Genomic DNA, 83,907 nt, shown 5'->3' with positions numbered 1-83,907 from the left:
CGCCGGCTCGCCATTCTCGAATCCTACTTCCGGACGTTCGCCCAGGCCGGCGTCGCCGCGCAGCAGCGCCACCTCCACGATCTCAGCGGCCCCGAGCGCGCCATGGCCGAGGCGATCCTGCGCCACCAGGACGACGCCTTCGCCCGCGACCCCTACGCCGCCGGCACCGCGCTCTATCCCGACGTCGGCCCGCCGCTGCCGGAAGAGGAAGTGGCAGGCCGGCTCACGCAGGTGCGCATGATCGCGGCGATGCGGGGCAGGGCCTTTGCGCGTCCCACGGCGGATGGAATCGAAGGTGTGGCGAACGACGGTGCTGACCCCAATATCGTTCAGGCCTCGCTCACGCCGGACGCGGCGAACCCGGATGACCCGCAGGTCGACGACGACGAGCTCGCGCAGGCGAAGCCCCAGCCAACCCCGTCGCGACAGCCGCCAAAGAAACCTTCGCCGGTCCCCAAGAAGGGCCCCACGCCAGAAGAGCTTGCCCAGCAAGCTCAGCGCCGCAGCGACCGCGTACGAGAGTGGGACGAGATCATGCGCACGCCTCCGACAGTCACCCAGGATCACCAGCTGCTGCCGGATGACTGGGAGGCGCATCTCGGCAAGATCGATCCCAACTACGCGCGTTGGACGAAGGAAGCCGCTCAACGTGAAGGCATTCCGCCCGTGCTGCTCGCACGTCTCCTGTACAAGGAGTCCTACTACAATGCGAAGGCGGGAAGTCGCAGAGGCGCCAAAGGCATCGCGCAGCTCACGCCAAGTGCCATCGAAGAACTGGGCCTCGACCCCAAGACGTTCCAGTATTTCGACGCAAAGACGTCGATCGACACCGGCGCAGCCTACCTTGCGCGCCAATATCGGCGGTTCGGAGACTGGCCGTCGGCCGTCGCCAGCTACAATGCCGGCTGGGTCTGGCTTACGCAGTGGCGCAGTGGGGAGGAAAAGCTAAACAACCGAAAGGTGGCCCGCCCAAGCGAGGAAACGAAGACCATGCTGCAGCGCGTATTTCGAGGCGATCCGAAGGCGTTTGACGGCCAAAACTGACGGTTGCAAGACATATGTCGGCAATTTCCCTAAGATAGTGGATCGACACAAGCTGTTCCGATGCGTTCTCTTACGCTTCTCTTCCGCCTGATCTTCGCACTCCTGGTCTCGTTGGGATTTGCCCCGACTGGTCAGGCACAGCAGCTTGATAGTTGGGACGACTTTGGCCTAGCCGAGCGATCGACCAACGCATCCTTTTTCCGGCAGCACGCGACCCTTCGGTTAGGCCGCGAGCACCGACTCCCGAACGGCATTTCCTGGCGCCTCCTGACCGATGTCGCAAGTGGCATCGCCATGCCGCGCCTGACGTGGATGCGCGACCGGCAGCGCTTGCTTGCAGCCAACCAATTGCTGGAGCAGCTGCATGGCGGCGAAATGCGATTGGAGGCCTCATGGCGGCTTACCTTGCAGGAGGCCTATGCGCGGGATCTGATGACTCCGCCGGCCCTCTTGCGTGATGCGGCAACTCGTCCTGCCATCGTCCAAAAGGACGTCGCCCTTACCTATGCGAGTGAACGGCTGGTGAGCCTGATGGTCGGCGGTTGGTTCGTATCACCCGGCAGCCATCCGCCTGACCTGCTAAGGGGCGTCACTTTTGATATTCAGACGGCGACAATGATGCAGGTGACGTCATGTCCCGGCGCGGGTCACTCTCCGGGCGATCGCAATCCATTATTTCGATATGGCCGTTTGCTAGACCTCTGCGACAAGGCCACCTATCGCCGCTTTGTTTCCCTGGTGAAGGAGATCGACGACGCGCAGCCGGTGCGCCACCTTCCTCGTGAAGCGAGTGATCGGAGTATGGGCTGCTGGCTGGAGGACCCTGGCCAGCCGTTGATTCGCGAGGACCAAGAATACGTCCTTTATCTCACCTTCGCAGGCTTGGCTGTGCAGGTGAGCGGCCCGGAATGCCCGCCAGTTCGCACGCCCGACAACCCGATCATCGTTCCCTATCGTCGGCTCGAGCCGTTCATGCTCGCAGGCCCGTGGCGCGACGAGTTGTTGAGGCTACGATGATGCCTTGCACGGGTGCGCGTGGCTGGAGATCAAGGACAAGAACGAAGCGGCAATGCAACGAATTCAATAGCGTCAGGGCCAGGGATAATAGGAGCCAGCACTTTCCGAGCGCCAGGCGCTGAGCCGGCGCGCGGCCGAGCTCGGCCTGTCCTTGAGGGAAACGCTCGCACTTGCCGGTTACTACGCGTTCAAGCATTCCAGCAACAAAGACTTGCTCCGCCCTCCCTACTTCCTCGACGCCGACACCCAAAAGTACATCGAGAAGGGATATGAGATCGGCGCAAAAAAGCTGTTCGAATAGAAGCAGAAGCGAACTCTAGCTAAGACCGTCGCCGGTCGAGCCAAGCCCAGCCGGCAGTTGCCGCAAGCGACAAGAAAACCACGGGTATGATGTGGAACGGCAGAAGGAGGGGCACAAAGAAGCGCAAGTAGAAGAGCACTCCATCGGCACAACGGCCGAAACCTTGCAGCAGATTTGCGTACTCCACTTTGATGCAACCAAGCAATCCAACGAACAGCTCACCGCCCACCAGCAGCCCGACCACCAAGACGACAAATCGGACGAGGTGAACTCGCAACCATCTGGTCGCCCCCTGACCGCCCATCGGTGATCCGCTCGTTCCACTCCGCAATATCGTCAGCCGCTTCATGTTCAAAGATCCCAAGCAACTTCGCTCACCTCTTGCCAAGTTCGATCCCGCCGAGCGAGACAGCAACAACCTGCTGTCCACTAAAGCCGTGCCGGCGCCGGTCGCGCTGCCGCCCAACCGACAGCCCCTTCCCAACGGCCTGCGACCGATCGAGGACATCGAGATTTGAAAGTCAGGCCTTCTTGGGCCGCTTCTTCCCGGTGGCCGCCTTCCTTCCGGTTTTCTTTGCCGCCGGGCTTCTCGCGTAGGCCGGGTAAAGCCGGTCGTATTCTTCGTCCGAAAGGGGCACGATCGGAAGAAGCTTGGGTTTACGCGGCTGCTTTATGCCCTGCAGGCGCTCCAGGTCTTCCAGGAACCAAAGCGGTTGCATCTGACCGAACTCATCGTGGGTCCTGATCTTGAGCTTGGCAACCTCTTCCGGGGTGGGCTATTTGATCTTTCGGGTCATCCTTGCTCCTCCCACGACATCCTATGATGTTGACCAATCGAAGCAATCTATCTTCGGTTGCATCTCGAAGAGCACAATATCCACAACAAGATCGACAGATCGCCCGAGGAGATCGACATCCTGCACGGCGCCCGCTCGCAGATCCTGCGGGCCGCGATCGAGCAGCGCATCGCCAGCGCCAAGGGCCCGCAGGCGCTGACCTTCTACGACCGCGTGAAGCAGACGCTGTCGCGATCAAGGACGACAAGACCGAAGCGGCATTGCCGAAACAGTGACGATCAGCCGGCCGGCCCGCTCACCCGCACGAAGCCGGCGCGGGTCATGCACAGCTCGTAGAAGCGGATCTCGGCCGGGAACCTGCGCTCGTCGGAGATGCGCGGCAGGCCGCGCTCCTCGCGCGCCGGCTGGTCGGGATAGCGCGCCGAGGCCTGGCGGCGCGCCTCGTCGCGGCAGTAGAGGCTCTCGCTGGCAGCCGGCAGCGAATGGTCGGCCGGCCGCTCCCAGCGCTCGCCCGGCGGCGTCGCGCTGCAGGCGGCCAGCGCCAGCATGAGAATCGTCGCTCGATGCGCAGGCATTGCCGGCAGCATACGCCCTTCCCGCGGCCGAATCCTGTTACGGTGACGCGATGGGTTGGGTCGTCGCATATCTCGGGCTGGACCGGCCGCGCCGGTTCGGCCGGCTGCTGGCGGCCGTGACGGCGCTGGCGCTGCTGGCGATCCTGCTGGCCGCCGCGATCCCGCTGGCGCTCGCCGGCCGGCTCGATACCGGCACGCCGCGCGCCGCCTACTTCATATATGTGTCGGGCGTGCTCGCGGTGGCGCTGCTGCTGGTGCCGTGGCCGCGGCTCGCCGCGATGGCGCTGTCGCTGGCGGCGCTGGAGATCGGGCTGGGGCTGGGCTCGGCGCTGCTGGTCACGGCCGGCCTGGCGGAGGGCTCGATCTTCCCGGTGAACTACACGGCCGAGCCGCGCTTCGACTGGCATCCGTTGCTGCAGGCGGTGCCGCGGCCGACGCCAGCCGGCACGCGCACGGCCTATGTCCACAACAGCCAGCGGCTGCGCGGCCGCGAGCGCACGGCGGCCGAGCTCGGCGACAAGACGGTGATCGCGCTGTTCGGCGGCTCGAGCACCTACGACCAGGGCGTGCCGGACGGCAGCACCTGGGCCGAGCAGCTCGAACGACGCCTCGGCCCGCGCCATGCGGTGCTGAACCGCGGCATGGGCGGCTACAGCACGGCCGAGCATGTCGTCCAGACCGCGTTTTACCAGGACGCCTGGGGCGTGCCGCCGACCTGCGCGCTCTACTATGTCGGCTGGAACGACCTGCACGAGGCGCATCTGCCGGGCCTCGATCCGGGTTACGCCGACTACCATCTGCGCGAGCAGATCGACGCCGAGGAAGTGCGGCGGATCGGCCGCCGTTCGCTCTCGCCCTCGCCCGTGCTCACCTACACCGCGCGCCTGCTGGTGCTGGCGGCCGACACGCCGCGGCCGGCGCTGTGGCCGGACGGGCCGACGCGCGCCGATCCCGATCCGCGCCTCGAGGCGATCTTCGCGCGCAACGTCGCGGCGATCTCGGCGATCAACCGCCAGCGCGGCGTCGCGACGATCTGGGTCGGCCAGCTCCTCAACCGCACGCTGCTCGCGCGCGATCTGCCCAACCGCTGGATCCCGCTGGTCCTCGACCGCGATCTCTGGCCGCTGGTGGCCCGCCTCAACGCGATCCTGCGGCGCGAGGCAGCGCGGCTCGGCGACGTCTACATCGACGTGCCGGTCGAGGCCTTCGGCCCCGCCGACTTCGTCGACCAGGGCCATTTCAGCGCCGCTGGCGCGGCGAAATTCGCCGACCGCCTCGCCCCGACGGTCGCCGCGGCCTGCCCTACCCCGCCAGCGGGTCGTACTCGGTGAGCGCCCGTCCCGGCCGGCCGCGGCCGGTGCCGTAGCCATAGCCGGCGCCCGCGGTGACCGGCTGGGCGAAGGTCAGCACGAAGGCGTCGGCGTCGTCGGGGCTGTAGCCGAGGCGAGCCTTCACCTGCTCCTTCGGCTCGAGCAGAAGGCGGTCGCCGCGGAAGGAGTAGGTCGTCTGGCTGAGCGCGGCGATCAGCTCGTGGCTCGCGCCGCCGGGCGGGAGCTGGCCGCCGCGGCGGATCCAGTCGACCGCCTCGAAGTACATCTCGGTGCGCTTGTTGTCGTAGCGCGGATCGTTGGCGCGGCCCGAGAAGGGAATGCCGATCGGCGCGCGGCCGAGCCGGCGGAGGTTGTCGATCCAGCTGCCGCCGAAGCCGCCGGTGTCATCGACGAAGCAGGCATCGGCGCCCCAGTCGGCCCACTTGCGCGCCACCGCGCCCGCGCCCTGCGTGCCGTCGATGTTGCGGAAGCGCAGCGGCGGGAAGGCGACCAGCCCCTGGCGCGGGAAGATCACGCTGGCATCGTCGCCGAAGCGCGCGACGTCGACGCCCAGGATGCGCGCGGCGCCGGCGATGTCCTCCGGCCGCCAGGCGCGGGTCGTCGCGGCGCGGCATTCGTCGGGCCCGATCAGCGTGTCGAGCGAGGCCGGCGGGAACCGGCCGAACACGTTGACCAGCACCCAGGGATTGTCGCGGCCGTACTTCTCGATCTGCTCGCGCGCCCACGCAGCCTTGACCCGCGTCGCGCGCTTGGGATCGTCGGGATCGGCAGAGATCTCGGTGACGTGCCACAGCCGCCGCTCGCTGGTGCAGGCGCGCCACAGCGGGCCGTCGAGATGGGTCGGGTTGCCGGCCTGCACGATGTGGCCCTCGACGCACGACGACAGCGCCGCCTCGGCGCTCGCCATCACCGCGTCGGGAATGCCGCCGCTCTCGTCGAGGATGAACAGGATGTAGTCCGAATGCAGGCCGGCCAGCGTCTGGCCGAGCCGCGCCTTGTCGGCGGTGCGCGCCCACGTCCGCGCGCTCATCCACCAGGTCTCGGGCCGCTCGCGGCTGAAGATGCGGGTCTTGGTCCATTCGAACATCGCCGTCAGCAGCGGCGACCTGGCCTGCCACTTCGCCATCTCGGCCCACAGATTGTCCGAGAGGTTGTCGCCGCTGATCGAGGTCGCCGCGATCTTCGGGTCGTCGCGCGTCAGCAGGAAGTTCCAGGCGAGCCACGCCATCACCGTCGTCTTGCCCGGCCCCTTGCACGCCTTCATGGCGAGCCGTGGCGCCTTGGGGAAGGCGCGCAGCACGTCGTTCTGCCACGGATCGGGCCGCACCCCGAACACGTTGCGCACGAAGCGCGTCGGGTCGTCCTTCCATTTCTCGAAGGCCTCTTTCATGGATCCTCCCGCTCGAATGCGGCCCGCACCATCTCCTGCAGGCTCTGGCCCTCGCCCGCCGCCGGCTCGGCCTTGGGCTTGCCGTAGGCGCGGTCGATCAGCTCGCGCGCGGCGGCAATGCGCACCGGGTCGCTGCCGCTGTTGCGCATCAGCTCGACCAGCGTCCTCACCGCCTCGTCGGCGTACTCGAGCGCGGCGTCCTTGATCTCGGGCTTGCCGGTGGATTTGGGCTTGCGGCTCACGGCAGCGGCTCCTGCGGCTCGAGGGGCGGCTCGAGGGGCGGCTCGAGGGGCGGCTCGAGGGGGAAGCGGCGGCGCTTGACCCGGCGCGAGGTCCAGTCGGTCCACTTGGCGCCGGCGACGCGCATGCGCCGCCAGTTGCCCGGCCGGATCGCCTTCTCCTCGATCTCGATCACGCCGCGCTTGTGCAGCGCGTCCATGAAGCGCCAGACCTCGCGCTTGGGCAGGCCGGTCTGCGCCAGGATCTGGTTGCGCGTCGGGCACGGCTTGCCGATCTGCTGCGTGATCAGCAGCAGCACGGCGACCGTGGCCTTGGCCTCGTCGATCGGTCGTCGGGTCCTCATCGACTTGTTCCCATGCTTTGGGCCTTTCGTTTCAGCAGATCGTCGAGCATGCGCTGCACCCGCTCGGCGTCGGCCGGGCGGTCGTGCTTGCGGTAGATCGCGACGGTGTTGGCGAGCCGCTGCTCCTGCGTCTCCTGCGGCGGCGCCGGCCTGGCGTCGCGGCGCGCCTGCTCGGCCAGCATCTGCTCGCAGCGGCGGCGGCGGCGCGCCCGCGCCTCGAGGATCGACCGCACCTGCTCGCGCAGCTCGACCGGCTTGGGCATCCACCTCAGCGCCTGGATCGCCCGCTGCGTCGCGGCGTGCCACAGCGCGTTGCCGAGATCGCCGTTGGCCTCCTTCCACACCTCGAAGCGCAGCCGCGTCGCCTCGGCCGACAGCTTCGTGTTCGGCTCGAAGGCGATCACCAGCGCCGCCAGGCACGCCGCGACCGTGCGGTCGTCGGCCGGGCGCGGCGTCAGCATGGCGAGCGCCACGCGCAGCGCCTCCGCCGGCGGCAGGACTTGCGGCGGCCGCCACGGCACGTCGGGATGGTCGTCATCCTCGGCCTGGCGCAGCGCCCGCGCGACCGAGCTCGGCAAGGGCTGCGTCGAGTCCGCTGCCAGCATCGGCAACCGGGCGATGTCGTCGGGCATAGCGACCCTCCAGGAGACGGGTGAATTTCTGCTCGTCGAGCAGCCAGTCGAGATCGAACCAGCGATGGAAGCTTCCGTCGAGGCCTTTGAGGAAGCCGGCGTCGGACGCGGCGGCGAGCGCCGCGCACCAGCCCTCGAGCCCGCCCGCCTCGGCGAGCCGCTGGCCGAGCTTCCAGCGCCGCACCGAGTTCAGGAACATCACCTCGGGCCAGCCCTCGCGCGCCGCCGCCTCCTGCCACAGCGCGAAGGCGCGATCGACCCGGTCGCCTTCTGCTGCGGCAGCAGTGAGTCCCTCTCCCTTTCTCTCTCCCTTTCCCTTTCGCGTGTCACAAGGCGGACTCGTGACCGTCACGCCGCGGGATTTCTCTCGCCATTTCAAGGTCCGGGCGCGATGGCTGATGCGCGCGCTCCACGCCTCGTTTGCGATTTCCGCGAGAACAGGATGATAGAGACGACCGTCGCTGCACTTCAGCCAGCCGCGCAGCGCCTGGACGCGGGCGCGGCGAAAGACCTTCAGGCTGAGGCCGGCATGGTCGGCGAGCACGCGCTCGTTGTCGGGCAGCGATGCTGCCGGCACCTCGTGCGCGAAGGCATGCCAATAGAGCTGCAGCGCGGCGGCGCGCGCCTCGGGCCGTGCTTCGATCCAGGTGGTCGATTTGAACAGCCGGTCGCCGAACAGCGGCATGTAGGGCATGCCGCGCAGATCGACCTCCGGCGGCACCATTGGCGCCATGACGAGGGGCTCGACGAGGGGCTCGACGAGGGGCTCGGTCATGACGGCCTCTACGGTCCGCGCAGCGCGATGGCGCGGGCGATCGTCGGGCGCACGCCGTGGCGCACGATCCGCTGGTAGTCGGCGCGCTGGCTGTCGTCGAGGCCGAGCGCCTGGCGGGTGCGCTCGGTGCGGCCGGCCTTGTGCAGGACGGCGGCGACCTGGGCGTAATCGACACCCCATTTGGCGGCGATCGCGGCGCGGCCGAGGCCGGCGTCGAAGTCGGCGACGATGCCGAGCCGGCGGGCGACCCGGGCGCGGCGGTGCTCGCGCGCGAGGCGGGCGAGGTGGAGGGTGGCGGCGGCGAGGTCGGCCTGGATGTCAGGCAGCGGGCGAAGGCTTGACATTTCGTCCATCGATTACTAATTGATTGATAGTTAATTAACAATAGGCGAGACGTTAAGCAGTTGTCAAGGAAAGATATACACATGTCAGAGCTCGGCGATACGATCCGCGCGGCGCGCGAGGCCAAGGGCATGTCCCAGGTCGCGCTGGCCGCTTACTTCGGCATCTCGAAATCCGCGGTTAACCAGTGGGAATCGGGCAAGAACGTCCCCGACCAGCGCAAGATGGCGGCGCTGGCGGAGAAGCTCGAGCTCGACCCGGCGCTGCTGGTCCGGCTGGCCGGCATCCCCGTGCCCGGCGCGGCGCCGCTGGCGGTGATGAGCCCGGTGCCCAACCAGCCCGGCCGGCCCGACATCCCGGTGTGGGCGAGCGCCGAGGCGGGCAGCGACGGCGCGATGGTGCTGGTCAACGAGCCGGTCGACTGGATCCGGCGCAGCGAGCGCATGCAGGGCGTGAAGGCGCCGTTCGCCTTCTACGTGATCGGCCATTCGATGAGCCCGGCGATCGAGCACGGCGACCAGGTGGTGGTGAACCCGAGCCTGCTGCCGACCGCCGGCAAGGACCACGTCTTCCTGCAGACCCAGGAGGACGGCACCATCCTCGCGCTGGTGAAGCGGCTGCTCCGCACCGGCTCGACCGCATGGCGCGTCCGCCAGTTCAACCCGGCCAAGGACTTCGACCTGCCCAAGGCCAAATGGAGCAAGGCCCTGATGATCAGCGAGAAGCGGGTGGGGTAGGTAGCCCGTGGACTCGGTCACGCGCGTCCCTGACGGCTCCATGGTTGTAGCCATGGAATGTGTGCATATATATTTGCCGCAATCGACAGCTCATCACAGTGCCCCAAAAATACTCCAAGCCACCGATCGTCGAAGCTATCCTACAGCTCCGATATGGCAGCGCGCTGACTGACGCTGAGCTCAACCGGCTTCCCAAGCTTCTGCAGGGAACCTACCCAAAGTCGAAGCCGGAAGCTGACATCGAGCTAGCGGTCGAGATCGGGAAAGACGGCCCAGCTACCGCAACGCAGGCTCATCCCAACACCATCGACACGGGAGCGCGCTTAATTAGCAGCGATGACCAACGGACCGTCATCACGCGAAGCAGAAGCATCCTGTTTGCGTATCAAGCTCCCTACCCTGGGTGGGATCAGTTTCTCGCTGAAGCTCGGGAGGTTTTCGACACAGTCCGCGAGAAGCTCGGATATCGTCAGCTAGCGAGCGTTGGCCTTCGCTACACAAATAGGATTGATGTGCCCCTCGGTGCCTCTCAGGAGACGGTCGTACCGGGAGACTACATGGTCCTGGGTCCTGCCCTTCCCAATATCCCTATCTTCCCAACGGTTCGTACCTATCAGTTAGTCGCAGATATCGACCTTCGAGTTGATCAACTTGTTGCCCGTGTCCAAGCAGCCACATTGGAACCAGCCTTGATCAATCATGCATCGCTGCTGCTGGACATCGATATCATGGCTCAGCATCACGTACCCCAGAAGATAAACGAGCTCTGGGAACTGGTGAGCCGCATGCGCCAAGCCAAGAATGAAATTTTCGAAGCGTGCGTCACCGAGAAGGCGCGCCAACTTTTCGGAGCGGGGACATGAAGCACGAACTCTCCTTTGAGGCTGCACGACCTCAAGCGGATGGATTTGGATTTGGCCTTCGCGTGGCGGACCGGCGACTTCAAGATTGGCTTTCGTCATCCGCCGCCGGTTACGCAAGTTCAGCGGTGGGCTTCCTGGAACCTCTTGTCTTCCACTCCGTCGATCAACAGGCTTTCGGCGTTGCTTCACTTTGGCAGTTTGGCAAGCGCGCTCCGAAACCTATCCAGATTCCCAAGACGATAGCCGCTCCTGAGGCGAACCCGGTCGCCGCGAAGCTGTTCGATGCCCGGGCGAATGCGAAGATGATAGCCGCCCAGGTGTCGATGCACTTGACGCCAGACTGGCGCACCAAGATCTATCGCCAAGTCGATCGGCTACTTGATGCCGAGCAGTGGGAGGAAGGCGACGGCCTGCTCGATGCCTCGTCCATGAAGACGTTTCTACGTTTTGTCATTTACGCGAACGTCTCGACGGTGCCGTCCCTGGGTATGGCCGCCACAGGCCAAGTCATTGCCGGCTGGCGCGCTGATACGCGTCGACTCACCATTCAATTTCAAGCGAACGATCTTTGCCGTCTCGCCATTTCTCATTTCGTTGGTGACGACACATCCATCATCAGTTTCAGCGGGTCCACCGTAAAGGCCTACTCCTTCCTTGAGCAGGTGGGATTTTCGCTTGGCTAGGGGGACTACGCGAATTGACGACAACGATCACGTCTGTCGTTACGTCCGCCCCACCCTACTCGACATCGACCCGGACACGAATGAGGTGCGAGGTGTTTTCAATGCTGCCTTCCACCTCAGGTCGTCAGACGAAGGTGAATTGTCTGTGAACCATCTGGAGCATTATCCCGGCGGGGCTACTGAACAGCTCAAGGCAGTGATGCTTGCGAAGAAGGCATCAGGGTTCGGCATCAAGCACACGAGCGCTTTCGCGGTTCTCCAAGCTGGCGAGATTGTCGCGGCCGGCAAAAAGGTCAGCCTCTCGCTTGCTTCCTATAAGGATCCCATACTGCCGCATGAGCCGTCACATGCAGTCGTTTGGGGGCTACCCAAGGACGCAAGCTCCGAAGTGTTCGAGGATCTGGCACGAATAGCTTCGAGACGGTTTTTCTTGGCGAAGAACCTGTAGGGTCGTCGCGCTGAACGCGCGAAGCGCTGCTGCGCCGCCTCAACGTAACCTCGGCGCAACAGGACCAGGCATAGTTGTATTGAGCATGTCGCCGCGCGCCGTTGGCGCTGGCGTCGTGCGCGGCCCGATCCCTACTGAGGAAATGAGATCGTCGATCGCGTTGGCACTCTCGCTCGCCGCCCTGCATGGGACTTGCAAAGCCGAGCCTCCTCCTCCGACATCCGAGTCGAGCGCGGCGGCGATGCTGCCTGGTTGCCTCGAGCTGGTGCGCAGCAAGGGAACGGTGGACTCAGCCCCGGCCCGCTTCTGCAGCGGCACGATCGACGTCCTTCTCTATCTCGGCGAGCTACTGCCCGACGACTACAGCTCCTGCGTGCCCCTCGACATCCCGCACTACCGGGTCGTCCAGGCCGTCGTGGACGAGGTCGAAGCCGTCTATCCGTCGGTGCACAACCAGCTCTTCAAGGGATTGGCGCTGGAGGTGCTGCACGACAAGTGGCCGTGCCGACCCGTGGCCCGGTGAGGCTGCCTCTCCAACGGCCACAGATTTGCCACACCCTTTCCACACGCGGAGCGCTAAGCGCAGAGGGCGAGCAGGGAGGGGGACATGGAGCTCGAATTTCCGGGGTTCGTTCTACTGCTTCTGGTGGCCATCGGCCTCGCGGTCCTCGGACCGGATCGGCATGCCGCCTGCGATCGCCCCGATGGGATGGCGGCCATAACGGAAACGACACAGTGTGCAGGCGCCGCCCCCTGCACCGCCTACTAGCCGCCTTGCCGGCCGGCCACGACCATCGTGGCTTGAACATGTGCGTTGACAGACACGCATCGAGTGCGGCCCAATACGCGCAGGGGGCACCATGGCCAGCAGGCAATACATCGACGCCAGCACGCGGCTGACCTCGTCCGCGGCGGGCCTCGCCGCCGCCGGCGTCAAGGCGGTCGGCCGCTACTACAACTACGGCTCGGGCTCGAAGGTCCTGACGCGGCTCGAGGCGCAGGCGCTGCACGCGCACGGCATCTCGATCTGGGCGGTCTTCCAGTTCTGGGGCAACGCCCCGCAATGGTTCAGCAAGGCGCGCGGCGAGGCCGACGCCGCCCGCGCCCTGCAATGCGCCCAGGAGCTGGTCGGCCAGCCCGAGGGCACCACCATCTATTTCGGCGCCGACTACGACGAGCGGGGCGCGGCCTACGCCAGCAACATCGTCCCCTACTTCACCGCCGTGAAGGCGGTATTCACCCGCGCCGACGGCACCATGCCCTACCGCATCGGCGTCTACAGCGACGGCCTGGTCTGCCGCCGCCTGGTCGAGGACGGGCTGGTCACCGACACCTGGCTGTCCTGCTCGAGCAGCTTCGCCGAGCACGGCACGTATTTCCAATCGCGCCAATGGAAGATCAGCCAGACCTGCGGCGTGCCGCCGCTCGCCGGCGTCGATGTCGACGACGACGCGGTCAACGGCCCCGACTTCGGCCAGTTCAGCCGCCTGGCCGCGCTGGCGCCGGCGCATTTCGCGCCGCCGCCGCCGTTGCATGCGCTGATGGTCGCCAACGCCAATCTCGCCGAAGCCGCCGACCAGGATCCGGCGCGCCCGATCCTCGACGACGAGGCCGCACCCGCCGCCGTGACCGCCGAAGCGATCGCCGCCGCCAACGGCCCGGCCCCGGCGGCACCGCCCGCCGCGGTGCCGACGCTGCAGATCGACATGCCCGCCGTGCAGCAGTTCCTGCAAGACTGCCTCACGTCGACGCCGCGCGTCGGCTACGGGCTCGGCGCCAAGATCGTGCCGGTCGACACCCAGCCGCCGGGCAGCGGCGGCTTCACCAGGGTCGATTGCAGCGGCTTCATCCGCGCCGCGCTGCGGCGGGCGACACCGCATCCGCCGCGGCTGCAGTTTCCCGACGGCTCGGTGGTGCAGCACGACTGGGTGCGCGCGCAGGGCTTCGCCAAGGTCGACGTAGCCGCCGGCCAGAACCTCGACGGCGTCGTGCGCATCGCCTTCCTGCGGCCGCAGGATTCGCCCAGCAACATCGGCCACGTCGCGCTGATCCACAACGGCCGCACCGTCGAATCACACGGCGGCGTCGGCCCGGATTCGCGGCCGTGGACCGGCACCGACTGGCAGGCGCGCACGTCGGTCTACGTGCTTACCTAGAGCACATTCCGGCCAGCTGGAATCAGCCGGACGGAATGTGCCTGCCACAACAGGCATCCCGGTGCTCTAGAGCCGGTCAGGCGGGCTCCGCCGTCGCCGCGACCGAGCCCTAAGCGGTGCCAACTTGTATCGTCGAACGATACACTTTTCGACCCATCGCGATACAATTTCCCCAAATCGTCGGGAAATCTCGACGAGCTGAGAAGCGCACAGCTCTAGCTAAAAATCAGCAATAACAATGGATTGAGACGGAAATCCCATTACCTCTTTCAGATACAATTGATACAATTTCCGACACAAATATATTGCACTGTCATGGCGTATTGAGTATGGTTCGGCTGCCTGAAGCAATTCAGGGTGTGTGGGTAGGGTGTTGGGACGAGGCGAGGCGGCTTTTGGGGAGCCGCCTCGCCTATCGTCTTCGGTAACCCCCAGCCAATCGTCACTTCGTCGGAGGAGCCCATGCGCGGGCGTAGTTTGCGGCAGGCCGCGCTGATGATCGGCGGCGCCCTGGTCCTGGTTCAGGCCCTCGTCGTCGTCCTGGAATCGCAGGCGCGGCCGGCGGCTGTCGATCCCTCCTTTGTCGCCGAGATGCAGCAGGCGCAGCACAGCGCGGGCTCGCGCTACGTCGCTCCGCTGTCCCGCCGCAACTAGAGCAGGCGAAACCGACATCACCCGCGCGCGCGCATTTCCTAGCGATCAGTCGTAGCCGCACTCCACCAGCGTCGAGTCGATGGCGATCCGGCCGTCGTCCAGGCGGCCGTCGCGCCACCGGCCGCTCCTCGAGCCGTTCTCGGTGGTGACCGTGCCGTAGCCGTTCGGCTTGTTGTTGACGTAGGTGCCGCTGTAGCGCGAGCCGTTGGGCCACACCGTCGTGCCCTGGCCGCCGCGCAGGCCGTTGGCGAACGGGCCGTCGTAGCGCGCGCCGCTGTTGTACCAATAGGTGCCGCGGCCGCCGAACAGGCCGTCGCTGAAGTCGCCCTCGAAGCGGTCGCCGTTGGCGAACCACATCCGCCCGGCCCGTTGGCCTTGCCGCCGCGCACCTCGCCGTCGAATTTGCGGCCGTCGCTGAAGGTGCATTGCAGCCGGCCGTCGGGCGTCTCCGAGGCGTCGCCGCAGGGCGCGTCGATGGCCGACGATGCAGGCGGCGGCGCGGCGGGCCGGGAGGCGGCCGCCTGCTGCTGCCGCTGGTAGTCGGCCCAGGCGGTGTCCTGTGACGTCTCCTCGCACGCGGCCAGCGTCACGGGCGCGGCAATCGCCACGATCGATGATCCCCTCATCAGCGTGCGCCCCCGGATAGCGATGGGCGATGCTATGGGCCAAGATCGAGCAGGCCCAGCGCATGACAACGATCGCCCCCTACACAAACGGTTCAGAACGCGGCTCAGCCCCCGGAGGTCGGCCCGGCGGAACCCGCACCCCGTCCCTGCCGTTGTCGCGGCGGACCGCAACCGGAGAGTGCGCCCGCCGATGCCGCCCGGACATCTGCACGAGCGGGTCGATTCCGTGACCGCCGACCCCATGATCATCGACCCCATGATCATCGACGGGGCCTGGCGGCGCGAGCGGGCCACCCGCGCCAGCCTGGTGGTCGACGCCGCCGACTATTTCGCGGCGGCGCGCCAGGCGATGCTCAAGGCCAGGCGCCGCATCATGCTGGTCGGCTGGGATTTCGACGCCCGCATCGAGCTCGGCGGGCGCCTGCCCGGCGAGCCGCGGACGCTCGGCGACTTCATCCTCTGGCTGGTCGAGCAGAAGCCCGCGCTCGAGGTCTTCCTGCTGCGCTGGAACATCGGCGCGCTGCGCACCCTGTTCCGCGGGCCGACGATGCTGACGGTGATGCGCTGGATGGCGCACCGGCGCGTCCACTGGCGGCTCGACGCCGCCTCGCCGACCGGCGCCTCGCACCACCACAAGATCGTGGCGATCGACGACAGCGTCGCCTTCTGCGGCGGCATCGACATGACCTCCAACCGCTGGGACACGCCGGCGCATCGCGACGACGATCCGCGCCGCCTCAGCCCGACCGGCAGCCCCTACGGCGCCTGGCACGACACCATCATGGCGGTCGAAGGCCCCGCCGCCGCGGCGCTGGCCGAGCTGGCGCGCGACCGCTGGCACGAGGCCGGCGGCCCCGCGCTCGAGCCGGTGTTCGGCACGACCGACTGCTGGCCCGAGAGCCTGCCGGCGCAATTCCGCGACGTCTCGGTCGCGATCAGCCGCACCCGGCCCGTCAGCGCCACGGGCAACTCGACGGCCAACGGCCAGCCGCCGGTCTACGAGGTCGAGCAGGCGTTCCTGTCGGCGATCGACCGGGCGCAGCGCACGATCTACGCCGAGTCGCAGTACTTCGCCTCGCGCCGCATCGCCGAGGCGATGGCCGAGCGGCTGAACGAGCCCGACGGACCGGAGATCGTGCTGGTCAATCCGCTGGCCGCGCACGGCTGGCTCGAGCCGATCGCGATGGACACGGCGCGCGCCCGCCTCGTCGAGTTCGTGCATCGCGCCGACCGCAACGACCGGCTGCGCCTCTACTACCCGGTGACCGCGGGCGGCCAGCCGATCTACGTCCACGCCAAGGTGCTGATCGCCGACGACCGCATCCTGCATGCCGGCTCGTCCAACATGAACAACCGCTCGCTCCGGCTCGACACGGAATGCGACCTCACGATCGACGCGCAGCAGCCGGGCAACGCCCCGGCCGCGGCGACGATCGCCGGCTTGCGCGATGCGCTGCTGGCCGAGCATCTCGGCGTCACGCCCGAGGCGGTGCGCCAGACGGCCGAGCAGGAGGGCTCGCTGATCGGCGCCATCGAATTGCTGCGCGGCGACGGCCGCTCGCTGCGGCCGCTCGAGATGCAACCGCTGAGCGACGTCGAGACGTGGCTGGCCGACAACGAGCTGCTCGATCCCGAGGGGCCGGAGGAGATGTTCAAGCCGCTGTCGCAGCGCGGCCTGCTGCGCCGCTTGCGCAAGCGCTTCCGCTTTCCGCGGCCGCGCCGGCTGCGGCGCTGGCGCCGCCGCACCCGCCCGCCCGGCGCAACCGTCGATTAGTCTTGTCCTCTGCCGAATGAGTCAGCGCCGGTCTTGCTTCGTCTCGTCGATCCAGCGGCGGGCTTCGCGCAGCGAGGTGAAGAGCCTGATCGGCCGGTCGGCGGCCGACTGCTCGGCTAAGGCCTCGGCGAAGCCGGGCCGCCGGGCATCGACGACGCAGGCGACCGGCCCGCGCGGCTGGTTGCCCGCGCCCTCGCGCAGGAGGCGGGCGATCTCGGCGACCTGGTCGAGGGTCTCGCGCGTGGCCGCGGCCGAGGTGTCGATGATCTTGGCGAAGGCGGGGACGTCGGCCGCGAGCAGCTCCTGTACCGTCTTGCGGATGTCGTCGTTGGTGACTTCGCCGTGGGCGACGATCATCACGACGCGCGCGAGCTGGTCGATGTCGAGGTAGACGGGCATCGCCGCAATCTACATCGGCCCCCTGCATACGTCTCAGCGGGGCAGGCCGTCGATCACCAGCATCGGCGGGATCGAGGCCCCGGCGGATCCATCCACGAGAGATAGACGGCCGCGCGCGTCGCCAGCATGTCGCCGGCGCGTTCAGCTTTCGTCGAAGGCGCGGTCCTTGGCTGGCGCCGGCGGCTCGTCGGGGCGCGCGGCGCTGTCGCCGCCGCCGACCGCGATCGCGTCGAGCACGAGCTTGCCGGTCAGCACGTTGCTCTTCACTTCCTCGGCGAGCTCGAGCACGCGGTCGTCGCCGACACGCCAGCCGGCGAAGGCGTCGTCGACCGAGACACGGCCGCCATAGGCGACGCGCCGCTCCTCCTCGCAGACCCAGAGCTGCCAGGCTTCTTGCACGGAAACGACGACGACGCGCAATAAGCGGCCTTGATATCGAAAGGGAAATGCCCGCATTGGGGTCGCTCTATTGCCCCCGCGGTGCGGCTTGGGCGAGTCGAAACTCGTGACGGCGAGACCGACGATACAACTTTCCCCGAAAAGCATTGCAGTCCCTCGGCGATTCGTCTCAGGTGCTCGGCAGGCCTTCGTTTTCGCCGCCCGCCAGCCAGGCCTCGGCCGGCTCGAGGGCGCCGAAGATCCGCACCGCCCTCGTGGCATCCGACAGCCGCGCGAACTCCTCGGCGCGCGCACGGGCGGCATCGTCGGCGACGACGATGGCGAGCGGCCCGACCGTGCCCAGCCCCATGCGGTCGTACAGCCGCGCCGTAGCGGCGACCGGGCCGATGCGGCTCGGCGTGATCCAGCGCGTCGCGGTGCGCGCGTCGAAGATCTTGCCGTACGGCATGGCGCCCTCGGCGATGACCTCGCCGAGGAAGCGGTACATCTCCTCCTCGGTCGTGCTCCGTTGCAGGGTAGCGACGACCAGCTTCCGGCCGTGATCGATGCTCCAGTCGAGTGCCATCCGGGGGAGAATACGATGATGCCGATACGATTGTGCCAATACGATTGTAACTGGGTCGTACGATTGTGACCCGACAACTGAAACAATCTCGGCAGCGACGCGCAACCCCGTTCGGCGGTACGGAAACCAACCCACTGTCGAGCAGGTCGCCCGTGAAGAACCAGTCCTTTTACGCTGTGGTGCTGACGCTGCTGGTGCTGATCACCGTGGCGGTCTGGCAGTTCTTCTCGCTGGTCGCGCGCGGCGAGGGACTGCACGATCCGGTCGCGTCGAACGGCAACGATGCCGCCTACCGCCGCTCGACCCTCGCCTCCTCGCCGAAGTAGTTCGCCGAAGTAGCCGCCAACCTCTTCAAGGGCGCGTGCCCCACAGCGGCACTTCGACGGTCGACGGGCTGCGCCGCTGGTGCGGCGTCAGCAGCAGCACTGCCACGACGACCAACAGGATGAAGAGAACCAGGGCCCCGAACGACGAGTGACGCATGGCTGTCCAACGCCCGGCGCCCCCGTTTGGTCACTGGCACCTCGGGGCCCTCCTGCCGTTTGCTGTCGTACCGAACTGTACGGAGGCAAGAAGACAATGCGTCTGGTGAAACGTGCCGCGATCCTGGCCGGCCTGGTTGCCGGCGCGGTGCTGATGACCGCGTCGGCCGCCCTGGCGCACGACGACGACGACGAGGGCCGCGGCTGGAAGCGCGGCCACTGGCGCCATCACCATCACGACCGTTACATCTACGTCGAGCGCTCGCGCCCCGTCTTCGTCGAGCGGCCGGTGATCTACCGCGAGTACCGCGAGGTGCCGATGTACCCCTACTACCCGCCGGGACCGCCCTCGCTGAACATCAACATCCCGCTGCGCTGACCGCCGGAAATCGAGCCGGGACTGCCGCCCGCAGGTCGCCGTCAGCGGCGACAGGTCGGCGTCAGCGGCGACAGGTCGGCGTCAGCGGCGACAGGTCGGCGTCAGCGGCGACAGATCGCCGTCAGCGACAGGTCGGCGTAATGTACGCTGGCTAGACTGGGCGATCATGGCGATGCTCGTCGCATCCCGGCCGGCGCTCTAGGCGATGGCCCGCCGCAGCCGCGAACGCCGCCGGGCGAAGTGGCTGAGCCGCCTCGACCTCTTCGCATTCTGGACCGTCTTCATCGGATCGATCGCCGCGGCCGTTCTTTTCGCCCAATTTGGCTAGAGCATATTCCGTTCGGCTGGAATCAGCCGAACGGAATATGCCTGCTGCAACAACGACCCCCGTGCGCGCATTTCCGGGCAGATGGAACCGCGAGCGGTTCTATCTGCCCGGAAATCGCTCTTGGCTTCGGGCTGGGTGCCGTCGCCGGCGGAACCCACCGCGTCGCCGATGAGCGCGAAGGCGTCCTCCGGCGCCTTGAAGGCCGAGGAACTCGCCGTTGCGCACAGCGCCGCCACCTTCCTCTGACGGAGGGGTCAAGCTCTTCCGGATCGCGCGCATCCTGCGCGCGTAAGAGTCATGAGCGAGCGGGACGCGCTCCAAGAAGAAGCCCACCGACCGGGGGAGAACGTTCGGTGGGCTTCCTGTCAGACTGGCGACCCACACTTCGCTGTGGTGCTGTCACGGCTGTTAACGCCTCAGCCGGCGCCGCGGTTTCCGCCGCCGGCGACGCACTGCGCGGTTTCGACGCCGACCGCCGGGTTGCGCGCCCGACCGTCGCTTGGAATCCTCTCGGCATGGGGATGGACGAGGCCGCACTGCTGGCCTGGTTCGGGAGTGAGCTTGCGGACGATCGACTGCTGATCCTGGCGATCCTGAAGGGCGCCGGCCGGTTGGCGATCGACGAAATCGCCGGTCGGCTGGCTCTCGACTTGGCAACTGTCAAGCTTGCTGTGGAGACGCTTGTGCTGGCCGAGCTCGTGACGCCGGTCGACGGCGGCGCCTGCTATCGGGCCGGCGGGCCGAACTTCGACGACCTGATCGAAGGCCTCGGCGGGACCGAACCTCCGCGGGCTCGTTCCTGACGACAAGGTCCACGGCGCATCTCGGTCGGCGTCTCAACGCTCTTCGGCGGACAACGCCTCGAGGATCGAGCACTCCCTCCGCGATCCGGCGCCGGCACACGCTTCGCGCAGCTTCTCCAGCCTGGCCACGACGACCGCATCGGTGCCGCCGGCCTCGCGCACCTGCTCCAGGCGGCGCTGCGTGAGCGCGCGGACATCGCCGCAGGTCACGAGAGCACCCGGATTGACCAGCTCGGCAATGTCCTCGAGGGTGAACCCGCAGGCGAGCGCGTGCTTGATGAACTTCAGCCGATCGAGATGCTCATGGTGATAGGCGACGTCGTCGGTGCGGCCACGTTGCCGGCGAGGCGGCTGCAACACGCCCCGCGCTCTGAGCGACTGAACGTCGTCGATGTCCAGGCCAGCGGCTCGAGCCAACTGGCCGACAGTGAAAGTTCCCGAACCCATGCTCCACACCCGGCAGATGCCGTCGTTCGTTCGCCCATACAGGGCAGAGGGCCATTCTTGATCGGGAAACGGCCGGAGAAAAGTGAAAGCGACTCGCAGCTGTCGCGCGGCGAAGCGTGATCATCGACGGCGAGGGCCGTCGAGCGCGATGGGACTTGCCTCTTTCCGGGTAATTGCAGAGCCCGTCCCGATGGCCGGTCACAGCTTGGCCACGCGCATCCGCAACCCACGAAACCGTCCCGTGCAAGCACGGCGTGTATAACTCGATGGGCTGTTCAGAGCAGGGGAAGACCATGAATCCGCAGGAGACCACGGAGCGAACACGTTTCGCCCGCAGCGCGGCCGACATCGTTCTGCCGAGGCTCGAGCCGATACTGCGCTTGCAGTTCGAGGAGGAGCGGGACGCCGAGCTCGCCGGCGATCTCGACCGGTGTACGGCCGCAGCGATCGCGGAGAGTCCCCCGTCGGCCGCGTCGCCGGCGGTGCCCGCAGCGGACGTCCCCTACTTCGATGTGCCGGCGCTGCGCGAACTGGCGGCCCGGGCCCGCCGCTTCGCCGAGACGCTTTCGCCGATCTACCGGCTGATCATGATCGAGAAGGCGCAACGGCTCGAACGGGAAGCCGCGCAGCAGGAAGCGGGCTTGCGCAACGGTCGACATGACGGGTGACTGCGTACTCAACAACTCGTGTGGCGCCGTTTCCATACGCATCGGCGCATCCGGATTGAGCCGAGCGGCACCGGTGACTATCGTGAGCGCCGCGGATTGGGGGATGGGATGTTCACCAACATCGAGGCGGCCATTACCGCCATCACTCTCGCATCCATCGTCGCGGCGGTCACCCTGATCGCCATCGCCTTCGTGCCCGAAGGCACTCCTGTCCGCGCACAGGCTTCCGCCGTCGCGCAGGCAGCGACGGCGTCGCCGGGCCCGCACCGCACGGGCGATCGGCTCCTGCGGCGACCGTCGTTCTATCGCGGGCCATGGACGCTTTAGCGTGCGGCGCGCGCGGCGCAGGCTACCGCGTCCAGCTCAGCACGCCCGCGAGCGCCGCCATCAGTGCCTGCTCCTGCGCCGGCTTCTGCAGCAGCTGGGCCCTGCCCATGGTGGCGACCTCGCGCTTCAGCGCGCGGTCGTTGCCGTGCGCGGTGTAGAAGATGATCGGCACCTCGAAGTTCCGGCGGATCGAGCGCGCGGCATCGAGGCCGGTGTCCCAGCCGGTCAACTGCATGTCCATGATCACCACCTGAGGCCGCGCCAGCAGCACGCCGCGCACCGCCTCCTCCGCCGAGCCGGCGGTGCCGGCAACGCGGTAGCCCATCGTCTCGACCTGGGCCGACAGCGCCATGGCGAGCAGCTGGTCGTCCTCGACGATGAAGACGTGGGCCGGCGGGGGTTCCGCTTCTCCTTCCATCCCCGGCGAGTGTAAGGGGAAAGTCGTCATCTGTATGCAATCACGCCGTGATCAAGCGATGACGGGCGGGGCGCGCCCCGCGCCTTCAGCCGACCTGAATTGTCATAGGCACACAACTGAAACAACTCGGCGGGAGACGGCCGCCGAGTTTCAGCGCTAAGGAAATTCGCCGTCTTCGTCCCGCTTGCAAACACGCCACTTTCAGAGGGGGCTGGACATGCTGTCCGCTTTCCGCCGGTTGACCCGCAATGAGGCCGGCGCGACCGCCATCGAATACACGCTGATCGCCGGCCTGATCTCGATCGCCGCCATCGTCGCCATGGGCACCATCGGCACCAAGGTGAACGGCGTCCTGAGCAACGTCGCGAGCTTCATGAAGTAGCGGCCGCGATCAGGGGGCCCGGGATCAGGGGGCAGGGGATCGGCCGGGCCGCTCGGCGAACCGCTGCTGGGCCTCGCGCTGCAGCGCCCGGCGGGCCTCCGCCCAGCGCCGCCGGGCGATCGCCAGGACGGCGGCGGAATGCGGGCTGTCGGAGCCGGAATGGACGTCGTGCAGGCGGCAGACCCAGGCGAACCACACCCGTTCCTGCTGCTGGAGGTGCTCCAGCCGCGCCGGAGGCGCGCCGCGACCGAACCCTGAAATCTCCTGATCGTTCAACATGATACCGACGCGACAGACACGGGAACCAATCAAGGAACGCGCCGGAACTTTGTTCGGTTGCTGACCGACATCGCCGCCGCGCTTCGGCCGCGGCAGGGGAAACGATCAGCGCCCCGGGGCCTGGTCGGCCTGGTTGGACAGCAGCGCCATCGGGCGGTCGCCGAGCAGGTACTGGCCCAGGAAGAACGCGGCCAGCACCACCATCACGCCGACGACCTGACCGCGCTGCAGCCGGCCGGTCATGGCGTCGGGGATGCCTCCGCCGGGCCGGACGCGGCGACCGTCGGCCGGCTCACCGCCAGCTTGCCGGTCAGCACGTTGCTCTTCACTTCCTCGGCCAGCTCGAGCACGCGGTCCTCGCCCACCCGCCAGCCGGCAATCGCCTGGTCGACGGAGACGCGGCCGCCATAGGCCAGCCGCTGCTCGTCCTCGGCGACCCACAGCTCCCAGCCCTCGTCGATCGCGACGACGTCGACCTTGAGGAGGCGGGCCTGATGCCGGAACGGAAATGACCGCATGGCCTATTCTATCGTCGAGAAGCCGCGCGCCTGCAAAGTGCAAAGTCGGGTCGACGATATTGACGATACAACTTTCCCGCAACATGCATCGTCTGACGCACGCGCAATCCCCAATGCAAAGTTATCCACTCACACGGCCGTGAGGGCACCGCGTGCCGGCGGGTCAGGCGTCGAACAGCGCCATCAGCTTCGCGGCGAGATCGGTCTGGTGATAAGGCTTGGCGATGATCGGCGGGCTGCCGGAGGGCCCGCGCAACAGGTCGGGATAGCCGGTCGTCATCAGCACCTTCAGGCCCGGCCGCATCTGGCGCGCGAGCTCGGCGAGCTTGCGGCCGTCGATCGGGCCGCTGAGCGCGACGTCGCAGAACAGCAGGTCGATCGACTGCTCGCCGCTCAGGATGGCGAGCGCGCCCTCGGCATGCGGCGCCACGATCGCCTCGTGGCCGAGATCCTCGAGCAGCGACTGGGCGAGCGCCCTCACCTCCTTGCTGTCCTCGACCACGAGGATGCGCTTGGGCGACACCGGATGCGGGGCGGTCTCGTCGACCGCCGGCGGCGCGGGCTCGGCCGAGGCGCGCGGCAGCAGCAGCGCCACCGTGGTGCCCTCGCCCGGCCGGCTGTCGATCGTGGCGGTGCCGCCCGACTGCTTGGCGAAGCCCCACACCTGGCTCAAGCCGAGGCCGCTGCCGCGGCCGACGCCCTTGGTGGTGAAGAACGGCTCGAAGGCGCGCTGCACGGTCTCCGGCGACATGCCCGCGCCGGTGTCGGAGACGGCGATCCGCACGTAGTCGCCGGCGGCGACGTCGAGCGTCCTGGCGCGGCCGGCGTCGATCGCCCGGTTCTCGGCGACGATGGTGAGCGCGCCGCCGCGCGGCATCGCGTCGTGGGCGTTGAAAACCAGGTTGAGGATCGCCGAATCGAGCTGCGCGCGATCGACGAAGCAAGCCCACAGGCCGGGCGCGATCTCGGTCGTCAGCACCACCTCGCCGCCGGCCGCCGGGCCGATCAGCAGGCGCACGTCGGCGAGCGCGTGCTCGACCCGCACGCTCTGCGGCTGCAGCGTCTGGCGGCGGCCGAAGGCGAGCAGCTGCGACACCAGCATGGCGCCGCGCTGCGCCGCCTGGTCGGCGATCTCCGACAGGGTTGCGAGGCGCGCGTTGCCGGCGAAGTCCTTGCGCATCAGGTCGAGGCTGCCGATGATCGCGGTCAGCAGGTTGTTGAAGTCGTGCGCGATGCCCGCGGTGAGCTGGCCGACCGCCTCCATCTTCTGCGCCTCGACCAGGCGCGCCTGCGCGTCGTTGCGCTCGGCGACCGCCGCGCCGACGCGCTGCTCGAGCGTGGCGTTGAGCTGGGTGAGCTCGTGCTCGGCCGCGGTGCGTCCCTCGGCGTAGCGGCGGATCGCGGCGGCGAGCCCGTCGGTCTCGCGCAGGCCGGTGGCCTCGGGCGGCGGGCTGGTCGCCGCGTTGTCGGCGTAGGTGACGAGCGCCTCGATCGGCTTGGTGATCTGGTGCGCCACCAGCCGTGCGAGCGCGAAGCCGATCAGCAGCAGCAGCAGGGTGGCGCCGACGATCACCGCGACCGAGCTCCACAACGGCCCGAGATACTCCGCGTGCGGCGTGCCGATCGCCACCGTCCAGCCGGCGGCGTCGACGCGGCTCACCGCGGTCATCACCGACGTGCCCTCGAAGGTGCGCGTCTCGAAGGTCGTCTCCGGCGCGTCCTTGAGGCGCGCCAGCAGCTCGGGCACGACCTTCTGGCCGGCATACTTGTTGGAATCGGGCCAGCGCGCGATTACCGTGCCCACGCGGTCGATCAGCGCGATCACCACGCCCTTGCGCGCGCCCTGGCGGCGGATGATGTCGGCGAAGGTGTCGGGCCGGGGATCGAGCGTCAGCGTGTACATCACGCGGCCGGTCGCGTCCTTGACCGGCACCTCGATCGCCACCGCCGGCCGCTTGACGATGCTGCCGAAGTAGACGTCCGACACGCGGAGCTGGCCGGTCGCGAAGACCTGGCGCGTGTTCTCGGGCGATTGGGTCTGCGGCAGCACCGTGCCGGGCGGCAGCGCGGTGTTGAGGAGCTGCTGGCCGCGCTCGTCGATCACCATGATGTTGGCGCCTTCCAGCCGGTCGGTGAGCGCCGATTCGGCGAGCTCGCGGAACGCCTCGATGGCGCCGCGGCGCAGCCGGCCCGTCTTGGCCAGCACCTGCAGGGCGCGGATGTCGCCCTCGATCTCGCGGCTCACCTGCAGCGCCACGCCGCGTGCCAACTCGACGGTGCGCTCGTTGGCGACCGCGCGGTCGTTCTCGTATTCGACGTATTGGACGGCGAGTCCCAGCGCCAGCAAGGGGGCGATCGTGACGAGCACGAGAAGGCGCAGACGCGCCCGCAGCGACCATGACCCGCTGCGCCGGCCGTTCGGTAGATGAAATAGAGAATCCACGATCCGAACGGGATCATAGCGCGGTTTGTGCGGCGACGCGTTCGCTATTGGATTCGGTGTCTCTGAACGTTGTTGCACGAGGACCGAAGTTCTCAGCGACTTGCGCGCCTTTTGCGCGACCGGCACAATAGTTCGGACTCGGCGTCCGCGTTCGACGGTCGAATCAAAATTGTGGCTGGACTGCGATTTCACGAGTTTCAGCCGCTGAGACGGCCTCGGCTGGCGCTCCGCCGCCCGCGAATCTCAGAGTCGCGCACAGCCCCCCGGTCATCCTGCGGCGGGCTCCGTCCCCCTTTCCCGCCTCGCGTGCAAGACCTGCATCGGCATTGCCAACTCCGAGCAGTGCTCAGTTCGCGTTCTCTATCCTGGTAATGACGAACCCGTCGCCAGCCCGGTCGACCCTGAAGCGGATCTTGTCCCCGGGCGTCAATCCGGTGAGCAGAGTCGGATCGCGGACTTTGAAGATCATGGTCATGGCATCCATATAGAGACGCCGGATCGGCTTGTGCTCGATCGTGATCATGCCGGCATCGGCGTCGACCTTCACGACTCGGCCACTGGACAATCCCTGTTCGGTGGAACCTGCGACGTCCCACGCCAACGCGGGCGCCGCGACCGCGCTCGTCGCTGCCATGATGACGAGCGTCGCGAGGATGTTTCTGCGGATCATGACTTGTCCCCGATTGCGAGCGTCATTGGGCGTTGAAGACGACGGTGCCGGAGACCGCCTTGTCCTCGCCGCGGACCGTTCGTTCCAGTGTCGCCTTTATGGACGAGTTGAACGTCCGTTCGATGCGCGTGGGGCCCGGCACCTTGGCGAAGACCTGCAATGTCTGGGGACCTGCCGCCGCCGTGTTGACCCGGAACAGGCGGTAACCCGTCCGCTCGGCTTCGGTGTCACCTGCCGCATTCGCCGAAAGGGCCGCGCCGGTGACCAATGTGCCGTCTTCCGCTCGCACCAGGCGAACGGTGACGTCGGACTTGCCCGGACCGGCGGGCGCGACCTGCTCCACTTCGAAGCGATAGTCCGGAGCAGCGGCAAAAGCTGGGCCGGACATCGTGATTGCCACCGCGGCGGCGAAAGTGGCGACGCTGGCGGTCAGAACGACGCCGGTGGCGTGGAGCGCTTCTTTGCGAGCTGAGCACGGCATGTCGAGCTCCTTGTTGCGTGTCGTCTTCCCAGGAGTTCGGTGCGAAGCGCGCATCGGATACAGGCTCACGTTGACGTGATCGGTGTCCCGGCACACCGCGTGCCACGCGATATTTTTGGGAGTCCGTGTAACCGGGGCGGCGTTCGGCCCGAATAGAAGATGGCGGCCGCATGACGACGAACGAGCAAGAGCTGAAATCACTCATGACGGCCGGCCTCGACGGCGATGGCGCCGCGTATCGCAGGCTGCTCGAGCGGCTCAGCCCGCACCTGCGCAGCTACTATCGAGGACGGCTTGCGCGCGCCGGAAGAGGGGCGTCCGAAGCGGAGGATCTATTGCAGGAGGCGTTGCTGGCGATCCATACCCGACGGCACACATACGACCAGGCCGAGCTGTTTACGCCATGGATGTACGCGATCGCGCGCTACAAGCTCATAGACTACCTCCGCCGAATCAATGCGTCGCGTGGCGACCTGCCCATCGAGAACGTCGATGATCTCACGGCGCGCGCAGATCATGATGGTGTGGAAAGTTCGATCGACCTGAGGCGGCTGATGACCCGGCTGCCGGCCAAGATGCAGCGGGCCATCCAGTATGTGAAGCTGGATGGGCTGAGCGTCGCCGAGGCGGCACACCGGTCGGGCATGACGGAGTCGGCTGTGAAGATCAGCATCCACCGTGGACTGAAGGCGATGACGGCGGCGATCAAGGCGGAGGACAAGTCATGAGAACAGACGACTTGATCGCCATGCTGAGCACCAATGTTGAAGCCATCGATCGGCGGCAAGTGTGGCGCACCCAGGTCAGGGCGTTCGCGCTTGGCGCCTTGGTCGCTCTCGGAGCCGGGCTAGTCGCGCTCGGCGGCCGGACCGACGTTGGCAGCAACACGGCGCTCGGCTTCATCGCCATCAAGCTCATTTTCGCAATGACGATTACCGCACTAGCCATCCTCTACCTGAGTAGATCGGCGCGGCCAGCCGGCAGCTCGCGTGGCTCGCTGGCGTTCGTGCTGCTGCCGTTCGCCGGCATCGTGGGTCTGGCCTCGATCAGCTTGGCAAACGCGCCGGCAGCGCGTTGGCAGATAATGCTCATGGGCGATGAATGGCTCGAATGCCTGCTGTCCATACCGATTATCGCTGTCGTTCCTTTCGCGTTGGTGGTTTGGGCAGTGCGCCAGGCCGCACCGACGAATCTCCGGCGAGCAGGTGCGCTCGCCGGCCTCGTTGCGGGCGGCTTGAGCGCCGCCGGCTACGCCCTGCACTGCACGGCCGATTCGCTGCCGTTCGTCGCCATCTGGTACAGCGGCACGATCATGCTGTGCACGCTCGCCGGTGCCGTTCTCGGCCCGCGGCTGCTGCGCTGGTAGCCCGATATCGTTCCGAGACGCCCCCGAAGGTGAGGGACCGGGCCAGCAACGAAAACACCGAGCCTACCTGCCGGAGGCGGCGGATGCGCATCCACGCGTACGACCCGCTGGCCGAGGAGGACCAGGCTTCGTCCAACCCTTCGATCCGCACCCAGCCGCTATCGGCCGGTCACGTCCTGCGGTGCAGCCAGAGCTTCACCGACGAAATCAGCAGGATCACGGCCAGGACCGGCAACAGGACTGCGCTCGGAATGACGCCGAGCAATTGCGCCCCAATGAAGCTTCCGACCACGGAGCCCACGGCCATCGCCAGCACGAACCCGCCGTTCTGCCGCAGCACGGAGAACGTGGCATCCCGGCTGTAGCGGCCGAAGCCCACGATCATGGTCGGCAGGCTGACCGCGAGTGACAGGCTGCCCGCCAGTTTCACGTCCACGCCGAACAGGATGATCAGGGTCGGTATCAGCAATTCGCCGCCGGCGACGCCGAGCAATGACGCCATCACGCCTATGGCGAAGCCAGCCGCGAGGCCGGCGACGATCTGGGCCGGCCCGTGGAACAGCGGTTGCCCGTTCCCTTCGGCGCTGTGCCCGAGCATGAGGATGACAGCCATGCCGACGAGCAGCACGGCGATCACGCGATAGAACATGTCGGACCGCAGCCTGGTCGCCCATGACGCGCCGAACCATGCGCCCAGCAGGCTCCCGCCGAGAAGGTTGACGATCACCGGCCAGAAAGACGCCAGCGTCGCCAGCGAGACGGTGCCGGTGCGGAAGGGCAGCGCCGACATGACGACGACCAGGCTCATCGCCTTGTTGATGATCACCGCTTCGAGCGCGCCGAAGCGGAACATGCTGATCAGGACGGGAAGGCGAAACTCGGCGCCGCCGAGGCCTATCAGGCCGGCCAACGTGCCGATACCGGCTCCGCTTGCGAACGCGCTGCTCTGGTTGCGCTGAAAGGCGTCGAAACTCGCTGCGGCCATCGTCGTCTCCCGCTATTCCCGGCGGGATACTACGGCCCTGCCGCCGAGCGCGTTACATTTTCTTCGCGAAGCCCCGAACAGGCGATCACCATACAGTGTCCATTGGCCCCATTGGCATCGGTTGACGGCCGCTGCAATATGACTTGCATGACGCGCCCTCGCCGCCCTGCTCGGCTGCCTCGCGATCTTCGCGGGCACGCTGAATTTCGCGGCCGCGGCGCAGGCGGCGCTGGCCGGCATCCCCGGCGCCGCCGTGACCGCGCCCTGCGCCGCCTGCGATGACTGCGACCACGCGCCGTGTCCCATGGCGATGGACGACTGCATCCAGATGCACGTCAGCGCCGGGCCCGCCCTGCTGGCCGCCGCGCTGGAGATCACGGCCAGTCCCTACGTCACGCTCCAATGGTCGCCGGCGCATCGCGCACTGAGCGGCCTGTCGCCTCCGCCCGACCCGTTCCCGCCGCGCGGCTGACCGTCCGTCGGTCGGCTTAAGCCCGCGCATCCCGCGCGCGGCGACGCGGAGGTTTTCATGAGTCTGTCGCTCTTCGGGCGGCCCGGCCTTGCCGGCGCCGTCGTCGTTGTCATCGCTGCCGCCGCTGCGGCGACCCTACTTGCTGCGCCCGCGTCGGCGGCCGATCCGGCCTGCCCCGGCGGCAAGGTCAAGTTCTACCGCGATCCGATGGGCGGCCCGGCCACCTCGCCGGTGCCCAAGAAGGATTCCATGAACATGGACTACATCGCGGTCTGCGAGGGCGCGCCCGCGGACAGTCCGGGCACGGTGCAGATCAGCCCCGACAAGGTCCAGAAGCTCGGCGTGCGGACCGCCGAGGTCGGCGAGCGCGACCTGTCGCGGAGCCTTCGCGCCTTCGCCAGCCTGCAGTTCGACGAGCGCAAGCAGTACGTCGTCGCGCCGAGGTACAGCGGCTGGATCGACAAGCTGTTCATCAACGCCACCGGCGACACCGTCGAGAAGGGGCAGCCGCTGTTCGAGGCCTACAGCCCCGAGCTTGCCGTGCTGCAGCAGGAGCTGCGCATCGCCGGTCGCGGCGGCTACGCCGCCGACAAGCTGCGCAACCTCGACTATCCCGAGGCCGAGCTGGACAAGCTCAAGCGCGGCGAGGCGCTGCGCACCGTCACCATCCGCTCGCCGTCGAGCGGCATCGTCGTGCAGAAGACCGCCGTCGAAGGCATGCGGTTCAGCCGCGGCGATGCGCTGTTCCGCATCGTCGATACCTCCACCATGTGGGTGATGGCCGAGGTCTACGAGCAGGACCTCGCCTTCGTGAAGACGGGCGACCGCGCCCGCATCACCGTCAATGCCTGGCCGGACAAGCCGATCGAGGGCCAGGTCATCTTCATCTATCCCGCGGTCGACCGCGGCAACCGCACGGCGCGGCTGCGCATCGAGGTCGCCAACCCCGACGGCCGCCTGCGCGCCGACATGGCGGCGACCGTCGAGATCCAGGCGGCGGTCCCGGGCAGCCGGATCGCGATTGCGGAGTCGGCGCTGATCGATACCGGCCGGCGGCTGGTCGTGCTGGTCGAGCGCGGCGAGGGCCGCTACGAGCCGCGCCCGGTCAAGGTCGGCGCCCGCGTGCCGGGCTGGGTGCAGATCGAGGATGGCCTCAGGCCCGGCGAGCGGGTGGTGACGCAGGCGACCTTCCTGCCGAAAGCAACATCCGGGCAGCGCTCGACGCCTTCGCCGCCGGAGACGGCAAATGATCGACGCCGTCATCCGCTGGTCGGCGCGCAACGTGCTGCTGGTGCTGATCGCCTGCGCCGCGCTGGCCGGCGGCGGGCTCGTCGCGCTCGGCCGGCTGTCGCTCGACGCCATTCCCGACCTCTCCGACACCCAGGTGATCGTCTACACCGAGATGCCGGGCCAGGCGCCGCAGGTGGTCGAGGACCAGGTGACCTATCCGCTGACCACGGCCCTGCTCGCCGTGCCGCGCAGCCGGGCGGTGCGCGGCTTCTCGTTCTTCGGCGTGTCGTTCGTCTACGTGATCTTCGAGGACGGCACCGACATCTACTGGGCGCGCAGCCGCGTGCTGCAATACCTTGCGTCGGGCACCGCCAAGCTGCCGGCCGGCGTGCAGCCGGCGCTTGGGCCGGACGCGACCGGCGTCGGCTGGGTCTATCAGTACGCCGTCGTCGGCGCCGAGCGCACGCTGGCCGAGCTGCGCTCGCTGCAGGACTGGTACGTCCGCTTCGGGCTGGCCAAGGCGCAGGGCGTGGCCGAGGTGGCGAGCGTCGGCGGCTTCGTCCGCCAGTACAACGTCGTCGTCGATCCGGTGAAGCTCCGGAGCTACGGCGTGCCGCTGGGCCGCGTCGTCGACGCCATCCGCGCCTCCAACCGCGAGACCGGCGGCCGCGTGGTCGAGATGGCCGAGGCCGAGTTCATGGTGCGCGGCCGCGGCTACCTGAAGGGGATCGACGATCTCGCCCTGATCGTGCTCAAGGCCGACGGGCCCGTGCCGGTGCTGCTGCGCGACGTCGCCCGCATCGAGCTCGGCCCCGACGAGCGGCGCGGCGCGAGCGAACTCGACGGCGAGGGCGAGGCGGTCGGCGGCATCGCCCTGCAGCGCTTCGGCCAGAATGCGCTGGAAGTGATCGATCACGTCAAGGCGAAGATCGCCGAGATCGGCGCCGGCCTGCCGCCGGGCGTGCGGCTGGAGACGGTCTACGACCGGTCCGACCTGATCCATCGCGCCATCGCCACGCTGAAATCGACGCTGATCGAGGAAAGCCTGGTGGTCGCCGCCGTGTGCATCGTGTTCCTGCTGCACGTCCGCTCGGCGCTGGTCGCCATCGTCACCTTGCCGGTCGGCGTGCTGATGGCCTTCCTCGCCATGCAAGCGCTGGGCATCGGCTCCAACATCATGAGCCTGGGCGGCATCGCCATCGCGATCGGCGCCATGATCGATGCCGCCATCGTCATGATCGAGAACGCGCACAAGCATATCGAGCGGCTGCCGCCCGGCCGCTCGCGCAACGAGGCGATCGTCGCCGCCGCGGTAGAGGTCGGGCCGGCGCTGTTCTTCTCGCTGCTGGTCATCACCGTGTCGTTCCTGCCGATCTTCGCGCTGGAGGAGCAGGAAGGCCGGCTGTTCAAGCCGCTGGCCTGGACCAAGAGCCTCGCCATGGCGTCGGCGGCGCTGCTGTCGATCACCCTGGTGCCGGCGCTGATGATGCTGTTCGTGCGCGGCCGCATCCTGCCGGAGCACCGCAACCCCTTGAACCGGGCGCTGATCGCGCTGTACCGGCCGGTCCTGCGGCTGGTGCTGCGGGCGCGGTTGCCGGTGGTCGGGCTGGCGATGCTGGTGCTCGCGGCGTCGGCCTGGCCGGCGATGCGGCTGGGCGCGGAGTTCATGCCGAGCCTCGACGAGGGCACGCTGTTCTACATGCCGGTGACCCTGCCCTGCCTGTCGATCACCAAGTCGGCCGAGCTGCTGCAGACCCAGGACAGGATCATCAAGTCGTTTCCCGAGGTCGCCTCGGTGTTCGGCAAGGCCGGCCGGGCGGCCACGGCGACCGACCCCGCGCCGCTCGAGATGTTCGAGACGATCATCAACCTCAAGCCGAAGCCGCAATGGCGCGCCGGCATGACCGTCGACACGCTGATTGCCGAGATGGACCGCGCGCTGCAATTCCCGGGCATCGCCAACGCCTGGACGATGCCGATCAAGGCGCGCACCGACATGCTGGCGACCGGCATCCGCACCCCGGTCGGCGTCAAGCTGCTGGGCCGCGACTACGGCGAGCTCGAGCCGCTGGCGCGCCAGGTCGAGGCGGCGATCCGCAGCGTGCCCGGCACGACGTCCGCCCATGCCGAACGGGTCACCGGCGGCTATTTCCTCGACATCCTCCCCCGACCGGGCGCGGCTCGCCCAGTACGGCGTCACGATCGAGGACCTGCAGCGCGTGGTCGCCAGCGGATTGGGCGGCGAGAGCGTGACCACCACCGTCGAAGGCCGCGAACGCTATACGGTGAACGTCCGCTACCCGCGCGACTTCCGGTCCGATCCCCGCGCGATCGCCTCGGACGTCCTGGTGCCGACGATGACCGGCGGTATGCTGCCGCTCGGCCAGCTCGCCGCGGTGAAGCTGACGCAGGGTCCGACCAGCATCCGCACCGAGAACGCCCAGCTCGCCGTCTACGTCTATGTCGACTTCCGAGGCCGCGACCTCGCGCACTACGTCGCCGACGCCCAGCGCGCGGTGCGGGACAAGGTCGCCCTGCCGGCCGGCACCTATCTCGTGTGGAGCGGGCAGTTCGAGTATCTCGAGCGGGCCGAGGCGAAACTGAAAATCGTCGTGCCGGCGACGCTGCTGCTGATCTTCGTGCTGCTCTACCTCAACTTCAGGCGCATCGCCGAGACGCTGATCGTGATGCTGTCGCTGCCGTTCGCGCTGGTCGGCGGCCTGTGGCTGGTCTGGCTCATGGGCTTCAACCTGAGCGTGGCGGTCGCGGTCGGATTCATCGCGCTGGCCGGCGTCGCGGCCGAGACGGGCGTGGTGATGCTGATCTACCTCGACCACGCGCTGGCCGCGCGGCGCGCGCTGTGCGAGGCCGAGGGACGTCCCTTCGATCGCGACGACCTGCGCGCGGCGATCATGGAGGGCGCCGTCGAGAGGGTGCGGCCCAAGATGATGACCGTGACGGCGATCGCCGCCGGCCTGCTGCCGATCCTGTGGAACGACGGCACCGGCTCGGAGGTCATGCAGCGCATCGCGGTGCCGATGATCGGCGGCATGGCGAGCTCGACCGTGCTGACGCTGCTGGTCATCCCGGCGATCTACGGTCTGGTGAAGGGTCGCGCGGCGACGGGCCCGCGCCCGTGATGCATTTTCCCTGCAACCAATACCCGGCCTGCGCGCGCATGAAATCTGCGCTCGAAGGCCGGCGACAGGCCCTGCGCCGCGAGTCGTGCAGGCCCGCGACTATGAACGGGCGGCACGGAGGTTGCTCTCCCGCAGGCCCCCACGGCGCGACGACGCAGCGGACGCGCGACGTGATCGAGGACATCCGCAAGCTGCAGCAGTCGATCCGCGCCGATCACGACGCCAGGCCCAGGATCGGCCTCGCCTCCTGCAGCAACCGGCACAGCCGATGCGCCTCCTCGACGGCGCGTTCCTCCTCGGCGGGCTCGCCGGAATGCATCGCAATGGCGACGGCGACCAGCAGCTCCTCGCACTCTGCCAGCACCCGGGCATGGGAGCGTATCTGGCCGGGGCGATGGAAGGCGTCGACCGGCTGGGCGAGGGTCGGCAGGCAGGTCCGCAGGCAGTCGAACAGGGCCTTGGGGTGCGCGCCGTCGTAGCCCAGGCCGAGTGCCTCGGCCCGCGCCTGAACGTCCCCCAGTGCGGCCCCGTACGCGGCCAGGCTCGCCATGCGGTTCCAACGGGGAAAGCCGCGGCCAGTTGCGCACCAATGGCAACCGCCCGGCACGATCTGCGTTCAGTCGCGAGGAGGACGTTCATGATCCGCAGCGTCGGACGCGCCCAACTGATCGGCATCGCCGCCATCCTGGCCTTCTTCTTCCTGACCCAGTTCGCGATCCGCGACGGCTTCGACGCTCCCCGCGTCGACCAGGCCCAGGCACAGGCCGGCAGCCGCCGCTGATCCGGCGGCTTTTTTACTTTTCAGGAGATCGTAAATTTCGCCGGCCGCCACGGCAGCCCGCGCAAAATCCTTGTGCCATCGGCATCGCAGCGCGCGCGCCTGGCCTGGCCAGCCAGCGCCATTTGTCAATCTACCGTTGATCTACAATGGACGAAGCATACGCTGTCCCGATGGACACCGCTCGCCTTCGCCCCCGCACCGCCGCCCCGGCCGCCTGGCTGGCCGCGCAGCCGCACCCCGCCCTCGACCGCCGCCGCCGGCTGATCGAGACCTGCCGCGCCGAGCTCGCCTGGGCGCGCGCCGACTGGCTGGAAGCCGCCGGCGCCGCGGAGGGCTGGCCCGAAGCCTGCCTGCCGCACGAGCAGGCGGCGGCGAGGCTGGTCGAGCTGTGGGGCCATCTCCATCCGCTGGAGGACCGGCTGCGCCAGGGCGTGGCGCGGCTGCGCGCCCGCCGCCGCGCCGGCTGGCCCTCGCCGTCGACCCTCGCCGACCTGCAGCGCCAGCGCCGCGCGCGCCGCACCCTGTGGCGCGCCTTCCTCGCCGCCGCCCGGGACTATCGCGACCGGAGGGCGGACGCCGAAGGTGTCATTCCTATAACATATACATTATTGACGATGGCATAATCCATAACTTATATATTATCGATGAAGGACGCCATCCGTCATCTCGATCGCCGTCTCGCGGCCTTCCGTCCTCTCGCGCACGGCGCGCGTCCGCCGCGCGGCTGGCTGCGCGCGGTGCGCGATGCCCTCGGCATGACGACGACGCAGCTCGCGCGCCGGCTCGGCGTGTCGCAGCCCCGCATCGTGATGCTCGAGCAATCCGAGGTATCGGGAAGCATCACCTTGCAGACCCTGCAGCGCGCCGCCGAGGCCCTCGGCTGCCGGGTGGTCTATGCGCTGGTGCCGGAGCGCCCGCTGGCCGACGTCGTGCGTCAGCGGGCCGAAGCGGTCGCCGACAGGCAGGTGGCGGCGGTGCGCCACACCATGCGCCTCGAAGGCCAGGGCGTCGACGACAAGCGCGCCGCCGGTGCGCTGCGCCGCCGCGCTGTCGAGCAGCTCCTGCAGCGGCCGGCGCGTCTGTGGGACGAGGCATGATCGGCCCGTTCGACGCCGACGACGATGCCACGCCCCTCTCGCCGCCGGAACGCGACGGTCTCATCCCGACCCACGTGGCGCTGCGCCGAGAGCTGAACGAGCTCGAGCAGAGCAACATCGCCGACGGCGATCGTTGGGCCTTCTCGCGGCGGCGCCAGGTGCTCGACGAGCGCTTCCTACGCAACCTGCACCGGCGCATGTTCGAGCGCGTCTGGAAGTGGGCGGGCGTCTATCGCGCCACCGAACGCAACATCGGCATCGAAAGCTGGCGCATCGAGGCGGCCCTGCATGAGGCGATCGAGGATGCACGCTACTGGATCGAGAACGGCAGCTACCCGGCCGACGAGCTGGCGGTGCGTTTCCATCACCGTCTGGTGCTCGTGCATCCCTTCCCCAACGGCAACGGACGATGGTCGCGGCTGGCCGCCGACCTGCTGGTCGTGCGCCTCAGCGGCCCGCGCTTCAGCTGGGGATCGGCCAACCTGCAGCCGGCGACCGAAGCGAGGCGCGCCTACATCGCCGCGCTGCGGGCCGCTGACCGGCATGATCTCGGGCCGCTCATCGCCTTTGCGCGATCCTGACACCGCCCTAGACTGGAGAAGATGCGCACGCTTTTCGTCCCGTTCGCCGTCGCGCTGACGGCGGTTCCGGCCGGGCACCGCGGCCCCGCCGATCCGCGGGCCCGGGCGCGTGCCGGTCGCCACCGGCTTCACCCTGCCGCGCCGTCAGGGTAGGACGACCGCGATGTTCGAAGGCAACCGTGTCACGGCGCACACGCGCTCGCGCTATCCCATCTTCCAGTCGCCGATGACCTGGATCGCCCGCAGCCCGCTGGTCACCGCCGTGTCGAAGGCAGGCGCGATGGGGCTGCTGGAGAACTCGATCCGCGACCTCGCCGTCACCCGGCGCGAGTTCGGCGCCATTCGCGCGGCGACCAACGCGCCGTTCGGCGTCAACTTGCCGATCCGCTACCTGCAGATGGACCCCAAGGAGGAGACGGCGATCATCGACTGGCTGCTCGGCCAGGGGATCCACTTCGTGACGACGTCGGCCGGCGATCCGACGCGCTATACCAAATTGCTCAAGGGCGCGGGCGTCACCGTCTATCACGCCACCGCCACCCTGCGCGGCGCCCAGAAGGCGGTCGACGCCGGCGTCGACGGGCTGATCGTCGAGGGCGCGGAGAGTGCCGGCATCCGCAATCCCGAGGAGGTCCACACCTTCGCCCTGCTGCAGGCGGTTCGCGAGAAAGTCGACGTGCCGATCGTGGCGGCGGGCGGCATCGTCGACGGCCGCGGCATGGCGGCGGCCTTCGCGCTGGGCGCCGAGGGCGTCACCATGGGCACGCGCTTCGTCGCCTCGTTCGAGAGCCCCGTGCACCTCAACTACAAGAACGCCATCGTCGCGGCGCCGATGCACGGCACCATCATGACCGACAACCCGCCGCGCGCCCGCTCGCGCGGCCTGCGCACGCCCTATTCGGTCGAGGTCGCCGAGGGCAAGCGCGAGCGGCTGCCGCGCGGCGGCCTGATCGACAGGCTCTACGTCAACGGCGACGTCGAGAACACCTCCGGCGCCGCCGGCGAATCGGCCGGCCTGATCCACGAGCTGAAGTCGGTGCAGCAGATCGTCGACGAGACGATCGCCGGCTTCTGGCGCGAGATCGACCGGCTGGCGGGGCTGAGGCCGCAATCGGTGTCATCTCGAGCGTAGCAAGAGACCTTTACCGGACCAGTAAAGGTCCCTCGCTACGCTCGGGATGACAGGGTCCCCGTCACCTCTTCCTGATGTTCCACACCATCGCGACCGGGCCGGGCAGCCAGCCGTCGAGGCGGTCGCTGCGGTAGGCGCCGAAGCCGCGATACTGGCCGATCGGCACGTAGACGCCCTGCGCCATCACCTTGTCGGAGATCGCATCGCCCAGCGCCTTGCGCTTGGCCGTGTCGGTCTCGGCGATGAAGGCGGCGCGCAGCTTCTCGATCTCCGGATCGCACGGCCAGCCGAACCACGCCTTCTCGCAGCTCGCGGCGGCGAAGTTGCTGGTGCCGGGATTGTCGACGTCGATGGTGATGTTGGTGGTGAAGAAGATGTTCCAGCCGCCCTGCGCCGGCGCCTCCTTGCGCGAGCGCCGCGCCACCACGGTGTTCCAGTCCATCGGCAGCAGCTCGACCTTGAAGCCCGCGCGCTCGAGCTGCTGCTTGGCGACCGGCTGGAACTGATTGGACGACTGCAGGTCGGTCTGGTGCAGCATGACGACCGGCTTGCCGTCGTAGCCCGCCTCCTTCAAGAGCGCCTTGGCCTTCTCGATGTCGGGCTTGATCAGGAAGTCGCCGTATTCCTTGCCGTAAGTCGAGCCGCAGATGAACGGCGCGTTGCAGGTGCGGTAGAGCGCCGGGTCGCCGTACTGCGCGCGCAAGAAGTCCTCCTGCGCGATCGCCAGCATCGCCGCCTGCCGCACCTTGGGATTGTCGAACGGCGGCTGCAGGTGGTTGAAGCGCATCAGCGCCTGGCCGCCCTGCACGTTCCAGCCGTACAGCGCCACGCCCTTGGAACCCTTGAGCAGCGGCAGGAGGTCGGTCGGCGGCGATTCGATCAGGTCGATCTCGCCCGCGATCAGCGCGTTGGCGGCGGTGTTGGGATCGGGCATGGCGAGCCATTCGACCCGGTCGACCTTGGCCTGCTTGCCGCCCGCCAGCATGGAGGGCGGCTCGGGGCGTGGCTTGTACTTGGGATTGCGGACATAGACGACCTTCTCGCCGGCCTTCCATTCGTCCTTCTTGAAGATGAAGGGGCCGGAGCCGGTGTAGTCGTCGATCTGCTTGTTGGGGTCGGTCTCGGCGACCCGCCTGGGCATCATGAAGGGCACGCTAGAGCCCACCTTGCCCAGCGCCTCGAGCACCAGGCCGAACGGCTCCTTGAGCACCAGGGCGAAGGTCTTGCCGTCGATCGGCTTCAGCTCGGCGGTCGAGCGCAGCAGGAGCTGGCCGAAGCCGTCGCGGGCGCCCCAGCGCCTGATCGAGGCGATGCAGTCCTCCGGGGTGACCGGCGTGCCGTCGTGCCACTCCAAGCCGTCGCGCAGGGTGATGGTGTAGGTGAGCTTGTCGGCGGAGATCTCGACCTTCTCGGCCATCTGCGGCTGGACCTTGAAATCGGCATCGGTCGCGAGCAGCGTGTCGTAGATCAGGTAGCCGTGATTGCGGGTGATGTTGGCCGTCGTCCAGATCGGATCGAGGATCTTGAGGTCGGCGTGGCTCACCATCCGGAGCGTGCCTTGCGCGGAAGCCGGCAGGGCGATCGCCCAAAGCACCATCGACAGCAGCAGCCTACGCATGCGTGGTCCTTTCCCAACAGGTGCCGATTCTCACGCAAGGTTCATGCCGTGTGAGATATAGTGCCCGACGATGCGCACGATCCTGCCCCTGTTCCTGACCCTCCTGCTGCTGCCCGCGACCGCCTTCGCGCAAGCGCCGGCACCCGACCTCGCCTATTGCAACCGGCTGGCCGACCTCTACGAGCGCTACATCGGCCGCAACGAGTTCTCGTCCAACCGCAGCTTCGGCCGCGGCAGTCTCGACGGCGACGTCGCCTCGACGCAGTGCCGCAGCGGCCGGCCGGAGCAGGCCATCCCCGTGCTCGAGCGGGTGCTGCGCGGCAACGGCTTCACCCTGCCGCCGCGCGGCTGATCACCGGTCGAGCCAGACCTCCTCCATGCGCATGCCGTTATAGATGCTGTTGATCATCGGCGTGTAGCCCTTGACGTAGGACTGCCAGCAGGTGCCGGAGCGGTTGTGATAGAGGACAGGCCGTGCCACGTCCTCGGCCAGCCGCCGCTCGATGTCCCACACCATGGGCTTGCGCCTCTCCTGGTCGGGCTCCATCGACTGGGCGTCGATCGCCTTCTCGATCTCGGGATTGCAGTAGCCGTCGTAGTTGTTCTCCGAGCCGCAGGTATAGCCTTCGTAGAAGGCCTGGTCGGGGTCGTCGATCCCGTTGCCGGTGAGGTTGGCGCCCAGCGTATAGTCGTGCCGCCGCACCTTGGGGAACCACGCCGTGGTGTCGATCGGCTCGAGCTCGGCGTCGATGTGGATCTGCTTGAGCTGGTCGATCAGGATCACCGCCGGGTCGCGATAGACCGAGAGGTTGCGGGTGGTGACCTTGAGCTTGAGCTTGTTGTTCGACCCGTAGCCCGCCGCCTCCATGATCTTGCGGCCCTCGGCGCGGTTGGCGGCGACGTCGGGACCGTAGCCCGGCAGCTTCTGCACCACCTCGGGCGGCATGCCCCAGATGCCCTCGGGCGGGGCGAGCAGCGCGCCGCCGATCGTGCCGGCGCCCTGGGTCAGCGTGTCGATGAAGGCCTTGCGGTCGATGGTGAGCGCCACGGCGCGGCGCAGCTCCGGCCGGTTGAACGGCAGCGCCTCGCGGTTGATCAGCACGTTGCGCTGGACGTTCGACGCCATCAGCTTGCACACCGCGGTGGGTGCCTGCGCCCGGATGTCGTTCAGCACCGGCACCTGGAAGAAGTAGGGCGAGCTCATGTCGACCGTGCCGGCGACGAAGGACAGCATGCCGGTCGAGCTGTTCTTCATGATCTTCCATTCGATGCCGTCGAGCCACGGCCGGTCCTTCTTCCAGTAGTCCTTGTTGCGCGCCACCCGGATCGTCTCGTTGGGCTTGAACTCGACGAAGCGGAACGGGCCGGTGCCGATCGGCCGCCGCCGCATCTCCCCGGGCGAGACGTGGCAGGGATAGATCGGCGTGAAGCCCGAGGCGACCAGGGCGACGAAGGCGGGCTGCGGCCGCTTCAGGCGGAACACCACCGCGTCGTCGGCCTTGACCATGACCTCGGCGAGATTGCCGTACCAGGCCCTGCGCGGATTGACCCGCAGCGTCTCGCCATTCAGCCCGCCGCCCTGCAGCAGGTCGAAGGTGCATTTGACGTCGCGCGCGGTGAACGGCTTGCCGTCGTGCCAGCGCACGCCCGAACGCAGCTTGAAGGAGAGCTGCGTGCGCGTGTCGTCCCACGCCCAGCTCGTCGCGAGGTCGGGCACGATCGAGGCGAGCCCGCTTTGCGGCACGTTGGGGTCGTACATCACGAGGTTGTTGAACACGCCCATCATCGGGCCCTGGCCCGCGATGGTGCTCTCCTCGTGGATCGACATGGTGGCCGGGCTGTCGAAGAAATAGACCTTCATGACGCCGCCCGGCTTCTGGGCCGCCGCGACCTTGGGCGTCGCCACGAGCCCGAGCAGCACGAGCGCGCTCGCAAGAAGGACCGCATGCCTGCGCGTCATTCGCCCCTCCAAGTTCGAGTGAACTCGACGGAGACTCTACGGGTGCGCGTACAGACTGTCGGAAGTGATGGCTATTCTACGCGAGACGCCGCAGCACGGCGAGGCGCTTGTTGAGCGCTTCCGGCCGGCTCCAGGGCGCGTCGCCGTTCGGCATCTCGCCCGGCGCGAGCTCGGTGACCGCGAGGTCCTCGGGCCGGCCGGCGCCGGTGTCCTCGGACGTATAGCGCCAGTACAGGCGACGGCCGTCGGCCATCGCCAGGATGAAGCCGAAGTCGCCGTGGTCGAGGTCGGTGACCTGCCAGGCCGCCTCGATCTCGGCGATCCAGGCGAGCTTGAAGCTCTCGTCGGCGGTGCGGGCGAGATCGCAGGCCCGCATGAAGCCCCAGTCGGCGTCCATTTGGCGGCGTCCCGAGCGTAGCGTTGTTATCCCGAGCGTAGCGTTGTCATCCCGAGCGTAGCGAGGGATCTTTCCTGTCGCCTCAAGGATCCCTCGCTTGCGCTCGGAATGACAGGAGTCATTCCTGCGGGTAACGCCACGGTTTCGCCGGCTGCTGCGCGCCCTCGTCGATCGTCCAGTGCGGGATGGCGAGGCCGGGCCCGGCATCGGCGAAAACCATGCGGACGCGGGTGCCGATGCCGACCTTCCTCACCATGTCGGGCGGCGCCAGCTTGCCGTCGGGCGTGGTGAGGTTGCCCATCACGCGCAGCGCCTCGTCCTTCGTGGGCTTGCCCTTCTGGGTGTCGAGGTCGACCAGCAGCACGAGATAGGGCGTCGCCGCCTTGAAGGCCGGCTGGATGGCGTGATGGACCTCGGTGTAGGAATGCACCGCGCCCTTGGCCTCGACCGGCACCCAGTCGGACTTCGGATTCATGCACCACGGGCACGCCGTGGTCGGCGGATAGCGCAGCAGGTTGCATTTGGTGCAGCGCTGGAGATGGAAGTCGTGCGCCGCGCAGTGCTTGAAGTAGATGAGGTTCTCGACGTCGAGCTCGTCGATCGCCAGCGGCATGCCGAGATAGGTGGCCTGGACAGTCATGATCGTTCCCTCCCCTAACCGCGCCGCATGACCATGGCCGAGCCGGTGCCGGGATTGGCCCAGCCCAGGTTGGCCGACAGCTCCGCGTCCTTGACCTGCCGGCAGCCGCCCTCGCGATAGTCGTAGGTGTGCTGCCGCTTGCCGTCGGGCCCGATCGGACACGAATCGTCGGCGTCGTGGCGGAGCTGCCGCACGTTCTCGATCACCATGTTGATGCCGTGGGTGTAGCCCTCGCAGAGATGGCCGCCGCTGGTGTTGTTCGGCCGCTTGCCGCCGAGCCGGATCGTGCCGTTGCTGACGTAGTCGCCGCCCTCGCCCTTCTTGCAGAAGCCGTAATCCTCGAGCTGCAGCATGGTGGTGAAGGTGAAGGCGTCGTAGCTGCCGGTGAGGTCGATGTCCTCCGGCCCGACGCCGGAGTTGGGCCACAGGATCTCGCGCGCGTAGTGGCCGGCGACGGTCGAGATCGGGCCGGTCTGGTAATGCATGTCGGTGCGCGGCTTGCTGCAGCGGCCGACCACGCCGCGGATCAGCACCGGATGGTGGCGTAGGTTGCGCGCCCGCTCGGCCGAGGTGACGATGAGCGCCGTGCCGTTGTCGGTCTCGACGCAGCAGTCGAGCAGGTGCAATGGCTTGCAGATGAAGCGGCTCGAGACCACCTCGTCGACCGAGTAGCGCTTCTTGTAGAAAGCCTTGGGGTTGTTCGAGGCGTGGCAGGAATGGAAGTGCTTCACGTGCGCCACCTGCTCCGGCCGCGTGCCGTAGTCGTGCATGTGGCGCATGAAGGTCGGCGCGAACATCTGGCCGGCGCTCTGCCAGCCATAGGCGCGGCCGTGCAGCGCGTCGCCCATCACCGGGGCCGCGGCGCGCGCGCCGGTGCCGCCGATGCGGACCTGGCTGAAACCGTTCATGGCGCGGAAGATCGCGACGGTCTTGCACATGCCGGCCTCGATCAGGCCCATCGCCATGCCGATCAGCGCCTCGGTCGAGGAGCCGCCGCCGAACACGTCCATGTAGAAGTTGAGCCGCAGGCCGAGGTCGCCCGCGATGAAGGTCGAGAAGGTCGAATCGCCCGACTGGTAGGACAGCATGCCGTCGACGTCGGAGGCCTTCAGTCCCGCATCCTCGATCGCGTTGCGCACCGCCCAGGTGCCGAGCGCGCGCGTCGTGACGCCCGAGCCGCGGGTATAGGTCGTCTCGCCCACGCCCACGATCGCGTACTTGTCGCGCAGGTGCTTGGGGCTCGACGTATCGGTGTCAGGCATCGGCATGCGTTTCCCCTCTCGTATGGTTGGACGGTACGATAGCGCAAATGAGGCTCAGGCAAACCGCGCCCGCGGCGCTCTCCCCCGGCCTCGCTGCGCAGGTCGATACGCTGCTGCTCGGTGACGACGACGATCGGGTCGTGGGCCATGCCGCGACCTTCGTGCCGGCGGTCTGCCGCTCGATCGGCTATCGCGAGCTGACCAACACCACTCGCTTCATCGATCACGACGGCGCGTGGAAGGAGCTGGTCTTCCGCGGCGGCATGGTGGCGGAGCTGGGCAGTCGGCGCTGGCCGGGCCGGCCGATCGATCTTCGCGGCTCCGGCGTCTAAGGACCCCGTCCCAAACCGTCCCACGGCGCGGGACGGCTTCGATGCCGATGGCATCGGCATCGCAGGCGTCTCGGTCCCGGACTCCCGGACACCCCCTCCCCCTCGCATGCAATTTCGGGCGAACATCATCATCGATGTCACCCTGCACCACGCCGCGCCGAACACCTATTCCGGCATTGCCTGCTCATGGATGGGCTCGAAGAGTCCTGCCGTCGCCTGCTCGGGCCGGCGCGCAAGCAGGCTGACTTGCTGCGCGATGTACGGGAACTGGTCCTCGACGACATCGGCAAGGAGCCGCCGCGGCTTGGAGCGGTCGCGAAGGCGCTCAAGCTCAGCCCCAAGTCCCTGGAACGACGTCTGCGGTTCCGCCGCACGAGCTTCAGCCGCATCGTCGACGACATACGACGGGACCTCAGCAGCCAGTGGCTGCGCGACACGGACATGACCCTCGACCAGGTTGCCTTTCTCGCCGGCTACGCGGCAACCGCTGCGTGGCTCCGCGCCTTCAAGCGCTGGACCGGCACCACGCCAAAGCGGTTCCGCGAGCTTCGGTGACGGTCGCGCCCGTGCCGATCAAGAAGTCGGCCCGCAGGGTGTGCTGCGCTCGAGCCTGGTCGCCAGCGCCTCGAAAATATCCGCACACCCACGAAGACGCGCAGCCTCGACCCTGTTCATGCAGGCGGCGATGACCCTGACCCGCCGCGCCAGTTCGCGCAGCTCCTCGGGATGGTCGGCTTCTTCCTGGTTCCGCATGGGTCGTTCTCGTTGCTGTGGAATGACCTGGCGGCGACTAGATAGGCAGGCCGTGCCTATCCGTCATTGATCGACGGGGACAAACAATTGACCGCAGGCGACACGGGCCCAACGGCACCGCGCGCGATCCGGCGCAGGTAACAGGAGTAGTCTGGGAGAACGCTAAGACCGGGCCGGAACGTGATCGAGCGGAGCGCCCGCCGGTATCAGAGGTTCACGTCCTACGCTCGCCTGAAAGCCGCGCAGGATCCTGCCGAAATGAACCGCCGTCCATGAATGGATGTAGGGATAGTCGATCGGCTTTCGCTCCTTGGGATCGACGGTGAGATTGACGACGTGCGGCGTCATCAGCTTGACGGAGGGATCGGTCAGCGTCTTTTGCAAGTACATCACCATCTTGAAATTGCGCCACTTCACGCCGTACATCGTCTCGCCCATCCAGTAGGGGAATCCGTCGCGCGCCGAGTGCTCCTGCCTGCCTTCGAGGAAGGTCCGCTGATCGACGCCGTCGATCACGCGGTCGGCCGGGACGGTCGCGCCTGCCCACTGCAACAGCGTCGGGAACATGTCGGTGATGTGGACGACGTCGTTGCTCTGTCTGCCCGCGGGAACGCGACCGGGATAGCGCACGAGGCACGGTGTCCGGAGCGAACCTTCCATGCCGGTGAAATAGGAGCCATCGAAAAAGCCGGGATGCCCGCGCCATGGCTCCATCTCCTCGGGGCCGTTGTCGCCCGAAAAGACGACGATGGTGTTGTCGTCGATCTTGAGCTCACGCAGGGTGTCGAGAAGCTCGCCGAAATCGGAATCAAGCTGCAACAGGCAATCGGCCCACTCGCCCTGACCGGAGCGTGCCTTGAACTCGGCGCGCGGGATCGTCGGCAGATGCATCAGCGAGTGATTGAAGTACAGGAAGAACGGCTTCCCCGCCTCGACGCTCCGCCGCATGAAAGCCTTGCCGCGATCGAGGAACTCGCGGTCGACGTCGCGCCTGACGTCGAGCGTGAGCTGCTTGACGGCACGCGGCGTCTGGCCACGTCGCGATTCCATCATGCTTGAGACGCCGTCACGGGTCGGGTCGTACCACGGATCGGTCGGCCACAGGGCCTCGTCCCAGGTGCGCGGCGGACCGTACCATTCATCGAAGCCATGGTCGGTCGGCCAGCGGCCCGCCGAATCGCCGATGTGCCATTTGCCGACGCAGGCGGTAGCGTATCCGCGGGCGGACAGGATATCGCCCATGGTCTTCTCCCAGGCCACCAGGCCGCCCTCGTCACCCGCCACCGCGACGGTGTGGTTGCCCGAGCGGATGGCGTACCGCCCGGTCATCAGCGCGGCGCGCGACGGCGTGCACTGCGCCTCGGGCGCGAAGTTAAGAAGCTTGATGCCTTCGGTTGCGAAGGTGTCGATGCGCCTGGTGTCAGCGCCGCGCAGGATGCCGCCACCGTAGCAACCGAGCTCGCCGTAGCCGAGGTTGTCGACGAGGAAGTACACGATGTTTGGCGGCCCACCGGGCGCGGGACGCGGCTGCGCCTGGGCGAGCTCGACCGAGGCGTTGACGGAGACCACCGATGCGGTCGCCAGGGCCGTGCCGCCGAGCAGGACGTCGCGTCGATGGGGCGCTTGATTGCTCTCGTCCCGGGTGGTCGCGTCGCTCATCTATGCCCTCCTCATCGGGACCCACCCGCGGCTGTTGGGATCGCTGGCATGTATAACATCAGCGCCGGGAGCGCCTGTCCACGGCCTCGCCCCCCACAACCCCTCGGCGTACACGGCCTACACCGCCGCCGCGCATCGCTATCGAGGCTGCCAGTTCCGGCACGGCTCGGCCGTTGCACAGCCTGCCGTGGTTTCGCTCGCCGACGGCGGCCGGCCGCCCGCTTCCGACGCGCCCGAGCAGGCGAGCATCGCCGCGCGGCCCCTTTCGATCTCGCGGCTGACCGACTGGAAGGCTGCATCACCGCGTGGCCCCGGCCGGACCTGTGCGGTGATCAGGCCGCGTCGCACGAGCCAATCGGTGTTCCGCTCGAGCTCCGCCTTGGCGAGCGGCATTGCCGTGGCCGACAGTCCGCTCAGATCGGCCCTGGTCGATTGGGCGCCCGCCTGGGTAATGTTGTAGCGCGCCCAGGAGACGCCGAAGCATCGCGGCGGTGCTCTCCTCCGCGCTGAGCGCCTGAGCTTGTTGAGACTGCCGTTGCGTCTGGGGCGACGGGCGGTCGGGCGTACAGGCCAGCAGGATCAGGGCCGGCAGAACCGATCGCAGCGCGGACATCGTCATGCGCCTTTCTCCCATCACGAAGAAGGGGACGCAACGTGAGGCCGCGCGATCGCCTCGCTATTCGAGAAGATGTGGCACCAGCCAGACGCCCAGCAGGCCGATTGCGACCACCCAGACAATGCCGATCAGGGCGGCTCCAACATAGCTGACCGGTCGTTCCGCCCGTGCGGCGATTCGTGCGGCGGCTCGGGCGCGAAGGTCGGCCAGCACCGAGGGCGGAATCAGCCGCAGGGCCAGCAGGATGCCGAGCGGCACGACGATCAGATCGTCGAGGTAGCCGATCACCGGAATGAAATCCGGGATCAGGTCGATTGGGCTGAGCGCGTAGGCGGCGACCGCAGCGGCCACGGCCTTCGCATGCCAAGGCACCCGGGGATCTCGAGCTGCGAGCCACAACACCAGGACGTCCCGCTTGATCGAACGAGCCCAGGCCTTCGCAGTATCGAGGAGTGTGACACCCTGAAGCATTCGGACCCGGCATCGGCAGTGGCGGCGCATTGCTCCCCTACTGCGCCCGGGACTTCGTGACAATGCCGAGCCTGGCCGCGCGGTCCTGAAAGATTGGCGTCAGCCACATGCCATAACATCGCTGGCCGGATGCGCCGTTCTGCCGTCTTGCTTGCTGCCTTGTTGGCACCTCGTGTCGCCTGTGCCAGTGATGTCGACACCCAGTTCATCTTTGGCTTCACGCAAGGTGCCGATGTCGGCACGTTCGGCGAAAAGGAAATCGAGTCCCAGACGCTCGGCCGGTTTGGCAAGGCGGATGGCGCGTACACCGGCCTCGTCAGTCAATTGCGGGCCGAGTTCACGCCCCTCCCGCATTTCCGTTTCGAAGTCGGCACGCTTGTCGACTACCACTCGGTCTCCGGGGTGACCGGCTTCGACAGTCGCGACCAGGTTCAGTTTGGTGGCTTCGTCATGGAGGGCCGGTATCAGCTGCTCGATCGCCGAACGGCACCTATCGGTCTGACGATCGGCGTCGAGCCGCACTGGCAGCGCGTGGACGAGACCAGCGGCGAGCTCGTGACCAACTATGGCGGCAACCTCACGCTCGCGATCGACAAGGAACTGGTCGAAGACCGTCTGTTTGCCGCGCTGAACATTATCTACGACCCGGAATGGACGCATGTGCACATCACCGACACCTGGCAGCAGCAATCGACGCTGGGGGTCTCCGGCGCTGCCGTCTGGCAAATTGTCGATGGGGTATTCGTCGGGGGTGAGAGCCACTATCTGCGCGCCTATGACGGGATAGGCCTCGCCAGCTTTGCCGGCGAGGCCTTGTTCATCGGCCCGACCGCCTACTGGCAGGTAACGGAGCGTTTCGCCGTCTCCGGCGCCTGGAGCCTTCAAGTCGCCGGCGGCGCTGTCGGCGTACCCGGTGGCCTCAACCTTCGCGATTTCGAACGGCACCAAGTGCGGCTGAGGTTCGAATACACGTTCTGACGGGGCGGCGGCCAAGGGGTCTTTCGCGTGGTGACGCTAGGCGCAGGCGAAGGCGCCGCTGTCATTGACGCCCCGCGAAACGACGCCAGTATGCGGCCCATGGACACGCGCGTTTCCGCGATCACGACCAGCGCCCTCGACCGGGCGCGCGCCTTGCAGCCCCTGCTCGACGAGCACGGTCCCGAGATGGACCGCCGCCGCGAGGTCACGCCCGAGGTGGTCGACGCGCTGGTCAAGGCCGACATGCTGCGGCTGCTGCTGCCCCGCAGCCTCGGCGGCCAGGAGATGCAGCTCGTCGACTATGCCAGGACGATCGAGGCGCTGGGCTATGCCGATGCCAGCGTCGCCTGGTTCATCAACCAGTCGAACGTGTCGTCCTCGACCTCGGCCGCCGCGATGCCGCACGACACCGCGCTCGAAGTCTTCGGCAAGCCGAACGTCGGCCTCGCCTGGGGCGCGCGCCACAGCCGCAGCAAGGCGATCAGGGTGCCCGGCGGCTACCGCCTCACCGGCACCTGGAGCTTCGCCTCGGGCGGCCGCCACACCACCTGGCTCGGCGCCCACAGCGCGGTCCAGAATCCCGACGGCACGCCGCTGGTCGCACACAATGGCGTACATAAGGGCCGGCAGGACGACCGCAGCTTCGTGTTCCTGCGCTCGGAAGCGAAGATCATCGACGACTGGCAGGTGCTCGGCCTGCGCGGCACCGGCAGCGACTCCTACACGGTCGAGGACCTGTTCGTGCCCGACGAGCGCGCGCCGGCGCGCGACCAGCTCTCGGAGCGGCGCGAGCCCGGCCCGCTCTACGTGCTGGGCTCGACCCTGCTCTACGCCACCGGCTTCTGCAGCGTCACCCTGGGCGTCGGCCGCCGCCTGCTCGAGAGCTACATCGAGCTCGCCCGCGGCAAGCACAGCCGCGCGTCGCCCAGTGCGATGGCGGTCAACCAGGCCAACCAGCGCGAGATCGGCCTGCTCGAGGCGCAGCTCTCGGCCGCCCGCGCTTTCCTGCACGAGGCCGCGGGCCAGGCCTATGACGCTGCAAGCAACGGCACGCTGACGCTCGACCATCGCATCCGGCTGCGGCTCGCCACCACCTACGGCATGAACGAGGCGACTGACGCATCCGTCACCGCCTATCGCGCCGCCGGCACGACCGCGATCATGAACGCCGCCCCGTTCGAGCGCCGCTTCCGCGACGCCATGAGCGCCAGCCAGCACCTGCAGGCGATGATGCCCCACGTCGAGATGGTAGGTCGCCACCTCCTCGGTGTGGACAATCCCATTCAGCACATCTGACGCGCCGCCCGACGCATTAATCACGCCAGTTTCACGATTCGGTTATTGATCGTCACCCTGCCGGGAGTAGAGTCCCGTCCGGTGGGTTGGGGCTCAGGTGGTGATGAAATTTCAACTGGTGTTAGTCATTGCGCTGGCCCTGGTTGGCGGCGGCCTGGGTTGGCGCGGCACGCGCCGGCGGTGGCGGTCCCTCTATGACGAAAAGCCGGTCGGCATGTCCGATCGGAAATACCAAAGGCACCAGCACCGCCGCCACGCGTTCCGCCGCTTCGCCAACACCGTGCTCTACGCCGCGATCGGCGCGGCGATCGGCTGGGCGATCGGCCTCTATATCCATCTGTCCTGAACCGGCCCGCTCACCGAAACCTCAACCAATGCGTGTTCCTGCGCCGCCGATGGAGCGGAAATAGAGCGCCGTCAACCGGTCGAGCCGTGCCTCCTCGACCAGGGTCACCGGCGGCGCGCCGAGCCGGCCCGAGGGATCGACCACCGTCATGCCGCGCGTCAGGCCGGGCGCAAGTGCCACCTCGACCGAGGCGCTGAACGAGCGGGTGACGATCGACGGCTCGACCACGACGGCGGCGGCGAAGGGATCGACGAAGCGCAGCAGATCGCCCTTGCCGCGCCCGGCGATCTGCCGGCGGGCGTGGCTCGCCAGCGCCTGCGAGAAGGTCTTGTACGCGCTGTCCGGCACGCGGGCGAACAGCGCATCGACCTCGGCGCCGGCGATCGCGTGCGAGACGCAGGGCTCCCACGGCACCACCATGGTGTCTATGTCGGCGCCGAACACGATCGCCGCCGCCTCGGGATCGGCGAAGACGTTGAACTCGGCGGCGGGCGTGGTGTTGCCGCGGCCGTACACCGTGCCGCCCATGATGGTGAGCCGGCCGATGCCCTGCACGATGCCCGGCGCCGCGGTCAGCGCCATCGCGAGATTGGTCAGCGGGCCGATGAACAACAGGTCGATCTTGCGCCCGGTAGTCGCCGCGATACTGAGCTCGCCCACCAGGAAGCCCGCGGCGTCGGAGCCGGCGATCTCGGCGATCGTCTCGGGCCTGGGCGCCCCGCCCAGCCCGTCCTCGCCGTGCACCTCGCGGGCGTGGATGATCTCCTGCTCCAGCGGCCCCCATTCAATTGGCTTGGGCGCGCCCTTGTGGACGTCGATCGCGGCACCGGCGACCGACAGCACCGCCAGCACGTTGTCGGTCGCGGTGTCGAGATCGACATTGCCGAACACGGTGGTGATGGCGTCGGGCGGCCGGCCGTTGGCGATCAGCAGCAGCAGGGCCTGGGCGTCGTCGACGCCGCCGTCGGTATCGAGGATGAGGCGGTTCATGCGGCCCGCATCTTGCTGTGTACTGTGGCGGACCAGCAAGGAGTGTCATCCGTTGAGCAAACCCAAGGTCGCCTTCATCGGCACCGGCGGCACGATGTCGTCGCTCGGCATCCATCCGCTCGAGCTGCAGGACTATGGCGTGCACAACAACCGCCTGCAGGCGAGCGGCATCGTCGAGCGCTTCCCGACGGTGACCGAGATCGCCGAGGTGATCGCGGTCGACTTCCGCAACGTGCCCAGCACCGAGATCCATTTCGCGGAATGGCAGGAGCTCGCCGGCCTCTGCGGCAGGCTCGCCAAGGAACATCCCGACCTCGCCGGCATCGTGATCGGCCACGGCACGGCGACCCTGGAGGAGACCGCCTGGTTCTTGAACCTGGTGCTCAAGGTGCCCTTCCCGGTCGTGCTGATCGGCGCGCAGCGGCCGGCCTCGGGCCTGTCGACCGATGCCGCGATCAACCTGGTGAACGGCGTGCGGGTGGCGGCCGATCCGGCGAGCCGCGGCCGCGGCGTGCTGACGATGCTGAACGACGAGATCCAGGCGGCGCGCGAGGTCACCAAGACCTCGAACTGGCGGATGCAGACCTTCCGCACGCCCGACTTCGGTGCGCTGGGCCACGCCGACGCCGACCGCATCGCCTACTATCGCAAGCCCGAGCGCCAGCACATGCCCGACACCGAGTTCGATATCGCGGGCCTCGCGGCCCTGCCGCGCGTCGACATCATCTATGCCTATCCGGGCTCGGACGGCACGGCGGTGAAGGCCTTCGTCGCGGCCGGCGCCAGGGGCATCGTCTCGGCGGGCTTCGCGCCGGGCACGCCGCCGCCCGCCGACCTCGAGGCGTGTGCCGAGGCGGTGAAGCAGGGCGTGACGGTAGTACAATCCTCACGCGCCGGCTCGGGCCGCATCTTCCGCAGCCAGCGGCTGACGGATGCCGGCATCCTCGCCGCCGACAATCTCAACCCGCAGAAGGCCCGCATCCTGCTGGCCCTCGCGCTGACCAGGACCTCCGACCCCGCCGAGATCGCGCGGATCTTCGCGACCTATTAGCGTCCGCCGCCCGCAGCCGCCCGGGAGGCTCGTCCTGTCACGGAACTGCCACGCAACGGACACTGGTTGTCATGTTGCAGTTTCGTGAACGTTGGCCGGGCCGAGCCGCCGGTTTCGGCGCGACACCGGGGGACTCGAGATGTGGTGGCTGCATAGCCTCGATGAGGCGCTTGTCCTCTGGATCAATGCTCCGGCTGGCCGTTCCGCCGCGCTCGACAGATTCGTGTACGACATCGCCGATTCGCCCCTGCTCAAGGGCGGGCTGTTCCTGTCGTTCTACTGGTGGCTGTGGTTCGACCGTGCGCCCGGGCGGCGGCGCGAGATCGCGGCTGCCCTGACGGCGGCCGTCGTCGTGGCGCTCCTGTCACGGGCGGTGCAGGTCGGCTTGCCGTTCCACCAAAGGCCGCTGCACACGCCGGGGTTCGGCGTCCACCTGCCGCTCGGCGTCACGCCCGAGACGCTCAACACCTTCAGCTCCTTCCCGAGCGATCACGCCATGCTGTTCTTCGCGCTGTGCGTGCCGATCTGGCGCTACTCGCGTCCGCTCGGGCTGGCGGCCATGCTGTGGACGACGCTGGTCATCTGCCTGCCGCGCATCTATCTCGCCTACCATTATCCCAGCGACATCGTCGGCGGCGCCGTCGCGGGTGTGGGACTGATGCTGCTGCTGGAGCCGCCGCTCCTGCGCTCGGGTCTTCCGGACCGTATCGCGAAGCTCGCCGAGGGCCGGCCGGCGCTATTCTATGCGTCCGCCTTTGCCATCAGCTTCGAGCTCGCCGTGCTGTTCGCCGACGCGCGTCACTTCGCGGTGGACGCAGCCCAGCTCGGCAAGCAGATGTTCACGTCCTACTGATCGCCGGCGAGAACCAGGTCGGCCGCGCGCTCGCCGATCATGATCGACGGCGCGTTGGTGTTGCCCGAGGTCAGCGTCGGCATGATCGAGGCGTCTGCGACCCGCAGGCCCTGGATGCCGTGCACGCGCAGCTTGGGATCGACCACGGCCATCGGGTCGATGCCCATCTTGCAGGTGCCGACCGGGTGGTAGGTCGTCTCGGCGGTGGCCTTCACCCAGTCGATGAGCTGCTCGTCGGTCTTGCGCTCGGGGCCGGGCGCCTGCTCGGTCAGCTTGAACGGCGCCATCGCCGGCGCCCGCATCACCGACTGGGCGATGCGCACCGCCTTGATCGTCAGCTCGGCGTCGACCGGCGCCGACAGGAAGTTGAAGCGGATCGCCGGCGGCGTCCGGGCATCGGCCGAGGTGATGTGGATGCTGCCCTTGCTCTCGGGCCGCATCACGTGGGCGTAGCAGGTGAAGCCGGCCGTCGCGGAGATCTTCGGGCCCCTGGGCGTCGCCTCGGTGAACATCGGCACCCAGCCCAGCAGCAGGTCGGGCGCCGCCAGGCCCTCGCGCGAGAACACGAAAGCCCGCATCGGCGCGCCGACCGAGCAGAGCAGCCCATCGTTGAAGAAGGCCCAGCGCAGCGCCTGCTTGACCATGCCCAGCCCGCGCGCGGTGTCGTTGTAGGTGATGCCTTTCTGCCCCACCAGCCAGCGGGTGCGCGGCGCATAGTGGTCGCGCAGGTTCTCGCCGACGCCGGGCAGCGCGTGCCTGACCGGGAGGCCCAGCGCCTTCAGCCGCTCAGGCTGGCCGATGCCCGACAGCTCGAGGAGCTGCGGGCTGTTGATCGAACCGGCGCTGACGATGACGTCGCGCGCGGCCCGCGCCTCGTGCGTCCGGCCGCCGGCCGACCAGCGCACGCCGACGCAGCGCTTGCCGTCGAGCAGCACCGCCTCGGTATGCGCTCGCGTGACGATGTGCAGGTTGGACCGCTTGGCGGCCGGATCGAGATAGGCGCGCGCCGTGCTCATGCGCCAGCCGCGGGCGATCGACGCCTGGCTCATGACGATGCCGTCCTGGGTCGCGCCGTTGTAGTCGGGGTTGTGGCGGATGCCGACCTCGCCCGCCGCCTCGATCAGCGCCTGGAACAAGGGCGTCGCGGGCGCTGGATCGGTGACCTTGATCGGCCCCTCGCGGCCGCGATAGCGGTCGTCGCCGCCGCCCTGGTAGCTCTCCATGCGCTTGAAGAACGGCAGCACGTCGTCGTAGCTCCAGCCCTGATTGCCGAGCTGCGCCCAGGTGTCGAAGTCCTGCGCCTGGCCGCGCACGAAGGCGAGGCCGTTGATCGCGCTCGAGCCGCCGAGCAGCTTTCCGCGCGGCACCGGGAGACGCCGGCCGTTGGTCGTCGGCTCGGGCTCGGCGCTGTACAGCCAGTTGGCCGCCGGATTGGCGATCAGCTTGGCGTAGGCGACCGGCAGGTGCGTCCACGGGTTGTCCGCCGCGCCCGCCTCGAGCAGCAGCACCTTGTTCTTCGGATCGGCCGACAGCCGGGACGCGAGGGCGGCGCCGGCCGATCCGGCGCCGACCACGATGAAGTCGTACTCAGTCATCGAAAGCCAGCCCTCCCCCGATGACGAGGGAGGAATACTCGTTATCCACGATAGGCCTGCCCCCACTTGTCCTGGTAGACGACCGCGTCGAGCGGCGCGCGCTTCACCGGGCCGAATTTGCCCATCGGATAGCCGATCGGAAGGATGGCGTAGGAATGCACGCCCTCGGGCAGGCCGAGTGCCTGGTCGACTTCCTTCTGGAAGAACATGTGGCGGTTGGTCAGCGTCGTGCCGAGCCCGACCGCGCGGCAGGCCAGTACCATGTTCTGCACCGCCGGATAGATCGAGGCGCCGGCCGCGGCGTTGTGGTTCGCGCCGGTATCGAGGCAGGCGACGATCCAGACCGGCGCGTCGGCGAAGTGGTCGGTGAGATAGTGCACCGCGTCGTGCTGGCGCTTGAACTTCTCCGGGCTGACGCCGGGCGGCGGCGCGACCGAGCTGTAGCGCGGGCCGATGATCTCGTCGTAGGCCTTCTTGTACCAGGCGGTGACCGCTTCCTTGACCTTGCGGTCCTTGAGCACCAGGAAGCGCCACTTCTGCGCATTGCCGCCCGACGGCGCGCAGGTGCCGGCCTGCAGGATCCTGGCGATCAGCTCGTCCGGCACCGGATCGGGCTTCAGCCGCCGCATCGCGCGGCAGGTCTCCATCGTCTCGAACAGGTCCATCGTCACTTCCTCCTTCTCCTTCCTCCCTGCGCGCAGCGCGGGGAGGTGTCGGCGTCCGAGCGATTTTCGAGCTTCGCTCGAAAACGCGTGGCCGACGGAGGGGTCATGAGCGCCAGCACCGCAGCCCATGACCCCTCCGTCGCGGGTTACCGCGACACCTCCCCGCGCTGCGCGCAGGGAGGGATCATTTCAATTGCTCCACTACGCGGCCGAGGCGCTCGAGCGAGCGCACGGCCATCTTCTGGCCGAGGCCCGGCCATTGCACGCGCAGCAGGATATGGTTGGTGCCGGTCTGGGCGCCATAGCGGCCGATCTGGTCGACCAGCTCGCTCTCGCTGCCGATCAGGAAGCGGCGGGCGGCGAACTTGTCGAAGTCGGCGCGGATGCCGTCGGCCGGCACGAAGCCCGAATCGCCGCTCCAGCTCGCATAGGCCTCGTACTTGAACGACAACGGCTCGCGCACCTCGTCGAGCGTGCCGACATGGCATTCGCGGATCACCGGATATTCCTTCGCCGGCGCCACGCCCGCCGCCTCGCGCGTCTCGCGGAACAGGGCGTTGAGCTTGGCGACGCTCTCCTCGCTCACCATCGGCGAGGGGAACCAGGCATCGGAGAGCTTCGCCGCGCGCTTTACCGCAGCCTCGACGTCGCCCGCCATCCAGATCGGCAGGTTCTTCTGCTGCGGCTTCAGGCTCGCGGTCACGCCGGTCACGGTGTGGAAGCGGCCGCGATGCTCGACGACATCGTCGCGCCACAGCTTGCGGATCACCTCGACGCCCTCGACGAAGCGCGGCACGCGCTCCTTGAACGGCACGCCGATGGAATCGAATTCCTCTTTGCGATAGCCGAGCCCCAGTCCGATGATCGCCTTGCCGCCGCAGAGCCAGTCGAGCGTCGCCGTCTCCTCGGCCACGATCACCGGATTGAGCAGCGGCAGCAGCAGCAGGCCCGGCCCGATCTGCATGCCCTCGGCTTCGGCCGCGAGCCGCGCCAAGAGCGGCATCGCCTGGAACATCTGCAGCGGCGCCGACAGGAAATGCTGGCCGACCATCAGCGAGCTCAGCCCGCTCGCCCTCGCCACGCGGACCTGCTCGATCAGGTTGGCGAGCTCCGGTGCGAGATCGGCGCCCTGGCGCCATTGCGTCGCCATGTAGAGACCGAGCTTCATGTTTTCCTCCGCGCGGGAGCTTACTCTACACTCGGGCGAACGACGGAGGGCAAAGTGGGCAATCGGGTGGCCGGCAAGATCGCTCTGGTGACGGGCGCAGCGAATGGCCTCGGCCGCGCCATCGCGCTGCGGCTGGCCGAGGAAGGCGCCATCCTGGTGCTGGTCGACATCGATGCGGCCGGCCTCGCCGAGACCGAGCGGCAGCTCAAGGCCGCCGACGCCGGCTCCAACCAGCCGCCGCTGGTGGTGAACGCCGACGTCACCGAGGAAGCGCCGGTCAAGGCGCTGTTCAAGCAGGCCTTCGACGCGCACGGCCGGCTCGACATCCTGGTCAACGACGTGGGCGGCGGCACCTCGGGCCGCATCTGGGAAGCCAGGCTCGAGGACTGGGACCACATCATCAAGCTCAACCTGCGCTCGGCCTTCCTGTGCACGCGCGAGGCTGCCGCGCACATGAAGGAGCGGCGCACGGGCTGCATCGTCAACCTGTCGTCCGGCGCCCGCGAAGGCACGCCGTGGACCGCCTACTATATCGGCAACTCCGCCTACTCCACCGCCAAGGCCGGCATCCACGGCTTTACCCGCGGCGTCGCCTTGGAGCTCGCCGAGTACAACGTGCGGGTGAACGCCGTGGCGCCCGGCCCGATCGAGACCGAGCGCACCGGCCCCGGCTTCCGCAAGATCGAGCAGCTCGAGTACGGGCCGATCCGCGCGACGCCGATGCGCCGCATCGGCGTGCCAGAGGACATCGCCAACGCCGTGCTCTACCTTGCCTCGGACGAGGCCCAGTACATCACCGGCACCACGCTCCCCGTCGCAGGAGGACGCTAGATGGACACCACGATCACGGACGGACTCGACCGCGAGTTGGCCGCGCTGAAGGCGAAGGCCGCCGACTACGGCGCTCAGCACAAGGTGATCGACGGCATCAAGTGGCCGAACGGCGCGCGCGTCGCCGTCAACTTCACCGCCGACTTCGACACCATGCTGCTGCGCCGCCTGCTCAACGAACCGCCGTCGCAGCTCGCCAAGGGCGAGTTCGGCGGCCGCGTCGGCATCTGGCGCCTGATCGAGCTGTTCGACAGCCACCGGATCAAGGCGACCATCTTCACGCCGGGCCGGATCTGCGAGCTCTACCCCGAGTCGCTGCGCGCCGCGGCGAAGAGCGGCCACGAGATCGCCGACCATATGTGGGAGCACCGGGTGCCGAAGGAGCCGGAGCTCGAACGCGACCATCTGCGCAAGACCCTCGCGGCGATCGAGAAGACGGTCGGCAAGAAGCCGGTCGGCACGCGCAGCACCCACAGCCGCGAGCTGCTGCTCGAGCACGGCTTCATCTATACCTCCGAAGACTCGATGGACCATTGGCCGAACTGGCTGAGCGCCGCCGACGGATCGAAGCCGATCCTCAACCTGCCGTTCCACTATGCCATCGACGACGCGATGTTCTTCAGCTTCGCCTGGCTCGGCAGCGACAACAGCGCCCAGCGCATGATGGACCCCGACCATGTCGAGGAGCTGTGGTGGCGCATGTTCGAGCAGTGCTACCGCGACGGCGGCTACATGAACGTCTGCATGCATCCGTTCGTGTCGGGCCGCGCCCTGCGCATCGCCATGCTCGACCGGCTGATCAACCGCATGAGGGCGCTGCCCGGCGTGTGGTTCCCGAGCTGCGAGGAGGTCGCGCGCCACATCATCCGCGCCCACAAGGGAGCGAAGTGAGATGCCCTGGAAGGAGCGCTACACGATCAGCGACGAGAAGAGCATCGTCGACGGCGACATCAGGTGGCCCGGCGGCAAGCGCTGCTGCTTCCGCGTCGTCGTCGATCTCAGCCCGGCCTGCGGCCCCGACGGCATCAAGCCCGACGACCTCACGACGCCGGACGCCTATTACGGCATGAACGGCGGCCTCGACGCGCTCGCGGGCGTGCTCGACCGCTTCGACCTCAAGGCGACCTTCGCGGTGCCGGCGGTGATCGCCGAGCTCCAGGCCGACAAGCTGAGGAAGCTCAGTGGCGCCGGACACGAGATCGCCGCCCACGGCTTCAAGCATGAGGACGTGAGCACGCTCGGCCAGGACGAGGAACGCGCGCGGCTCGCCCGCACGACGGAGATCATCGCCAGGGTCGTCGGCAAGCGGCCAGCCGGCTGGTTCTCGCTGGCGCGGCCGGGCGACAAGTTCGCCGGCGGCGCGGTCAGCCCGCACACCATCGATCTGTTGCTGGAGGACGGTTACGACTACTTCGGCAACGGCCTGGCCGACGATGCGCCGCATTATTGGGTCAGCGACTTCGCCAGCCGGCGCGCGATCCTGGCCCTGCCCTACTACTATCACTTCGACGACCAGTTCTTCCTCTTGTTCCCGCGCAAGGGCACCGGCCTCGAGAATCCCGATTCGCTGTTCCGCAACTGGAAGGCCGAGCTCGACGCGCAGTACAAGCGCGGCCGCCATTTCTCGATCGTCGTGCATCCGCATGCCATCGCCTGGCCCAACCGGCTGCACATGCTGGAGCAGTTCCTCGATTACGCCCGCGGCCTGCCGGCGCTGTGGTACGCGACCAGCGCCGACTGCGCGCGGCACTGGACGAAGACCTTCCCCGCCGCGACGCATCTCAAGCTCGAACCCTCGATCTGGCAGGATTATCCCGGTAGCCTGAGCTGATGGACGACCTTCTCGCGGCCGCGCGCCGCCTGGCCACGATGGTCCGCGAGACGCGCGACTTCGGCGAGCGCCACCGGCACCTCGAGCCCGGCGTGCTGGCGGCCATGCACGACGCCAGGCTCTTCCGCCTGCTGATCCCGGCCGGCCTCGGCGGGCTGCAGACCGATCCGATGACGGCGATGGAGGTGATCGAGACGATCTCGACCGCCGACGGCGCAGCCGGCTGGAACCTGATGATCGGCTCGGCCTACGGCGTCTGGGCCGCGCGGCTCGGCGAGGCGACGGCGCGGGCGATCTACAGCGCGCCCGACGCCGTGGTGGCCGGAGCGCTCCGGCCGAGCGGCAAGGCGCGCGCAGCCGATGGCGGCCTGGTCTGCAACGGCCGCTGGTCGTTCGCCAGCGGCATCGGTCACAGCGCCTGGTGGGCCGGCGGCTGCACACTGGAGGACGGCAAGACACGGCTGGTGTTCTTTCCGGCGAGCGACGGCGAGCTGATCGATACCTGGACCACCGGCGGCATGCGCGGCACCGGCAGCCACGACTACGCGATCAAGGAGCTGTTCATCCCGGCCGACCGCATCGTCGCCATGGATACGCCGGCGCGGCTCGACGACCCGCTCTACCGCTTCCCGCTGATGGCGCTGATGGACAGCCTGATGGCCGCCGTGCCGCTCGGCATCGGCCGGGCGGCGATCGACGCTTTCGTCGCGATCGCCGGCGCCAAGGTCTCGCACCATTCGACCACGGCGGTCGCCAACAAGCCGGTGGTGCAGGCCGAGGTCGGCCGCGCCGAGGCGGTGCTGCAGGCGGCCCGCGCCTGGCTCTACGACTCGGTGGCGCAGGCCTGGGACGACGTGCAGGCCGGCCGCACGCTGCCGCCCAGGCAGCTCGCGCTGATGCGGCTCGCCCGCGCCAACGCGCTGACGGCCGGCGTGCAGGCGACCGACCTGATCTACACCGCGGCGGGCAGCGCCTCGGTCTACAGCACCGGCCTGATCGACCGCTGCTTCCGCGACGTGCATGTCGCCGCCGCGCACACGGCGCTGCATCCCGCGAACTACGAGGTCTGCGGCGCCGTGTTGCTCGGCCTGCCGCCGCCGCGGGTGCTCTAGGTGCCGGCCGCTCCAAGGCCTGTGGATAAGCGCTCGCGGCACAACCGCATTATGGGCAATGGACCGCGAATCGAGCCGCATTTTTGGCGACCTCGCGGGCCGGCCAATGCCCATAATAGGTGCCGCAGCGCGTTCGTGCGACGCTCTTGCCAATGAGCGCCATCTGCATCCCATCGCGTCTGCGCGCTGCCGTTTCGAACTTCGGCAAAAAACGGCGAAAACGGTCGAAACGGCTAGAGCATATTCCGTTCGGCTGGAATCAGCCGAACGGAATATGCCTGCTGCAACAACAACCCCCGTGCGCGCATTTCCGAGCAGATGGAACCGCGAGCGGTTCCATCTGCTCGGAAATCGCTCTAGTCGATCGCCAGCCGATAGACGCGCCTGGCGGTGCCGCTGAACAGCGCCTTCTTCTCGTCGGCCGAGGCGCCGGCGGCGATGCGCTTCAGCGCGTTGAACAGGCCGGCATAGCCGATGCCCATCTTCTCGACCGGGAAGTTGCTCTCGACCATGCAGCGGTCGGCGCCAAACAGCTCGATGCAGGTGCCGGCGTAAGGACGCCAGGCGTCGGCCAGCTCCTGCGACGTCGGCGGCCGCGGCAGGTTGAGATAGTCGATGGCGGCCAGCCGCATCATCAGCCCGCCGACCTTGACCGAGACGTTGGGGCACCTGGCGAGCTCGGCCATCGCCGGCTTCCACGCGGCGTAGACCTCGTCCTTCCTGCCGGCCCAGCGGCCGTAGCCCAGCACGCCGCCCATGTGGCAGAGCACGATGTTGGCGTCGGGGAAGGCGCGCGCCAGCTCGGTCACCTCGCCGACCTGGTGATGGAAGATCCAGGCATCGAACGACAGGCCGAGCCTGGTGAGACGCTTCAGCCCCTCGCGGAAGCCGGCGCTGCGATGGACGCCCGGTCCCTTGGCGACGTGGCTGTTGCCGATCACCGGATCGTCGTCCCACGCAGCACCATAGCGAATGCCGCGGAAACGGCCGCTTGCGGCGATCTCGGCCTCGAGCACGGCCTCGACGCGGTCGCCCAGGGTGAGATCGGCGTGGCCGACGATGCCGGCGCAGACACGCGCTGGGCCATAGATCCCGCTGTCGCTCATCGCACCGATGCCGGCGCAGAACTCGACCTCGCCGACCGGCTTCATCTCCTCCGGCCCCCTGGCGCGGTACATCGCACGGCATTCGTTGAAGACGGTGCCGACGATCCTGTGGCCGGTGTTCGCGTCGGCCAGGAAGTCGTCGAGCAGATAGCGATAGCCCGGCATGTCCCACAGGTGATGGTGGGTGTCGACCACCGCGAGCTCGGGGTCGAGGATCGGCTCGGGCTCGGCCTTGGCGAGCCACGCCGGGTCGGGCTTGAAGATGCGGCCGAACTGGGTCGGCTTGCGATTGCCCGCGAAGAGTCCCCCCAGCGACGTGTCGTTCGCCATCTCGTGTCTCCTGCCTTGCGCCGTTCCATGGTACCGCTTGGCGTCCCGCTTCTGGAGGCCTCATGACCGCGATCTTCCGCTTTGCGCTTGCACTGCTGCTGTCGTCGATGGCGATGGCGACGGTGGCGCTGGCACAGAGCAACCTGCGCATCGGCCTGGCCGAGGACCCGGACGTGATGGACCCGACGCTCGCCCGCACCTATGTCGGGCGCATCGTCTTCGCCTCGATCTGCGACAAGCTGTTCGACATCGACGACAAGCTCGCCATCGTGCCGCAACTCGCGCTCAGCCACGAGACCTCGGCCGACGGCAAGACCGTCACCATCAAGCTCAGGCCCGGCGTGACGTTCCACGACGGCGAGGCGTTCGACGCCGAGGCCGCGAAGTACAGCCTCGACCGCCACCTCACCATGAAGGGCTCGTACCGCAAGCCCGACATCGGCGTCGTCGACTCGGTCGACGTGGTCGACCCGATGACCATCAAGCTCAATCTCAAGCAGCCCTTCTCGCCGCTGCTGGCGCAGCTCACCGACCGCGCCGGCATGATGGTGTCACCCAAGGCGGCCGAAGCCGCCGGCGACAAGTTCGGCCTGCACCCGGTCTGTGCCGGTCCCTACAAGTTCGTCGAGCGCGTCCAGCAGGACCGCATCGTCGTCGAGAAGTTCAAGGACTACTGGAACAAGGACAACGTCTTCATCGACAGGATCACCTACCTGCCGGTGGTCGACGGCACGGTACGGCTCGCCAACCTGCGCGCCGGCAGCCTCGAGCTGATCGAGCGGGTGCAGGCGACCGACATCAAGACGGTACGCGACAATGCCAAGCTCAAGCTCGCGAAGGCGGTGTCGCTGGGCTATGCCGGCCTGCAGCTCAACCTCGACAACGGACCCAAGGCCAGCAACCCGCTGGCCAAGAACCGCAAGGTGCGCGAGGCGTTCGAGCTCTCGATCGACCGCGAGGCGCTGAACCAGGTGGTGTTCAACGGCGAGTTCGTGCCGGGCAATCAGTGGGTCAGCCCGCAGAATCCGTACTATCAATCGAAGTTCCCGGTCCCCAAGCGCGACGTCGAGAAGGCCAAGGCGCTGCTCAAGGAGGTTGGCGTGACGACGCCGCTTGCGCTCGACTTCATGGTGGTGAACGGGCCGGAGAACCGCGCGGTCGCCGAGACGGTGCAGGCGATGGCGGCCGAAGCCGGCTTCGACCTCAAGATCCGCGTCACCGAGTTCGCGACCTCGATCAAGCTGGCCGAGGACGGCGACTTCCAGCTCTACCTGTTCGGCTGGAGCGGCCGCACCGATCCCGATGCCAATGCCTACATCATTCAGGCCTGCAAGGCGCCGCTGAACTACAGCCACTATTGCGACCCCGAGGTCGATGCGCTGCACCAGGAGGCGCGCCGCATCAGCGACCAGGCCGGCCGCAAGGCAGTGTACGAGAAGATCGCCGCCAAGGTCCTGCCCGGGATCGACGGCGGCTTCCTCTATCTCTGGCACCCGCAGGTGCTGATCGCGCTCAGCGAGCGGATCGACGGCTACAAGCAGATGCCCGACGGCCTGGTGCGGGTGATCGGGCTCAGGCTCAAATGACTCGGCGGTCCGATGAGTCAGATCACGCCGCGCTTCTTCAGGTCGCCGACGGCGGCCTTGTCGTAGCCGAGCGCTTCAAGCACGGCGTCGTTGTGCTCGCCGAGCTCGGGCGCGATGCCGGGCTTGGCCGGCGTCTCGGAGAAGCGCCAGGGCGTGCCGTGGACCTTGAGCTTGCCGTGCTTGGGATGCTCGACATGGGTGACATGGCCGTTGGCGATCACGTCGGGATCGTTGGAGGCCTCGAGCATGGTGTTGATCGGCGCCGAGACGATGTCGGCGCCGCGCAGCTTGCCCACCCAGTCCTCGCGCGTGCCGGTCGCGAACAGCTCGTCGAGCAGCGCCAGCAGCTCCTCGCGCTTGGCGTCGTTGTCGATGATCACGCCGAGATGGCCGAAGCCCTTGGCCTTCAGCGCGTCGAGGAAGCCGAGCGAGGTCATGGCGTCCTGCCAGTCCTCCGGCCCGGTGAGCTGGAAGACCAGCGGCTTGCCGTCGCGGTCGTTGAACGAGGCGCTGATGCCCGGCCGCTCCGCCGTGCCGGTGACGCGCGCCTGGCCCGTCACCGGGTTCTTGTTGCGCCACATCGTCGTGGTGAAGGTCCAGCCGAGCAGACGCACCAGCGAGCCGAGCAGCGACAGCTCGATCTTCTGGCCGACGCCGGTGGTGCGGGCGTGATGCAGCGCCGCCAGCGCGCCGCCGAACGCCAGCATGGCGGTCGATTCGTCGGCCACCGAGGCGATGCCGGTGCGCATCTTCTGGCCGGGCATCGAATAGGCCTCGGCGATGCCGCCCAGCGCCTGCGCCATCGAATCGGTGCCGGGCAGATGGCCGTTCGGGCCCTTGGTGCCGTAGCCCGAGATCGAGACGTAGACCAGCTTCGGGTTGATCTTGCGCAGCTCCTCCCAGCCGAAGCCGTTCTTCTCGGCCGCGCCGGGGCGGAAGTTCTGGCCGAAGATGTCGGCCTCGGCGACCAGCTTGTGCAGGATGGCCCGGCCCTCGGGCTCCTTGAGGTTGAGGGTCACGCTCTTCACGCCGCGATTGTTGGTCTCGAAGAAGGTGCTGCCCATGCCCGGCAGGACGGTCATGCCGCGCGAGCCGTCGCCGCCTTTGGGCGTCTCGATCTTGATCACGTCCGCGCCGAGATCGGCCATCAGCATGTAGGGAACCGTGCCGGCCTGCGCGGTGGAGCAGGAGACGACCTTGACGCCTTGAAGGGGACCGTGTGCCATTCGGCCCTTATAGCATCAGAGGGGCGGCCATGAAGACGCGCATCACCGAGCTGTTCGGCATCGAGCACCCGATCATCCAGGGCGGCATGCATTATGTCGGTTTCGCCGAGATGGCCGCGGCCGTTTCGCAGGCCGGAGGGCTCGGCATCATCACCGGCCTGACGCAGGGCAGCCCCGAGAACCTCGCCAAGGAGATCGCGCGCTGCCGGCAGATGACCGGCAAGCCGTTCGGCGTCAACCTCACCTTCCTGCCGGCGCTGACGCCGCCGGACTACCCCGGCTACATCCGCGCCATCATCGAGAGCGGCGTGAAGATCGTCGAGACCGCGGGCAACAACCCGCAGAAGTGGCTGCCGGCGCTCAAGGAAGCGGGCGTCAGGGTGATCCACAAATGCACCTCGGTGCGCCATTCGCTGAAGGCCGAATCGATCGGCTGCGACGCCGTCAGCGTCGACGGCTTCGAATGCGGCGGCCATCCCGGCGAGGACGACGTGCCCAACTTCATCCTGCTGCCGCGCGCGGCCGAGGAGCTGAAGATCCCGTTCGTCGCCTCTGGCGGCATGGCCGACGGCCGCTCGCTGGTCGCCGCCCTGTCGCTCGGCGCCGAGGGCATGAACATGGGCACGCGCTTCATGGCGACCAAGGAGGCGCCGATCCACGACAACGTGAAGCAGGCGCTGGTCGCCGCCAGCGAGCTCGACACCCGGCTGGTGATGCGGCCGCTGCGCAACACCGAGCGGGTGCTGAAGAACGCCGCCGTCGACCGGCTGCTCGAGAAGGAGAAGGAGCTCGGCGCGGCGATCGAGTTCAAGGACATCGTCGCCGAGGTCGGCGGCGTCTATCCGCGCATCATGAAGCAGGGCGAGATGGATGCCGGCGCCTGGTCGTGCGGCATGGTCGCCGGCCTGATCCACGACATCCCGACCGTCAAGGAGCTGATCGACCGCACCATGCGCGAGGCCGAGGAGATCATCGGCCGCCGCCTGGCGCGGATGGCTCAGGTCACCCTGAGCACCGCCGCGTCGTAGCTGTCGGTCGCCAGCGGCGCCTTGCCGGTATCGAAGATCTCGCGCTGCGCGATCCATTCGCGCGACTGGGCGAAGACTTCCTGGGTGTAGGGCTCGAACACGATGCGCTCGCCCGGGCCCCAGCGGCGGGTGTCCATCAGGGCGTGATAGCGGTCGGGGAACTCGTTCCTGTAGTAGTGCGTGTACTTCTCCGGCCTGAGGTCGATGTCGCGCTGCGCCCGCTTCAGCGCATTGTAGAAGCGCTTGAGGTCCTCGGCCTCGGGCGTGCCAGTGACCATCGAGGCGATCATGAAGGTCGTGTCGATCACCTTGCGATAGCCCATCTGCTCGGCGAGGTAGTACGGCCCGCTGAACAGCGTGGAGGCTTGGCTCTTGCCCTCGAGCAGGTTGTCGAGCCGCTTGAACAGCATGCCCTCGCCGTACGACAGGTTGATCCTGTTCCGCGGCAGGTACTGCTCGAGCGCCTGGATGGTCGCGTAGTGGCTGCCCGACTGGTAGCCGACGGAGATCGGCACGCCGGCGAGGTCCTCCGGCTTGCGGATCGGCGAGCCCTCAGGCACGAAGATGCCGGCCGGCGCCACCGAGTAGACGTCGCCCCACAGCTTGCCGTGGCCGTTCGAGGCCGCGACGTTGACCGTCCAGTGGCAGGCGCAGCTCACGTCGGCGGTGCGGCCCGCCTCGAAGCTCTGGTAGGCGCCGGACTTCTGGCCCTGCTGGTCGTGCTGCTTGCCGTCGGTCGCGCGGATCTTCTCCTGGAAGATGTAGTCGAGACCCTCGTCGGCAAAGTAGCCCTTCTCCTCGGCGACCCACTCCTGCAGACGGAAGTGCGGCTCGATGACGAACTTCTGGTTGGTCATGGTTAGCTCCGCTTGGGTTGATGGAACTCGAACGGTGGATAGTCCTTGTCGATGTCGGACATCACCTCGATCAGCGCCGGCCCGTTGCCGGCCAGCGCCTCGCGCAGCGCGCCGCGCAAGCCGTCGGCGTTCTCGACCCGCCACGCCGCGACACCGAACGACCGCGCATAGGCCACGAAGTCCGGATTGGTCAGCACCGAGCCGGCATGGCGGCCCTCGTAGAACCGCTGCTGGTCGCGCAGCACGTTGCCATAGGAGGAATTGTTCACCACCACGGTGACCAGGTTGATGCCGAACTGCACCGCCGTCGCGAGATCGGAGCCGCCGAACAGGAAGCCGCCGTCGCCGGTGATCGACACCACCGGACGGTCGGGATTGCCGACCTTCACGCCCAGCGCCGTCGGGAAGCCGTAGCCGAGCGTGCCGGAGAAGCCGGACGAGATGAAGGTGCGCGGCTTGTGGACGGGATAGCCGTACCAGCCGATGTAGGCGACCTGCGTCAGCTCGTCGATCACGATGCCGTCGTCCGGCAGCGCCGCGCGGATGGCTTCGAGGTAGCCGTATTGCGGCTGCGCCTTGCCGACCTGCGCCAGCGCCGCCGCCTTGGCCGCGGCTATTGCCTCGCGCCGAACGGAGTTGTCCTTCTTCTTCACCGCGGCGGCCAGAGCGCGCGCGCCGTCGGCTGAATCGGCCACGATCGGCACGTCGACGGTGAGCCGGCGATGCTCCGCCGGATCGATGTCGATGCGGCCGACCTTCACGCCGGCCGGCGCCGGCGCCCAGCGGGCGAGCGGCACCTCGAGGCGCGAGCCGATGCCGATCAACAAGTCCGTGCTGTCCCACAGCTTGAAGCCCGCGACCGTGGTCAGCGACAGCGGATGGCGGGAATCGACCACGCCCTTGCCGGTGCGGAAGGCGACGACCGGCGCGCCGATCTTCTCGGCCAGCGCCAGCACCTCCGGGCCGGCCTCCAGCGCGCCGCTGCCGACCACGATCATCGGCGCCTTCGCCGCGTCGACCAGCTTGGCCAGCGCCGCGATCCTGTCGGGATCGGGCACCGGATCGGCGCGCTTGCCGAGTGGCTCGACCGGCGTCACGTCGGCGCTCATCGGGAACATGTCCCACGGCATCTCGACCGCGACCGGCCCCGGCCGGCCCGACGTCATCGCCTGGAAGGCGCGCGCCATGACCTGCGGCGCCTCGGTCGGATGCTCGATGCGCTCGGCGAACTTCAGCAGTGTCTTCAGGGTCGCGAGCTGGTCCGGCATCTCGTGGAGCTGGCCGCGGGTGCGGCCGATCATGGCGCTCGGCACCTGGCCGGTGATGCACATCACCGGCGCATTCATCGCCCAGGTGGTGGTCAGCGCACCCATGGTGTTCATCACGCCGGGCCCCGGCACCACCGTGTAGGCCGACGGCTTGCCGGTCGACTGGGCGTAGCCCAGCGCCATGTAGGCGGTGGTCTGCTCGTGCCGCGCGTTGATCACCTGCAGGCGGTTCGCGTTGCGCGCGAAAGCGTCGAACAGCCCGTACATCTGCACGCCCGGCAGGCCGAAGATCGTGTCGATCCCGTGCCGCAACAGCGAATCGACAATGGCGTCGCCGCCGGTCATGCGGGGCATGGGAACTCCTGTTTCAACGCATCTCGAGGATCAGCTTGCCCTTGAAGTGGCGGCCCTCGCTGACGCCGAGCGCCTTGGCGGCCTCGGCCAGCGGGAACACCGTCACCTCGGGCACGCGGATGACGCCGGCCCTGTGCAGCTCGGCGACGCGCTCCATGTGCTTTCGGGTGCGCGGCACCGCCGGACGGATCGCCGTCACGTCGCTGCGCTCGGGCCTGGGTGCCTGCGCGCCGGAGGCGATGAACGCCGCGCGCCCGCCGGGCTTCAGCACCGCGAAGGTGCGCGTCGCGACGTCGCCGCCCACGGTGTCGAAGGCCGCGTCCACGTTCTTCACGGCCTTGGTGAAGTCGGTCGCGTTGTAGTCGATCACCTCGTCGGCGCCGAGCCCGCGCAGGTAGGCGGCGTTGGCGGCACTGGCGGTGGTGATGACCCTGGCGCCGATGTGTTTGGCGAGCTGGATGGCGAAGCTCGCCACGCCGCCCGCGCCGCCCTGGATCAGGATGGTCTCGCCGGCCTCGATCTTCAGCGCCTCCTCGACCGCGCAGATCGCGGTCAGGCCGGTCAGCGCCAGCGCCGCCGCATCGACATGGGAGAGCGCCGCCGGCTTCCTGCCGACGATCGCCCCGCCGATCGCGATCTTCTCGCAATAGGTTCCGTCGCGGCCGGTCTCGAGCACGCCGAACACTTCGTCGCCGACCTTGAGGTCGACGCCGGAGCCCAGCGCGCTGACGGTGCCGGAGAAATCGCGGCCGAGAACCAGCGGAAAGTTGGCCTGCTTGTACTCGCCGGCGCGCACCTTCCAGTCCGCGGCGTTGATGCTGGCGGCGGCGACGTCGACGACGACCTGGCCCGCGGCGGGCGACGGATCGGGCAGGTCGCCGACCTTGAGGACCTCCGGTCCGCCGAACTTTTCGATGTAGGCAGCTTTCATCGTTCCAACCACACCTCGTCCATGCGCCAGCTATTGTAGATGCTATTCACCTGAATCGACAGGTTCTTGACCTCCGGCCGCCAGCAGGTGCCGCCGCGCATGTAGTAGAGCATCGGTCGCACCGCCTCGTTGGTCAGCTTGCGGTCGATCTCCCAGGCGATCTTCTTGCGCTTCTCCTGGTCGCGCTCGGCCGACTGCTGCGCAATGAGTGAGTCCACTTCCTTGTTGCAGTAGTCCATGTAGGTGCGCCCGCTGCAGGCGTAGTTCTCCGGATAGTTCTGGTCCGGATCGTCGACGCCGTTGCCGACCTGGCTGAGGCCGAACTGGTAGTCGCGCCGCATCAGCTTGGGCACCCATTGCGCCGTCTCGACGAGCTGCAGCTCGGCGTCGATGTAGATCTCCTTGAGCTGGCTGATCAGGATCACCGCCGCGTCGCGGTAGGTCGGCAGGTTGCGCGAGGAGAGCTTGAGCTTGATCATCTTGGCCGGGCCGTAGCCCTTCGCCTCCATGATCTTGCGCGCTGCCGCGCGGCTCTTGGCGACGTCGGGATCGAAGCCCGGCAGCTCGCGGACGATCTCGTCGGGCAGGCCCCAGCGGCCGGCCGGCGTCGGCAGCATCGCGCCGCCGGCATCGCCCTGGCCCTGGGTCATGATCTCGATGAAGGCCTTGCGGTCGATCGTCATCGCCACCGCGCGGCGGACATCGATGTCGTCGAACGGCGGCACCGGGTTCATCAGCAGGTTGGCGGCGACGTTCATCGGCGCGATCTCGCACTGCGCCGACGGCAGGCCGTCCTTGATGTCCTTGACCAGCGGCACCGTGACCTCGAACGGAAAGGTCATGTCGAACTTGCCCGAGATGAAGGACAGCATCGCCGTCGAGCGGTTGGCGATGATCGTGTATTCGATGCCGTCGAGATACGGCAGGCCCTTCTTCCAGTAGTCCGGGTTGCGCACCACCTTGATGCTCTGGTTCGGCTTGTACTCGGCGAACTTGAATGGCCCGGTGCCGACCGGCGCGCGCCGCATCTCCGCCGGCGAGACGTGGCAGGGATAGACCGGCGTGAAGCCGGAGGAGAGCAGCGCCAGCAGGGCGGGCTGCGGCGCCCTGAGGTGAACCACCGCTTCGTGGTCGCCGTTGGTCGAGACGCTCTCGACGTTGGCGTACCAGCCCTTGCGGAAGTTGACCTTGAAGTTGTCCTTTGCGGTGCCGGCCAGCAGCTCGAAGGTGCATTTGACGTCGGCCGCGGTGAACGGCTTGCCGTCGTGCCACTTCACCCCCTCGCGCAGCGCGAAGGTCAGCGTCTTGCCGTCCTCGCTCCAGGTCCACTTGGTGGCGAGATCGGGCACGATGCCTTCGAGGGTGTTCTGCTTGGCCTTCGGGTCGAACATCACGAGGTTGTTGAACACGCCCATCATCGGCATGACGGCCGAGATGGTGCCTTCCTCGTGGATCGACATCGACGCGGGACTGTCGCGATGGGCGACCCGCAGGACTCCCCCTTGTTTTTGCGCCAATGCGCCAAGCGGAACGGACACGGCCAACAGGGACACTATGAGAACTACGCAACGCACGCACGACTGAAACGCAACGCGTATCATCATGGGCTTTCTCCCTGGCGTGCCGCACCCTATCGCAACCCGCGGCCAAGAGCGATACGATGCCGTCCATGTCCTCTCCCGATCTCGTGATCCGCAACGGCACCATCGTCGATGGCTCGGGCGGAGATCCCTACGAAGCCGACCTCGCGATCGCCGACGGCAAGATCGCGGCGATCGGCGGCGCCATTCCCAAGGGCGCGGAAGAAATCGACGCCCGCGGCAAGCTGGTGACGCCGGGCTTCGTCGACGTCCACACCCATTACGACGCGCAGGTGACCTGGAGCGAGCGGCTGTCGCCGTCGTCGTGGAACGGCGCGACGACGGTGATGCTGGGCAATTGCGGCGTCGGCTTCGCGCCCTGCCACGAAGACCAGCACGACATGCTGATCAACCTGATGGAAGGCGTCGAGGACATCCCCGAGGTCGTGCTGTCGGAAGGCCTGCCGTGGAACTGGCACAGCTTTCCCGACTATCTCGATGCGCTGGCCGCCCGCCGATACGACGCCGACATCACCGCCCAGGTGCCGCACGCAGCGCTGCGCGTCTATGTCATGGGCGAGCGCGGCGCCAACCGCGAGCCGGCGACCGAGCAGGATCGCCATCGCATGGCGCAGCTCACCGCCGAGGGCCTGCGCGCGGGTGCGTTGGGATTCTCGACCTCGCGCACGCTCAACCACAAGAGCGCCGACGGCAAGCACATCCCGACCTTGCGCGCCGAAGAGGCCGAGCTCACCGCCATCGCCCACGCTATGCGCGACACCGGCATCGGCTGGATGCAGATCGTCTCGGACTTCCAGGACCAGGCGGGCGAGATCGGCCTGTTCCGCCGCATGGCGAAGGAGTCGCGCCGGCCGGTCACTATCTCGCTGCTGCAGTCCGATGCGCGGCCCGACGGCTGGCGCGAGCTGATGGCCGAGATCGACGAGGCCAACGAAGAGGGCCTGCGCATCACCGCCCAGGTCCGCTCGCGGCCGACCAGCGTGCTGCTGGGCTTCGAGCTGTCGCAGAACCCGTTCATGGGCCGGCCGAGCTACAAGGCGATCGCCCGCCTGCCCTTCCCCGAGCGTCTCGCGATCCTGCGCCAGCCGGAATTCCGCGCCCGCGTGCTGGCCGAGGCCTTCGAGGGCGACAAGCGCGCCAAGCGGGTCGAGCGCTGGGACCGCATGTATCCGCTGGGCGATCCGCCCGACTACGAGCCCAAGCCCGAGCACAGCATCGCCGCGCGCGCCGCCCGCGAGGGCCGCTCACCCGAGGAGGTCGCCTACGACCTGCTGCTCGAGCGCGACGGCCGGGAGATGCTCTACCTGCCGGTCACCAACTATGCCGGCGGCAATCTCGACGTGGTGCGCGAGATGATCGCCGCGCCCAACTCGCTGATCGGCCTCGGCGACGGCGGCGCCCATGTCGGCATCATGTGCGACGCCACGGCGACCAGCTACACGCTGACCCACTGGACGCGCGACCGCGGCCGCGGCGCGCTGTTCCCGGTCTCGTGGGCGATCAAGCGGCTGTCGGCCGACAATGCGCACGCGATCGGCCTCACCGACCGCGGCCTGCTGAAGCCGGGCCTGAAGGCCGACCTCAACGTCCTCGACTACGACGCCATGAAGTTGCGCGCGCCCGAGGTCGTCTACGACCTGCCGGCCGGCGGCCGGCGTCTGGTCCAGCGCACCGAAGGCTTCGACGCCACCATCGTCTCCGGCGCCGTCGTCTATCGCGACGGCGAAGCGACCGGCGCCCTGCCCGGCCGCCTGGTGCGCAGCAAAAGCTAGACGAGCTCCAACTTCAGCTTGCGCCCAACAATGGTCGCGGCGCGTTGCAGCGTCGCGAGTGTCACGTTCCCATCGGTCGGATCGAGTAGCCGGCTCACCTGACTGCGACTTGTCTTCATGCGCTCGGCGAGCCGCTTGCGCGACAGGTTGCTCTTGCGCATCGCTTCGGTGATCTGCCACGCCAACACTTCCTTGACGGCGACGGCCTCGAACTCCTCGAGCTTTCCTTCTTGCTTGAGAAAATCATCGAGCGTGCCGAGCTTCGATGCCGGGCGACGCACTGTCTTCTTCTTCGCCTTCATCGCGGCCTCCTAATCCTCGAATTCCTTCTTCCGCCTGCGGGCCATGGCCAAATCCGCATCGGGCGTCTTCTGGGTCTTCTTGATGAAGCCGTGCAGGACCAAGATCCGGTCGTCCTGGATGCAGAACAACGTCCTGGCGATGGTCCGACTCGGCAACTCGCTGCGAACTTCCCAAAGCCCCTCGCCGAGGGGCCGACACAGCGGCATGCCGATCGGCCATCTATACTGCACGCGCATCAGATCCTGACCGATCGCCCCTCTGTCCTTCTCGTCCAGAGAACGCAGCCAGTCCCGCACCACCTCTTTCCCGGAACGGGTACCGTAAAAAACGACGGGAATTTTCCCCGGCCCGTCACGCTTCATAGTGGCCTATATATAGGGCATGAACCATAAAATGTCCATGCCGGCCGATCAGACGATGCAGAGCTTCATGAGCGCGGCGAGCGACGGGGCCTGTTCAAGGCCATAGACCGCGGCGATCAGCTGCTCGGCCTGCGTCGCCGGGATCGCGCGGGTGGCATTCTTCAGGAACTTCTGCTCGATCGCGGCGCGCGGCGAGCCCATGGGCCAGCACGCCGTTGACCAGCGCGGCCGACGGCGCCGGCAGCTTCGCGCCGCTGCCGATCGCGGTGGCCTGGCTGCCCTCGCTCAACGCCTGAGCGCCGCGCAAAATCGACTCGCCGAAATCGAAGCGCGACGAGGCGAGATGCCGAACGCATCGAGCAGATGCTCCCGGGCGAGCGTCAGCACCTCGCCCGGTACGTTGGCGAGATCGAGGTCGAGCGCGAAGCGGCCGAGCTTCTCGGACTCCGTAGCGTTGGCCATCACGGGCGTCACGACGTTCATCGAGCCTGGTCCGAGGTCCTGAGGTTAGATTGGGTGTCGATCATGATGTCCATCAGCGGCGCATGCTGGGCGGCGCCGAAGGTGTCGCGCTCCCCGCTCGAGCCCTGCTGCCAGCGCCGCTTGACCGTCATCTTGAAGGCCATGGCGGGGTCGAAGAACATCGCCACCAGGATGTCGTCGACCGGGATGTTGTAGAGCCTGGCGAGCTTCTCCGCGGTCAGCGCGCCGCTCTTCTTGACCTCCTCGTAGGCCGGCTTGCGGTCGAAGATGATGTCGAAGGTGAGCTCGAACGGCCCCGCATTCTTGCTGCGGATGACCTGGGCGAGCTCGCGCAGGGGGATCGCGGCCACGTCAGATCTCCATGTAGCGGATCGGGAACATGTCGGTCGGGGAATCGACCTCCATCAGGTGATAGACGCTGAAGCGGCAGACCGGTCCGGTCGGCGTCTCCGGCGGATTGAGCGGGATCGCGAAATTGCCGGCGGTCGCCATCTGTCCCGGATAGGCCGAGTGCAGCACCGCGATGCGGGTGCTGTTGCAGATGTCGTTGGCGAGCGCCTGGGTCGGCGCCGTCACCTCGCCCATCAGCCCGACCTCGTGCGGCACGACATGGCGCATCGGCTCCATCTCGCCCATCACCGCGTCGCGGCCGTAGACGTGGAACATCATGCTCGCCTCGCCCGAGACGAGCTGCGGGAAGATGCTCTCGGCGCGCTTGCGGACGTTGGCTAGGAAGGCGTCGAGCTGGCCGATCAGGATCGGATCGCGCAGGCCGCCGATGAAGATCGTGCGGTAGCCGACGATCGACGCACCCTCGAGCTTCACGCTGTACTTGTTGGTCGGCACGAACACGCCGCCGCTCACCCGCGTGCGGCGATGGTCGAGCGCCTCGTACTTCGCGTTGGCGAGATGCAGCGCGCCGCCGGGGCCCGGCAGGATGTCGGGCCGGCCCTTCTCGTAGAGCGTATGCGCGGCGACCGACAAAGGCGTGCAGCGCTCGGCCGGGTTCATCGGCTCGAGGTCGAAGCTGTCCCTGCGGATCGTCGCCTTGATCACGCGGCCCTTGGGCTCGGCGCAGGCGGCGCCGCATTCGACGATCTTGCCCATGTGCCAGTAGACGCCGGGCTCGAAGCCCTTGGTCATGCAGAGCGCGGCATGCGGCGCCGGATCGTAGGAGCGGCCGCTGACGATGATGTCGATGTCCGGCCGCTCGGTGAGCACCTTGGCGAACGGCTCGGCGCCGATCTGCGCCACGATCTCGACCGCCTCGTCGATCGCCGAGGTGCTGAGATTGCCCGACGGCCCGCATTCGGTGATCCGGCCCTCGCGCAGGCGGGCGTGGATCATCGCCCGATCGACGCTGGAGTAGATCGCGGCCAGCTTGAACTTGTAGCCGTTGGCCGCCGAGAGCTCGCGGATCAGGTCGATCATGAAGTCGACCTGCGCGTCGGTGCCGGCGCCGCCGGCCGAGCTGATGATCAGCGGGATCTTGCGCTCCCAGGCCGCCTTGAGCATCAGCGACACGTCGCGCGCGTAGGCCTCGCGCGTCACGATCGTCTTGCCCAGCCCCAGCAGGTACGGGCCGGGATCGGTCGAGCCCGAATCGACGATCATGGCGTCCACCCCGCTCTCGATACCGCGCCAAAAGTGCTCGGCCGGCACGCCGTAGCCCAGCATGCCCTGCGGCGTGAGGATGCGAAGTTCTTGGGTCATGCGCGCCTCCGTTCGGTGTTCTTTCGCCAGCTTCGCGTCGCCGGCCGCGGCAGTCCCAGCGCATCGCGCAGGGTCGTGCCGGGATACTCGCGCCGGAACAGGCCGCGCCGCTGCAGCTCGGGCACGACCAGCCGCGCGATGTCCTCGTAGGTGCCCGGGATCTTCGACGCCGTCAGGACGAAGCCATCGCACGCCATCTTGAACCATTCCTCCATCTCGTCGGCGACTTGGGTGGGCGTGCCGCAGAACACCGGGCCGTCGTTGAACTGGCCACGGCCCGAGGCCTCGACGAAGTCGCGCACCGACGGGTTCTTCCTGCCGGTCTTGGCGATCACCTTGTCACGCAGGCTGTGCCACGACACCGACGCCAGCTCCTGGTCGGTGAAGGGCTGGTCGTAGTCCCACTTGGCGAAATCGACATTCAGCACCTCGCAGAGCAGCGCCAGCGAATCGATCGGCTTGGCGAGCGAGGCGGCAAGCGCCCGCTGCTCCTCTGCCTGCGCCGCGGTCTCGGCGACGATCACCTTCACCGCCGGAGCGATCTTGACCATCGACGGATCGCGACCGGCCTTCTCGACTTCGCCCTTCAGATAGGCGTAGTTCTTGCGGCCGATCTCCAGCGACGGGTACGAGGCGAAGACCAGCTCCGCCCAGCAGGCCGCGAAGGCCATGCCGCGGCCGCTCTGGCCCGCCTGCAGCAGCACCGGATGGCCCTGCGCCGAGCGCGGCACGGTGAGCGGCCCCTTCGAGCTGAAGTATTTGCCGCGATAGTCGAGGCGATGGACCTTGTCGGGATCGGCGAACCGGCCGGTCTGCTTGTCGACGATCAGCGCGTCGTCCTCCCAGGAGTCCCACAGGCTGGTGACGACCTCCATGAACTCGTCGGCGCGGTCGTAGCGCAGATCGTGCTCGAGGTGCTCCTCGTGCCCGAAATTCTCCGCCTCGGAGTTGTTGAGCGAGGTGACGACATTCCAGGCAACGCGGCCCTTGGTCATCAGGTCGAGGGTCGCGAACAGCCGCGCGACGTGGAACGGCTCGTAATAGGTCGTCGAGTAGGTCGAGCCGAGGCCGAGCCGCGTCGTCGCCGCGGCCATGCTCATCAGCACCACGGTCGGATCGAGCTTCACGCAGCGGATGCCGTTGGCCACCGTCTCGCGATGGTCGTCGCCGTAGATGTCGGGCATCGCCAGGCGATCGTCGAAGAAGGCCAGGTCGAACCTGGCGTCCTCCAGCGTGCGCGCGATGCGCTGGTAGTATTCCGGCGAGTTGAAGTCGGACATCGACGCCGGATGGCGCCACGAGGCGACGTAGTTCGAGCAGTTCTGCGCCTGCATGAAGGCGATCAGGCTCATTTGGCGGGGGACTTGCGGCATCGCGATCTCCTTCTCAGTCGACCTGTTCAGTCTACTTGGGCACCCGAAGCGGCGACCGCCTTGCCCCACTTGTCGATCTCCTTGCGCAGGAAGGCCTCGAGCTCGGCCGGCGTGCCCGGGCGCGGCTGCGCATAGGTCTTGGCGAAATTCTCGGTCATGTCCTTCGACGCCAGCCCCTTGTTGGCCGCCTCGTTGAGGCGGGCGACGACCGGCGCCGACGTCCCGGCAGGCGCCACGAACGCGGCCCAGGTCACCGCCTCGAAGCCGGGCAGCCCCTGCTCGGCGATCGTCGGAACGTCGGGCATGATGGGCAGGCGTGCCGCGACGCTAGTGGCCAGCACCTTGACCGACTTGGCCTGGATGTAGGGCACGATGGAGCTCGCCGATTCGAAGGCGAAGTCGATCCGTCCCGCCATCAGGTCGTTCAGCATGCCGGGCGTGCCCTTGTAGGGCACGTGCATCATGTCGAGGCCCAACTCCTTCTTGAGCAGCTCCATGGCGATGTGCTGCGTCGAGCCGCTGCCCCCCGAGCCGTAGGCCGTCTTGCCGGGATGGGCCTTCGCATAGGCGACCGCCTCGCCGAACGAGTTGACCGGCAGGTCGGGTGCGGCGACCAGGAACATCGGGCTGACCCAGAGCAGCGCCACCGGAGCGAAATCCTTCAACGGGTCGTAAGGCAGCTTGCGGAACAGGCTGGGATTGATCGCCAGAGTCGCGGTCGAGCCGAACAGGAAGGTGTAGCCGTCGGGCGCGGCGCCCTTCACGAACTGATGGGCGATGATGCCGGTCGCGCCCGGCTTGTTGTCGACATAGACCGACTGCTTGAGCTCCTCCGCCATCTGCCTGGCCATCAGCCGCGCGCCGATGTCGGAGGCCTGGCCGGCGGGAAAGCCGACCACGAGCTGGAGGGTGCGGTTCGGATAGTCGTCCTGGCCGAACGCCGTGCCCGACGCCGCGACCGCCATCGGGGCGGCAACGAGGGTTCGGGCGAAGCTGCGCCTGCTGATCATGTTTCCTCCGGCAAAGTCTTGGCCCTGCGGCTTGCCCGTCATCTAAGGGCCGGCGGCAGCCAGGAACAAATCGCCAGAGCGAATTGATTGATAGCCCTGACCTATAAGCGGTCCGACAGCGCCTGCCGCAAGTGCCGGCAGAAGCGGCGGACGACCAGGTTGGGCTTCGCGTCGCGCAGCATGACGAGGGAGAAGGTCCGCCGGAACGTGATGCCCTCGATCTCAACCATGACGTGGCCGGCCTGCAGGCTGTGGCGCGCCATGACGCGCGGCAGCAGCAAAATGCCCATACCGGCATCTACCATGCCCATCAGCGTCATCAGGTTGCCGGCCGAGTGGGCGGGCTTGAGCGCGAGCCTGTGGCGCGCCACCTCGGCCGCGATGCGCGTCTTCATGCCGTCGTACTGCTCGAGCATCATCAGCGGGAAGGCCGCCATCTCGTCGAGCGTGGCGCGCCGCGACCTCGCCAGCGGATGGCCGGGCGGCACGACCAGCACGATCGGCTCGTTGCGCAGCGGCAGCGCCCGGAACCTCTTGTCGGTGCCGTCGAAATGGATGACGCCCAAGTCGGCGTCGCCGGTGGCGACGGCTTGCACCGCATCCTTGTGGCGCAGATCGCGGAGCTGGACGTCGACGCCGGGATAGCGCTCGCGATGGCTGCGCAGCACGTCGGGCAACATGGTCGCGGCAACCATCTGGGTGGCGGCCACGACGACCCGGTTGCGCGAGGCCGCCGCGTCGCGCCGGAACTGGTCGACGAGGCCGCGGAGCCCTGCGAGCGTGCGGTCTGCCTCGGCGCGCAGCAGCATGCCGCGCCGCGTCGGCTCGACCTTGCGCGTCGTGCGCACCAGCAGCTTGGCGCCGAGCGACGCCTCGAGCCGCTGGATGCGGCCGCTCACCGAGGGCTGGGTGATGTTGAGCTGGCGCGCTGCGGCGCTGAAGCTACCGAGGCTGGCCACCGCGATGAAGGTCTCGAGATCGACGATCTCGATGCGCAGCGGCGCCGACGGCGGCGCCGTGCTTTTCGCCCTTCGCGGCACCAGGGCGCGAGAGCGAGGTCGTCCCACGGCTGCGCTTCCACGTTCAGTTGAGCGTGGAAGGATAGAGCATCCGCCGGACCCGGGCGAGCGGTCAGAACTTCCACGACATGGTGAGCTGGCCCCAGTCGCCGTGCAGGCGATTGGTGTCGGACAGGTCATGCAGCCACTTGGCGATGATCACGTAGCGTCCCTTGAGCTGCTCGGGCGCCCACATCACCGCGGGCCCGATGCCGACCGATTGGCCCATGAACGAGCCGAGCTTGGCGCCCGCGCCGCTGTCGCCCTCGATCTGCTTGTACCAGTAGCCCTGGAAGCCGACCGCGACGGTCGGCGCCACGAACTGGTTCACCATGAAGTCGAGATGGAACTCGGTGCCGGTCCTGTAGCTGGTCGCCGGATTCATCGTGTTGATCATCAGGCCCGGCAGGACGGAGACCTCCGTCCCGGTCGCCTTGTGGAACCAGGTCAAGGCGGCCTGGGTATCGAAAGCCCAGTAGTTGCGGCCGACGTTGATGGTCGCCTGGGGATCGTAGTGGCCGATCGGCGCCACCACGAGCTGGGCCAGCTTGGCGTTGAACTCGCCGAAGTTCCAGTAGAGCGCGAACGGCGTCAGGATCGAATCGCCGATGTTGGTGTCCGAGGCGGTCCCGGAGAACGAGCCGATGTCGCGCACCTGAAGCCCCAGCGTCGCCGTGCTGTAGGCGATCGGCACCGCCGCGCCGACCTGCAGGCGGCCACCCAGTACCGGCTGCTCGAAGGTGTAGGTGCCGGCCACGAAGTTGAACACCGCGAAGGCGTTCAGGCCGACGGTCGCGCGGCCGTTGAGCACGGCACGGTCGGTGTTGCCGCCGAAGATCAGGGTCTGGCTCGCCACCGCGAAGCCGGGGTCCGGCGGAACCGCCACCATGAACGAGCCGAAGCCGCCGGCGAAGTAGTAGCTCCCTGCGCCCTCGCTCGCCTCCGCCATGCCTGCCCCCAGGCAGGCCGCCGCGCCTGCCAGCCAGGCCAATCCGTTACCGATCTTCACTGTCGTCCCCCGAAAAAGCTTCTAGGCGTGGAAACGGCGTTCGCCGTCGAGCCACGTCTCGCGCACGCCGATCGAGCCGATGGTCGCCGGATCGACCTTGGTCGGATCCTTGTCGAGCACCACGAGGTCGGCCGCCTTGCCGGCCTCGATCGAGCCGGTGAAGTCGCGCTGGCACTGCCAGGCGGCGTCGGCGGTCACCATGCGCAGCGCCGCCTCGACCGGCACGCGCTCGGCCGGGTTCAGCACCTCGCCGCCGTCGCGCATGATGCGGGTGACGGCCTGCTCCACCTTGTCCAGCGGGCCGATCTCCGTGACGTTCCAGTCGGAATGGAGCGAGGGCCTGAGGCCGGCCTTGAGCACCGACGCGCACGGATCGATCAGGTTGGCGCGCTCGGGCCCCAGGATGTTGTCGCGGAAGGCGCGGCCCCAGAAGTGGACGTGGCCGATCAGGAAGGACGGCGACAGGTCGAGCGCCTTGAGCCGGGCGATCTGCTCGGGGTGCAGCACCGAGCAATGCTCGATGCGATGGCGATGGCCGGTGCGCGGCTTGGCCTTCAGCACGGTCTCGTAGGCGTCGAGCGTCACGTCGATCGCCGCGTCGCCGTTGGAGTGGACGCAGACTTGCCAGCCGTCGTCGTGCGCCTCGCGGATCGCCGCGGTCAGTTCGGCCTGCGTGTAGTTCAGCGAGCCGCGGCTGGTCGAGTTGAGGTAGGGCGCGCGCTGATAGCCGGTCATCGCCTGGTTGGAGCCGTCCGACCACGCCTTGATGGCGCCGATGCGGAAGCGGTCGTCGCCGAAGCCCGGCCTCAGCCCTGCCGCGAGCCACGCCTTCATCTGGGTGGACACCAGGGCGCCGCCGAAGCGGACCGGCGGGTTCGTCGCCATCACCTTCTGCAGCAGGGTCAGGTGATCGGTGCCCGACATGCCGATGCCGGCGTCGAACAGGCCGGTGCAGCCACGGCTCGCCGCCGTCTGGAACAGCCGCTGGATCGAGGCGAAGACCTGCTCGGGCGTCGGCTGGGGCATCTTTGCGGTGAAGGGCATCAACGCGGCCGCCTCCTCGAGGCGGCCGGTCAGGTTGCCGTTGGCGTCGCGCTCGTAGCGCGCCTGCGGCGGGTCGGGCGTGTCGCGCGTGACGCCGGCGACCTGGAGCGCCTTGGAGTTCACGTGCGCGACATGGCCGTTCGACTCGTGCAGGAAGAGCGGATTGTTGGGCGCGATCTGGTCGAGCAGCGCGAGGTCGATCTTCGTCTTGCCGGGCGTGATGCTCGCGTCGAACTGCCAGGCCTGGACCCACGCGCCGGGTGCCGCCTTCGCGGCCGCCGCCTTGAGCTTGCCGACGATCTCCTCGACTGACTTGTTGGCGAAGGGGCTGGCATCCAGCCAGCCCTCGAAGAGCACGAAGATGGTGTGCATGTGCGGGTCCATCAGGCCCGGCAGCAAGGTACCGCCCGCGAGATCGACCACCTTGGTCTGCGGCGTGCGCAGCCCCTCGAGCTCGCTCTCTGAGCCCACCGCCATGATCTTGCCGTCGGCGACCGCCACGGCGCCAGCCGCGGGCTTCGCCGGATCCATCGTGATCACCGTGCCGTTACGGAACAGGACCTCGGCGCGGCGGCTCTGGGCACGCGTTGCCGCCGGCAGGACGGCAGACGCGGCGAGAAGGGCGCCACCGGCAAACAGCCTCCTGCGCGATGTCATGAGGTTCAGAAGGCTCATCGCGCCGGGATTGCACGCCACACACATATATTACGCCCTCAGTGTTCGGTACCGGACAAACTTGGCCGGACCTTATCTTCACACCAACTGACCGTCAAAGAATTCCGCGCCGTCCCAAGCCGTCCACCGGGGCGGGACGGCTTCAGGCAGAGCCTGGATTCCAGTGGCTCTTGCGCATCGCCGTGATCGTCACCGTGCCGAACACGCCGGCCGCGGTGAACGGGTCGTTCTTCGCGAACGCTTCGGCCGCGGCACGGTCCGCCACGTTGACGATGTAGAGGCTGCCGACCGGCTGGTCGGCGGCGTCGGTCAGCGCCCCGCCCACGACCAGGATGCGCTTCTGGCCGACGAGGTAATCCTTGTGCGGGGCGAGGTACTGGCTGCGGATGGCGTCGACGCCCTTGGCATCGACGCAGTGCACGGCAAACAACATCGACCGACTCCTACTGATCGACCCGCAGGCCGACGTCCTTGACCAGCTCGCTGAAGCGCTTGGTCTCGTCGACGACGAACTTGGAGAACTCGGCCGGCGGCAGGTAGGCGGGTTCCGCGCCTTGCTCCTCGACCTTCTTGCGCACCGCCGGATCGGCGAGCGCCTTCGCGGTCTCCTTGGTCATCCTGTCGATCACGTCGGCCGGCGTGCCCGCGGGCATCAGCAGGCCCATCCAGAGGCTGACGTCGAAGCCCGGATAGCCGAGCTCCGCCACCGTCGGCAGATCCGGCATCTGGGCGATGCGCTTGGAGGTGCCGACCGCCAGCGCCCGCAGCTTGCCGGCCTTCACCAGGCTGAGGCCCGACGGCACGTTGATGAACATCATCGGGACCTGGCCCGCGACGACATCCTGCACCGCCGCAGCACTGCCCTTGTAGGGCACGTGGGTGATGTCGACCTTGGCGGCGCGCTTCAGCATCTCGGCCGCGACATGCGGCGGCGTGCCGTTGCCGGTCGAGGCGTAGGTCAGGCCGCCCTTCTTGGCGAGCGCGATCAGCTCGGCGAGGTTGTCGGCCGGGACCTGCGGGTTGACGACCAGGATGAACGGCAGGATCGCGACCTGCCCGACCGACGCGAAGTCCTTGATCGAATCGAACGGCAGCTTGCCCTCGAACAGCGCGGGATTCATGGCGTGGTTGTTGGACGCCATGACCATCGTGTAGCCGTCGGGGGCCGACTTGGCGACGATCTCGGTGCCGACGATCGTGCTGGCGCCCGGCCGGTTGTCGACCAGCACGGTCTGGCCGAAGTCCTCGGTCATCTTCTGCGCGAGGATGCGGCCCACGATGTCGGTGCCCGAGCCGGCCGGGAACGGCACGACCAGGCGGACCGGCTTGTCGGGATAGGGTTGCGCCTGCGCGCCCGCGGCGGCGACGAGCGCGAAGGCGGTGACGACCGCGGCAAGGACTCGCATGTGATCCCGCTACTCGGCTGCCATCTCGGCCGAAGTGAAGGTCTTGGGAATGATGTGCAGATCGGCCGGCAGATGAATCGTCGCCCGCTTCATCAGCCGCCGGTCGGTCGACGGGAACGGCTCACGCCGGTGCATCAGGCTGCCGTTGCTCCACAGCAGCACGTCGCCGACCTGCCAGTTGTGGGTGTAGACGAACTGCGGCTGGATCGCGTGTGCCGCCAGCGCGTCGAGCAGCGCGTTGCCCTCCGCCTCGCCCATGCCGACGACGCCGATGGTGGTGGTCGGGTCGAGATAGAGCGCCTTCTTGCCGCTCAGCGGATGGACGTGCACCAGCGGATGGATCACGTCGGGCGTCCGCTTGCGGCCCTCCTCCGGCAGCTTCTGGTCGGCGCCCTTGTATTTGTCGAGGCGCTTCTGATAGCGGAAGACCGCATTCTTGCCATCAACCGCCTGCTTGAGCCGCTCGGGCAGCGCCTCGTAGGCAGCGACCAGGTTGGTCCAATAAGTGCGGCCACCCTCAGCCGGAAGCTCGACGGCGTGGAGCGCCGCACCGGTCGCCGGGTTGGCCATGTAGGTCTGGTCGGAATGCCATTCGACCTCGCCGTCGCCCAGCCCGCCCAGTGGATTGCCGTTGCTGCCCTTGAGGTTGGTGATCAGGCCGATCTCGGGCCGCACCCGCGACGCCCAATCGGTGCGCACAGTGTGCTCGAGCGTGCCGAACAGGGCGCAGAAATCCGCGTACTCGTGCTCCGACAGCGGCTGCCGCCGGAACACCAGCACGCCATGCTCGCCGAACAGGCGGCGCAAACGCTCCACGTCCCCTGACGCCAGCGGTTCCCACAACCGCAGCCCCCTGACCTCGGCGGCGATGCCGGGTCCCAGCGCGTGCACTTCCATTGCCATGCGAGCCTCCTTCGGACGATGGCATTTGGGACCGTCCGCCCTCTTCTGTACAATGAATTGACTGCATAAAATTATTCGTGGAACGAATGCCCGACCGGCTCTTCCAGGGACGCATCCCGCGCCAGCTCCGCTCGGTGGATTTCCGCCTGCTGCTGGCCTTCGAGGCGCTGATCGCCGAGCGCCACGTCAGCCGCGCCGCCGCCGCGGTCGGCCTCAGCCAGCCGGCGATGAGCCATGCGCTGGCCAAGCTCAGGCAGCAGTTCCACGACCCGCTGCTGGCCCGCACCTCGACCGGCTTCGAGCCGACGCCCAAGGCATTGGAGCTGATCGAGCCGGTGCGCGAGGCGATCCGCCAGGTCAACCGGCTGTTCAGCGCGGGCTCGACCTTCGATCCCGCGGCTTCATCGGAAAGCTTCGCCATCCGCATGGGCGACATGAACGAGGTTCTGTTCCTGCCCCCACTGCTGCACGAGCTGGAGAAGCAGGCACCCAACATCACCGTGACCGTCCAGCATCTGCCGCCGTCGGAGACCGTGCGCGCGCTCGAGGCGAGCGCGATCGACTTCGCCGTCAGCGCGCTGATCA

General features: G+C 67.9%; 103 protein-coding genes and 2 pseudogenes (1 of these 105 running past the window's edge). 47 read left to right on the top strand and 58 right to left on the bottom strand.

The features are described from left to right. Both J0J01_RS14510 and J0J01_RS14505 read left to right on the top strand, forming a co-directional pair. Positions 1-1,044 (top strand): lytic transglycosylase domain-containing protein (locus J0J01_RS14510; protein ID WP_296381733.1); only part of this gene is annotated, 1,044 nt, incomplete at its 5' end. 60 nt (positions 1,045-1,104) lie between these two features. Beyond that, positions 1,105-2,061: a hypothetical protein gene (locus tag J0J01_RS14505; RefSeq protein ID WP_296381731.1), complete on the top strand. Its 957-nt coding sequence runs from the start codon at positions 1,105-1,107 to the stop codon at positions 2,059-2,061. 320 nt (positions 2,062-2,381) lie between these two features. On the opposite strand, the gene J0J01_RS14500 is transcribed toward J0J01_RS14505, so the two are convergent. Next, on the bottom strand, positions 2,382-2,711 hold the full coding sequence (locus J0J01_RS14500; RefSeq protein WP_296381728.1) for a hypothetical protein: 330 nt from the start codon (positions 2,709-2,711) through the stop codon (positions 2,382-2,384). Here J0J01_RS14500 and J0J01_RS14495 point away from each other — a divergent pair. Next, positions 2,710-2,880 carry a hypothetical protein gene (locus tag J0J01_RS14495; RefSeq protein ID WP_296381727.1) on the top strand — a complete coding sequence of 57 codons (171 nt, stop codon included), beginning with the start codon at positions 2,710-2,712 and terminating at the stop codon, positions 2,878-2,880. The genes J0J01_RS14500 and J0J01_RS14495 overlap by 2 nt on opposite strands. Before the next feature lie 3 nt (positions 2,881-2,883). Here J0J01_RS14495 and J0J01_RS14490 read toward each other — a convergent pair whose 3' ends face one another. Next, positions 2,884-3,081: a hypothetical protein gene (locus tag J0J01_RS14490; RefSeq protein ID WP_296381725.1), complete on the bottom strand. Its 198-nt coding sequence runs from the start codon at positions 3,079-3,081 to the stop codon at positions 2,884-2,886. A gap of 135 nt (positions 3,082-3,216) precedes the next feature. On the opposite strand from J0J01_RS14490, the gene J0J01_RS14485 reads away from it, so the two are divergent. Then, positions 3,217-3,495 carry a hypothetical protein gene (locus J0J01_RS14485; protein ID WP_296381723.1) on the top strand — a complete coding sequence of 93 codons (279 nt, stop codon included), beginning with the start codon at positions 3,217-3,219 and terminating at the stop codon, positions 3,493-3,495. On the opposite strand, the gene J0J01_RS14480 is transcribed toward J0J01_RS14485, so the two are convergent. Then, on the bottom strand, positions 3,438-3,734 hold the full coding sequence (locus tag J0J01_RS14480; protein WP_296381720.1) for a hypothetical protein: 297 nt from the start codon (positions 3,732-3,734) through the stop codon (positions 3,438-3,440). The two genes, J0J01_RS14485 and J0J01_RS14480, sit on opposite strands and share 58 nt — an antisense overlap. Positions 3,735-3,784: 50 nt before the next feature. Here J0J01_RS14480 and J0J01_RS14475 point away from each other — a divergent pair, with 50 nt between their 5' ends. Next, positions 3,785-5,065 carry a GDSL-type esterase/lipase family protein gene (locus J0J01_RS14475; RefSeq protein WP_296381718.1) on the top strand — a complete coding sequence of 427 codons (1,281 nt, stop codon included), beginning with the start codon at positions 3,785-3,787 and terminating at the stop codon, positions 5,063-5,065. Here the strand turns inward: J0J01_RS14475 and J0J01_RS14470 are convergent. The 6 genes from J0J01_RS14470 to J0J01_RS14445 are packed head-to-tail and all read right to left on the bottom strand — an operon-like array spanning position 5,037 to position 8,789. Continuing rightward, positions 5,037-6,455, bottom strand: coding sequence for a hypothetical protein (locus J0J01_RS14470; RefSeq protein WP_296381716.1), 1,419 nt, complete (start codon positions 6,453-6,455; stop codon positions 5,037-5,039). The genes J0J01_RS14475 and J0J01_RS14470 overlap by 29 nt on opposite strands. Next, entirely contained in the window at positions 6,452-6,697 is a 246-nt protein-coding gene (locus J0J01_RS14465; protein ID WP_296381714.1) for a hypothetical protein, read from the bottom strand. The genes J0J01_RS14470 and J0J01_RS14465 overlap by 4 nt, the downstream gene beginning before the upstream one ends. Next, positions 6,694-7,038, bottom strand: coding sequence for a hypothetical protein (locus J0J01_RS14460; RefSeq protein WP_296381712.1), 345 nt, complete (start codon positions 7,036-7,038; stop codon positions 6,694-6,696). The genes J0J01_RS14465 and J0J01_RS14460 overlap by 4 nt, the downstream gene beginning before the upstream one ends. Next, positions 7,035-7,670: a hypothetical protein gene (locus J0J01_RS14455; protein ID WP_296381710.1), complete on the bottom strand. Its 636-nt coding sequence runs from the start codon at positions 7,668-7,670 to the stop codon at positions 7,035-7,037. The genes J0J01_RS14460 and J0J01_RS14455 overlap by 4 nt, the downstream gene beginning before the upstream one ends. Continuing rightward, positions 7,573-8,445 carry a DUF1376 domain-containing protein gene (locus tag J0J01_RS14450; RefSeq protein ID WP_296381709.1) on the bottom strand — a complete coding sequence of 291 codons (873 nt, stop codon included), beginning with the start codon at positions 8,443-8,445 and terminating at the stop codon, positions 7,573-7,575. The genes J0J01_RS14455 and J0J01_RS14450 overlap by 98 nt, the downstream gene beginning before the upstream one ends. 8 nt (positions 8,446-8,453) lie before the next feature. Beyond that, the gene (locus J0J01_RS14445; RefSeq protein WP_296381707.1) at positions 8,454-8,789 is read right to left on the bottom strand and encodes a hypothetical protein; all 336 of its coding nucleotides are present in this window, start codon (positions 8,787-8,789) and stop codon (positions 8,454-8,456) included. An 81-nt stretch (positions 8,790-8,870) separates the two neighbouring features. Between J0J01_RS14445 and J0J01_RS14440 the strand changes: the two genes are divergently transcribed. From J0J01_RS14440 to J0J01_RS14410, 7 genes are all read left to right on the top strand, one after another. Further along, positions 8,871-9,524 carry a helix-turn-helix domain-containing protein gene (locus tag J0J01_RS14440; RefSeq protein ID WP_296381705.1) on the top strand — a complete coding sequence of 218 codons (654 nt, stop codon included), beginning with the start codon at positions 8,871-8,873 and terminating at the stop codon, positions 9,522-9,524. A 98-nt stretch (positions 9,525-9,622) separates the two neighbouring features. After that, the gene (locus tag J0J01_RS14435; RefSeq protein WP_296381703.1) at positions 9,623-10,387 is read left to right on the top strand and encodes a TIGR04255 family protein; all 765 of its coding nucleotides are present in this window, start codon (positions 9,623-9,625) and stop codon (positions 10,385-10,387) included. After that, complete coding sequence (locus J0J01_RS14430; RefSeq protein ID WP_296381699.1) at positions 10,384-11,070, top strand: hypothetical protein; 687 nt, start codon at positions 10,384-10,386, stop codon at positions 11,068-11,070. The genes J0J01_RS14435 and J0J01_RS14430 overlap by 4 nt, the downstream gene beginning before the upstream one ends. Positions 11,071-11,215: 145 nt before the next feature. Beyond that, on the top strand, positions 11,216-11,518 hold the full coding sequence (locus tag J0J01_RS14425; protein WP_296381697.1) for a hypothetical protein: 303 nt from the start codon (positions 11,216-11,218) through the stop codon (positions 11,516-11,518). 241 nt (positions 11,519-11,759) lie between these two features. After that, positions 11,760-12,041 carry a hypothetical protein gene (locus tag J0J01_RS14420; protein WP_296381694.1) on the top strand — a complete coding sequence of 94 codons (282 nt, stop codon included), beginning with the start codon at positions 11,760-11,762 and terminating at the stop codon, positions 12,039-12,041. A 337-nt stretch (positions 12,042-12,378) separates the two neighbouring features. Next, on the top strand, positions 12,379-13,674 hold the full coding sequence (locus J0J01_RS14415; protein ID WP_296381692.1) for a DUF1906 domain-containing protein: 1,296 nt from the start codon (positions 12,379-12,381) through the stop codon (positions 13,672-13,674). Between the two features lie 462 nt (positions 13,675-14,136). Beyond that, positions 14,137-14,328 (top strand): hypothetical protein, encoded by a 192-nt coding sequence (locus J0J01_RS14410; protein WP_296381690.1) that lies wholly within the window; start codon positions 14,137-14,139, stop codon positions 14,326-14,328. A gap of 45 nt (positions 14,329-14,373) precedes the next feature. On the opposite strand, the gene J0J01_RS14405 is transcribed toward J0J01_RS14410, so the two are convergent. Further along, entirely contained in the window at positions 14,374-14,685 is a 312-nt protein-coding gene (locus J0J01_RS14405) for a hypothetical protein (protein ID WP_296381688.1), read from the bottom strand. 12 nt (positions 14,686-14,697) lie between these two features. On the opposite strand from J0J01_RS14405, the gene J0J01_RS14400 reads away from it, so the two are divergent. Both J0J01_RS14400 and J0J01_RS14395 read left to right on the top strand, forming a co-directional pair. Then, on the top strand, positions 14,698-14,868 hold the full coding sequence (locus tag J0J01_RS14400; protein WP_296381686.1) for a hypothetical protein: 171 nt from the start codon (positions 14,698-14,700) through the stop codon (positions 14,866-14,868). Between the two features lie 276 nt (positions 14,869-15,144). Beyond that, positions 15,145-16,728 carry a phospholipase D-like domain-containing protein gene (locus tag J0J01_RS14395; RefSeq protein ID WP_296381684.1) on the top strand — a complete coding sequence of 528 codons (1,584 nt, stop codon included), beginning with the start codon at positions 15,145-15,147 and terminating at the stop codon, positions 16,726-16,728. A gap of 21 nt (positions 16,729-16,749) precedes the next feature. On the opposite strand, the gene J0J01_RS14390 is transcribed toward J0J01_RS14395, so the two are convergent. From J0J01_RS14390 to J0J01_RS14380, 3 genes are all read right to left on the bottom strand, one after another. Next, positions 16,750-17,127 carry a hypothetical protein gene (locus J0J01_RS14390; RefSeq protein WP_296381683.1) on the bottom strand — a complete coding sequence of 126 codons (378 nt, stop codon included), beginning with the start codon at positions 17,125-17,127 and terminating at the stop codon, positions 16,750-16,752. 141 nt (positions 17,128-17,268) lie between these two features. Further along, the gene (locus J0J01_RS14385; RefSeq protein ID WP_296381681.1) at positions 17,269-17,547 is read right to left on the bottom strand and encodes a hypothetical protein; all 279 of its coding nucleotides are present in this window, start codon (positions 17,545-17,547) and stop codon (positions 17,269-17,271) included. A 148-nt stretch (positions 17,548-17,695) separates the two neighbouring features. Continuing rightward, entirely contained in the window at positions 17,696-18,091 is a 396-nt protein-coding gene (locus J0J01_RS14380) for a hypothetical protein (RefSeq protein ID WP_296381680.1), read from the bottom strand. A 152-nt stretch (positions 18,092-18,243) separates the two neighbouring features. On the opposite strand from J0J01_RS14380, the gene J0J01_RS14375 reads away from it, so the two are divergent. Continuing rightward, positions 18,244-18,417: a hypothetical protein gene (locus tag J0J01_RS14375; RefSeq protein ID WP_296381678.1), complete on the top strand. Its 174-nt coding sequence runs from the start codon at positions 18,244-18,246 to the stop codon at positions 18,415-18,417. Positions 18,418-18,442: 25 nt separating this feature from the next. Here J0J01_RS14375 and J0J01_RS14370 read toward each other — a convergent pair whose 3' ends face one another. Continuing rightward, a complete protein-coding gene (locus J0J01_RS14370) occupies positions 18,443-18,574 on the bottom strand; it encodes a hypothetical protein (RefSeq protein ID WP_296381676.1) in 132 nt (43 codons plus the stop codon). Positions 18,575-18,679: 105 nt separating this feature from the next. Here J0J01_RS14370 and J0J01_RS14365 point away from each other — a divergent pair, with 105 nt between their 5' ends. Then, positions 18,680-18,952: a hypothetical protein gene (locus J0J01_RS14365; RefSeq protein ID WP_296381675.1), complete on the top strand. Its 273-nt coding sequence runs from the start codon at positions 18,680-18,682 to the stop codon at positions 18,950-18,952. A 205-nt stretch (positions 18,953-19,157) separates the two neighbouring features. Continuing rightward, the gene (locus tag J0J01_RS14360; RefSeq protein WP_296381673.1) at positions 19,158-19,280 is read left to right on the top strand and encodes a hypothetical protein; all 123 of its coding nucleotides are present in this window, start codon (positions 19,158-19,160) and stop codon (positions 19,278-19,280) included. Here the strand turns inward: J0J01_RS14360 and J0J01_RS14355 are convergent. After that, entirely contained in the window at positions 19,277-19,516 is a 240-nt protein-coding gene (locus J0J01_RS14355; protein WP_296381671.1) for a hypothetical protein, read from the bottom strand. The two genes, J0J01_RS14360 and J0J01_RS14355, sit on opposite strands and share 4 nt — an antisense overlap. Before the next feature lie 117 nt (positions 19,517-19,633). Between J0J01_RS14355 and J0J01_RS14350 the strand changes: the two genes are divergently transcribed. Beyond that, positions 19,634-20,083 (top strand): hypothetical protein, encoded by a 450-nt coding sequence (locus J0J01_RS14350; protein WP_296381669.1) that lies wholly within the window; start codon positions 19,634-19,636, stop codon positions 20,081-20,083. 33 nt (positions 20,084-20,116) lie between these two features. Here the strand turns inward: J0J01_RS14350 and J0J01_RS14345 are convergent, their stop codons facing one another. After that, positions 20,117-20,530 (bottom strand): MerR family transcriptional regulator, encoded by a 414-nt coding sequence (locus J0J01_RS14345; RefSeq protein ID WP_296381667.1) that lies wholly within the window; start codon positions 20,528-20,530, stop codon positions 20,117-20,119. Between the two features lie 293 nt (positions 20,531-20,823). Between J0J01_RS14345 and J0J01_RS14340 the strand changes: the two genes are divergently transcribed. Next, positions 20,824-21,198, top strand: a complete 375-nt coding sequence (locus J0J01_RS14340) for a hypothetical protein (RefSeq protein ID WP_296381665.1) — start codon at positions 20,824-20,826, stop codon at positions 21,196-21,198. 108 nt (positions 21,199-21,306) lie between these two features. Continuing rightward, the gene (locus J0J01_RS14335; RefSeq protein ID WP_296381662.1) at positions 21,307-21,525 is read left to right on the top strand and encodes a hypothetical protein; all 219 of its coding nucleotides are present in this window, start codon (positions 21,307-21,309) and stop codon (positions 21,523-21,525) included. Positions 21,526-21,547: 22 nt separating this feature from the next. On the opposite strand, the gene J0J01_RS14330 is transcribed toward J0J01_RS14335, so the two are convergent. After that, a complete protein-coding gene (locus tag J0J01_RS14330; RefSeq protein WP_296381660.1) occupies positions 21,548-21,943 on the bottom strand; it encodes a response regulator in 396 nt (131 codons plus the stop codon). A 217-nt stretch (positions 21,944-22,160) separates the two neighbouring features. On the opposite strand from J0J01_RS14330, the gene J0J01_RS14325 reads away from it, so the two are divergent. Beyond that, positions 22,161-22,325, top strand: a complete 165-nt coding sequence (locus tag J0J01_RS14325; protein WP_296381658.1) for a Flp family type IVb pilin — start codon at positions 22,161-22,163, stop codon at positions 22,323-22,325. A gap of 24 nt (positions 22,326-22,349) precedes the next feature. On the opposite strand, the gene J0J01_RS14320 is transcribed toward J0J01_RS14325, so the two are convergent. From J0J01_RS14320 to J0J01_RS14295, 6 genes are all read right to left on the bottom strand, one after another. Continuing rightward, on the bottom strand, positions 22,350-22,604 hold the full coding sequence (locus J0J01_RS14320) for a hypothetical protein (protein ID WP_296381657.1): 255 nt from the start codon (positions 22,602-22,604) through the stop codon (positions 22,350-22,352). A gap of 105 nt (positions 22,605-22,709) precedes the next feature. Beyond that, entirely contained in the window at positions 22,710-22,847 is a 138-nt protein-coding gene (locus J0J01_RS14315) for a hypothetical protein (protein WP_296381656.1), read from the bottom strand. After that, a complete protein-coding gene (locus tag J0J01_RS14310; RefSeq protein ID WP_296381654.1) occupies positions 22,844-23,122 on the bottom strand; it encodes a hypothetical protein in 279 nt (92 codons plus the stop codon). Before J0J01_RS14310 ends, J0J01_RS14315 begins: the two co-directional genes overlap by 4 nt. Positions 23,123-23,285: 163 nt before the next feature. Further along, the gene (locus J0J01_RS14305; protein WP_296381652.1) at positions 23,286-25,490 is read right to left on the bottom strand and encodes an ATP-binding protein; all 2,205 of its coding nucleotides are present in this window, start codon (positions 25,488-25,490) and stop codon (positions 23,286-23,288) included. Positions 25,491-25,911: 421 nt separating this feature from the next. Continuing rightward, entirely contained in the window at positions 25,912-26,235 is a 324-nt protein-coding gene (locus J0J01_RS14300; protein WP_296381650.1) for a copper-binding protein, read from the bottom strand. Positions 26,236-26,257: 22 nt separating this feature from the next. After that, positions 26,258-26,785, bottom strand: coding sequence for a hypothetical protein (locus tag J0J01_RS14295; protein ID WP_296381648.1), 528 nt, complete (start codon positions 26,783-26,785; stop codon positions 26,258-26,260). 101 nt (positions 26,786-26,886) lie between these two features. Here J0J01_RS14295 and J0J01_RS14290 point away from each other — a divergent pair, with 101 nt between their 5' ends. Both J0J01_RS14290 and J0J01_RS14285 read left to right on the top strand, forming a co-directional pair. Continuing rightward, positions 26,887-27,444 carry a sigma-70 family RNA polymerase sigma factor gene (locus J0J01_RS14290; protein WP_296381647.1) on the top strand — a complete coding sequence of 186 codons (558 nt, stop codon included), beginning with the start codon at positions 26,887-26,889 and terminating at the stop codon, positions 27,442-27,444. Then, positions 27,441-28,082 carry a DUF1109 domain-containing protein gene (locus J0J01_RS14285; RefSeq protein WP_296381645.1) on the top strand — a complete coding sequence of 214 codons (642 nt, stop codon included), beginning with the start codon at positions 27,441-27,443 and terminating at the stop codon, positions 28,080-28,082. Before J0J01_RS14290 ends, J0J01_RS14285 begins: the two co-directional genes overlap by 4 nt. A 169-nt stretch (positions 28,083-28,251) precedes the next feature. Here the strand turns inward: J0J01_RS14285 and J0J01_RS14280 are convergent, their stop codons facing one another. Next, positions 28,252-29,067 carry a sulfite exporter TauE/SafE family protein gene (locus tag J0J01_RS14280; protein WP_296381643.1) on the bottom strand — a complete coding sequence of 272 codons (816 nt, stop codon included), beginning with the start codon at positions 29,065-29,067 and terminating at the stop codon, positions 28,252-28,254. Positions 29,068-29,371: 304 nt separating this feature from the next. Between J0J01_RS14280 and J0J01_RS14275 the strand changes: the two genes are divergently transcribed. From J0J01_RS14275 to J0J01_RS14265, 3 genes and pseudogenes are all read left to right on the top strand, one after another. Further along, positions 29,372-29,539 carry a hypothetical protein gene (locus J0J01_RS14275; RefSeq protein WP_296381642.1) on the top strand — a complete coding sequence of 56 codons (168 nt, stop codon included), beginning with the start codon at positions 29,372-29,374 and terminating at the stop codon, positions 29,537-29,539. Between the two features lie 57 nt (positions 29,540-29,596). After that, positions 29,597-30,667: pseudogene (locus J0J01_RS32720) on the top strand (efflux RND transporter periplasmic adaptor subunit); the annotation flags it as partial. Positions 30,668-30,785: 118 nt separating this feature from the next. Beyond that, a pseudogene (locus J0J01_RS14265) lies at positions 30,786-33,909 on the top strand (CusA/CzcA family heavy metal efflux RND transporter). Between the two features lie 214 nt (positions 33,910-34,123). On the opposite strand, the gene J0J01_RS14260 reads toward J0J01_RS14265, so the two are convergent. Then, positions 34,124-34,459, bottom strand: coding sequence for a hypothetical protein (locus tag J0J01_RS14260; protein WP_296381638.1), 336 nt, complete (start codon positions 34,457-34,459; stop codon positions 34,124-34,126). A gap of 87 nt (positions 34,460-34,546) precedes the next feature. Between J0J01_RS14260 and J0J01_RS14255 the strand changes: the two genes are divergently transcribed. The 5 genes from J0J01_RS14255 to J0J01_RS14235 all read left to right on the top strand — a co-directional run bounded on the left by J0J01_RS14255 (position 34,547) and on the right by J0J01_RS14235 (position 37,500). Then, complete coding sequence (locus tag J0J01_RS14255) at positions 34,547-34,690, top strand: hypothetical protein (RefSeq protein ID WP_296381636.1); 144 nt, start codon at positions 34,547-34,549, stop codon at positions 34,688-34,690. Between the two features lie 170 nt (positions 34,691-34,860). Then, positions 34,861-35,313: a hypothetical protein gene (locus J0J01_RS14250; protein ID WP_296381634.1), complete on the top strand. Its 453-nt coding sequence runs from the start codon at positions 34,861-34,863 to the stop codon at positions 35,311-35,313. 21 nt (positions 35,314-35,334) lie between these two features. After that, entirely contained in the window at positions 35,335-35,787 is a 453-nt protein-coding gene (locus tag J0J01_RS14245; RefSeq protein WP_296381632.1) for a mobile mystery protein A, read from the top strand. Next, a complete protein-coding gene (locus J0J01_RS14240) occupies positions 35,784-36,368 on the top strand; it encodes a mobile mystery protein B (RefSeq protein WP_296381631.1) in 585 nt (194 codons plus the stop codon). Before J0J01_RS14245 ends, J0J01_RS14240 begins: the two co-directional genes overlap by 4 nt. 109 nt (positions 36,369-36,477) lie before the next feature. Then, positions 36,478-37,500, top strand: a complete 1,023-nt coding sequence (locus J0J01_RS14235; RefSeq protein ID WP_296381629.1) for a nitronate monooxygenase — start codon at positions 36,478-36,480, stop codon at positions 37,498-37,500. Positions 37,501-37,561: 61 nt separating this feature from the next. Here J0J01_RS14235 and J0J01_RS14230 read toward each other — a convergent pair whose 3' ends face one another. Further along, on the bottom strand, positions 37,562-39,118 hold the full coding sequence (locus J0J01_RS14230; protein WP_296381627.1) for an ABC transporter substrate-binding protein: 1,557 nt from the start codon (positions 39,116-39,118) through the stop codon (positions 37,562-37,564). 70 nt (positions 39,119-39,188) lie between these two features. Between J0J01_RS14230 and J0J01_RS14225 the strand changes: the two genes are divergently transcribed. Then, entirely contained in the window at positions 39,189-39,470 is a 282-nt protein-coding gene (locus J0J01_RS14225) for a hypothetical protein (protein ID WP_296381625.1), read from the top strand. Here the strand turns inward: J0J01_RS14225 and J0J01_RS14220 are convergent, their stop codons facing one another. The 4 genes from J0J01_RS14220 to J0J01_RS14205 all read right to left on the bottom strand — a co-directional run bounded on the left by J0J01_RS14220 (position 39,471) and on the right by J0J01_RS14205 (position 43,377). After that, positions 39,471-41,078: an ABC transporter substrate-binding protein gene (locus J0J01_RS14220; protein WP_296381623.1), complete on the bottom strand. Its 1,608-nt coding sequence runs from the start codon at positions 41,076-41,078 to the stop codon at positions 39,471-39,473. Between the two features lie 76 nt (positions 41,079-41,154). Further along, positions 41,155-41,475 (bottom strand): hypothetical protein, encoded by a 321-nt coding sequence (locus J0J01_RS14215; protein ID WP_296381621.1) that lies wholly within the window; start codon positions 41,473-41,475, stop codon positions 41,155-41,157. A gap of 118 nt (positions 41,476-41,593) precedes the next feature. Continuing rightward, on the bottom strand, positions 41,594-42,115 hold the full coding sequence (locus J0J01_RS14210) for an OB-fold domain-containing protein (protein ID WP_296381619.1): 522 nt from the start codon (positions 42,113-42,115) through the stop codon (positions 41,594-41,596). A gap of 14 nt (positions 42,116-42,129) precedes the next feature. After that, positions 42,130-43,377 (bottom strand): hypothetical protein, encoded by a 1,248-nt coding sequence (locus J0J01_RS14205; protein WP_296381617.1) that lies wholly within the window; start codon positions 43,375-43,377, stop codon positions 42,130-42,132. 47 nt (positions 43,378-43,424) lie between these two features. Here J0J01_RS14205 and J0J01_RS14200 point away from each other — a divergent pair, with 47 nt between their 5' ends. Next, positions 43,425-43,709, top strand: a complete 285-nt coding sequence (locus tag J0J01_RS14200; RefSeq protein WP_296381615.1) for a hypothetical protein — start codon at positions 43,425-43,427, stop codon at positions 43,707-43,709. A gap of 186 nt (positions 43,710-43,895) precedes the next feature. Then, on the top strand, positions 43,896-44,264 hold the full coding sequence (locus J0J01_RS14195) for a helix-turn-helix transcriptional regulator (RefSeq protein ID WP_296381613.1): 369 nt from the start codon (positions 43,896-43,898) through the stop codon (positions 44,262-44,264). An 18-nt stretch (positions 44,265-44,282) separates the two neighbouring features. Here the strand turns inward: J0J01_RS14195 and J0J01_RS14190 are convergent, their stop codons facing one another. The 4 genes from J0J01_RS14190 to J0J01_RS14175 all read right to left on the bottom strand — a co-directional run bounded on the left by J0J01_RS14190 (position 44,283) and on the right by J0J01_RS14175 (position 47,208). Beyond that, positions 44,283-44,462, bottom strand: coding sequence for a hypothetical protein (locus tag J0J01_RS14190; RefSeq protein ID WP_296381611.1), 180 nt, complete (start codon positions 44,460-44,462; stop codon positions 44,283-44,285). A gap of 162 nt (positions 44,463-44,624) precedes the next feature. After that, positions 44,625-46,121 carry an arylsulfatase gene (locus J0J01_RS14185; protein ID WP_296381610.1) on the bottom strand — a complete coding sequence of 499 codons (1,497 nt, stop codon included), beginning with the start codon at positions 46,119-46,121 and terminating at the stop codon, positions 44,625-44,627. Between the two features lie 138 nt (positions 46,122-46,259). Continuing rightward, positions 46,260-46,514 carry a hypothetical protein gene (locus J0J01_RS14180; RefSeq protein ID WP_296381609.1) on the bottom strand — a complete coding sequence of 85 codons (255 nt, stop codon included), beginning with the start codon at positions 46,512-46,514 and terminating at the stop codon, positions 46,260-46,262. 283 nt (positions 46,515-46,797) lie between these two features. Then, entirely contained in the window at positions 46,798-47,208 is a 411-nt protein-coding gene (locus J0J01_RS14175; protein WP_296381607.1) for a YkvA family protein, read from the bottom strand. A 129-nt stretch (positions 47,209-47,337) separates the two neighbouring features. Between J0J01_RS14175 and J0J01_RS14170 the strand changes: the two genes are divergently transcribed. From J0J01_RS14170 to J0J01_RS14160, 3 genes are all read left to right on the top strand, one after another. Further along, on the top strand, positions 47,338-48,186 hold the full coding sequence (locus J0J01_RS14170; protein WP_296381605.1) for a hypothetical protein: 849 nt from the start codon (positions 47,338-47,340) through the stop codon (positions 48,184-48,186). 99 nt (positions 48,187-48,285) lie between these two features. Next, a complete protein-coding gene (locus J0J01_RS14165; RefSeq protein ID WP_296381603.1) occupies positions 48,286-49,482 on the top strand; it encodes an acyl-CoA dehydrogenase family protein in 1,197 nt (398 codons plus the stop codon). Positions 49,483-49,585: 103 nt separating this feature from the next. Next, positions 49,586-49,828 (top strand): hypothetical protein, encoded by a 243-nt coding sequence (locus J0J01_RS14160; RefSeq protein ID WP_296381601.1) that lies wholly within the window; start codon positions 49,586-49,588, stop codon positions 49,826-49,828. A gap of 21 nt (positions 49,829-49,849) precedes the next feature. On the opposite strand, the gene J0J01_RS14155 is transcribed toward J0J01_RS14160, so the two are convergent. After that, a complete protein-coding gene (locus tag J0J01_RS14155; protein ID WP_296381599.1) occupies positions 49,850-50,818 on the bottom strand; it encodes a nucleoside hydrolase in 969 nt (322 codons plus the stop codon). Positions 50,819-50,870: 52 nt separating this feature from the next. Between J0J01_RS14155 and J0J01_RS14150 the strand changes: the two genes are divergently transcribed. Both J0J01_RS14150 and J0J01_RS14145 read left to right on the top strand, forming a co-directional pair. Then, positions 50,871-51,869 carry an asparaginase gene (locus J0J01_RS14150; RefSeq protein ID WP_296381597.1) on the top strand — a complete coding sequence of 333 codons (999 nt, stop codon included), beginning with the start codon at positions 50,871-50,873 and terminating at the stop codon, positions 51,867-51,869. Positions 51,870-52,008: 139 nt separating this feature from the next. After that, positions 52,009-52,722, top strand: coding sequence for a phosphatase PAP2 family protein (locus tag J0J01_RS14145; protein ID WP_296381595.1), 714 nt, complete (start codon positions 52,009-52,011; stop codon positions 52,720-52,722). Here J0J01_RS14145 and J0J01_RS14140 read toward each other — a convergent pair. From J0J01_RS14140 to J0J01_RS14130, 3 genes are all read right to left on the bottom strand, one after another. Further along, complete coding sequence (locus tag J0J01_RS14140) at positions 52,716-54,317, bottom strand: GMC family oxidoreductase N-terminal domain-containing protein (protein WP_296381593.1); 1,602 nt, start codon at positions 54,315-54,317, stop codon at positions 52,716-52,718. The two genes, J0J01_RS14145 and J0J01_RS14140, sit on opposite strands and share 7 nt — an antisense overlap. A 41-nt stretch (positions 54,318-54,358) precedes the next feature. Beyond that, a complete protein-coding gene (locus J0J01_RS14135; protein WP_296381590.1) occupies positions 54,359-54,982 on the bottom strand; it encodes a nitroreductase family protein in 624 nt (207 codons plus the stop codon). A 184-nt stretch (positions 54,983-55,166) separates the two neighbouring features. Further along, the gene (locus J0J01_RS14130; RefSeq protein ID WP_296381588.1) at positions 55,167-56,150 is read right to left on the bottom strand and encodes an LLM class flavin-dependent oxidoreductase; all 984 of its coding nucleotides are present in this window, start codon (positions 56,148-56,150) and stop codon (positions 55,167-55,169) included. A 54-nt stretch (positions 56,151-56,204) separates the two neighbouring features. Here J0J01_RS14130 and J0J01_RS14125 point away from each other — a divergent pair, with 54 nt between their 5' ends. The 4 genes from J0J01_RS14125 to J0J01_RS14110 are packed head-to-tail and all read left to right on the top strand — an operon-like array spanning position 56,205 to position 59,924. Next, a complete protein-coding gene (locus tag J0J01_RS14125) occupies positions 56,205-56,981 on the top strand; it encodes an SDR family NAD(P)-dependent oxidoreductase (RefSeq protein WP_296381585.1) in 777 nt (258 codons plus the stop codon). Next, positions 56,982-57,872: a polysaccharide deacetylase family protein gene (locus tag J0J01_RS14120; protein ID WP_296381583.1), complete on the top strand. Its 891-nt coding sequence runs from the start codon at positions 56,982-56,984 to the stop codon at positions 57,870-57,872. A gap of 1 nt (position 57,873) precedes the next feature. After that, the gene (locus tag J0J01_RS14115) at positions 57,874-58,812 is read left to right on the top strand and encodes a polysaccharide deacetylase family protein (RefSeq protein ID WP_296381581.1); all 939 of its coding nucleotides are present in this window, start codon (positions 57,874-57,876) and stop codon (positions 58,810-58,812) included. Further along, entirely contained in the window at positions 58,812-59,924 is a 1,113-nt protein-coding gene (locus J0J01_RS14110) for an acyl-CoA dehydrogenase family protein (RefSeq protein WP_296381577.1), read from the top strand. The genes J0J01_RS14115 and J0J01_RS14110 overlap by 1 nt, the downstream gene beginning before the upstream one ends. 356 nt (positions 59,925-60,280) lie before the next feature. Here the strand turns inward: J0J01_RS14110 and J0J01_RS14105 are convergent, their stop codons facing one another. Next, a complete protein-coding gene (locus J0J01_RS14105) occupies positions 60,281-61,360 on the bottom strand; it encodes an amidohydrolase family protein (protein WP_296381575.1) in 1,080 nt (359 codons plus the stop codon). Positions 61,361-61,467: 107 nt separating this feature from the next. Here J0J01_RS14105 and J0J01_RS14100 point away from each other — a divergent pair, with 107 nt between their 5' ends. Further along, complete coding sequence (locus J0J01_RS14100) at positions 61,468-62,946, top strand: ABC transporter substrate-binding protein (protein ID WP_296381742.1); 1,479 nt, start codon at positions 61,468-61,470, stop codon at positions 62,944-62,946. 17 nt (positions 62,947-62,963) lie between these two features. On the opposite strand, the gene J0J01_RS14095 is transcribed toward J0J01_RS14100, so the two are convergent. After that, positions 62,964-64,172 carry a CaiB/BaiF CoA-transferase family protein gene (locus tag J0J01_RS14095; protein WP_296381574.1) on the bottom strand — a complete coding sequence of 403 codons (1,209 nt, stop codon included), beginning with the start codon at positions 64,170-64,172 and terminating at the stop codon, positions 62,964-62,966. A gap of 29 nt (positions 64,173-64,201) precedes the next feature. Here J0J01_RS14095 and J0J01_RS14090 point away from each other — a divergent pair, with 29 nt between their 5' ends. Further along, positions 64,202-65,200, top strand: coding sequence for a nitronate monooxygenase family protein (locus J0J01_RS14090; protein ID WP_296381572.1), 999 nt, complete (start codon positions 64,202-64,204; stop codon positions 65,198-65,200). On the opposite strand, the gene J0J01_RS14085 is transcribed toward J0J01_RS14090, so the two are convergent. Genes J0J01_RS14085 through J0J01_RS14070 form a run of 4 tightly spaced genes read right to left on the bottom strand, consistent with a single transcriptional unit; the run spans position 65,170 to position 70,148 of the window. Then, positions 65,170-66,057: a hypothetical protein gene (locus J0J01_RS14085; protein WP_296381571.1), complete on the bottom strand. Its 888-nt coding sequence runs from the start codon at positions 66,055-66,057 to the stop codon at positions 65,170-65,172. The genes J0J01_RS14090 and J0J01_RS14085 overlap by 31 nt on opposite strands. Before the next feature lie 2 nt (positions 66,058-66,059). Continuing rightward, a complete protein-coding gene (locus tag J0J01_RS14080; RefSeq protein WP_296381569.1) occupies positions 66,060-67,679 on the bottom strand; it encodes a thiamine pyrophosphate-dependent enzyme in 1,620 nt (539 codons plus the stop codon). 13 nt (positions 67,680-67,692) lie between these two features. After that, the gene (locus J0J01_RS14075; RefSeq protein ID WP_296381566.1) at positions 67,693-68,610 is read right to left on the bottom strand and encodes an NADP-dependent oxidoreductase; all 918 of its coding nucleotides are present in this window, start codon (positions 68,608-68,610) and stop codon (positions 67,693-67,695) included. Then, positions 68,607-70,148 carry an ABC transporter substrate-binding protein gene (locus tag J0J01_RS14070; protein ID WP_296381564.1) on the bottom strand — a complete coding sequence of 514 codons (1,542 nt, stop codon included), beginning with the start codon at positions 70,146-70,148 and terminating at the stop codon, positions 68,607-68,609. The genes J0J01_RS14075 and J0J01_RS14070 overlap by 4 nt, the downstream gene beginning before the upstream one ends. Before the next feature lie 131 nt (positions 70,149-70,279). Between J0J01_RS14070 and J0J01_RS14065 the strand changes: the two genes are divergently transcribed. Then, positions 70,280-71,983, top strand: coding sequence for an amidohydrolase family protein (locus J0J01_RS14065; RefSeq protein WP_296381561.1), 1,704 nt, complete (start codon positions 70,280-70,282; stop codon positions 71,981-71,983). Here the strand turns inward: J0J01_RS14065 and J0J01_RS14060 are convergent. From J0J01_RS14060 to J0J01_RS13995, 14 genes are all read right to left on the bottom strand, one after another. Continuing rightward, the gene (locus J0J01_RS14060) at positions 71,980-72,285 is read right to left on the bottom strand and encodes a Fis family transcriptional regulator (protein WP_296381559.1); all 306 of its coding nucleotides are present in this window, start codon (positions 72,283-72,285) and stop codon (positions 71,980-71,982) included. The genes J0J01_RS14065 and J0J01_RS14060 overlap by 4 nt on opposite strands. A gap of 9 nt (positions 72,286-72,294) precedes the next feature. After that, positions 72,295-72,648: a type II toxin-antitoxin system RelE/ParE family toxin gene (locus J0J01_RS14055; protein ID WP_296381558.1), complete on the bottom strand. Its 354-nt coding sequence runs from the start codon at positions 72,646-72,648 to the stop codon at positions 72,295-72,297. A gap of 48 nt (positions 72,649-72,696) precedes the next feature. Continuing rightward, positions 72,697-72,849, bottom strand: coding sequence for a hypothetical protein (locus J0J01_RS14050; protein WP_296381556.1), 153 nt, complete (start codon positions 72,847-72,849; stop codon positions 72,697-72,699). Positions 72,850-72,933: 84 nt separating this feature from the next. Then, positions 72,934-73,131 carry a hypothetical protein gene (locus J0J01_RS14045; RefSeq protein ID WP_296381555.1) on the bottom strand — a complete coding sequence of 66 codons (198 nt, stop codon included), beginning with the start codon at positions 73,129-73,131 and terminating at the stop codon, positions 72,934-72,936. Continuing rightward, entirely contained in the window at positions 73,128-73,481 is a 354-nt protein-coding gene (locus tag J0J01_RS14040; RefSeq protein WP_296381553.1) for a DUF4387 domain-containing protein, read from the bottom strand. Before J0J01_RS14040 ends, J0J01_RS14045 begins: the two co-directional genes overlap by 4 nt. A 1-nt stretch (position 73,482) precedes the next feature. Beyond that, the gene (locus J0J01_RS14035; protein ID WP_296381551.1) at positions 73,483-74,844 is read right to left on the bottom strand and encodes an acyclic terpene utilization AtuA family protein; all 1,362 of its coding nucleotides are present in this window, start codon (positions 74,842-74,844) and stop codon (positions 73,483-73,485) included. Further along, positions 74,841-76,217: an LLM class flavin-dependent oxidoreductase gene (locus J0J01_RS14030; RefSeq protein WP_296381549.1), complete on the bottom strand. Its 1,377-nt coding sequence runs from the start codon at positions 76,215-76,217 to the stop codon at positions 74,841-74,843. The genes J0J01_RS14035 and J0J01_RS14030 overlap by 4 nt, the downstream gene beginning before the upstream one ends. 26 nt (positions 76,218-76,243) lie before the next feature. Beyond that, complete coding sequence (locus J0J01_RS14025) at positions 76,244-77,227, bottom strand: tripartite tricarboxylate transporter substrate binding protein (RefSeq protein WP_296381547.1); 984 nt, start codon at positions 77,225-77,227, stop codon at positions 76,244-76,246. 101 nt (positions 77,228-77,328) lie between these two features. Further along, positions 77,329-78,267, bottom strand: a complete 939-nt coding sequence (locus J0J01_RS14020) for a LysR family transcriptional regulator (RefSeq protein WP_296381544.1) — start codon at positions 78,265-78,267, stop codon at positions 77,329-77,331. 91 nt (positions 78,268-78,358) lie between these two features. Continuing rightward, positions 78,359-79,294: a transporter gene (locus tag J0J01_RS14015; protein ID WP_296381542.1), complete on the bottom strand. Its 936-nt coding sequence runs from the start codon at positions 79,292-79,294 to the stop codon at positions 78,359-78,361. Positions 79,295-79,315: 21 nt separating this feature from the next. Further along, a complete protein-coding gene (locus J0J01_RS14010; protein WP_296381541.1) occupies positions 79,316-81,040 on the bottom strand; it encodes an amidohydrolase in 1,725 nt (574 codons plus the stop codon). Between the two features lie 115 nt (positions 81,041-81,155). After that, positions 81,156-81,446 carry a YciI family protein gene (locus J0J01_RS14005; RefSeq protein ID WP_296381539.1) on the bottom strand — a complete coding sequence of 97 codons (291 nt, stop codon included), beginning with the start codon at positions 81,444-81,446 and terminating at the stop codon, positions 81,156-81,158. 10 nt (positions 81,447-81,456) lie between these two features. Next, positions 81,457-82,419, bottom strand: a complete 963-nt coding sequence (locus J0J01_RS14000; RefSeq protein ID WP_296381538.1) for a tripartite tricarboxylate transporter substrate binding protein — start codon at positions 82,417-82,419, stop codon at positions 81,457-81,459. Positions 82,420-82,428: 9 nt separating this feature from the next. Next, positions 82,429-83,322 (bottom strand): TauD/TfdA family dioxygenase, encoded by an 894-nt coding sequence (locus J0J01_RS13995; protein WP_296381536.1) that lies wholly within the window; start codon positions 83,320-83,322, stop codon positions 82,429-82,431. 86 nt (positions 83,323-83,408) lie between these two features. Here J0J01_RS13995 and J0J01_RS13990 point away from each other — a divergent pair, with 86 nt between their 5' ends. Then, a protein-coding gene (locus J0J01_RS13990; RefSeq protein WP_296381534.1) for a LysR family transcriptional regulator crosses the window boundary here: on the top strand, positions 83,409-83,907 show its 5' portion. It continues 437 nt past the right edge of the window; the window shows 499 of its 936 coding nt (coding positions 1-499); the start codon lies at positions 83,409-83,411; its stop codon lies off the right edge, out of view.

This window comes from Reyranella sp., from assembly GCF_017305915.1.
Taxonomy (GTDB): domain Bacteria; phylum Pseudomonadota; class Alphaproteobacteria; order Reyranellales; family Reyranellaceae; genus Reyranella.
Note: the sequence above shows the minus strand (reverse complement) of the source record. Positions and strands in the feature narration are given on the sequence as shown.

Coding starts and splice junctions, on each gene's coding strand:
- J0J01_RS14505 (WP_296381731.1), top strand. CDS start 1,105: ATGCGTTCTCTTACGCTTCTCTTCCGCCTGATCTTCGCACTCCTGGTC.
- J0J01_RS14495 (WP_296381727.1), top strand. CDS start 2,710: ATGTTCAAAGATCCCAAGCAACTTCGCTCACCTCTTGCCAAGTTCGAT.
- J0J01_RS14500 (WP_296381728.1), bottom strand. CDS start 2,711: ATGAAGCGGCTGACGATATTGCGGAGTGGAACGAGCGGATCACCGATG.
- J0J01_RS14490 (WP_296381725.1), bottom strand. CDS start 3,081: ATGCAACCGCTTTGGTTCCTGGAAGACCTGGAGCGCCTGCAGGGCATA.
- J0J01_RS14480 (WP_296381720.1), bottom strand. CDS start 3,734: ATGCCTGCGCATCGAGCGACGATTCTCATGCTGGCGCTGGCCGCCTGC.
- J0J01_RS14475 (WP_296381718.1), top strand. CDS start 3,785: ATGGGTTGGGTCGTCGCATATCTCGGGCTGGACCGGCCGCGCCGGTTC.
- J0J01_RS14470 (WP_296381716.1), bottom strand. CDS start 6,455: ATGAAAGAGGCCTTCGAGAAATGGAAGGACGACCCGACGCGCTTCGTG.
- J0J01_RS14460 (WP_296381712.1), bottom strand. CDS start 7,038: ATGAGGACCCGACGACCGATCGACGAGGCCAAGGCCACGGTCGCCGTG.
- J0J01_RS14455 (WP_296381710.1), bottom strand. CDS start 7,670: ATGCCCGACGACATCGCCCGGTTGCCGATGCTGGCAGCGGACTCGACG.
- J0J01_RS14450 (WP_296381709.1), bottom strand. CDS start 8,445: ATGACCGAGCCCCTCGTCGAGCCCCTCGTCGAGCCCCTCGTCATGGCG.
- J0J01_RS14445 (WP_296381707.1), bottom strand. CDS start 8,789: ATGTCAAGCCTTCGCCCGCTGCCTGACATCCAGGCCGACCTCGCCGCC.
- J0J01_RS14440 (WP_296381705.1), top strand. CDS start 8,871: ATGTCAGAGCTCGGCGATACGATCCGCGCGGCGCGCGAGGCCAAGGGC.
- J0J01_RS14430 (WP_296381699.1), top strand. CDS start 10,384: ATGAAGCACGAACTCTCCTTTGAGGCTGCACGACCTCAAGCGGATGGA.
- J0J01_RS14420 (WP_296381694.1), top strand. CDS start 11,760: ATGCTGCCTGGTTGCCTCGAGCTGGTGCGCAGCAAGGGAACGGTGGAC.
- J0J01_RS14415 (WP_296381692.1), top strand. CDS start 12,379: ATGGCCAGCAGGCAATACATCGACGCCAGCACGCGGCTGACCTCGTCC.
- J0J01_RS14410 (WP_296381690.1), top strand. CDS start 14,137: ATGCGCGGGCGTAGTTTGCGGCAGGCCGCGCTGATGATCGGCGGCGCC.
- J0J01_RS14405 (WP_296381688.1), bottom strand. CDS start 14,685: ATGTGGTTCGCCAACGGCGACCGCTTCGAGGGCGACTTCAGCGACGGC.
- J0J01_RS14395 (WP_296381684.1), top strand. CDS start 15,145: ATGCCGCCCGGACATCTGCACGAGCGGGTCGATTCCGTGACCGCCGAC.
- J0J01_RS14390 (WP_296381683.1), bottom strand. CDS start 17,127: ATGCCCGTCTACCTCGACATCGACCAGCTCGCGCGCGTCGTGATGATC.
- J0J01_RS14380 (WP_296381680.1), bottom strand. CDS start 18,091: ATGGCACTCGACTGGAGCATCGATCACGGCCGGAAGCTGGTCGTCGCT.
- J0J01_RS14370 (WP_296381676.1), bottom strand. CDS start 18,574: ATGCGTCACTCGTCGTTCGGGGCCCTGGTTCTCTTCATCCTGTTGGTC.
- J0J01_RS14360 (WP_296381673.1), top strand. CDS start 19,158: ATGGCCCGCCGCAGCCGCGAACGCCGCCGGGCGAAGTGGCTGAGCCGC.
- J0J01_RS14345 (WP_296381667.1), bottom strand. CDS start 20,530: ATGGGTTCGGGAACTTTCACTGTCGGCCAGTTGGCTCGAGCCGCTGGC.
- J0J01_RS14340 (WP_296381665.1), top strand. CDS start 20,824: ATGAATCCGCAGGAGACCACGGAGCGAACACGTTTCGCCCGCAGCGCG.
- J0J01_RS14335 (WP_296381662.1), top strand. CDS start 21,307: ATGTTCACCAACATCGAGGCGGCCATTACCGCCATCACTCTCGCATCC.
- J0J01_RS14330 (WP_296381660.1), bottom strand. CDS start 21,943: ATGGAAGGAGAAGCGGAACCCCCGCCGGCCCACGTCTTCATCGTCGAG.
- J0J01_RS14325 (WP_296381658.1), top strand. CDS start 22,161: ATGCTGTCCGCTTTCCGCCGGTTGACCCGCAATGAGGCCGGCGCGACC.
- J0J01_RS14320 (WP_296381657.1), bottom strand. CDS start 22,604: ATGTTGAACGATCAGGAGATTTCAGGGTTCGGTCGCGGCGCGCCTCCG.
- J0J01_RS14315 (WP_296381656.1), bottom strand. CDS start 22,847: ATGACCGGCCGGCTGCAGCGCGGTCAGGTCGTCGGCGTGATGGTGGTG.
- J0J01_RS14310 (WP_296381654.1), bottom strand. CDS start 23,122: ATGCGGTCATTTCCGTTCCGGCATCAGGCCCGCCTCCTCAAGGTCGAC.
- J0J01_RS14300 (WP_296381650.1), bottom strand. CDS start 26,235: ATGATCCGCAGAAACATCCTCGCGACGCTCGTCATCATGGCAGCGACG.
- J0J01_RS14290 (WP_296381647.1), top strand. CDS start 26,887: ATGACGACGAACGAGCAAGAGCTGAAATCACTCATGACGGCCGGCCTC.
- J0J01_RS14285 (WP_296381645.1), top strand. CDS start 27,441: ATGAGAACAGACGACTTGATCGCCATGCTGAGCACCAATGTTGAAGCC.
- J0J01_RS14280 (WP_296381643.1), bottom strand. CDS start 29,067: ATGGCCGCAGCGAGTTTCGACGCCTTTCAGCGCAACCAGAGCAGCGCG.
- J0J01_RS14275 (WP_296381642.1), top strand. CDS start 29,372: ATGGCGATGGACGACTGCATCCAGATGCACGTCAGCGCCGGGCCCGCC.
- J0J01_RS14260 (WP_296381638.1), bottom strand. CDS start 34,459: ATGGCGAGCCTGGCCGCGTACGGGGCCGCACTGGGGGACGTTCAGGCG.
- J0J01_RS14255 (WP_296381636.1), top strand. CDS start 34,547: ATGATCCGCAGCGTCGGACGCGCCCAACTGATCGGCATCGCCGCCATC.
- J0J01_RS14250 (WP_296381634.1), top strand. CDS start 34,861: ATGGACACCGCTCGCCTTCGCCCCCGCACCGCCGCCCCGGCCGCCTGG.
- J0J01_RS14245 (WP_296381632.1), top strand. CDS start 35,335: ATGAAGGACGCCATCCGTCATCTCGATCGCCGTCTCGCGGCCTTCCGT.
- J0J01_RS14240 (WP_296381631.1), top strand. CDS start 35,784: ATGATCGGCCCGTTCGACGCCGACGACGATGCCACGCCCCTCTCGCCG.
- J0J01_RS14230 (WP_296381627.1), bottom strand. CDS start 39,118: ATGCGTAGGCTGCTGCTGTCGATGGTGCTTTGGGCGATCGCCCTGCCG.
- J0J01_RS14225 (WP_296381625.1), top strand. CDS start 39,189: ATGCGCACGATCCTGCCCCTGTTCCTGACCCTCCTGCTGCTGCCCGCG.
- J0J01_RS14220 (WP_296381623.1), bottom strand. CDS start 41,078: ATGACGCGCAGGCATGCGGTCCTTCTTGCGAGCGCGCTCGTGCTGCTC.
- J0J01_RS14215 (WP_296381621.1), bottom strand. CDS start 41,475: ATGGACGCCGACTGGGGCTTCATGCGGGCCTGCGATCTCGCCCGCACC.
- J0J01_RS14210 (WP_296381619.1), bottom strand. CDS start 42,115: ATGACTGTCCAGGCCACCTATCTCGGCATGCCGCTGGCGATCGACGAG.
- J0J01_RS14205 (WP_296381617.1), bottom strand. CDS start 43,377: ATGCCTGACACCGATACGTCGAGCCCCAAGCACCTGCGCGACAAGTAC.
- J0J01_RS14200 (WP_296381615.1), top strand. CDS start 43,425: ATGAGGCTCAGGCAAACCGCGCCCGCGGCGCTCTCCCCCGGCCTCGCT.
- J0J01_RS14195 (WP_296381613.1), top strand. CDS start 43,896: ATGGATGGGCTCGAAGAGTCCTGCCGTCGCCTGCTCGGGCCGGCGCGC.
- J0J01_RS14190 (WP_296381611.1), bottom strand. CDS start 44,462: ATGCGGAACCAGGAAGAAGCCGACCATCCCGAGGAGCTGCGCGAACTG.
- J0J01_RS14185 (WP_296381610.1), bottom strand. CDS start 46,121: ATGAGCGACGCGACCACCCGGGACGAGAGCAATCAAGCGCCCCATCGA.
- J0J01_RS14180 (WP_296381609.1), bottom strand. CDS start 46,514: ATGCCGCTCGCCAAGGCGGAGCTCGAGCGGAACACCGATTGGCTCGTG.
- J0J01_RS14175 (WP_296381607.1), bottom strand. CDS start 47,208: ATGCTTCAGGGTGTCACACTCCTCGATACTGCGAAGGCCTGGGCTCGT.
- J0J01_RS14170 (WP_296381605.1), top strand. CDS start 47,338: ATGCGCCGTTCTGCCGTCTTGCTTGCTGCCTTGTTGGCACCTCGTGTC.
- J0J01_RS14165 (WP_296381603.1), top strand. CDS start 48,286: ATGGACACGCGCGTTTCCGCGATCACGACCAGCGCCCTCGACCGGGCG.
- J0J01_RS14160 (WP_296381601.1), top strand. CDS start 49,586: ATGAAATTTCAACTGGTGTTAGTCATTGCGCTGGCCCTGGTTGGCGGC.
- J0J01_RS14155 (WP_296381599.1), bottom strand. CDS start 50,818: ATGAACCGCCTCATCCTCGATACCGACGGCGGCGTCGACGACGCCCAG.
- J0J01_RS14145 (WP_296381595.1), top strand. CDS start 52,009: ATGTGGTGGCTGCATAGCCTCGATGAGGCGCTTGTCCTCTGGATCAAT.
- J0J01_RS14140 (WP_296381593.1), bottom strand. CDS start 54,317: ATGACTGAGTACGACTTCATCGTGGTCGGCGCCGGATCGGCCGGCGCC.
- J0J01_RS14135 (WP_296381590.1), bottom strand. CDS start 54,982: ATGGACCTGTTCGAGACGATGGAGACCTGCCGCGCGATGCGGCGGCTG.
- J0J01_RS14130 (WP_296381588.1), bottom strand. CDS start 56,150: ATGAAGCTCGGTCTCTACATGGCGACGCAATGGCGCCAGGGCGCCGAT.
- J0J01_RS14120 (WP_296381583.1), top strand. CDS start 56,982: ATGGACACCACGATCACGGACGGACTCGACCGCGAGTTGGCCGCGCTG.
- J0J01_RS14115 (WP_296381581.1), top strand. CDS start 57,874: ATGCCCTGGAAGGAGCGCTACACGATCAGCGACGAGAAGAGCATCGTC.
- J0J01_RS14110 (WP_296381577.1), top strand. CDS start 58,812: ATGGACGACCTTCTCGCGGCCGCGCGCCGCCTGGCCACGATGGTCCGC.
- J0J01_RS14105 (WP_296381575.1), bottom strand. CDS start 61,360: ATGGCGAACGACACGTCGCTGGGGGGACTCTTCGCGGGCAATCGCAAG.
- J0J01_RS14100 (WP_296381742.1), top strand. CDS start 61,468: ATGGCGATGGCGACGGTGGCGCTGGCACAGAGCAACCTGCGCATCGGC.
- J0J01_RS14095 (WP_296381574.1), bottom strand. CDS start 64,172: ATGGCACACGGTCCCCTTCAAGGCGTCAAGGTCGTCTCCTGCTCCACC.
- J0J01_RS14090 (WP_296381572.1), top strand. CDS start 64,202: ATGAAGACGCGCATCACCGAGCTGTTCGGCATCGAGCACCCGATCATC.
- J0J01_RS14085 (WP_296381571.1), bottom strand. CDS start 66,057: ATGACCAACCAGAAGTTCGTCATCGAGCCGCACTTCCGTCTGCAGGAG.
- J0J01_RS14080 (WP_296381569.1), bottom strand. CDS start 67,679: ATGCCCCGCATGACCGGCGGCGACGCCATTGTCGATTCGCTGTTGCGG.
- J0J01_RS14075 (WP_296381566.1), bottom strand. CDS start 68,610: ATGAAAGCTGCCTACATCGAAAAGTTCGGCGGACCGGAGGTCCTCAAG.
- J0J01_RS14065 (WP_296381561.1), top strand. CDS start 70,280: ATGTCCTCTCCCGATCTCGTGATCCGCAACGGCACCATCGTCGATGGC.
- J0J01_RS14060 (WP_296381559.1), bottom strand. CDS start 72,285: ATGAAGGCGAAGAAGAAGACAGTGCGTCGCCCGGCATCGAAGCTCGGC.
- J0J01_RS14055 (WP_296381558.1), bottom strand. CDS start 72,648: ATGAAGCGTGACGGGCCGGGGAAAATTCCCGTCGTTTTTTACGGTACC.
- J0J01_RS14050 (WP_296381556.1), bottom strand. CDS start 72,849: ATGGGCTCGCCGCGCGCCGCGATCGAGCAGAAGTTCCTGAAGAATGCC.
- J0J01_RS14045 (WP_296381555.1), bottom strand. CDS start 73,131: ATGAACGTCGTGACGCCCGTGATGGCCAACGCTACGGAGTCCGAGAAG.
- J0J01_RS14035 (WP_296381551.1), bottom strand. CDS start 74,844: ATGACCCAAGAACTTCGCATCCTCACGCCGCAGGGCATGCTGGGCTAC.
- J0J01_RS14030 (WP_296381549.1), bottom strand. CDS start 76,217: ATGCCGCAAGTCCCCCGCCAAATGAGCCTGATCGCCTTCATGCAGGCG.
- J0J01_RS14025 (WP_296381547.1), bottom strand. CDS start 77,227: ATGATCAGCAGGCGCAGCTTCGCCCGAACCCTCGTTGCCGCCCCGATG.
- J0J01_RS14010 (WP_296381541.1), bottom strand. CDS start 81,040: ATGTGTGTGGCGTGCAATCCCGGCGCGATGAGCCTTCTGAACCTCATG.
- J0J01_RS14005 (WP_296381539.1), bottom strand. CDS start 81,446: ATGTTGTTTGCCGTGCACTGCGTCGATGCCAAGGGCGTCGACGCCATC.
- J0J01_RS14000 (WP_296381538.1), bottom strand. CDS start 82,419: ATGCGAGTCCTTGCCGCGGTCGTCACCGCCTTCGCGCTCGTCGCCGCC.
- J0J01_RS13995 (WP_296381536.1), bottom strand. CDS start 83,322: ATGGCAATGGAAGTGCACGCGCTGGGACCCGGCATCGCCGCCGAGGTC.